Annotated in this window: 110 protein-coding genes, 1 tRNA gene and 1 pseudogene (2 of these 112 only partly in view); 66 read left to right on the plus strand and 46 right to left on the minus strand. The window is 61.7% G+C overall.

Annotation, left to right across the window (positions count from 1 at the left end; translation table 11 throughout):
• From cyoA to ACZ6YA_RS05715, 11 genes are all read left to right on the plus strand, one after another.
• A protein-coding gene (gene cyoA, locus ACZ6YA_RS05665) for a ubiquinol oxidase subunit II (RefSeq protein WP_465896111.1) crosses the window boundary here: on the plus strand, window positions 1-163 show its 3' end. Its footprint begins 782 nt before the window's first position; only the last 163 of its 945 coding nucleotides appear in the window; the start codon falls outside the window, past its left edge; the stop codon is at window positions 161-163.
• Window positions 164-166: 3 nt separating this feature from the next.
• Window positions 167-2,185, plus strand: coding sequence for a cytochrome o ubiquinol oxidase subunit I (cyoB, locus tag ACZ6YA_RS05670; protein ID WP_465896112.1), 2,019 nt, complete (start codon window positions 167-169; stop codon window positions 2,183-2,185).
• 3 nt (window positions 2,186-2,188) lie between these two features.
• Window positions 2,189-2,812, plus strand: coding sequence for a cytochrome o ubiquinol oxidase subunit III (locus ACZ6YA_RS05675; RefSeq protein WP_465896113.1), 624 nt, complete (start codon window positions 2,189-2,191; stop codon window positions 2,810-2,812).
• Window positions 2,812-3,144 (plus strand): cytochrome o ubiquinol oxidase subunit IV, encoded by a 333-nt coding sequence (cyoD, locus tag ACZ6YA_RS05680; protein WP_465896114.1) that lies wholly within the window; start codon window positions 2,812-2,814, stop codon window positions 3,142-3,144. Before ACZ6YA_RS05675 ends, cyoD begins: the two co-directional genes overlap by 1 nt.
• An 11-nt stretch (window positions 3,145-3,155) precedes the next feature.
• Complete coding sequence (gene cyoE, locus ACZ6YA_RS05685) at window positions 3,156-4,043, plus strand: heme o synthase (RefSeq protein ID WP_400797569.1); 888 nt, start codon at window positions 3,156-3,158, stop codon at window positions 4,041-4,043.
• Window positions 4,044-4,379: 336 nt separating this feature from the next.
• Window positions 4,380-5,588, plus strand: coding sequence for an alanine transaminase (gene alaC, locus ACZ6YA_RS05690; protein WP_465896116.1), 1,209 nt, complete (start codon window positions 4,380-4,382; stop codon window positions 5,586-5,588).
• A 149-nt stretch (window positions 5,589-5,737) separates the two neighbouring features.
• Entirely contained in the window at window positions 5,738-6,832 is a 1,095-nt protein-coding gene (locus tag ACZ6YA_RS05695) for a hypothetical protein (protein ID WP_465896117.1), read from the plus strand.
• Between the two features lie 132 nt (window positions 6,833-6,964).
• Complete coding sequence (locus ACZ6YA_RS05700; RefSeq protein ID WP_465896118.1) at window positions 6,965-7,348, plus strand: YkgJ family cysteine cluster protein; 384 nt, start codon at window positions 6,965-6,967, stop codon at window positions 7,346-7,348.
• A gap of 97 nt (window positions 7,349-7,445) precedes the next feature.
• Window positions 7,446-8,009, plus strand: coding sequence for a GNAT family N-acetyltransferase (locus ACZ6YA_RS05705; protein ID WP_465896119.1), 564 nt, complete (start codon window positions 7,446-7,448; stop codon window positions 8,007-8,009).
• Window positions 8,006-8,545 carry a hypothetical protein gene (locus ACZ6YA_RS05710; RefSeq protein ID WP_465896120.1) on the plus strand — a complete coding sequence of 180 codons (540 nt, stop codon included), beginning with the start codon at window positions 8,006-8,008 and terminating at the stop codon, window positions 8,543-8,545. The genes ACZ6YA_RS05705 and ACZ6YA_RS05710 overlap by 4 nt, the downstream gene beginning before the upstream one ends.
• Window positions 8,546-8,565: 20 nt before the next feature.
• Entirely contained in the window at window positions 8,566-8,952 is a 387-nt protein-coding gene (locus ACZ6YA_RS05715) for a lysozyme inhibitor LprI family protein (RefSeq protein ID WP_465896121.1), read from the plus strand.
• 35 nt (window positions 8,953-8,987) lie between these two features.
• Here ACZ6YA_RS05715 and mnmH read toward each other — a convergent pair whose 3' ends face one another.
• On the minus strand, window positions 8,988-10,085 hold the full coding sequence (mnmH, locus tag ACZ6YA_RS05720) for a tRNA 2-selenouridine(34) synthase MnmH (protein ID WP_465896123.1): 1,098 nt from the start codon (window positions 10,083-10,085) through the stop codon (window positions 8,988-8,990).
• Window positions 10,085-11,119 carry a selenide, water dikinase SelD gene (gene selD, locus ACZ6YA_RS05725; protein WP_465896126.1) on the minus strand — a complete coding sequence of 345 codons (1,035 nt, stop codon included), beginning with the start codon at window positions 11,117-11,119 and terminating at the stop codon, window positions 10,085-10,087. Before selD ends, mnmH begins: the two co-directional genes overlap by 1 nt.
• Window positions 11,120-11,246: 127 nt before the next feature.
• On the opposite strand from selD, the gene ACZ6YA_RS05730 reads away from it, so the two are divergent.
• The 4 genes from ACZ6YA_RS05730 to phnE are packed head-to-tail and all read left to right on the plus strand — an operon-like array spanning window position 11,247 to window position 14,477.
• On the plus strand, window positions 11,247-12,101 hold the full coding sequence (locus ACZ6YA_RS05730) for a putative selenate ABC transporter substrate-binding protein (RefSeq protein ID WP_465896128.1): 855 nt from the start codon (window positions 11,247-11,249) through the stop codon (window positions 12,099-12,101).
• Window positions 12,098-12,892 carry a phosphonate ABC transporter ATP-binding protein gene (locus tag ACZ6YA_RS05735; protein ID WP_465896130.1) on the plus strand — a complete coding sequence of 265 codons (795 nt, stop codon included), beginning with the start codon at window positions 12,098-12,100 and terminating at the stop codon, window positions 12,890-12,892. The genes ACZ6YA_RS05730 and ACZ6YA_RS05735 overlap by 4 nt, the downstream gene beginning before the upstream one ends.
• On the plus strand, window positions 12,886-13,713 hold the full coding sequence (locus tag ACZ6YA_RS05740; protein WP_465896132.1) for a PhnE/PtxC family ABC transporter permease: 828 nt from the start codon (window positions 12,886-12,888) through the stop codon (window positions 13,711-13,713). Before ACZ6YA_RS05735 ends, ACZ6YA_RS05740 begins: the two co-directional genes overlap by 7 nt.
• Window positions 13,710-14,477, plus strand: a complete 768-nt coding sequence (phnE, locus tag ACZ6YA_RS05745; protein ID WP_465896134.1) for a phosphonate ABC transporter, permease protein PhnE — start codon at window positions 13,710-13,712, stop codon at window positions 14,475-14,477. Before ACZ6YA_RS05740 ends, phnE begins: the two co-directional genes overlap by 4 nt.
• Here phnE and ACZ6YA_RS05750 read toward each other — a convergent pair.
• Window positions 14,440-15,357, minus strand: a complete 918-nt coding sequence (locus tag ACZ6YA_RS05750; RefSeq protein WP_465896136.1) for a bestrophin family protein — start codon at window positions 15,355-15,357, stop codon at window positions 14,440-14,442. The genes phnE and ACZ6YA_RS05750 overlap by 38 nt on opposite strands.
• A 53-nt stretch (window positions 15,358-15,410) precedes the next feature.
• Between ACZ6YA_RS05750 and ACZ6YA_RS05755 the strand changes: the two genes are divergently transcribed.
• The 3 genes and pseudogenes from ACZ6YA_RS05755 (at window position 15,411) to ACZ6YA_RS05765 (ending at window position 16,171) form a co-directional block, all read left to right on the plus strand.
• Complete coding sequence (locus tag ACZ6YA_RS05755) at window positions 15,411-15,584, plus strand: hypothetical protein (RefSeq protein ID WP_465896137.1); 174 nt, start codon at window positions 15,411-15,413, stop codon at window positions 15,582-15,584.
• Window positions 15,581-15,878: pseudogene (locus ACZ6YA_RS05760) on the plus strand (type II toxin-antitoxin system RelE/ParE family toxin). Before ACZ6YA_RS05755 ends, ACZ6YA_RS05760 begins: the two are co-directional and overlap by 4 nt.
• Window positions 15,875-16,171: an addiction module antidote protein gene (locus ACZ6YA_RS05765; RefSeq protein ID WP_465896139.1), complete on the plus strand. Its 297-nt coding sequence runs from the start codon at window positions 15,875-15,877 to the stop codon at window positions 16,169-16,171. Before ACZ6YA_RS05760 ends, ACZ6YA_RS05765 begins: the two are co-directional and overlap by 4 nt.
• A gap of 22 nt (window positions 16,172-16,193) precedes the next feature.
• Here ACZ6YA_RS05765 and ACZ6YA_RS05770 read toward each other — a convergent pair whose 3' ends face one another.
• Entirely contained in the window at window positions 16,194-16,841 is a 648-nt protein-coding gene (locus ACZ6YA_RS05770; protein WP_465896448.1) for a trypsin-like peptidase domain-containing protein, read from the minus strand.
• An 880-nt stretch (window positions 16,842-17,721) separates the two neighbouring features.
• On the opposite strand from ACZ6YA_RS05770, the gene ACZ6YA_RS05775 reads away from it, so the two are divergent.
• Window positions 17,722-20,178 carry a hypothetical protein gene (locus tag ACZ6YA_RS05775; protein ID WP_465896141.1) on the plus strand — a complete coding sequence of 819 codons (2,457 nt, stop codon included), beginning with the start codon at window positions 17,722-17,724 and terminating at the stop codon, window positions 20,176-20,178.
• A gap of 132 nt (window positions 20,179-20,310) precedes the next feature.
• Here the strand turns inward: ACZ6YA_RS05775 and ACZ6YA_RS05780 are convergent, their stop codons facing one another.
• The 15 genes from ACZ6YA_RS05780 to ACZ6YA_RS05850 all read right to left on the minus strand — a co-directional run bounded on the left by ACZ6YA_RS05780 (window position 20,311) and on the right by ACZ6YA_RS05850 (window position 30,259).
• Entirely contained in the window at window positions 20,311-20,949 is a 639-nt protein-coding gene (locus ACZ6YA_RS05780) for a tail assembly protein (RefSeq protein WP_465896142.1), read from the minus strand.
• Window positions 20,949-21,308, minus strand: coding sequence for a hypothetical protein (locus ACZ6YA_RS05785; RefSeq protein WP_465896143.1), 360 nt, complete (start codon window positions 21,306-21,308; stop codon window positions 20,949-20,951). The genes ACZ6YA_RS05780 and ACZ6YA_RS05785 overlap by 1 nt, the downstream gene beginning before the upstream one ends.
• Before the next feature lie 259 nt (window positions 21,309-21,567).
• Complete coding sequence (locus ACZ6YA_RS05790) at window positions 21,568-21,765, minus strand: hypothetical protein (RefSeq protein ID WP_465896145.1); 198 nt, start codon at window positions 21,763-21,765, stop codon at window positions 21,568-21,570.
• 129 nt (window positions 21,766-21,894) lie between these two features.
• A complete protein-coding gene (locus ACZ6YA_RS05795; RefSeq protein ID WP_465896146.1) occupies window positions 21,895-23,052 on the minus strand; it encodes a phage major capsid protein in 1,158 nt (385 codons plus the stop codon).
• An 81-nt stretch (window positions 23,053-23,133) separates the two neighbouring features.
• A complete protein-coding gene (locus ACZ6YA_RS05800) occupies window positions 23,134-23,364 on the minus strand; it encodes a MerR family transcriptional regulator (RefSeq protein ID WP_081874717.1) in 231 nt (76 codons plus the stop codon).
• 3 nt (window positions 23,365-23,367) lie between these two features.
• Window positions 23,368-24,657, minus strand: coding sequence for a tyrosine-type recombinase/integrase (locus tag ACZ6YA_RS05805; protein WP_465896148.1), 1,290 nt, complete (start codon window positions 24,655-24,657; stop codon window positions 23,368-23,370).
• Between the two features lie 307 nt (window positions 24,658-24,964).
• Window positions 24,965-25,258: a hypothetical protein gene (locus ACZ6YA_RS05810; protein WP_465896149.1), complete on the minus strand. Its 294-nt coding sequence runs from the start codon at window positions 25,256-25,258 to the stop codon at window positions 24,965-24,967.
• Window positions 25,258-26,529: an AAA family ATPase gene (locus tag ACZ6YA_RS05815; protein WP_465896151.1), complete on the minus strand. Its 1,272-nt coding sequence runs from the start codon at window positions 26,527-26,529 to the stop codon at window positions 25,258-25,260. The genes ACZ6YA_RS05810 and ACZ6YA_RS05815 overlap by 1 nt, the downstream gene beginning before the upstream one ends.
• Window positions 26,526-26,933, minus strand: a complete 408-nt coding sequence (locus ACZ6YA_RS05820; protein ID WP_465896152.1) for a virulence-associated protein E — start codon at window positions 26,931-26,933, stop codon at window positions 26,526-26,528. Before ACZ6YA_RS05820 ends, ACZ6YA_RS05815 begins: the two co-directional genes overlap by 4 nt.
• Window positions 26,934-26,935: 2 nt before the next feature.
• Complete coding sequence (locus ACZ6YA_RS05825; RefSeq protein ID WP_465896154.1) at window positions 26,936-27,232, minus strand: hypothetical protein; 297 nt, start codon at window positions 27,230-27,232, stop codon at window positions 26,936-26,938.
• Window positions 27,229-27,387: a hypothetical protein gene (locus ACZ6YA_RS05830; RefSeq protein ID WP_465896156.1), complete on the minus strand. Its 159-nt coding sequence runs from the start codon at window positions 27,385-27,387 to the stop codon at window positions 27,229-27,231. The genes ACZ6YA_RS05825 and ACZ6YA_RS05830 overlap by 4 nt, the downstream gene beginning before the upstream one ends.
• Window positions 27,388-27,773: 386 nt before the next feature.
• The gene (locus ACZ6YA_RS05835; protein ID WP_465896158.1) at window positions 27,774-27,998 is read right to left on the minus strand and encodes a helix-turn-helix transcriptional regulator; all 225 of its coding nucleotides are present in this window, start codon (window positions 27,996-27,998) and stop codon (window positions 27,774-27,776) included.
• A 110-nt stretch (window positions 27,999-28,108) separates the two neighbouring features.
• Window positions 28,109-28,759: a hypothetical protein gene (locus ACZ6YA_RS05840; RefSeq protein WP_465896161.1), complete on the minus strand. Its 651-nt coding sequence runs from the start codon at window positions 28,757-28,759 to the stop codon at window positions 28,109-28,111.
• Window positions 28,756-29,967, minus strand: a complete 1,212-nt coding sequence (locus ACZ6YA_RS05845; protein WP_465896163.1) for a tyrosine-type recombinase/integrase — start codon at window positions 29,965-29,967, stop codon at window positions 28,756-28,758. The genes ACZ6YA_RS05840 and ACZ6YA_RS05845 overlap by 4 nt, the downstream gene beginning before the upstream one ends.
• Before the next feature lie 207 nt (window positions 29,968-30,174).
• Window positions 30,175-30,259 (minus strand) — tRNA-Leu (locus ACZ6YA_RS05850).
• Window positions 30,260-30,367: 108 nt separating this feature from the next.
• Here ACZ6YA_RS05850 and queA point away from each other — a divergent pair.
• The 6 genes from queA to ACZ6YA_RS05880 all read left to right on the plus strand — a co-directional run bounded on the left by queA (window position 30,368) and on the right by ACZ6YA_RS05880 (window position 36,434).
• Window positions 30,368-31,417 carry a tRNA preQ1(34) S-adenosylmethionine ribosyltransferase-isomerase QueA gene (queA, locus tag ACZ6YA_RS05855; protein ID WP_465896165.1) on the plus strand — a complete coding sequence of 350 codons (1,050 nt, stop codon included), beginning with the start codon at window positions 30,368-30,370 and terminating at the stop codon, window positions 31,415-31,417.
• A 14-nt stretch (window positions 31,418-31,431) separates the two neighbouring features.
• Complete coding sequence (gene tgt / locus ACZ6YA_RS05860; protein ID WP_465896449.1) at window positions 31,432-32,547, plus strand: tRNA guanosine(34) transglycosylase Tgt; 1,116 nt, start codon at window positions 31,432-31,434, stop codon at window positions 32,545-32,547.
• Window positions 32,548-32,589: 42 nt separating this feature from the next.
• Complete coding sequence (yajC, locus tag ACZ6YA_RS05865) at window positions 32,590-32,925, plus strand: preprotein translocase subunit YajC (protein WP_056795769.1); 336 nt, start codon at window positions 32,590-32,592, stop codon at window positions 32,923-32,925.
• A gap of 64 nt (window positions 32,926-32,989) precedes the next feature.
• Window positions 32,990-34,852 (plus strand): protein translocase subunit SecD, encoded by a 1,863-nt coding sequence (secD, locus tag ACZ6YA_RS05870; protein ID WP_465896168.1) that lies wholly within the window; start codon window positions 32,990-32,992, stop codon window positions 34,850-34,852.
• A gap of 10 nt (window positions 34,853-34,862) precedes the next feature.
• Window positions 34,863-35,771, plus strand: a complete 909-nt coding sequence (gene secF, locus ACZ6YA_RS05875) for a protein translocase subunit SecF (RefSeq protein WP_465896170.1) — start codon at window positions 34,863-34,865, stop codon at window positions 35,769-35,771.
• Between the two features lie 120 nt (window positions 35,772-35,891).
• Window positions 35,892-36,434 (plus strand): glycine zipper 2TM domain-containing protein, encoded by a 543-nt coding sequence (locus ACZ6YA_RS05880; protein ID WP_086978102.1) that lies wholly within the window; start codon window positions 35,892-35,894, stop codon window positions 36,432-36,434.
• 63 nt (window positions 36,435-36,497) lie between these two features.
• On the opposite strand, the gene suhB is transcribed toward ACZ6YA_RS05880, so the two are convergent.
• Window positions 36,498-37,316 (minus strand): type III secretion system regulator SuhB, encoded by an 819-nt coding sequence (suhB, locus tag ACZ6YA_RS05885; protein WP_465896174.1) that lies wholly within the window; start codon window positions 37,314-37,316, stop codon window positions 36,498-36,500.
• Between the two features lie 151 nt (window positions 37,317-37,467).
• On the opposite strand from suhB, the gene trmJ reads away from it, so the two are divergent.
• From trmJ to ACZ6YA_RS05990, 21 genes are all read left to right on the plus strand, one after another.
• The gene (trmJ, locus tag ACZ6YA_RS05890; RefSeq protein ID WP_465896176.1) at window positions 37,468-38,223 is read left to right on the plus strand and encodes a tRNA (cytosine(32)/uridine(32)-2'-O)-methyltransferase TrmJ; all 756 of its coding nucleotides are present in this window, start codon (window positions 37,468-37,470) and stop codon (window positions 38,221-38,223) included.
• Between the two features lie 3 nt (window positions 38,224-38,226).
• The gene (cysE, locus tag ACZ6YA_RS05895; protein WP_465896178.1) at window positions 38,227-39,012 is read left to right on the plus strand and encodes a serine O-acetyltransferase; all 786 of its coding nucleotides are present in this window, start codon (window positions 38,227-38,229) and stop codon (window positions 39,010-39,012) included.
• Between the two features lie 179 nt (window positions 39,013-39,191).
• Window positions 39,192-39,683, plus strand: coding sequence for a Fe-S cluster assembly transcriptional regulator IscR (iscR, locus tag ACZ6YA_RS05900; protein ID WP_008092572.1), 492 nt, complete (start codon window positions 39,192-39,194; stop codon window positions 39,681-39,683).
• Between the two features lie 47 nt (window positions 39,684-39,730).
• Complete coding sequence (locus ACZ6YA_RS05905) at window positions 39,731-40,945, plus strand: IscS subfamily cysteine desulfurase (protein WP_400797491.1); 1,215 nt, start codon at window positions 39,731-39,733, stop codon at window positions 40,943-40,945.
• A 46-nt stretch (window positions 40,946-40,991) separates the two neighbouring features.
• Complete coding sequence (gene iscU / locus ACZ6YA_RS05910; protein WP_007929523.1) at window positions 40,992-41,378, plus strand: Fe-S cluster assembly scaffold IscU; 387 nt, start codon at window positions 40,992-40,994, stop codon at window positions 41,376-41,378.
• A 35-nt stretch (window positions 41,379-41,413) separates the two neighbouring features.
• A complete protein-coding gene (gene iscA, locus ACZ6YA_RS05915; protein WP_119145642.1) occupies window positions 41,414-41,737 on the plus strand; it encodes an iron-sulfur cluster assembly protein IscA in 324 nt (107 codons plus the stop codon).
• An 8-nt stretch (window positions 41,738-41,745) separates the two neighbouring features.
• Window positions 41,746-42,267 (plus strand): co-chaperone HscB, encoded by a 522-nt coding sequence (gene hscB, locus ACZ6YA_RS05920; RefSeq protein ID WP_465896184.1) that lies wholly within the window; start codon window positions 41,746-41,748, stop codon window positions 42,265-42,267.
• 42 nt (window positions 42,268-42,309) lie between these two features.
• Window positions 42,310-44,172: a Fe-S protein assembly chaperone HscA gene (gene hscA, locus ACZ6YA_RS05925; RefSeq protein WP_465896186.1), complete on the plus strand. Its 1,863-nt coding sequence runs from the start codon at window positions 42,310-42,312 to the stop codon at window positions 44,170-44,172.
• A 3-nt stretch (window positions 44,173-44,175) separates the two neighbouring features.
• A complete protein-coding gene (gene fdx / locus ACZ6YA_RS05930; protein ID WP_465896188.1) occupies window positions 44,176-44,517 on the plus strand; it encodes an ISC system 2Fe-2S type ferredoxin in 342 nt (113 codons plus the stop codon).
• A 10-nt stretch (window positions 44,518-44,527) separates the two neighbouring features.
• Window positions 44,528-44,728: a Fe-S cluster assembly protein IscX gene (gene iscX, locus ACZ6YA_RS05935; RefSeq protein ID WP_024762959.1), complete on the plus strand. Its 201-nt coding sequence runs from the start codon at window positions 44,528-44,530 to the stop codon at window positions 44,726-44,728.
• Window positions 44,729-44,817: 89 nt separating this feature from the next.
• A complete protein-coding gene (gene ndk, locus ACZ6YA_RS05940; RefSeq protein ID WP_008092560.1) occupies window positions 44,818-45,243 on the plus strand; it encodes a nucleoside-diphosphate kinase in 426 nt (141 codons plus the stop codon).
• A gap of 28 nt (window positions 45,244-45,271) precedes the next feature.
• A complete protein-coding gene (gene rlmN / locus ACZ6YA_RS05945) occupies window positions 45,272-46,417 on the plus strand; it encodes a dual-specificity RNA methyltransferase RlmN (RefSeq protein ID WP_465896192.1) in 1,146 nt (381 codons plus the stop codon).
• Between the two features lie 13 nt (window positions 46,418-46,430).
• Complete coding sequence (gene pilW, locus ACZ6YA_RS05950) at window positions 46,431-47,192, plus strand: type IV pilus biogenesis/stability protein PilW (RefSeq protein WP_465896195.1); 762 nt, start codon at window positions 46,431-46,433, stop codon at window positions 47,190-47,192.
• Complete coding sequence (locus ACZ6YA_RS05955; RefSeq protein ID WP_465896197.1) at window positions 47,189-48,199, plus strand: RodZ domain-containing protein; 1,011 nt, start codon at window positions 47,189-47,191, stop codon at window positions 48,197-48,199. The genes pilW and ACZ6YA_RS05955 overlap by 4 nt, the downstream gene beginning before the upstream one ends.
• 3 nt (window positions 48,200-48,202) lie before the next feature.
• On the plus strand, window positions 48,203-49,312 hold the full coding sequence (ispG, locus tag ACZ6YA_RS05960) for a flavodoxin-dependent (E)-4-hydroxy-3-methylbut-2-enyl-diphosphate synthase (protein ID WP_400797472.1): 1,110 nt from the start codon (window positions 48,203-48,205) through the stop codon (window positions 49,310-49,312).
• 24 nt (window positions 49,313-49,336) lie between these two features.
• The gene (gene hisS / locus ACZ6YA_RS05965) at window positions 49,337-50,626 is read left to right on the plus strand and encodes a histidine--tRNA ligase (protein WP_465896200.1); all 1,290 of its coding nucleotides are present in this window, start codon (window positions 49,337-49,339) and stop codon (window positions 50,624-50,626) included.
• 38 nt (window positions 50,627-50,664) lie between these two features.
• Window positions 50,665-51,306, plus strand: a complete 642-nt coding sequence (locus tag ACZ6YA_RS05970; RefSeq protein ID WP_403131067.1) for a tetratricopeptide repeat protein — start codon at window positions 50,665-50,667, stop codon at window positions 51,304-51,306.
• 1 nt (window position 51,307) lies between these two features.
• Complete coding sequence (bamB, locus tag ACZ6YA_RS05975) at window positions 51,308-52,450, plus strand: outer membrane protein assembly factor BamB (RefSeq protein ID WP_465896450.1); 1,143 nt, start codon at window positions 51,308-51,310, stop codon at window positions 52,448-52,450.
• Window positions 52,451-52,567: 117 nt separating this feature from the next.
• Complete coding sequence (gene der / locus ACZ6YA_RS05980; protein WP_465896203.1) at window positions 52,568-54,031, plus strand: ribosome biogenesis GTPase Der; 1,464 nt, start codon at window positions 52,568-52,570, stop codon at window positions 54,029-54,031.
• 180 nt (window positions 54,032-54,211) lie between these two features.
• Window positions 54,212-55,360 (plus strand): pyridoxal phosphate-dependent aminotransferase, encoded by a 1,149-nt coding sequence (locus tag ACZ6YA_RS05985; RefSeq protein WP_465896205.1) that lies wholly within the window; start codon window positions 54,212-54,214, stop codon window positions 55,358-55,360.
• Window positions 55,348-56,139, plus strand: a complete 792-nt coding sequence (locus tag ACZ6YA_RS05990) for an amidohydrolase (RefSeq protein ID WP_465896207.1) — start codon at window positions 55,348-55,350, stop codon at window positions 56,137-56,139. Before ACZ6YA_RS05985 ends, ACZ6YA_RS05990 begins: the two co-directional genes overlap by 13 nt.
• A 114-nt stretch (window positions 56,140-56,253) precedes the next feature.
• Here the strand turns inward: ACZ6YA_RS05990 and ACZ6YA_RS05995 are convergent, their stop codons facing one another.
• Window positions 56,254-58,809 carry a PepSY domain-containing protein gene (locus tag ACZ6YA_RS05995; RefSeq protein WP_465896451.1) on the minus strand — a complete coding sequence of 852 codons (2,556 nt, stop codon included), beginning with the start codon at window positions 58,807-58,809 and terminating at the stop codon, window positions 56,254-56,256.
• 102 nt (window positions 58,810-58,911) lie between these two features.
• A complete protein-coding gene (locus ACZ6YA_RS06000; RefSeq protein WP_465896209.1) occupies window positions 58,912-61,200 on the minus strand; it encodes a TonB-dependent receptor in 2,289 nt (762 codons plus the stop codon).
• 221 nt (window positions 61,201-61,421) lie between these two features.
• Between ACZ6YA_RS06000 and ACZ6YA_RS06005 the strand changes: the two genes are divergently transcribed.
• A complete protein-coding gene (locus tag ACZ6YA_RS06005) occupies window positions 61,422-62,102 on the plus strand; it encodes a Fe2+-dependent dioxygenase (protein WP_465896212.1) in 681 nt (226 codons plus the stop codon).
• Window positions 62,103-62,105: 3 nt separating this feature from the next.
• Window positions 62,106-62,855, plus strand: coding sequence for a tetratricopeptide repeat protein (locus ACZ6YA_RS06010; protein WP_465896214.1), 750 nt, complete (start codon window positions 62,106-62,108; stop codon window positions 62,853-62,855).
• Window positions 62,856-63,011: 156 nt separating this feature from the next.
• Here the strand turns inward: ACZ6YA_RS06010 and ACZ6YA_RS06015 are convergent, their stop codons facing one another.
• Complete coding sequence (locus ACZ6YA_RS06015) at window positions 63,012-64,175, minus strand: type III PLP-dependent enzyme (protein WP_465896216.1); 1,164 nt, start codon at window positions 64,173-64,175, stop codon at window positions 63,012-63,014.
• 506 nt (window positions 64,176-64,681) lie between these two features.
• On the opposite strand from ACZ6YA_RS06015, the gene ACZ6YA_RS06020 reads away from it, so the two are divergent.
• From ACZ6YA_RS06020 to ACZ6YA_RS06030, 3 genes are all read left to right on the plus strand, one after another.
• On the plus strand, window positions 64,682-65,170 hold the full coding sequence (locus ACZ6YA_RS06020) for an RNA polymerase sigma factor (protein ID WP_465896218.1): 489 nt from the start codon (window positions 64,682-64,684) through the stop codon (window positions 65,168-65,170).
• A 17-nt stretch (window positions 65,171-65,187) separates the two neighbouring features.
• Window positions 65,188-66,150 (plus strand): FecR family protein, encoded by a 963-nt coding sequence (locus ACZ6YA_RS06025; protein ID WP_465896220.1) that lies wholly within the window; start codon window positions 65,188-65,190, stop codon window positions 66,148-66,150.
• A 108-nt stretch (window positions 66,151-66,258) separates the two neighbouring features.
• The gene (locus ACZ6YA_RS06030) at window positions 66,259-68,688 is read left to right on the plus strand and encodes a TonB-dependent siderophore receptor (RefSeq protein ID WP_465896222.1); all 2,430 of its coding nucleotides are present in this window, start codon (window positions 66,259-66,261) and stop codon (window positions 68,686-68,688) included.
• 110 nt (window positions 68,689-68,798) lie between these two features.
• Here ACZ6YA_RS06030 and ACZ6YA_RS06035 read toward each other — a convergent pair whose 3' ends face one another.
• From ACZ6YA_RS06035 to ACZ6YA_RS06050, 4 genes are read right to left on the minus strand one after another with little or no spacing between them, the layout of a single operon-like run.
• Window positions 68,799-69,956, minus strand: coding sequence for an osmoprotectant ABC transporter ATP-binding protein OsmV (locus ACZ6YA_RS06035; protein ID WP_465896224.1), 1,158 nt, complete (start codon window positions 69,954-69,956; stop codon window positions 68,799-68,801).
• Window positions 69,953-70,606 carry an ABC transporter permease gene (locus tag ACZ6YA_RS06040; RefSeq protein WP_465896225.1) on the minus strand — a complete coding sequence of 218 codons (654 nt, stop codon included), beginning with the start codon at window positions 70,604-70,606 and terminating at the stop codon, window positions 69,953-69,955. Before ACZ6YA_RS06040 ends, ACZ6YA_RS06035 begins: the two co-directional genes overlap by 4 nt.
• Complete coding sequence (locus ACZ6YA_RS06045; RefSeq protein WP_465896227.1) at window positions 70,603-71,514, minus strand: glycine betaine ABC transporter substrate-binding protein; 912 nt, start codon at window positions 71,512-71,514, stop codon at window positions 70,603-70,605. Before ACZ6YA_RS06045 ends, ACZ6YA_RS06040 begins: the two co-directional genes overlap by 4 nt.
• A 13-nt stretch (window positions 71,515-71,527) precedes the next feature.
• A complete protein-coding gene (locus tag ACZ6YA_RS06050) occupies window positions 71,528-72,241 on the minus strand; it encodes an ABC transporter permease (protein WP_403131046.1) in 714 nt (237 codons plus the stop codon).
• A gap of 525 nt (window positions 72,242-72,766) precedes the next feature.
• Between ACZ6YA_RS06050 and ACZ6YA_RS06055 the strand changes: the two genes are divergently transcribed.
• Window positions 72,767-74,350, plus strand: a complete 1,584-nt coding sequence (locus ACZ6YA_RS06055; protein WP_465896229.1) for a peptide chain release factor 3 — start codon at window positions 72,767-72,769, stop codon at window positions 74,348-74,350.
• 131 nt (window positions 74,351-74,481) lie between these two features.
• On the opposite strand, the gene ACZ6YA_RS06060 is transcribed toward ACZ6YA_RS06055, so the two are convergent.
• The 4 genes from ACZ6YA_RS06060 to ACZ6YA_RS06075 form a co-directional block, all read right to left on the minus strand.
• Entirely contained in the window at window positions 74,482-75,561 is a 1,080-nt protein-coding gene (locus tag ACZ6YA_RS06060) for a polyamine ABC transporter substrate-binding protein (RefSeq protein WP_465896230.1), read from the minus strand.
• A 52-nt stretch (window positions 75,562-75,613) separates the two neighbouring features.
• Window positions 75,614-75,955: a cupin domain-containing protein gene (locus ACZ6YA_RS06065; protein ID WP_465896231.1), complete on the minus strand. Its 342-nt coding sequence runs from the start codon at window positions 75,953-75,955 to the stop codon at window positions 75,614-75,616.
• 32 nt (window positions 75,956-75,987) lie between these two features.
• Window positions 75,988-77,394: an NAD(P)/FAD-dependent oxidoreductase gene (locus tag ACZ6YA_RS06070; protein ID WP_465896232.1), complete on the minus strand. Its 1,407-nt coding sequence runs from the start codon at window positions 77,392-77,394 to the stop codon at window positions 75,988-75,990.
• Window positions 77,395-77,459: 65 nt separating this feature from the next.
• The gene (locus tag ACZ6YA_RS06075) at window positions 77,460-78,269 is read right to left on the minus strand and encodes an AraC family transcriptional regulator (RefSeq protein ID WP_465896234.1); all 810 of its coding nucleotides are present in this window, start codon (window positions 78,267-78,269) and stop codon (window positions 77,460-77,462) included.
• A 242-nt stretch (window positions 78,270-78,511) separates the two neighbouring features.
• On the opposite strand from ACZ6YA_RS06075, the gene ACZ6YA_RS06080 reads away from it, so the two are divergent.
• Window positions 78,512-79,399, plus strand: a complete 888-nt coding sequence (locus ACZ6YA_RS06080) for a hypothetical protein (RefSeq protein WP_465896235.1) — start codon at window positions 78,512-78,514, stop codon at window positions 79,397-79,399.
• A gap of 210 nt (window positions 79,400-79,609) precedes the next feature.
• Here the strand turns inward: ACZ6YA_RS06080 and ACZ6YA_RS06085 are convergent, their stop codons facing one another.
• From ACZ6YA_RS06085 to ACZ6YA_RS06125, 9 genes are all read right to left on the minus strand, one after another.
• A complete protein-coding gene (locus tag ACZ6YA_RS06085; protein ID WP_465896236.1) occupies window positions 79,610-80,578 on the minus strand; it encodes a peptide ABC transporter ATP-binding protein in 969 nt (322 codons plus the stop codon).
• Window positions 80,578-81,546: an ABC transporter ATP-binding protein gene (locus tag ACZ6YA_RS06090; protein ID WP_465896237.1), complete on the minus strand. Its 969-nt coding sequence runs from the start codon at window positions 81,544-81,546 to the stop codon at window positions 80,578-80,580. The genes ACZ6YA_RS06085 and ACZ6YA_RS06090 overlap by 1 nt, the downstream gene beginning before the upstream one ends.
• A 10-nt stretch (window positions 81,547-81,556) precedes the next feature.
• Window positions 81,557-82,483 carry an ABC transporter permease subunit gene (locus ACZ6YA_RS06095; protein WP_465896239.1) on the minus strand — a complete coding sequence of 309 codons (927 nt, stop codon included), beginning with the start codon at window positions 82,481-82,483 and terminating at the stop codon, window positions 81,557-81,559.
• Between the two features lie 10 nt (window positions 82,484-82,493).
• Window positions 82,494-83,504 carry an ABC transporter permease subunit gene (locus ACZ6YA_RS06100; protein WP_012316108.1) on the minus strand — a complete coding sequence of 337 codons (1,011 nt, stop codon included), beginning with the start codon at window positions 83,502-83,504 and terminating at the stop codon, window positions 82,494-82,496.
• Between the two features lie 76 nt (window positions 83,505-83,580).
• Entirely contained in the window at window positions 83,581-85,176 is a 1,596-nt protein-coding gene (locus ACZ6YA_RS06105) for an ABC transporter substrate-binding protein (protein ID WP_465896241.1), read from the minus strand.
• 73 nt (window positions 85,177-85,249) lie between these two features.
• On the minus strand, window positions 85,250-86,629 hold the full coding sequence (locus tag ACZ6YA_RS06110) for an OprD family porin (RefSeq protein WP_465896243.1): 1,380 nt from the start codon (window positions 86,627-86,629) through the stop codon (window positions 85,250-85,252).
• Window positions 86,630-86,847: 218 nt separating this feature from the next.
• Window positions 86,848-88,440, minus strand: coding sequence for an ABC transporter substrate-binding protein (locus tag ACZ6YA_RS06115; protein WP_465896246.1), 1,593 nt, complete (start codon window positions 88,438-88,440; stop codon window positions 86,848-86,850).
• A gap of 125 nt (window positions 88,441-88,565) precedes the next feature.
• Window positions 88,566-90,191 carry an ABC transporter substrate-binding protein gene (locus tag ACZ6YA_RS06120; protein WP_465896248.1) on the minus strand — a complete coding sequence of 542 codons (1,626 nt, stop codon included), beginning with the start codon at window positions 90,189-90,191 and terminating at the stop codon, window positions 88,566-88,568.
• A gap of 343 nt (window positions 90,192-90,534) precedes the next feature.
• Window positions 90,535-91,251 (minus strand): SIMPL domain-containing protein, encoded by a 717-nt coding sequence (locus ACZ6YA_RS06125; protein ID WP_465896249.1) that lies wholly within the window; start codon window positions 91,249-91,251, stop codon window positions 90,535-90,537.
• A gap of 202 nt (window positions 91,252-91,453) precedes the next feature.
• Between ACZ6YA_RS06125 and ACZ6YA_RS06130 the strand changes: the two genes are divergently transcribed.
• The 4 genes from ACZ6YA_RS06130 (at window position 91,454) to ACZ6YA_RS06145 (ending at window position 95,829) form a co-directional block, all read left to right on the plus strand.
• Entirely contained in the window at window positions 91,454-92,710 is a 1,257-nt protein-coding gene (locus ACZ6YA_RS06130; RefSeq protein ID WP_465896250.1) for an ATP-binding protein, read from the plus strand.
• Window positions 92,710-93,270, plus strand: a complete 561-nt coding sequence (locus tag ACZ6YA_RS06135; RefSeq protein WP_465896251.1) for a response regulator transcription factor — start codon at window positions 92,710-92,712, stop codon at window positions 93,268-93,270. Before ACZ6YA_RS06130 ends, ACZ6YA_RS06135 begins: the two co-directional genes overlap by 1 nt.
• 206 nt (window positions 93,271-93,476) lie before the next feature.
• Complete coding sequence (locus ACZ6YA_RS06140; protein WP_465896252.1) at window positions 93,477-94,418, plus strand: AEC family transporter; 942 nt, start codon at window positions 93,477-93,479, stop codon at window positions 94,416-94,418.
• A 55-nt stretch (window positions 94,419-94,473) separates the two neighbouring features.
• The gene (locus ACZ6YA_RS06145) at window positions 94,474-95,829 is read left to right on the plus strand and encodes an amino acid permease (RefSeq protein ID WP_465896253.1); all 1,356 of its coding nucleotides are present in this window, start codon (window positions 94,474-94,476) and stop codon (window positions 95,827-95,829) included.
• Window positions 95,830-95,834: 5 nt separating this feature from the next.
• Here the strand turns inward: ACZ6YA_RS06145 and ACZ6YA_RS06150 are convergent, their stop codons facing one another.
• From ACZ6YA_RS06150 to gatC, 5 genes are all read right to left on the minus strand, one after another.
• On the minus strand, window positions 95,835-96,878 hold the full coding sequence (locus ACZ6YA_RS06150; protein ID WP_465896452.1) for a calcium/sodium antiporter: 1,044 nt from the start codon (window positions 96,876-96,878) through the stop codon (window positions 95,835-95,837).
• 61 nt (window positions 96,879-96,939) lie between these two features.
• Window positions 96,940-97,314 carry a septal ring lytic transglycosylase RlpA family protein gene (locus tag ACZ6YA_RS06155; RefSeq protein WP_465896255.1) on the minus strand — a complete coding sequence of 125 codons (375 nt, stop codon included), beginning with the start codon at window positions 97,312-97,314 and terminating at the stop codon, window positions 96,940-96,942.
• Between the two features lie 143 nt (window positions 97,315-97,457).
• Window positions 97,458-98,903, minus strand: a complete 1,446-nt coding sequence (gene gatB, locus ACZ6YA_RS06160) for an Asp-tRNA(Asn)/Glu-tRNA(Gln) amidotransferase subunit GatB (RefSeq protein ID WP_465896257.1) — start codon at window positions 98,901-98,903, stop codon at window positions 97,458-97,460.
• A gap of 11 nt (window positions 98,904-98,914) precedes the next feature.
• Window positions 98,915-100,366, minus strand: coding sequence for an Asp-tRNA(Asn)/Glu-tRNA(Gln) amidotransferase subunit GatA (gene gatA, locus ACZ6YA_RS06165; protein WP_465896260.1), 1,452 nt, complete (start codon window positions 100,364-100,366; stop codon window positions 98,915-98,917).
• A 15-nt stretch (window positions 100,367-100,381) separates the two neighbouring features.
• Window positions 100,382-100,669, minus strand: a complete 288-nt coding sequence (gene gatC / locus ACZ6YA_RS06170) for an Asp-tRNA(Asn)/Glu-tRNA(Gln) amidotransferase subunit GatC (RefSeq protein ID WP_346611977.1) — start codon at window positions 100,667-100,669, stop codon at window positions 100,382-100,384.
• Between the two features lie 204 nt (window positions 100,670-100,873).
• On the opposite strand from gatC, the gene mreB reads away from it, so the two are divergent.
• From mreB to tldD, 8 genes are all read left to right on the plus strand, one after another.
• Window positions 100,874-101,911, plus strand: coding sequence for a rod shape-determining protein MreB (gene mreB, locus ACZ6YA_RS06175; protein WP_400797363.1), 1,038 nt, complete (start codon window positions 100,874-100,876; stop codon window positions 101,909-101,911).
• 160 nt (window positions 101,912-102,071) lie between these two features.
• Window positions 102,072-103,118, plus strand: coding sequence for a rod shape-determining protein MreC (gene mreC, locus ACZ6YA_RS06180; protein WP_465896453.1), 1,047 nt, complete (start codon window positions 102,072-102,074; stop codon window positions 103,116-103,118).
• Window positions 103,118-103,606, plus strand: a complete 489-nt coding sequence (mreD, locus tag ACZ6YA_RS06185; protein WP_465896262.1) for a rod shape-determining protein MreD — start codon at window positions 103,118-103,120, stop codon at window positions 103,604-103,606. Before mreC ends, mreD begins: the two co-directional genes overlap by 1 nt.
• Window positions 103,607-103,639: 33 nt before the next feature.
• Complete coding sequence (locus ACZ6YA_RS06190) at window positions 103,640-104,251, plus strand: Maf family protein (RefSeq protein WP_465896264.1); 612 nt, start codon at window positions 103,640-103,642, stop codon at window positions 104,249-104,251.
• Window positions 104,252-104,305: 54 nt separating this feature from the next.
• Complete coding sequence (gene rng / locus ACZ6YA_RS06195; RefSeq protein WP_465896265.1) at window positions 104,306-105,763, plus strand: ribonuclease G; 1,458 nt, start codon at window positions 104,306-104,308, stop codon at window positions 105,761-105,763.
• An 82-nt stretch (window positions 105,764-105,845) separates the two neighbouring features.
• A complete protein-coding gene (locus ACZ6YA_RS06200; RefSeq protein WP_465896266.1) occupies window positions 105,846-109,661 on the plus strand; it encodes a YhdP family protein in 3,816 nt (1,271 codons plus the stop codon).
• A gap of 12 nt (window positions 109,662-109,673) precedes the next feature.
• Window positions 109,674-110,525: a carbon-nitrogen hydrolase family protein gene (locus ACZ6YA_RS06205; protein ID WP_465896268.1), complete on the plus strand. Its 852-nt coding sequence runs from the start codon at window positions 109,674-109,676 to the stop codon at window positions 110,523-110,525.
• Between the two features lie 2 nt (window positions 110,526-110,527).
• Complete coding sequence (gene tldD, locus ACZ6YA_RS06210) at window positions 110,528-111,967, plus strand: metalloprotease TldD (protein ID WP_465896270.1); 1,440 nt, start codon at window positions 110,528-110,530, stop codon at window positions 111,965-111,967.
• 125 nt (window positions 111,968-112,092) lie between these two features.
• Here the strand turns inward: tldD and yjgA are convergent, their stop codons facing one another.
• Window positions 112,093-112,614 (minus strand): ribosome biogenesis factor YjgA, encoded by a 522-nt coding sequence (yjgA, locus tag ACZ6YA_RS06215; RefSeq protein WP_465896272.1) that lies wholly within the window; start codon window positions 112,612-112,614, stop codon window positions 112,093-112,095.
• Window positions 112,615-112,723: 109 nt separating this feature from the next.
• Here yjgA and pmbA point away from each other — a divergent pair, with 109 nt between their 5' ends.
• A protein-coding gene (gene pmbA / locus ACZ6YA_RS06220; protein WP_465896274.1) for a metalloprotease PmbA crosses the window boundary here: on the plus strand, window positions 112,724-113,017 show its beginning. 1,053 nt of this gene lie beyond the right edge of the window; 294 of the gene's 1,347 nt are visible here — the first part of the coding sequence; it begins with the start codon at window positions 112,724-112,726; its stop codon lies off the right edge, out of view.

The raw sequence follows: 113,017 nt of genomic DNA on the forward strand, positions 1-113,017 counted from the left end.
GCTGTACAGCGAGGCGCCAGCGGAGCTGTTCCAGACCATCGTCGACAAGTACGAAGGCATGAACCGCGGCAAGCCGGTCCACGAAGAAGCAGGCAGCAAAGATCTGGCCACCACCACGGGTGTGGAATCGAGTACGCAACCAGCTGCCGGTGCAGAGGAGTAAGAGATGTTCGGTAAATTAAGCCTGGAGGCGATACCCTATCACGAGCCGATAGTCATGGTGACGCTTGCCATGATCGCGCTCGGTGGTATCGCTGTCGTCGGTCTTATCACCTATTTCCGCAAGTGGACCTACTTGTGGACCGAGTGGCTGACTACGGTCGACCACAAAAAGATCGGCGTGATGTACATCATCGTCGCGATGATCATGCTGCTGCGCGGCTTCGCCGACGCCATCATGATGCGTACCCAGCTGGCTGCCGCTACCGGTGGCTCCGAAGGCTACCTGCCGCCTGAACACTATGACCAGATCTTCACCGCTCACGGTGTGATCATGATCATCTTCATGGCGATGCCGTTCTTCACCGGCCTGATGAACCTGGCGGTTCCTCTGCAGATCGGTGCACGTGACGTTGCCTTCCCGTTCCTGAACTCCCTGAGCTTCTACCTGCTGCTGGCAGGCGTGCTGCTGGTCAACATCTCCCTGGGCGTCGGCGAATTCGCCAAGACCGGTTGGGTTGCCTATCCGCCGCTGGCGGGCATTCAGTACAGTCCTGGGGTGGGCGTTGACTACTACATCTGGGCGCTACAGCTATCCGGATTGGGTACGACGCTGACCGGTGTGAACTTCCTCGTCACCGTGATGAAGATGCGCGCACCTGGCATGAAACTGATGGACATGCCGATCTTCACCTGGACCTGCACCTGGGCCAACGTGCTGATCGTGGCTTCCTTCCCGATCCTGACCGCTGCACTCGCACTGCTGACTGTTGACCGTTATCTGGACTTCCACATTTTCACCAACGAGCTTGGTGGGAACCCGATGATGTACGTCAACCTGTTCTGGGCGTGGGGTCACCCTGAGGTTTACATCCTGATCCTGCCGGCCTTCGGCGTGTTCTCGGAAGTGACTTCGACCTTCTCCGGCAAGCGTCTGTTTGGCCACCACTCGATGATCTACGCATCGGGCGCCATCGCCATCCTGGGCTTCGCGGTTTGGCTGCACCACTTCTTCACCATGGGTGCCGGCGCCAGCGTCAACACCTTCTTCGGCCTGGCGACGATGCTGATCTCCATTCCGACCGGTGTGAAGTTGTTCAACTGGCTGTTCACCATGTACCAGGGCCGTGTGCGTTTCACCGCGCCAATGCTCTGGACCCTGGGCTTCATGATCACCTTCTCCATCGGTGGCATGACTGGCGTTCTGCTGGCCGTTCCAGGTGCTGACTTCGTTCTGCACAACAGCCTGTTCGTAATCGCTCACTTCCACAACGTGATCATCGGTGGTGCGGTGTTCGGCTACATTGCCGGCTTCGCCTTCTGGTTCCCGAAAGCCTTCGGTTTCACTCTGAACGAGAAGTGGGGCAAAGCTGCCTTCTGGTTCTGGATCTCGGGCTTCTACGTTGCGTTCATGCCGCTGTACGCCCTGGGCTTCATGGGCATGACCCGTCGTCTGAACCACTCCGACAACCCACTGTGGGAACCCTACCTGTACGTGGCCGTCGCCGGCGCCGTGCTGATCCTGTTCGGTATCGCTTGCCAGCTGATCCAGATCTACGTTTCGGTCCGCGACCGCAACCAGAACCTGGACGTGACCGGCGACCCATGGGGCGGCCGTACCATCGAGTGGTCCACTTCGTCGCCACCGCCGTTCTACAACTTCGCTCACATGCCTGAGAAAGTTGGCCTGGACGCCTGGCACGAAGCCAAGGAAGCCGGTGTTGCGTACAAGGTTCCGGCCAAGTACGAAGCGATCCACATGCCGAGCAACACCTCCACGGGTCTGTTCATGGGTCTGTTCCTGACCGTGTTCGGCTTCGCCTTCATCTGGCACATCTGGTGGCTGGTGGGCGCGAGCCTGTTGGCAACCATCGCAGTCTTCGTTCGCCACGCTGCACGTGACGACCAGGGCTACATGGTTCCGGCCGAAGAAGTGGCGCGCATCGAAGGCGAGCGCATGAAAGCGCTGGCCAAAGCAGGTGCTCTGCCTGCCGGCGCACGTGTCGAATCGTTTGAGCGGGTGTAATCAATGTCCAGTCAAGTAATCCACGGTGGCGCGCATGGTCATGACCATGCTCACGATGACCACCACCACGACTCGGGCCAGATGACCGTACTCGGTTTCTGGCTGTACCTGATGACCGACTGCATCCTGTTTGCGTCGCTCTTCGCCACCTACGCGGTGCTGTCCGGCGGTTTCGCCGGCGGCCCGTCGGGTCACGACATCTTCCAGCTCGACTTCGTGCTGGTTGAAACCGCGTTCCTGCTGCTGTCCTCGATCACCTTCGGCTTCGCCATGCTGAAGATGTTCGATGGCAAGAAAGCAGGTGTGCTGGGCTGGTTGGCTATCACCTTCCTGTTCGGTGCCGGCTTCATCGCGATGGAAATCTACGAGTTCCATCACCTGATCGCCGAGGGCTACGGCCCGCAGCGCAGTGGCTTCCTGTCGGCGTTCTTCGCGCTGGTCGGCACCCACGGCCTGCACGTGACCGCCGGCCTGATCTGGATGGCAATCATGATGTACCAGATCAACAAGCACGGCATCACGCCGACCGCCAAGACCCGCATGAGCTGCCTGAGCCTGTTCTGGCACTTCCTGGACGTGGTCTGGATCTGCGTATTCACCGTCGTCTACCTGCTGGGGGTTCTGTAATGGCTAACGCACACGACACTCATCACGAAGGTAATCACGGCAGCGTGAAGTCCTACATGATCGGTTTTGTACTGTCGATCATCCTGACCGCGATCCCGTTCGGCCTGGTGATGTACCCGAGCCTGCCGAAGAACCTGACCGTCCTGGTCGTGGTGGCCATGGCCGTCATCCAGGTGGTGGTGCACCTCGTGTACTTCCTGCACATGGATCGCTCGAAAGAGCAGCGCTCCAACGTGTCGACGTTCCTGTTCACCGTCATGGTGATTGCACTGCTGGTCGGCCTGTCGCTGTGGATCATGTTCAGCATCCACTTCGAAATGATGGCCAAGTGAGGTAAGACTGCATGTCCGTTAAGCACTTTATCCAAATCACCAAACCGGGGATCATTTTCGGTAACGTGCTTTCCGTGGCAGGCGGATTCTTCCTTGCCGCGAAGGGCCATGTGGACTTCGCCCTGTTCCTGGCGGTGGTGGTAGGTACTTCTCTGGTGGTGGCGTCCGGTTGTGTGTTCAACAACTGCATCGACCGTGACATCGACATCAAGATGGAACGTACCAAGAACCGCGTCATGGTCCAGGGCGGCATGTCGCTGACCCTCGCGCTGGTCTACGCCACCCTCCTTGGGGTGGCCGGCTTCAGCTTGCTGTATGTGCAGGCCAATCCGTTGTCGGCGTTCTGCGCACTCATCGGGTTCATCGTCTACGTCGGTTTCTACAGCCTCTGGCTGAAGCGCAAATCGGTGCACGGCACCTTGGTTGGCAGCCTGTCCGGTGCCATGCCTCCGGTGATCGGCTACTGCGCCGTGAGCAACAGCTTCGACCTGGCTGCAGTGACCCTGCTGGTGATGTTCAGCCTGTGGCAGATGCCGCACAGCTTTGCCATCGCGATCTTTCGCTTCAAGGATTACAGCGCCGCCAACATTCCGGTGCTGCCGGTGGCGCGCGGTATCCTCGCGGCGAAGAAGCAGATCGTGCTGTACGTGCTGGCCTTCGTGCTCGCCACCCTGATGCTCACCCTCGGCGGTTACGCCGGCCTCGGCTACATGGCCGTGGCAGCTGCCATGGGCCTGTACTGGCTGTACATGGCCTGGGGTGGCTACAAGGCCGAGGACGACAGCAAGTGGGCGCGCAAGGTGTTCGGTTTCTCCATCCTCACCGTCACTGCCCTGAGCGTGATGATGTCGGTGGACAGCCAGACGGCTGCAGACGTGCTGATGACGTACGCGCGCTGATACAGTTGCGGTAACTCGAAAAACCCGGCCTCGATGCCGGGTTTTTTTATGGGTGTTTGCCAGTGCCGGCCTTTTCGCGGGGCAAGCCCGCTCCCACAGGGATCACCACATCCCTGAAATGAGTGCAGTACTTGTGGGAGCGGGCTTGCCCCGCGAAGACGCCGGCACAAACAATGAAAATCTATAGGATTCAAAAAATAAGCCTGAAAAGTTCTATGTAACCAGGAAATTATCCTTTACACAGATACATTATCGGCACTATCTTCTGATTCAGGCCGCCACAGTGGCCAGCGTCGCTCGGACGGTTCCGGGCGCTTACGTCTTGTAGAGGAAACCATGGCCGACCAAGGTTCGCCGCGCCGCTTCGCGCGCATTGATCGTCTCCCCCCTTATGTGTTCAACATCACCGCCGAACTCAAGATGGCTGCCCGCCGCCGTGGCGAGGACATCATCGACCTGAGCATGGGCAACCCCGACGGTGCCACACCGCCGCACATCGTCGAGAAGCTGGTGCAGGTCGCCCAGCGTGAAGACACCCATGGCTACTCCACCTCGCGTGGCATCCCGCGCCTGCGCCGGGCCATTTCCAACTGGTACAAGCAACGCTACGAGGTCGACATCGACCCGGAAAGCGAAGCCATCGTCACCATCGGTTCCAAAGAGGGCCTGGCGCACTTGATGCTCGCTACCCTCGACCAGGGCGACACCGTGCTGGTGCCTAACCCGAGCTACCCGATCCATATCTACGGCGCGGTCATCGCTGGTGCCCAGGTGCGGTCGGTGCCGCTGGTACCCGGCGTGGACTTCTTCAACGAGCTCGAACGGGCGATCCGCGAATCGATCCCCAAGCCGAAGATGATGATCCTCGGCTTCCCGTCCAACCCCACCGCCCAGTGCGTGGAACTGGACTTCTTCGAGCGTGTGGTGGCCCTGGCCAAGCAATACGACGTGCTGGTGGTGCACGACCTGGCCTACGCCGATATCGTCTATGACGGCTGGAAAGCCCCGTCGATCATGCAGGTGCCGGGTGCCAAGGACATCGCCGTGGAATTCTTCACCCTGTCCAAGAGCTACAACATGGCGGGCTGGCGCATCGGCTTCATGGTCGGCAACCCCGAACTGGTCAGTGCCCTGGCGCGGATCAAGAGCTACCACGACTACGGCACCTTCACCCCGTTGCAGGTGGCGGCCATTGCCGCGCTGGAAGGCGACCAGCAGTGCGTGCGCGACATCGCCGAGCAGTATCGCCAGCGCCGCAACCTGCTGGTCAAAGGCCTGCACGAGTTGGGCTGGATGGTCGAGAACCCGAAGGCTTCGATGTACGTATGGGCCAAGATCCCTGAGCAATACGCACACTTGGGTTCCTTGGAGTTTGCCAAGAAGTTGTTGGCCGAGGCCAAGGTCTGCGTTTCGCCAGGCATCGGTTTCGGTGACTACGGCGACGACCATGTGCGCTTTGCATTGATCGAAAACCAGGACCGCATTCGTCAGGCCATTCGCGGTATCCGCCAGATGTTCCGAGCCGACGGACTAACCCGCAAGTAAGCGGAAAACGCCAGATAAAGCCGCAGGCCGTGCCTGCGGTTTTTATTTTTATGGCTTTTTAGCGGCATGTTTATGGCTGTTTTATTTCCGGCTGCCCAAGGTGGGGGCGGGTGGCTATTTTGCGCTCCCCGCCCTGACGAGTAGTGCAGATGAGTGTATTCACGGTTTACTTTTGCGGTACCAGCTCCAATCGCTTCGATCAGTTCAACCCCAAATACTGGAACGGCGAGTTGATCTCGACGCTGGCTGGCAACGATCAGGGTCGCGAGTTCGTTGACTGGATAGCAGTCGATGGCCCGGGTAGCGGCAACCTCCAGGCAGATGAGTTGTTCGTCAAGCCCGGCGGTTACTCCAAGACCGCCGGCAAATTGTTAGGGCTTGGCTGGAAGGAGAACGTTGCCCATGCGCTGCAGGTCATAAAAGGCCAGAGCACATGGCACAGGGGAACGCTTGACGAGAGCGGGTACCACAGGCTGAAAGCAGCAGGGGTACCGATCCCAGAGGCGAAAACGCATATCCTGCGTGCCGACGACTTCGGCAACCGCAAGCTGACGCCGCAGGCGCTGCAACAGCAGATGATCAAGCAGTTTCGTGCACCGCGCCCTTTGTCCTCGGTCAATCTGGTGGGCTGGAGCCGGGGCGGCATCAGTTGCCACATGCTGGCCAATGCCATGGCCGGCGACCCTGAGCTGAAGGCCGTCCCAGTGAATATCTTCGCAGTCGACCCGGTCCCTGGCCTTTTCAATATGCAGGAAAAGCGCGTAAAGCTGGCGGGTAACGTCAAGAATTACGTAGGCTTCTACTCCCGTGACGAGCGTTCTTTCGGCTTCGCCAGTGTAATTCCGACCACTGCGCAGAGTACCGAGATGTACCTATACCCGATGGCTGGGCGGCACGCCACGCTGGTTGGCAATGCGGCGCTCGATGGCAAGGGTGGCGCTAGCGCGCTGATCGAGCCTGGGTTGATCGTACGGCATACAGCTGAAGTATTCCTCGATCATTGGGGAGTGAAGCTGGCAAAGCGGCTGAACCTGGGTGACAACGAGTTGGATCGCTACATGGCGGCTATCAATCGCGATGGCGACAAGTATCGTGCCATGCGCAGCCGATCCTATACCTTGATCAACGAAGGAAGCAGCGCCGAACGCCTGATGCGCTATGGCTTGGACAGAATCGAGTTCACCCACCTGCTCGATCAACGTTTACCACTAGGCATGTCGATCAAACGGCGCCGGCCCGGCTAGGCAGGCCGGGCAAACCTGGGCAGATCAGCGGCGATATTTTTTGCTTCAACCCTCTTCTCAGCCGGCTCGGCTTAGATTACAAATGGCGCCGCGGGCCAGCCCCGATAACAACAACCTTTCCTCCGTGCCCTCATGTCCGAATATAACCCTTGCCTTGACTGCGGCGCCTGCTGCGGGTTTTTCCGTGTGTCCTTCTTCTGGGGCGAATGCCAGTCTGCCGGTGGTGTAGTGCCGGATGACTTGGTGGTGCAGATCAACCCGACCCGGGTTGCAATGATCGGCACCGATGCCAAGCCTTGCCGCTGCGTCGGCCTTCAGGGCGAGATCGGCACCGAGGTGGCGTGCACCATCTACGCCAATCGTTCCAGCCCTTGTCGCGAGTTCGAGGCATCGTGGGAGGGAGGCGTGCACAACCCCAGCTGCGATGATGCGCGCGCGGCCTACGGGATGCCACCGCTGACGCCGCCGGGGGCGAACGAGCCGCATTGGCCGGATGATGGGGCCGAGGTGGCCTGATTCGCCCTAGGCGTGACCGTCGCGCAGTCTCAAGGTGCTTGTGCACGTCGCATGACGTTAAACTGTCATCTCCCCAGCAATGGACAGGAGATCCGGTGTGACCCCACCCCGCAGTTTCCCCAGTGACCTCTGCCTCGACAGCCCCCGCTTGCAACTGCGCCCCATGCGCCACGCCGATGCCGGGCAATGGCTGACGATCATGGCTGACCCAGAGGTCATGCGTTACTGGCACCATGCGCCCTGGCAGGATCTGGCCGAGGCCGAAAGCGCCCTGGCGGCCGACCGGGAAGCCTACGCCAATGGCGACCAGCTCAAGCTGGGCATGTACCGCCGCGACAATGGCGAGTTGATCGGCATGGTCCAGCTGTTCAACATCGACGAGGTCTCTCGCCGTGGTGAGATCGGCTACTGCCTGGCCAGCGCAGTGCAGGGCAGGGGCTACATGGACGAAGCATTGACCTGCTTCATCGATTACCTGGCCCATACCCTTCACATGCGCCGCCTGGAGGGTGAGATCGACCCGCGCAACCAGGGCTCGGCGCGCACGCTCGAACGCCAGGGCTTCGTCCTCGAAGGCACGCTGCGCGCACGCTGGTGTGTGGCGGGCGAATTGTCCGATTCGGGCCTTTATGGCCTGTTGCTCGAGCCACCGGTGGCATGACGGCTTTCTACCTCACCTTCAGCCTCGCCCTGTACCTGCTCGGCCTGTGCTTCGACGGCGCGCTGATGAGCGCCGGTCGGCACATGCCGGCGTTGCAAATGTTGCTGTACGGGCCCTGGGGTATTCCGTTCGGGTTGTTTCAATGGTTTGCCAACCCGTTGCTGGCGGTGGCGATTCTGGCCCATCGGCGCTTGCGCCGCCTGGCCCTCGTGGCGGGCTTGGCTGCGCTGTATCTGGCGGCCAGCAGTTTTGGCATCGAGCGGCTGCCGGACAATATCAGTTATGAGTTCCAGGATCGCACGGGCTTTGGTGCCGGTTTCTACCTATGGTTGGCGTCCATGGTGGTGTTTTGCATGGGCCAGGCGTGGCATGTTTACAGAGCTCGCAGCGCCGAGGACATGCCAGGTTGGCGCTGGCTCGACGTGGCACTGATCGCGGGCCTTGCACTGGCGTTGTATGCGGCCACGCAAATGCCATCGCTGCGCTTTGAACCGGGCAAGGTGCTGATGCCCCCGGAGCAGCCGCAGGCGTTTTGATTTTCATCAGGAAGGTTACGATGAACAAACAGTATCTGATGGGCTTGGCCCTGGTGTGCAGCGTGCCGATCGCGATGGCTGGGGACAACTCGCCCAGCTACACCCAATGCATGGACAAGGCTTCCAGTACGGTAGCCATGAGCAGTTGCATCCAGGCCGAAACCAAGCTGCAGGATGCGCAGCTGAACAGGGTCTACAAGCAACTGATGGCCAAGCTCGAAGCGGCTGCGCAGAAGAGCCTGCGTGACGTGCAGCGGCAGTGGATTGCTTACCGCGATGGCAACTGCACGTTTCACGTACAGGCGAGTGGTGGGACGATGGCTCAGCTTGAGGGGGCGATGTGCATGATGGACATGACCCGCGAGCGTGCGGCGGAGCTGGAGCAGGTGCTCAGCCCCGGGCAGTGATCCCTGAGAGTGCGCCGCATACCCTGTGGGAGTGGCTAGTGATTTCGACTTTTGAGGTACTCCCGCACCTCGACGGCATCCCCGGCAAACTCGATCCGGTCAGCCTTGGCGTCACGCTGGTAGGCATACATCGGGTCGTAATACTCCTTCAACAACCCCTCGATCCACCCCCGGTGCAGGTCGACCGAGCCGCTTCGCTGCTGCTCATCCAACGCTTGCCGCAGAATTTCGGACAGCCGCTGAAAGCGCTCACCTCCCAGTCGCTTGTGAATGTTGGCCATGCTCTGCAGCATGCGCTCGACGAACATCCGGCGGCCCTGTTCTTCGCCATGCACTGCGACGAATTCGGCACACAGGTTGATCACATAGTCGCGCAGGATGCGCTCGACCCGGTTTTCGAAGCTGTCCTCCAGCCACACTATCGGGTATCGCTGCATGCCCTGGTACAGCGCCAGCGGGACCGTGCAGCTGCCGACGATGCGGCCCTCATCTTCCAGCACGAACTGCCCGATCCCTCGTGCGCGTTTTTTCAGCACATCAATGGCCAGCTTGTTCTCGAAGTCGATTTGCGCCGGCTGGGCAGTGGCGCGCTTGCCGAAGCTGGAGCCGCGATGGTTGGCATGGCCTTCCAGGTCGAGCACGTTGTTCAGTTGGTGCAGCACGTCGGTCTTGCCGGTGCCGGTGAGGCCCCCCAGCAAGACGAAATCACACTGTTCGACTGCCTGCTCGGTAGTTTCCAGCAGGAAGGTTCGCATGGCTTTGTAGCCGCCTTTGATGCGTGGGTAGGCGATGCCCGCTTCGTCACGCAGCCACTGCTGCGCGATCAGCGAGCGCAAGCCGCCTCTGAAGCAGTACAGATAGCCATTCGGATTGGCTCTGGCGAAGCTCGCCCAGGCCTGCAGGCGCTCACGCTTGACCGCGCCGCTGACCAACTGATGGCCGAGCGTGATGGCAGCGGCCTGGCCCTGCTGCTTGTAGCAAGTGCCGACCTTCTGCCGCTCCTGGTCAGTCATCAGTGGCAGGTTGACGACACCGGGAAAGGCGCCCTTGGCAAACTCAATGGGGGCGCGCATGTCCATCATCGGCGCGTCGTCGAGGAACAGTTGGCGGAAATCGGTGCAGTCGGGGCGCATCACTTCACCTCGACTGCGTGGCTCTGTCGCTCTAGCAGTGCGCCAATCGGCGCAAGGTCGAGGCCCAGCTCGGCTGCAACCGCGAGGAACTGCGCTTCACCTTCAGGGCTGACGGCCACGAGCAGGCCGCCGCTGGTCTGCGGGTCGCACAGCAGGTGCTTCTGCTCGTCGCTGAGCTGGCCGATCTTGTGCCCGTAGCTTTCGAAGTTGCGCAGGGTGCCGCCGGGGATGCAGCCTTCGGCCAGGTAGTACTCGACACTGGGCAAGCGAGGCACCGCAGCGTAGTCCAGGTGCGCAGTCAGGTTACTGCCCTCGGCCAGTTCGACCAGGTGGCCAAGCAGGCCGAAACCGGTCACGTCGGTCATCGCCTTGACGCCTTCGAGCTTGCCGAAGCGGCTGCCGGGGGTGTTGAGGGTGCACATCCAGTCGCGCGCCAGGCCCTGGTCCTGTTCGCGCAGCTTGGCCTTTTTCTCGGCGGTGGTGAGGATGCCAATGCCCAAGGGTTTGGTCAGGTACAGGCGGCAGCCCGCGGTGGCGGTGTCATTGCGCTTGAGGTGGCGTTTGCTGACCACGCCGGTGACGGCCAGGCCGAAGATCGGCTCGGGGGCGTCGATGGAGTGCCCGCCCGCCAAGGGAATGCCGGCTTCGCTGCACACGGCACGGCCACCACGGATCACTTCGCGGGCCACCTCAGGCGGCAATACATTGATTGGCCAGCCAAGGATGGCAATAGCCATCAGTGGGTCTCCGCCCATGGCGTAGATGTCGCTGATGGCGTTGGTGGCGGCGATGCGCCCGAAGTCATAGGGGTCATCGACGATCGGCATGAAGAAATCGGTGGTGGAGACCACGCCACGTTCGTCATCCAAGGCGTAGACCGCGGCGTCGTCGCGCGAAGCGTTACCGACCCACAGCTTAGGGTCCAGGGCCTGCGTTCCGCTCTCGGCAAGGATCACGTCCAGTACCTTGGGGGAGATCTTGCAGCCACAGCCTGCACCATGGCTGTACTGGGTCAGGCGAATCGGCTCGCTCATACGCACCTCAGGGAATCAAATTGTTGCGCGATTGTAGCAAAGCTGGCCTTTGAGCCATGCGCCCTTATACTTTCCCCGGTCGGCGCGGATCGCCGCCTATGCCCCGCTATTGAACCGGAGAACTCCCATGCTCAAACGCCCCCTGGCGCTCGCCGCCGGCCTCGTGCTGTCCTGCTGCGCCGTTGTCGCCCAGGCCGCTGATACCTTGCGGGTCAGTGCCATCCCCGACGAAGCGCCGACCGAGCTGCAGCGCAAGTTCAAGCCGCTGGGCGAGTACCTGTCCCGGCAATTGGGCATGGAGGTGAAGTTCGTACCGGTGGCCGACTACCCGGCGGTGGTCGAGTCCTTGGCCAGCGACCGCCTGGACCTCGCCTGGCTGGGGGGCTTCACCTTCGTCCAGGTGCACTTGAAAGACCCCAAGGCCACACCGCTGGTGCAGCGTGAGCAGGATGCCAAGTTCACTTCCAAGTTCATCACCGCCAACCCTGAGGTGAAGAGCCTGGCCGACCTCAAGGGCAAGTCGTTCGCCTTCGGCTCCATTTCGTCCACCTCGGGTAGCCTGATGCCGCGCTATTTCATGCTCAAGGAAGACAATATCAAGCCCGAGAGCTACTTCAGCCGCGTGGCCTATTCCGGCGCCCACGACGCCACCGTGGCCTGGGTGCAGGCCGGCAAGGTCGATGGGGGGGTGCTCAATGCCAGCGTCTGGCAGAAGTTGGTCGATGCCGGCAAGGTCGACACCAGCAAGGTCAAGGTATTCGCAACCACACCGGAGTACTTCGACTACAACTGGACCGTGCGCGGCAATATGGACCCGTCGCTGAAAGAGAAGATCAAGAAAGCCTTCCTCGATCTTGACCCGGCCAACCCCGAGCACAAGGCGATTCTCGAACTGCAGGCTGCTAGCCGTTTCATCGAGACCAAGCCTGAGAACTATGTGGGCACCGAGCAAGCCGCACGTGAGGCCGGCCTGCTCAAGTGACTATCGAGCTTAACGACGTGGGGCTGCGGCACGGCCAGATCCGTGCCCTAGATTCGGTGTCCTTGCGCATTGCCAAGGGTGAGCGGGTGGCGATCATTGGCCCTTCGGGAGCCGGTAAATCCAGCTTGTTGCACTTGATGGCGACGGCCATCGAACCGAGTGCCGGGCGCCTGCAACTGTTTGGCGAGCAACCTTGGGCGTTGTCTGCAAGGGCACGCCAGCATCTGCGCACGCGGGTTGGCCTGGTGCATCAAGCGCCGCCCTTGCCGCCCCGGCAACGGGTGGTGACGGCAGTGCTGGCCGGTCGCCTGGGGCAATGGGGCACGCTACGTAGCTTGCTAAACCTGGTGTATCCCACCGATATGCCAGGCGCGCGCGAAGTCCTGGCCGAGCTGGGGCTGGCCGAAAAACTGTTCGTCCAGTGCGGGCAGTTGTCCGGTGGGCAACTGCAGCGGGTTGGCATTGCCCGGGCGTTGTATCAGCGGCCCGAAGTGCTGCTGACTGATGAGCCTGTTTCGGCCATGGATCCGGTGCTGGCCGACCACAGCCTGGCGTTGCTCAACCGTCATGCCCTGGCCAATGAAGTCACGCTGGTGGCCAGCCTGCATGCAGTAGAGCTTGCGCTGGGGTATTTCCCACGGGTGATCGGCATTCGTGAGGGCCAGATTGTGTTTGATTGCGCGGCAGAGGCTGTGAGCGATGAGATGCTGGACGCTTTGTACGCCAACGAGCAACTTGTTCCGCAGCCGGTGCAAGAGCCGGCATTGACCGTACAGATTCCTCGATGCTGAGGGCCCATGAGCGTGATCCGGCCGCGCTGCCTCGTCTGATGTTCACGCTGCTTGCCTTGGCGCTGCTCTGGCCAGGGTTGCAGTTGAGCGAGCTGAACCCAGGTGTGCTGCTGCATGCGGAAAACCGTCAACAGATTGCCGCGTTTACCAGCGCCTTCTGGCCGCCGGCGCATGATGCCGAGTTCCTCAAACTGCTCTTTGACGCCACGCTGCAGACCTTGGCTGTCGCCACTACCGGTATGGCTTTTGCGCTGCTGTTGGCAATACCAACCAGTCTGCTGGCCAGCCGCGCTCTTTCGCTGCGCGCAGCATCGCGTGGTGGTCGTGCCGGGGTTTGGTCGCGTCTGCTGCGGATGCCGGTGCGCGGTGTGCTGATCTTCCTGCGCAGTGTCCCAGAGATCGTCTGGGCATTGCTGTTCGTGCGGGCTGTGGGCCTGGGGCCGACTGCCGGGGTATTGGCTATCGCCATCACCTACAGCGGTATGCTCGGCAAGGTGTATGCGGAGATTTTCGAATCGGTCGATCAGCGCCCGGCGCATGCGCTGCTGCAGGCGGGCAGCGGCCGGCTGGTGGCATTCTTCTATGGCATTCTGCCGAGCGCGGTGGCGGAAGTGGTGTCGTACACCGTCTACCGCTGGGAATGCGCGATACGCGCTTCGGTGGTGATGGGCTTTGTCGGTGCTGGCGGCCTCGGGCAGCAGATTGACCTGTCCATGCGCATGTTCGCGGGCGGCGAGGTGGCAAGCATCCTGCTCGCCTTCTTCGCGCTGGTGCTGCTCGCTGACCTGCTCAGCCGTTTCCTGCGGGGGAGGCTGGCATGAATCGGGTGGTCAATTTGCTGGTCTTAGGCGCCATCGTCGCTGCCGTGGTCGCTTCGTTCGGTTATCTGGAGTTGGACCTGAAGGCGCTGGTCGGTAATGGCGGGCTGGGGCAGATGGCAGCGTATGCCGGGCGTTTCCTGCACCCGGACCTGTCAGCCGAGCACCTGCAGGCAGTGACGCGTGGTGCCCTGGAAACCCTGGCCATGTCGGGTCTGGGGACGTTGCTGGCAATGGCGTTGGGCATGTTCCTGGCGTTGCCTGCGGCGGGGCATTTTGGCTGGCCGCTGCAGTCTGCGGCGCGCTTGTTGCTCAATGCCTTGCGGGCGATTCCGGAGCTGGTGTGGGCGGCGTTGACCGTGCTGGCGGCAGGGCTCGGCCCCAATGCCGGTACGCTTGCGCTGGCGCTGCACACGGCCGGGGTGCTGGGGCGATTGTTCGCAGAAGCGCTGGAGAACGCCCCGGCAGAGCCAGCCGCAGCAATTCGCTTGCAGGGTGGCGGGCAGGTCGCCGCCTTCTGCTTCGGCACTTTGCCCAACCTCTGGCCGCAGTTGCTGGCCTACAGCCTTTACCGCTGGGAAAACAACATCCGCATGGCCAGCGTGCTTGGCTTTGTCGGGGCAGGGGGGCTTGGGCAACTGCTGTACACCACGCTGAGCCTGTTCCAGGAGGCGCAGGCCAGCACCGTGATCATTGCGATGCTGGTGCTGGTGCTACTGGTGGATGCGTTCAGTGATGTGCTGCGCCAGCGGTATGTGCGGGCCTGACCGCGTCGCACTGCGCCTCGCGCTGCATCGACTCCAGGTTGCGCTCGATGGTCTCGCAGATGGTGTCCATCTGGATCTGGTGCTCGCTAAAGCGGAACGGGCTCTGCAGGTCGGTGCCGATCCGCTCGATGGCCAGCAGCATGAACCCCACTACGGTCGAGGCCAGCGGTGTGAACCAACCCAGTGACTCGACCAAGCCAATCGGCACGATCAGGCAGAATAGCGTGATGAACAGCCGTGGAAAGTACACGTAAGGGTAGGGCAGCGGCGTATTGGCGATACGCTCCATGCCGCCCTGAGCGTTGGACAGATCGACCAGCGTCGACTCCAGCCGTGCCAGGCGAATGCTGTCCAGCCGGCCGGCTTGATACTCACGCGCCAGCAGCGCTGCAGAGCCACTGAGAATATCGTTGGCGAAGTTGTTCGACCGATTACGCCGCTCGAACTCGCCCGGCGGGATGAACGCTATCAGCTCATCCGGGCAAGGCTCGCCCTTGAGGTGTGCAGCCAGGCAATTCACATAGGCGATATGCCGACGCAGCAATGTGGCCTTGACCGGGTTCAGCTCATGATCCGGGTCGTCGATCAGGGTCAGCGTCTGCCGAGCGAAGCTGCGAGAGCTATTCACCAGTGCGCCCCATAGCGTGCGCGCCTCCCACCAGCGGTTGTAGGCGCTGCTGTTGCGAAAACTCACCAGCACCACCAGCGCCGAACCCAGCAAGGTCAGCGGGATCAGCGGCAGGCTGAACTTGCTGTTGAAGAACAGCATGAAATCGATGGTGACCAATACATCCCAGATCAACAGCCAGAACAGCGACCAGCCGATGTAGCCGAAGGTCTTTACAACCAGGCGGTACTTGCGGGCGATGAGGTCTTTCACGCGGGGTGCCTCGAAAGGGTTGGGAATGCAGGATCGGACGTCGGGAGGCGGTGATGGTTCGCTATTTGGATGTTGCAAGAAATTTTGTTTCCACTCGCTGGATGACAATTCTTACGTCGTTCTGGGGCGTAGATGAGTTCCCCACCGATATGAAACTCGACAATGTAGATCGCTTCCAGTTCTTGAAAACATGTATCCGTATGGATACGATTGGAGCGAGTGCATGACCTATGTGATTGAGCAAACGGCGAGCTTTTCTTGCTGGCTGATTGGCTTGAGAGATCTGAAAAGCAAGCTTGCCGTAGGTCGGAGAATTGAACGAGCGGCGGCGGGTAATCTGGGAAGATTTCAAATCGGTGGGAGGAGGCATCAGCGAGCTTCGTGTAGACGTTGCGGGCGGGTATCGAATCTATTTCACACGCAAGGGCAATCGATTGATTGTGCTGTTGGTTGGCGGTGACAAATCTTCCCAGGTTGCCGATATCCTCAAGGCCAGAAAGCTGGCGATGGAGATGAAATGAAAGACGAGCTTATTCCATTCGACATGGCCGCTTTGCTGGACAGCGATGAGGCAATCAGCGAGTACCTCAGCCAGGTGTTCGCTGATGGTGATACGGACGAAATTATTCGAGCACTGGGCCACATTGCTCGGGCGCGTGGCATGACTCAGATAGCTACAGACAGCGGGTTGGGGCGTGAAAGCCTCTACAAAGCGCTCACACCTGGGGCAAAGCCCCGCTTCGAGACTGTACTGAAGGTGATTCGCGCGCTCGGCATCGATCTTTCTGCTCAGCCTCACATGGTTTCGCGGTAACGCTCTTCAAGTCATCTCGGATTCAAGGCTTGGTAGCTACCGCCACATACCCTTTGATCGCAGCGGGCGCGGCATTGGGCTTGGTTTTATGGGCCAGGTACTGGAAGCGGCGCCATTCCTTGTCGATTTCGCTGTACGACATGAATACGCTGACGCGCTCCTTGTCGGCCAGGTCCGGCCGGCTGCGCGCATCGATCCCGTCTTTGGCGATGAACGCGACATTGATCCCGACCACCTTGCCATCATCGGCGAATACCGGGCCACCGGACATGCCTTTGACCATCGGGCCGTCATGCACTGCATAGAACACGCTGCCCGGCGTGCCTTCCAGGCGCACCAGTGACTCCAGGGTATGACCCTTGCCCTGCACCGGCATCATCAGGCTGTTGAAGCCCACGGCCGTCACCGACTCGCCAGGCACGTATTGGCGCCAGAGGGGCACCTGGGTAGCCTTGTGCTTGAAGAACACCACATCGCCGAGGCCTTCGTGAACCACGTTGCGTAGGAAGGGCGTGTGTTTGGCAGTGACTGCGTAGTCTTCGTTCCACTGGATGGCGGTGGCCATCAACAGCATCGGCAGCGGCGCGCCTGAGGTGACTACGAAAGCCTGGTCGTAAACGGGGTCTGATACGTAAGCGGTCGGCATTCCATTGCACCCACTCAGCAGCATCAATGCCGCCAGACAGGGCACGGTAGTTTTCATGATTCGCACATGGGCTAGAAAAAGGGAGCGCCACTATGGCTACGTGCCACTACGGTGGCAATACTTTCTGCATATACCTGACGAATGACATCTTAGGTAGGAGGCAGAGTGATGGCCAATAGATTGCACGAATGGCTGGAGGCCGCTTAAACACTGGGATGGCGTCAAAAAACAGCGGAGGGTAAAGAGGATTGCAGCGATTTGCATGCACTTGGCACTCGCCAAATCCAGCCCACAAAAAAACCGACCATAAGGTCGGTTTTTTCTGGATTTGGTGCCCGAGGGAGACTCAAACTATTCAGCATAATCCTTTATTTATGGTGATTCTGGTGTTTGACAACATCATCCTACTCACAAATCTACTCACTCGTTCCGGGTGCTGCAGAGCCTACAATACTGTGCCGTCTATTCGCACCGAAGCTTGAGCGCTATCTGAGTAAGGAATGCTCACCCCGACTCTTTTGCCGGTCTCAATAGTGACTTCAATCACGAGTCGGAGGGGAGGGCGGCAAAGTCGTCTGTGGACAGTGCGTGGACAGCCTCTTTGCATGAGTCACCGGTGGAGACCAGCCAGTATGACGATCCATCATTGGCCGGCAGGAACACTTGAACGTTGGACATTTCCTTGCTCCTAGCTTCCAGGGGGAGTTGATCTGAGCGGGCCAGCCGACCTCATGATGCATCGTGGCGATGTCAAGAGAGGCTTCGCAATCCGCTTGAAAACCGGGCCTGGGGTTAGGCAATATACAAAGATACCCCATCGGTATACCCGTCATTCACCTAAATTCGACGGCCCTCATCCGAGACGATGGCAAACGCTCGACGGATTATGAGTTTCGAGGAAGTTATGGATTACGACAGCGCTTACGAAGCAGCAAAGCGTTTGAAAGCTATCTACTCACAGCAACTTGAGGGTCGCAATGAGGCTCAAACAAGATTTGATCTCATTGATATTTTGCTAAAAGAATGCTTCGAGTGGGAACATACCGAAATTAAGGTTGAGGGATCGAGCGGCGCTGAGTACACCGACTATGAGTTGGGTATGCCGAGAAGAATGATTTACGAAGCAAAAAAGCAGAATAAGCATTTTGATCTTCCTCCTGCCGACCAAAGACTTATTCAAAGCTTGAAACAGCTAAAAAAACTTTCCAAAGTCAACGAAGAAGCTTTGACTCAGGTTCAATCTTATTGCGCAAACCGAGGCGTCACATACGCCGCCATCACAAATGGCCATCAGATTATTGCGTTCATAGGTAGCCGACAAGATGGTATTGATCCGTTGGAGGGGAAATGCCTCGTAATTTCCAGTCTGGAGCAGTTCGTAAATAATTTCCCGCTCATTCACAGCCTGCTAAGTAAGAGCGCCATTCAAGATCACACGCTTTCCAGTTACCTTAAATCTGGTGGTAATCTTCAAATACCATCTAAACTCAGCTCGGCATTACCCGTCTACCCGGATCTAAAGGAGCGCACTGACTTCCAAGCAAGTCTTAAAATAATTTCTGACTTGGTTCTGGAGGATGTTGTAAGCCAAGCATCTATAGAGAAGACGTTTTACGAGAACTGCTACTGTGAAGCTGGAGCGCTTTCCCAGTACTCTCTGCTTAGTAAAAAAATACTGAATTACAGATACGCCGCTCTCTTCTCACCCGATGACTCCAATCCCTCGCTCCAGCCAGTGAATTCGTCTAAGAAAAAATCAATTAAACTGTCAGATGAAATTGTAGCACTCACTACTAGTAAGAGGCCTATCGTACTGATAGGTGATGTTGGTGTTGGCAAGACTTCGTTCATAAAGAATTTGATCTATGTCTCAGCCAAAGAAGAGTTTGAGAATTCGTTATTTATTTATATTGACTTGGGAAGGCAAGCAAGCTTTGCTGACAATCTCAAGGATTTCATGATCGATGAAGTTGAGCGGCAGTTACTTGAGACCCACGACGTGGATCTTTACGCCTCAAACTTCATATTTGGCACCTACCATGCAGAGGTTGCGCGCTTCCGCAGAGGGTTGGATGGCCACTTAGAGCAGGACGATCCTCCAGCATTCCAGCGCGAACTCAAAGCTGAACTGAAAAGCAAGACAAAAAACAAGGCCGAACATCTTAAACGTTCAATTGACCATATATCGCGGGCCCGCCACAAGCAAGTAGTGATCGCTATAGATAACGCCGACCAGCGCAGCCTTGAGGTTCAGCAACAGGCATTCGTCATATCGGAAGAAATTGCTTCCGGCTGGGGGGCTGTAGTATTTATAGCGGTGAGACCTCATACCTTTTATCAATCAAAGCGGGCTGGCGCGCTCTCAGCTTACCCGACAAAGGCGTTTACCATCTCGCCGCCTAGGGTTGATTTGGTAATTGAAAAAAGGCTGGAATTTGCTCTAAGCATGGCCAAGGGCGAAACAGCTATTGAACAGCTGGGCACATCTCGTCTAAATATGGGGTCCCTTGCTTACTTCTTAGAGGCCCTCATTTACTCTTTAAATAAGACAGACGAACTAATTACCCTAATTGATAATATATCTAACGGCAACGTGCGCACAGCCGTAGAGCTGGTTGTTAACTATATAGGAAGTGCAAACGCAGACTCCGAAAGAATTATTAAAGAAGTAATGGAGGGGGAACAATACAAAATTCCTGTTCACGACTTCTCGCGTACAATAGTTTACGGCGAATACAATGCTTACTATCCCGATCGCTCAATAGCATACAATATGTTCGAGGTGACCTCCGCCGATGCAAAAGAGCATTTCCTTGCATCCATAGTTATTTCGATGTTGCATAATGATGGTGTCGAGAAATCGCAAGAAGGCTTTGTTGAAACAAGCAAGATATTTGACAAAATACAGGGGCTGGGGTTCCTAGCCTCACAGATCGAAAGCAAGCTCAGAAGCTTAACAAACAAAAAGCTGATTGAGGCATCAGAGAGAATCACGTTCGAAGAAGATATCACAGGACTGTTTGGAGACATGCCGAAGTCATTCAGGGCTACGGCAAATGGTGTGTATCATCTTCACTACTGGTCAGCAGATTTTACATACCTCGAAGCAATGGTTTTTGATACTCCAATATTTAACGGTGAAGTCAAAAACGAGCTAACAGCACTTATCAGGAGTAATGATCTATCAACTCGTTATCAAAGAGCTGAAATGTTCAGGAACTATTTGTCGGTAGCTTGGTCTTCGTCAGGTATTAAGTCGGAGATTTACAATTGGCACGATATTAAGCATATGTGTCGCGAGTCCTTCGAGCGAGTTAAGCACTATCTTGATAAAAGAGAGATGAATAAGCGCACCGTATAGGCTGTCGCTGCAGTTTAATATCGCGCCTAATTACAAATTGAGGTGTGCACAAAACGAACTGCACTCCGGAGGTGTCCTCGGATCTGAGGACACCCCTACATACCCGGAATTCGGGGTATGTAGGGGCCCGGCTCACTTTAAACGATAGATCCCGAAGGAAATGATCGCCCCGCCCCAGCGGCGATGGCCGATGCAGATCGGGACAGGGTTACCGCTGGCGGTGGTGTTTCGGGCGCTGCCGAAAGCATAGGAAGGCCTATTTTCTGGTGCTGCACTTTGAGACAGCCCCTTAGCCTGCGGGCTCAGCGCTCCAATGACTCCCTGTGCAATCATCGAGAAGCCGAATGCTGCAGTGGCTGCGGCGAGCGAACCAGCTCCAGCACCCAATAGCCCGGCACCGCCAGCGGCCAAACCTCCAGTGAAGTAGGAGGCCGCTACCACCAGGGCAATCCCAACCACTGTTTGCAGCATCCCGCCGCGTTTGCTGCCGTGCACGACGGGTACAAACCAGAGCTCCCTGGACCCGCCCAGGTCAAGTTCGGCTTCGCTGATGTTCTTCCCATTCTTGAAGATGGCGAAGCGCAGCCCCTTCATTTCAGAATCCGCCAAGTCACGGGCGAAACCTGGAAAGTTAGCATCCAGCGCTTTGGTGGCCTCTTTCGCGTCACCACGCTCCAGGAGGAAATGGTGGTGCTTGCCGTACTTCTTGCCCAAGAAGCCGCCCAGGCGGATTTTGGTTTTTGGTGCGTAGTCGATCACGGCTGCGGTCATCACACGGCCTCCTGTGGCATAGCCAGGTGCACGCCCAAGCGTCGAGCGAGCATCTCGCGGCACTGCAACGCTTCCAGGCGAATGGCGGCCTCTCGGGCAGGGCAAGGATTCCAGTTGGGCGCATAGCTCGACATGGAAGCGCGAGCGCCGCGCATGGTGCCACGCAGCAAGTCGGCCGAAATCTGTGCCTCCTCCTCTGTGACGAACACGCCATCGAGCTTTGCCCTTTGGCCGGCCTTGACATGCTCGACTTCCCACAGCAGGTAACAGGAGCCGCCTTTGTCGAGGGTGAAGGTGGCCACGTCACAGGCTCGGGCGAAACGCTCTTGAAAGGTGGATGGAGCTAGTTGGATGGTCATCAGCGCGTAGCCTCCAGGTGTTAACTCGTCGGTGTTAAAGCGTTAATTTTTCGGTGTTAAAGGTGTTAACCCTGTTAACGTCCGCCAGTGGGCGGTATCGGCCTGTATGCCCCGGTTTACGTAGCTTACAGCCCCATGCACGTTCGGCATGGGTGTTAACATCGCTTTAACATTTTTTGTTAAAGGGGAAAAAATCTGCACGTGGGGTCGGAGGCGGTCTAGGTCAGCGGACATTCCAGACTTTTGACCCGCCCCCCCCTCAGTAGATCGGCGCGATGTACGGTGGCGCCGACCGGATCTGCTCCAGCGCTTCGGCTGCGCTCAGGCCGCTGGCCAACAGGCGATCGATCTCTTTGCTCAACCGCTCACGCTCTTCCATCTGGCGCAACAGGGCTCGGCTGTGGGCGATCTGGTTGAGGGCTCGTTGAACTGGCTTGGGTAGATGGGTATGGCTCATGGTCTTCTCCGGTGTGAATGAAAAGGCCCGCGAGTGCGGGCCAGTGCCGGATCACCCAACAAAGGAAAGAAGGGCTCCGACTGCTGCGGTTAGGAGGTCGTGGCACTCACAGCTAACCCACGCTCGTTGTTACGGTGTCGGCGTGCCGGCCAGCGTGACGAGTCGAGTAGCTGTTGGAGCGAACACAGCCAGGCCAGCGCGCAGCTCTGCCAGGATGGTCACCATGTTGCGACGGAAGTTGTCACCGTCGTGGCGGCTGGCCTCCACGGTCACTTCCTGACGGTCCAGCAATGCGGCCACGCTGGTATCGAGGATCAACGCCTCACCCTGCGGCATGCCGTTGGTGACGACTACAGGTGTGCCCCACAGGCTGGGCGGCGCTGGATCGCGTGGAGTGCCAATCACATACTGGCCATCGCCATCCTCGGCGCGCTCGCTCTCGATGGCGAACCAGTCCCGCGGGTTCATCACGATAACGTTCGGGTTCCAGCCTTCGGCCTTGAGGTCAGTGAGGGCTGCGCCGATACGGTCAGCTGGCTTGCCGGTGGTGATGCCAGCGGCAGTTGCCTGCTTCTTGAACCCGAGGATCTCACCTGGTCCACCGTCGCCGTTGATGAGCTCGGCTTCCAGCTTCTGGCGAACCCCCACGCTCATAAGCGTGTTGATCTGCCCCTCAAGCTGGTCATTGTCCTGCAGCACCTGGAGGCTCGCCGGAATCCAGGTAGCGATGGTGGCGATCTCAGCCCGCTCCATCTTGGTGGGCATCGACCCTTCGGCCTTCTCCTCACCTTCTTCTTTCTGGTAGGCCGCGCCGTTGATGTAGCCGTCGAGGCGAACGAACTCGTAGGTAGAGCTGGTGACCGGCACGATCGGCAGCACATCCAGCAAGCTCAGCCGCGGCTGCGGAATGCCACGGATGCCGGCGCCATCACGCTGCGGGGCAGTTGGGTAGCTGGTCGAGCCAGTGACGCCTTTGTTGGGGTTGGTGATGGCTGCGCGGACACCCACTTTGCAATTGATCTGGCCGGTGGACTTCATACCGCTGCGGAAGCCGGCGATGCCATCAGCGGCCACGACCTGGGCAGTCACAGCATTGGAGTCGGTGGAATCGTCGTTAGCGCCTCGGCGGGCGCTGACATTCACCATCTTCTGCTCGACTTCTTGGAGGCGGGCGCCGAACTCGGTTTGTTTCTCAGCAGAGGACGATTTGAAGTCGGCGATCTGCGTGCCGATGTTCTGCAGCGTTTGATTCAGCTGGGTCATGTCCTGCTGATAGGGATCTGGCATTAGGTTCTCCGGGGTGTTGAGTTGATGTCCTCTACCCTATGCGCGCACGCACACCCCGGTCAGCGGTTAACTTCGACGTCCTCAGTCGGTATCCGTCGCAAAGCGCACTATGTCGGCTATTTTGTAGAACCGCCGATTACCCCGGCGCACAAATGGCAGCGGTGAACGGCCCTCGGCAGCCAGGCGGCGCAGGTAGCTGGGGGCATATCCCAGCAGGTCAGCCGTGGCCGGCTCTGGCACCAGGCCACCGATTAGCGGGGTGATGCCGGCCTGGGCCAGCCGCTCGGTAACGTCCTGTTCAACGTCCACCATGATTTACATGCTCCTCTGTGATGCATCCTGAATTTCGCTAGAGACCGCGTGGTCTGTGGCCTGTGTCGAATCTTGTGAAATTGCGTATCTCGGGTATGTCTCGCCTGTGAGTGCGGTTAACCCGAGCCCGTCTAAATGGTCGTGCCAGCGCTCCAGGGCCTGGCGCTTGAGCGCTTCGGCGGTGGTGTGGATGTAGGTGGCGTCCATGTTGCGCAGGGCGTGGTTCACCAGCATCTCGCCCACCAGGTAATCCACGCCCAGGTCCATCCAGCAGGTGCGGGCGACCTTGCGCACATCGTGGCTGGTCCACTGGCGGTCGCTCAGTTCGGCAAACACTTGGCTCGCTGCCGTGGCACCGAGTGGCCCGCGCCGAATGGCCGGGAACAGGTAGGCACCTTGGTAGCCCTGCGCGGCCTGCTGGGCTTGATAGCGGCTCAGCAGCGCACAGGTCTGGCGGGTCAGCGGTAGTGTGTGGTTCTGCTTCGTTTTGGTGTCCTCGGCGGGGATGAACCATTGGCCGGCCTGCAGATCGACATTGCGCCACAGCGCGCTGCGCGTCTCGCCCAGGCGGGTGCCGTGGCACAGCATCATCAGCGCCAGCAGGGCGTCACCTGGCCGCACCTCGCTCCAGCCTGCCAGCTTGGCCAGCAGATCGGGCAAGTCTCGCTCACGCAGCCGTGACGACTTCGGTTTGATCCGCACCCCGACGAAATCCCCGAAGCGCAGCGCGCCCATGGGGTTCTGCTCGATCATCCCGAGCCGGTGTGCCTTGCGCATGGCCACCGCCAGCACGTTGAACACCAGGCGCACGAACGACAGGGCATAGCGCTCCTGCAGTGGCCACATAAGGCGTTGGTCGAGCGTGGCCTTGCTCACCTCGGCCAGCGGCAAGTCATGCAGCCGCGGCGCCAGGTGGCAGGTGATGGCCGACTTCGCGCCAGCCTTGCGCTTGGCCGACAAGTTGCGATCGCGCAGCATGCGATCCAGGTACCAGTCCAGCAGCTCACCGGTACGGCGCCAGGTGCTGGTCAGTGAGGATGCGTCGGCGTCGGCGGCACGGTGCCCGAGGATGGCCGGCAGCGCGGTCAGCATGGCCTTGGTGGTCAAGCTGGGGAAGTCGCCAGCCTTGCCCCACTTCCCCCTGACGACAACGTGCCAGGCGCCCCGGTTGCGGTCGACGGTGGAATAGCGGAATCGCAGCTCGGGATAGCGCGGGTCACGCAACTGGCGAACCGGCTGGCCGGCCTGCTTGCGGATCTCGGCGTCAGTGAATGTGATGTGTTTGGTGGTCATGCATCGCGCCTCGCGGATACAGGGTGAACATTCCTTGAAGTCGGATTTTCGGACTTCAAATGGGTAGCTGGGTTGGGCGACAAGGGTGTTGCTGTCATGGCAACACCTTTGGCGGGCATCACTTCTTGGGGGTGGGCCAATTGAGCTGATTCGGACCAGATCAGCCGAAACAGACCGAATGATCTGTCTCGACAATCCACTGTGTTGATTCCTACACAGGGTGTTGATAACGCCACGGCGGATGAAAATTCCCACCTACCTCGCCGAGCGCTCGACGATTGTTCGCCTAGGCGCCTGTTACGGCTCGTCATGGCCCAACCTCCGCACCTGGCCAGCGCACGCGAACGTCGGCCAGCGCTTCGTCGCGGGTAATGGGCTCGCTGATCATGGTGAATGACCGGCACCCCGGCACCAGCACCGACCAGTTGCAGCGGCGCTCCAGGCCGTCGTTTGCTGCCAGCTCTGCGAGTAGCGCCAGCCGGTTAGCTTTGACGTATTTGCGCACATCGTCGGTCAGCTTTGAGGCGGGGGAGATCCGCACCCGCATACCTTGCTTCTTTGCGGAAAATCCACGTTCCAGCAGGTAGTCGAGCGCGGCCATCACAGGTCCTCCGCGTCATCATCCAGCGATGGAAACGACGCGCCACCCGGCTGCGGATCTGCATGCTGATCCTCACACTCATGCCCATTTTCGTTACTCGTGCCCACGCCAGAGGATGGGCACGAGTGGGAATTTAAGGGCACGAGTGGCTGAAAGGGCGCGAATGAGCCACCCGCTTGGGGTAATGACCAGAACGACTTCACATCCTTTTTGTTGCCGGTTCTGGCGGTGACAACAGACAGCTTTTCCCTGGCCCGGCGAATCTGCTTTTCGGTGTAGCCATTGCGCCTCATCAGGGCTTTTGCTTCATTACTTTCGAGGGGATTGTCCTTCAAGATCCGATATAGGCAGTCGCTGGGATCATCCAGGTCTTGTGCCTCCTCATCACTGGATGCCTCCGCTTCTCCCAGGATCTCCCGGGCGCTACCTTCGATGGCTTCGCCCCACACCACGCGAGTAGCTTCGATCCCATCTCCGATGTCACATGGCTCGATGGTGTAGGAGACACCTCCCTCGTCAGCGCCGATGTTCGACTTCGCTCGCGCCAGCACGCGTTGCTCGGAGTCTTCCTGCTTGGCAGCTACCAGTACCGTGCGCGCCAGCGCCGAGAACGCTTGCGAGCCAATAACTCGATCAGCAGGCGACGAGCCAGCGCCACCCTTAGCAAAGTGGGAAATTCCCACCACGGCGCAAAGGTTCTGCTCGGCGAAGTCCACTACGCCTTGCAGCGCCCGACGCACGTCATTGGCCTTGTGCATGTCGCCCTTCACTGCGCTGACGATGGGGTCGAGCATCAGAAGCGACACGCCGCCAATATCGCTAGCCGTCTCACGCAAACGGACAATGTCGTTAGCTGGGTCGAATGGGTCGGCGTCGCCTCTGGCGTTGGTGAGCCCCTGGATGATGTAGACGCGGCTCATGTCAGCGCCAGCAGCGGTCAAGCGGGGGATCAGCGTATCGGCTGGATCATCCTCACTCGACCAGATGAGTGCATTTCCCGGCTCGCTACAGCGGCTGCCATCGGGCCAGCGTCCACCAGTGGTGATGGTGGCGATCAGACCGATCAGCAGCGTGGTCTTCCCGGTACCGCCAGCGCCGGCGAGGATGTGCAGCTTTCCTTTGGCCAGCCAGCCAGGCCACAGCCACCGAATGGGAACGGCCTTGATTGTCGACGCCTTAACCGCATTGACGCGCCATAGGGGTGTTACGTTTTCACGATTGATGGGGCTAAGAGGCTCGGTCCATTCTTGTGCAAAGCGATCTGTAGTCATTTGACCCCCAGGCGCAGCTTGGCGAGGTTGAAGCGCGCCAGGTCGTCACCCTCCAACTTCCCTTGTTGCTGGAGAGGGTGGCCGATCCGATAAACCATGCGCTCATGTTCAATTGCCGCCTTACTTGGGCCGCTCCGCGGTTGTTTGTCGCAGGGAAACAAGTCCCGCAAATCCATACCAATTGCCGAGACAATCTCTTTTGTTGTGCAGCCGGCCCAGCATTTGAGCAAGACGACACCGTCCGAAGTTTCGCGAATTGCCAAACTGGGGTGCTTGTCGTTGTGTGCGGGGCAGCAGGCTTTCCACTTGTCGGCGCCAGCAGATTTAACTTTGTCTAATCGGTTGAGCACTTTATCCAGGCAAGCCGATCCCATCGGCGCATGTGCACCGTTTTGGATGTTCATGGTTATGCTCCGGGTTTGACTTCGGACAAATGGAGAGTCGCAGCAGCGCCAGTGTCGGACAAGTTGCTGACTAGATTGCCTAGGCTTTCGAGGAGCCAGCCTATATCGGTTACCGCCACAGGGCTCAGGCCGGTTTCACCGTTGGATGCTGTACAAGCCAACAAGTGGCCTATGCCTGATATTCCATGCGCGAGTACCGACACACAGCTCTCAGTCGCCTGCTCTGTCGCTTTCAGCTGAACGGGAGTCATGTTCTTCAGCGCTTCGTGGCGTGGCAGGAGATCGTTCCAGTAGCTCATTGCACACCCCCTTGGGCTTCCAGGGCGCGGGCCTGATCCATATGGTGGTTGTAGCGCTTCAAACGGACGGACAGGGACGAGTTTGCGCGGAGGGCGCTGAGGGCCATCCTGCGGTGAGCAAGAGCACGGATTTTGGACGGAATGAGGGTGTTCATCGGTTCAGCTCCTAACGTTGAGGAGCTGCCACGGATCGTCGCCAAACGATTTAGGGTGGCAGCTGTGCGCAGGTTGGCGAACCGGGACGTTAGGCACCCGGCAGACCCGAAGGTCTCCCGCGCACAGCCGCCATAAACAGGATGTGCGGGCACAAAAAAAGCGCCTGCATTCATCGAGGGGGCGCTTGTGCGCCTAACAGTAATCGGGTCGCCAAACCCGGTCGCTGAATTTGCAGCGACACGTGGACGATACAGCGAGCGCTGCATGGGTGCAAGTCCTACTCGTGCCCATTTTTCCCACTCGTGCCCATCCCTGAGCGTGGGCACGAGTGAGAAATATGGGCACGAGTAAGGAGAAAGGATATGAGTGGAGCCGGGGCATGTCATCACGCTACCTCCCCACGGCATGCTGCGATCTGCTCATCACACCAGGCATGAATCTCGGCCTCGATCCATACGACGCACTTCGGGCCGAGGGTGACCTGCTTGGGGAACACGCCATTAGCAATACGGCGGTAAATCTCGGTGCAGGACAGGCCGGTGATCGACTCAACGTTCTGGCGCTTGATGAAGCGGCGAGCGGGTGGGGTGGTGTTGGTAGGGTTAGCCATCGTCTGCGCCTCCTTGGGCGTTGCTGGTTACGATGGCTTGATTTAATGGTCAGTACGATAGTGACGTACAACGCTGACATGCTGACCTGTCAGTATGTCAGTACGTGCTGTCAACGTTCGTTGGGAGCGTCTAGGGGGCGGATCGCGGCAGCTAGAGCGTCAGTCTTGCGGTTTGGGGCTTCGAGTTTCAGCTGCTCCGCAATAAAAGAAGAAACAGTCTTCTGGAGTGGAGGGCGAGTTTTATCGAAGTCAATCCAGAATTTATTAGCCGCTAAGTGCATGGCCATTATGTCTGGTGTCTCGTAAGGCATCGTTAAGCCTTCGACTGCCGTTTCGGATGGCTCTTCTGGTATTTCAGAGTGGTGATAGACGCCGCGTCTTGGTATCCAGCTATATCCGGAATTCTCCAACTCATTTATAAGTGATGCAGGGTCGAATGCTATGAATTCATCCTTAACGGCTTCCCGTTTTCCATCTGGTAACACACAGTCCAAGGTTCTCTGAAACATACAGTTGTTCATGTACTCAGAGATTTCATGGCGCGGTACCCGATAGCGTTCATTTACCTCGGTTGCGCTTTTGGGGCCGCGAACCCAGCACACGCTAGCCGGGAAAAACTTATCTTGACCACTTTCTGCTAAGTGGCTGAACATTTTATGAAGTTCAAGTGCTGCAACCAAATTGCTTTTCGACATTTCAGCAGCAGCCAGTTCGATCAACTCCGAAAGAATCCTTGGTTCGTCTACTAAGGTTTTGCTCATGCTCGGCTGCTCCGAATAGAAACCACATTGGCGCCAGCGCAGAGGGCGTCAATTTCATCTGCCCAGTTCTGCATCATTTCCCGTCGTTGCTCTAGGTAGTGCGCATGGTTATACGTGTCGCGTATCGAATCCTGATCGCCGTGGGCCAGTTGCCGCTCGATCCAGTCCCGGTTGTAGCCTCGGGTGTTCAGGCTGGTGCTCAGCAGATGGCGGAATCCGTGACCAGTTTGCCGCCCCTCGTAACCCATCGTTGATAGCGCCTTGTTCACCGTGTTCTCGCTCATTGGCCTGGCCCGGTTGTTGCGCCCAGGAAAGGCGAGGGGATAGGAGCCGGTCAGTTCATGCAGGGTACGCAGCAGAACCACGGCCTGACGTGGGAGCGGGACGATGTGAGGGCGCCTTGACTTCATCCGCGCTGCAGGGATCGTCCAGGTAGCTGACTCCAGGTCGAACTCGTCCCAGGGCGCCAGCCGCAGCTCACCGGGTCGCACTGCTGTCAGCATTAGCAGGCGAATGGCGATCTTGCTGGTGATATCGCACTGAGCCGCGTCCAGCTTCTCCAGCAGATCGGGCAGTTCGCCTTCTGATACGTGTGGATGGTGGCGCGTGCGCGGGGCGTGCGCGGCTACCACGTCCAGATCGGTGGCGGGGTTGCCGGGTACCACGCCCTTGGCCAAACCGAAACGGAATATCTGGCTCAGCCACTGGCGAACCTTGCGGGCGACGTTAAATGCCTCGCGCCGCTCGATCTTGCGCACCAGGTCGACCAGCTCAGGGCGTTGCACCTCGGCAGCGGGCCGTCTGCCAATCACCGGGAATATGTCCGACTCTAGATACTGCAGCGCTTTTGATGCTGTGGCTGGAGCCCATCGTGGCTGGTTGTAGTCGTACCATTCCCGCGCTAGCACTTCGAGCGTCAGCACCTGCGCGGCGGCAGCGGCCTTTTCCAGCTGTTTATATGCGCTTGGGTCTATGTCCTGTGCCAGTAACTTCCGCGCGGCATCCCGGCGCTCGCGTGCCTGGGCAAGTGTGACGGCGGGGTAGGCGCCCAGGCCCAGCATCTTGGCCTTGCCCTCGAATCGGTAGCGAAGGCGCCAGAGCTTCCCGCCAGCGGTCGTCACTTCAAGGCAAAGGCCCTGGGCGTCAGCGAGGCGATAGAGCTTGTCGCGGGGTTTGGCGGTGCGAATGGCGGTATCTGTGAGCGCCACGGCTATTCCCTTGCAGTGCCGAACCGCGCTGGATTGCGGTCGGTGTGTGAGTAGGATATTGGACCGAACTCGTCCTACTCACAAATCTACTCACATACTTTGGGGCTTACAAGGGAATCACTGGGAACGATGGGCACAAAAAAACCGGCTCAGTGGCCGGTTTCTCTGGTGTTCCGGGTCTGGTAGGGACCGCTTGGAACTATGTGATGGTGCCCCGAGGGAGACTCGAACTCCCACTCCTTTCGAAAACGGATTTTGAATCCGCCGCGTCTACCAATTCCGCCATCAGGGCGTGTGGCGCGCAGTATAGAGAGCTACCTTCGGTCGGTCAATCGGCTTTCATGGTCAATTTTCACGCATTGGGCTAAACTTCCCGGCTTTGCCGAACCCGAACATCATCATGCGCGTCGCCGATTTTTCCTTCGAACTCCCCGATTCCCTGATCGCTCGCCATCCTTTGGCCGAGCGTCATGGCAGCAGACTGCTGGTCCTCGATGGGCCGAGCGGCGCGCTGACCCATAAGCAGTTCCCCGATCTGCTCGCCTACCTGCGCCCCGGCGACCTGATGGTGTTCAACAACACCCGGGTGATCCCGGCGCGGTTGTTTGGTCAGAAAGCCTCCGGCGGCAAGCTGGAGGTGCTGGTCGAGCGCGTGCTCGACAGCCACCGTGTACTCGCCCATGTGCGCGCCAGCAAGGCGCCCAAGGAAGGCGCGGTGATCCTCATCGACGGCGGTGGCGAGGCCGAAATGGTCGCGCGCCACGAGACGCTGTTCGAACTGCGTTTCACCGAAGAAGTGCTGCCGCTGCTCGAACGCGTTGGGCATATGCCGCTGCCGCCTTACATCGACCGCCCCGACGAGGGCGCTGACCGCGAGCGCTACCAGACCGTGTACGCCGAACGCGCCGGTGCCGTTGCCGCGCCGACTGCAGGGCTGCACTTCGACGAAGCGCTGCTGGAGCAGATCGCCGCCAAGGGCGTCGAGCGCGCCTTCGTCACCCTGCATGTTGGCGCGGGCACCTTCCAGCCGGTGCGGGTCGACAAGATCGAAGACCACCACATGCATAAAGAGTGGCTCGAAGTGAGCCAGGATGTGGTCGATGCCATCGAAGCCTGCCGGGCCCGTGGTGGCCGTGTGATCGCAGTCGGTACCACCAGCGTGCGTTCGCTGGAAAGCGCGGCGCGCGATGGCGTACTCAAGGCCTTCAGTGGCGACACCGATATCTTCATCTACCCGGGCCGGCCGTTCCATGTGGTCGACGCGCTGGTCACCAATTTCCATCTGCCGGAGTCCACGCTGCTGATGCTGGTCTCGGCCTTCGCCGGTTACCCCGAGACCATGGCCGCCTACGCGGCGGCGGTCGACAATGGTTACCGCTTCTTCAGTTACGGTGATGCCATGTTCATCACCCGCAATCCGGCGCCACGCGGCCCAGAGGATCAAGCATGAGTCGCACCTGTCGAATGTCCTTCGAACTGCTGGCCACCGACGGCAAAGCCCGTCGTGGCCGCCTGACCTTCCCTCGTGGCACGGTCGAAACCCCAGCGTTCATGCCGGTGGGCACCTATGGCACGGTCAAGGGCATGCTGCCGCGTGACATCGAAGCCACTGGCGCCGAGATCATCCTCGGCAACACCTTCCACCTGTGGCTGCGCCCGGGCACCGAGGTGGTCAAGAAGCACAACGGTCTGCACGATTTCATGCAATGGAAAGGCCCTATTCTCACTGACTCCGGTGGTTTCCAGGTGTTCAGCCTGGGCGCCATGCGCAAGATCAAGGAGGAGGGCGTGACCTTCGCCTCGCCGGTCGACGGTTCCAAGGTGTTCATGGGCCCTGAAGAGTCCATGCAGGTACAGCGCGACCTGGGTTCGGACATCGTGATGATCTTCGACGAGTGCACCCCGTACCCGGCCGAGCACGACGTTGCACGCACCTCCATGGAGCTGTCGCTGCGCTGGGCCCAGCGCTCGAAGAATGCCCACGGCGACAACACCGCAGCGCTGTTCGGCATCGTCCAGGGCGGCATGTATGAAGACCTGCGCAAGCGTTCGCTGGATGCGCTGGTCGACATCGACTTTGACGGCCTGGCCATCGGTGGCCTGTCGGTGGGCGAGCCCAAGCATGAAATGATCAAGGTGCTGGACTACCTGCCGGCGCTCATGCCCGCTGACAAACCTCGTTACCTTATGGGGGTAGGCAAACCGGAAGATCTCGTTGAGGGTGTGCGCCGCGGCGTCGACATGTTCGACTGCGTGATGCCGACGCGTAACGCGCGCAACGGTCATCTGTTCGTCGATACAGGGGTGATCAAGATCCGCAACGCATTCCATCGCCACGATGATTCGCCGCTGGATCCGACCTGTGACTGCTACACCTGCAGCAACTTCTCCCGGGCTTATCTGCATCACCTGGACAAGTGCGGCGAAATGCTGAGCAGCATGCTTAATACCATCCACAACTTGCGCCATTATCAGCGCTTGATGGCCGGTTTACGCGAGGCTATTCAACAGGGTAAATTGGCCGCCTTTGTCGACGCCTTCTACGCCAAGCGCGGGCTGCCTGTGCCGCCTTTGGACTAACTGTCTGCATCCATTATTAGAAAATTACCTTAGGAGTGCCCAATGAGCTTCTTGATCCCCGCCGCCTACGCGGACGCCGCAGCACCTGCCGCCGGCCCAGCCGGTACCGGCTTCGAGTGGATTTTCCTGGTCGGTTTCCTGGTCATCTTCTACCTGATGATCTGGCGCCCTCAGGCCAAACGCGCCAAAGAGCAGAAGAACCTGCTGGGCAACTTGCAAAAAGGTGACGAAGTTGTCACCAACGGCGGCATCGCCGGCAAGATCGTCAAGGTTTCCGATGATTTCGTGGTTCTGGAAGTATCCGACACCGTCGAGCTGAAGTTCCAGAAGGGCGCCATCGCGGCGACCCTGCCAAAAGGTACGCTCAAGGCTATCTGAGTTACCGGTTTCATTTTTCCAGTCGGGGCGCGCAAAGCGCCCCGCGTCTTGAACGGGCGGCGTGATGCTGAACAAATACCCTCTGTGGAAATACGCACTGATCGTGCTGGTACTGGCGGTCGGCTTTATTTATTCCGCTCCCAACCTCTACCCGGATGATCCGGCGGTACAGATCAGCGGTGCCAGCTCGGCGCTGCACGTGAATCAGGCCGACCTCGATCGCGTCAGCAAGGCGCTGGCCGATGCCAAGATCACCGTCAAGGGCGCGAGCCTGGGTGAGAAGGGCAGCGGGTTGGTGCGTCTGACCAACCAGGAAGACCAACTGCCAGCCAAGGATGTAGTGCGCAAGGCACTGGGCGATGATTACGTCGTGGCCCTGAACCTGGCCCAAACCACTCCGCAATGGCTGCGTAACCTGGGCGCAAGCCCAATGAAGCTGGGCCTGGACCTGTCCGGTGGTGTGCACTTCCTGCTGGAAGTGGACATGGACAAGGCCATGACGGCCCGCATGAAAGTCTACGAAGGCGAGGTCAAGACCTTGCTGCGCAAAGAGCGCGTCCGCTACCGCAGCCTGCCTCAGCAGGATGGCGGCATCATGCTGGGCTTCGCTGACGATGCCACCCGCGAACAGGCACGTGCCCTGATCCGCAAGAATTTCAATGATTTCGACCTGACCACCACCGAGCGCAACGACCTCGCGGTGCTGCGTCTGGCGCTGACTCAGGCGAAAGTCGCCGAGATCCGCGAATACTCGATCAAGCAGAACCTCACCACCGTGCGCAACCGCGTCAACGAGCTGGGCGTGGCCGAGCCGCTGGTGCAGCGCCAGGGCGCCAACCGTATCGTGGTCGAGCTGCCAGGCGTGCAGGACACGGCCGAAGCCAAGCGTATTCTCGGCAAGACCGCCAACCTTGAGTTCCGCTTCGGTGCCGAGCCGGGCGCGTCCAAGGCGACTACCGAGGTCTTCGAGTTCCGTGAAGGCGGCCGTTCCGCCCCGGTCGAACGTGGCTTGATCATCACCGGTGACCAGGTTACCGACGCCCAGGCCAGCTTCGACGAGCACGGTCGCCCGCAGGTGAACATTCGCCTCGACGGCCACGGCGGCGAGCTGATGAGCCGTGCAACCCGCAGCAACGTCGGTCGCAGCATGGCGGTGATCTTCATCGAGCAGAAGCCGGTCACCCGCTACGTCAAGCAGACCGTCGACGGCGTCGAGAAAGACGTTGCCGTTCAGAGCTTTGCGGAAGAGAAGAAGATCATCAGCCTGGCGACCATCCAGTCGCCGCTGGGTAGCCAATTCCGCATCACCGGCCTCAATGGCCAGGGTGAATCGTCCGAGTTGGCCCTGCTGTTGCGTGCCGGTGGCCTGGCTGCGCCGATGTACTTCGCTGAAGAACGTACCATTGGCCCAAGCCTGGGTGCCGACAACATCACCAAGGGTATCGATGCGTCGCTGTGGGGCATGCTGTTCGTTTCGCTGTTCATCATCGCCATCTACCGCGGCTTCGGCGTGATCGCCACCGTCGCCCTGACCGGTAACATGATCCTGCTGCTGGCCTTGATGTCGCTGCTCGGCGCCACCCTGACCCTGCCGGGTATCGCTGGTATCGTGCTGACCATGGGTATGGCGGTCGATGCCAACGTGCTGATTTTCTCGCGTATTCGCGAAGAGCTTAAAAACGGCATGTCGGTACAGCGCGCCATCCACGAAGGCTTCAGCCGTGCCTACACCGCGATCATCGACGCCAACCTGACCAGCCTGCTGGTCGGCGGTATCCTGTTCGCCATGGGTACCGGCCCGGTCAAAGGGTTCGCGGTTACCATGTCCCTCGGGATTTTCACCTCGATGTTCACCGCCGTCATGGTGACCCGCGCAATGGTCAACCTGACCTGTGGCGGGCGTGACATCAAGAAGCTGTGGGTTTGAGGGAATAACCATGAAAACCATCAACTTCATGGGCGTGCGCAACGTTGCGTTCGCCATCACCGTCCTGCTGACCGTACTGGCGTTGTTCAGCTGGTGGCACAAGGGCCTGAACTTTGGCCTGGACTTCACCGGCGGTACGCTCATCGAGCTGACCTACGAGCGTCCGGCGGACCTCAAGTCGGTGCGCGCAGAGCTGGTCGATTCGGGTTTCCATGAGGCCATCGTGCAGAGCTTCGGTGCTACCACCGATCTGCTGGTGCGTATGCCGGGCGACGACCCGCAACTGGGTAACAAGGTTGCCGCTGCCCTGCAGAAGGCCGGTGGTGACAACCCGGCGACGATCAAGCGCGTCGAGTTCGTTGGCCCGCAGGTGGGCGAGGAGCTGCGCGATCAGGGCGGCCTGGGCATGCTCCTGGCACTGGGCGGGGTGTTGCTCTACCTGGCCTTCCGCTTCCAGTGGAAATTCGCCGTGGGGGCGATCGTCTCGCTGATTCACGACGTGGTCGTGACCGTGGGTATCCTGTCGTTCTTCCAGATCACCTTCGACTTGACGGTGCTGGCGGCGGTGCTGGCGATCATCGGTTACTCGCTCAACGACACAATCGTCGTGTTCGACCGTGTGCGTGAGAACTTCCGCGTGATGCGCAAGGCGTCGCTGATCGAGAACATCAACGTCTCGACCACTCAAACCCTGCTGCGCACCATCGCCACCTCGGTGTCGACCTTGCTGGCCATCGCCGCGCTGCTGTTCTTCGGTGGCGACAACCTGTTCGGCTTCTCCCTGGCACTGTTCATCGGCGTCATGGCGGGTACCTACTCGTCGATCTACATCGCCAACGTGGTGCTGATCTGGTTGAACCTGAACAGCGAAGACCTGATTCCGCCGGTCAAGGCTGAAGGGGTCGACGATCGTCCGTAAGGCTTAGCCCTGCGCCGTTCGGCGAGCAAAAGGCGCGAGTGTTGAACTCGCGCCTTTTTTTTTGCTCCAAGGCTGGGAGAAGCGCGGGTTGATACCCGCCGGTACGATCAGGAGGTTCACGTGAATAAATCAATGCTGGTGGGTGCGGTACTGGGTGCTGTCGGTGTTACTGCCGGAGGTGCTGTGGCGACCTACAGCTTGGTGAACAAAGGCCCCGAAGTCGCCCAGGTGACGGACGTGCAGCCGATCAAGCAGCAGGTGAAAACCCCGCGTGAAGTGTGCAAGGACGTGGCTGTGACGCGTCAGGCGCCGGTCAAGGACCAGCACCAGATCGCCGGTACCGTGGTCGGTGCCCTGGCGGGTGGCTTGCTGGGTAATCAGATTGGTGGCGGCACCGGCAAGAAGATCGCCACCGTGGCCGGTGCGGTCGGTGGTGGTTATGCCGGTAACAAGGTGCAGGAAGGCATGCAGGAGCGTGATACCTACACCACCACGCAAACCCGTTGCAACACGGTCAATGACATCAGCGAGAAGGTCGTTGGCTACAACGTGACCTACTCCATCGGTGATCAGGTGGGCAAGGTGAAGATGGATCGCGAGCCCGGCTCGACCATTCCTCTGGACAAGAATGGCAAGCTGATCCTCAGCGAAGCGGGCCAGTGATCTGAATATGGCAGCCACAAAAAAAGCACCCGAGGGTGCTTTTTTTGTGGCTGCAATCGGCGCTTAGCGCTTCATGCTTTCTGGCAGGTGTGGCTGGATGGCAGTCAGCACGGCCTTGAAGCACTTGATGTTACCGGCAACGATGTGGCCTTTTTCGAGGTGCTCGTGGCCACCGTTGAAGTCGCTCACCAGGCCGCCTGCTTCCTGGATCAGCAGCACGCCGGCAGCCATGTCCCACTCGGACAGCCCCGACTCCCAGAAGGCGTCGAAACGGCCGGCGGCCACGTAGGCCAGATCCAGGCTGGCGGAGCCGGCGCGGCGGATGCCGGCGGTCTGGCCAGTCAGGGCGCGGAACATGCCCAGGTAGTTGTCCATGTCAGCCATCTGGCCGTCACGGAACGGGAAGCCGGTGCCCAGCAGGGCGCCTTCGAGGCTGGTGCGCGAGCTGACACGCAGACGGCGGCCATTGAGCTGGGCGCCACGGCCGCGGCTGGCGGTGAATTCTTCCTGGCGTACCGGGTCGAGAACGACGGCGTGCTCGAGGCGGCCGCGGTATTTGCAGGCGATGCTGACGGCGAAGTGGGGGATGCCGCGCAGGAAGTTGGTGGTGCCGTCCAGCGGATCGATGATCCACAGGTAGTCCTTGCCTTCTTCGCCGGTGCCCGCGTGCAGGCCGGTTTCTTCGCCCTGGATCGAGTGGTTCGGGTAGGCCTTGCGCAGTGCGTCGACGATTTTCTGTTCGGCGGCGCGATCAACCTCGGAAACGTAGTCCTTAGCCTCTTTCTCGTCCACCTTGATGGTATCCAGGCGTTCGATGGAGCGGAAAATCAGTTCACTGGCGCTGCGAGCGGCGCGCAGGGCGATATTCAGCATAGGCTGCATGGGCGGGTCACCTGGAGATGTTAAAGAAGAAAGCCGGACATTCTAGCAGAAAAGTTTGGCGGCAGAAGTGTCACATTTGCTTTCATAGCGTTACGCTGGTCGGTTCTGTAAGATCGAAACCCTCAAAACCCGCATCTGTGAGCACAACACCTTGCTGCAAAATATTCGTGTTGTTCTGGTCAATACCAGCCACCCCGGCAACATCGGCGGCGCTGCGCGTGCCATGAAAAACATGGGCCTGTCGCGTCTGGTGCTGGTGCAACCCAAGGAATTCCCGGCCGCGGACGCCAGTGCGCGGGCCTCCGGCGCCGACGACGTGCTGGCCACCGCCCAGGTGGTCGACAGCCTCGAGCAGGCGCTGGTCGGCTGTAGCTTGGTAATGGGCACCAGCGCCCGCGAGCGCAGTATCCCCTGGCCGCTGATCGACCCCCGTGAGTGTGGGGCCAAGGCTGTGGAACATGCTGTCGGCGGCGAAGAAGTCGCCCTGGTGTTCGGGCGCGAGCACGCCGGCCTGACCAACGAAGAACTGCAGCGATGTCACTTCCACGTGCATATTCCCTCGAACCCCGGCTTCAGCTCGCTGAACCTGGCGGCCGCCGTCCAGGTGCTCTCTTATGAGGTGCGCATGGCCTGGCTGGCCGTTGCAGGTTCGGCGCCGCAAGCCGAGAAGGTCGACGCCAGCGAGCTGGCGACCATGGATGAAATGGAGCTGTTCTATGACCACCTGGAAAAAACCCTGGTGGACATCGGCTTCCTCGATCCCGAGAAGCCCAAGCACCTGATGGCGCGTCTGCGCCGGCTGTATGGGCGAAGCGCGGTCGAGCGTCCGGAAATGAGCATTTTGCGCGGCATCCTCACCGAGACCCAGAAGGTCGCACGGGGCGAGCCGCATAAAAGGAAGGACTGACAGATGTTCGAACGTCTGCGTGAAGATATCCAGAGCGTTTTCCATCGTGACCCGGCGGCGCGCAACGCCTTCGAGGTACTGACCTGCTACCCCGGCATGCATGCCATCTGGCTGCATCGCCTGGGCAACGCCTTGTGGAAGCGTGACTTCAAATGGCTGGCACGCCTGGTGTCGAACTTCGGCCGTTGGATGACCGGGATCGAAATCCACCCGGGCGCGACCATTGGCCGGCGCTTCTTCATCGACCACGGCATGGGCATCGTCATCGGTGAAACCGCCGAAATCGGCGACGACGTCACCCTGTATCAGGGCGTGACCCTGGGCGGGACCAGCTGGAATAAAGGCAAGCGCCACCCGACTCTGGAAAACGGCGTGGTGGTAGGGGCGGGGGCCAAGGTGCTCGGCCCGTTCACTGTCGGCGCCGGTGCCAAGATCGGCTCCAATGCAGTGGTCACCAAGGCGGTGCCGGCCGGTGCCACTGCAGTCGGCATCCCGGGGCGGATCATCGTCAAGAGCGAAGACTCCGAGCTCGAAGCCAAGCGCAAGGCCATGGCTGAGAAGATTGGCTTCGACGCCTACGGCGTCAGCGGCGATATGCCTGATCCAGTGGCGCGCGCCATTGGCCAGATGCTCGATCACCTGCAAGCTGTAGACGAGCGGCTGGAGGGCATGTGTGGCGCGCTGACCAAGATGGGTAGCGACTATTGTGCGAAGGAGCTGCCGGCCCTGCCGGAAGATGACTTTAGCGAGTTGGCTCAGGTCGCCCAGCGCGACATTCAGTCGCATTGATCGCGCCGCAGTGACGTCATACTGACATATGGGCGTGTGCTCACGCCCCTTTGCTGCTACACTCGCGCCCGCCTCCGAGCTGCCAAACCCGACTAAAGCAGTAGGTCTAATAGTTGACTTAAATGCTCGGGAATCGCATACTCGCACACATCCTGTAACTCCCGTGGTACCCATTAGCCATGCGATTGACTACCAAAGGCCGATACGCCGTGACAGCCATGCTTGACTTGGCGTTGCACGCGCAGCATGGGCCGGTGTCTTTGGCCGACATTTCCGAGCGCCAGGGCATATCCCTCTCTTATCTGGAACAGCTGTTCGCCAAGCTGCGCCGCAGCAGCCTGGTTTCCAGCGTGCGCGGTCCGGGCGGTGGCTACCAGTTGTCGCGGGGCATGGAAACCATCCAGGTGGCCCAGGTTATCGATGCGGTCAATGAATCGGTCGATGCCACCCGTTGCCAGGGCCTTGGGGACTGCCATGCCGGTGATACCTGCCTGACCCACCACCTGTGGTGCGACCTCAGCCAGCAGATCCACGAATTTCTCAGCGGCATCAGCCTGGCCGACCTCGTCATGCGCCGTGAGGTGCAGGAAGTCGCTCAGCGCCAGGACCTGCGACGTGTCGCAGGCCGTACTGCCCAGCTGGACAAGATTGAGACGTCCGCCGTCGACTGACCTTTTAATAGTGACGAGCGACGCCACCGCCTGATAGGAGATACTCAATGAAGTTGCCGATCTACCTCGATTACTCCGCGACCACGCCGGTCGATCCCCGTGTCGCCCAGAAGATGGCCGACTGCCTGCTGGTCGACGGTAACTTCGGTAACCCGGCCTCGCGCTCCCACGTGTTCGGCTGGAAAGCCGAGGAAGCGGTCGAGAACGGCCGTCGCCAGGTGGCCGAGCTGATCAACGCCGATCCGCGCGAGATCGTCTGGACCAGCGGTGCCACCGAGTCCGACAACCTCGCCCTGAAAGGCGTGGCGCACTTCTATCAGACCAAGGGCAAGCACATCATTACCTCCAAGATCGAGCACAAGGCGGTCCTGGATACCGCTCGCCAGCTCGAGCGTGAAGGTTTCGAGGTCACCTACCTCGAGCCAGGTGAAGATGGCATCGTCACCCCGGCCCAGGTCGAAGCCGTGCTGCGCGACGACACCATTCTGGTCTCGCTGATGCACGTCAACAACGAAGTTGGCTCGATCAACGACATCGCCGCCATTGGTGAGCTGACCCGTTCGCGTGGCGTGCTGTTCCACGTCGATGCCGCGCAGTCGGCCGGCAAGGTCGAAATCGACCTGCAAAAGCTGAAAGTCGACCTGATGTCGTTCTCGGCGCACAAGGTCTACGGCCCGAAAGGTATCGGCGCGCTGTACGTCAGCCGCAAACCGCGTGTGCGTCTGGAAGCGATCATCCACGGCGGTGGCCATGAGCGCGGCATGCGTTCGGGTACCCTGCCGACCCACCAGATCGTCGGCATGGGCGAAGCCTTCGCCATTGCCAAACAGGAAATGGCCGCTGAAAACGTCCGTATCAAGGCGCTGAGCGACCGCTTCTTCAAGCAGGTCTCGGACCTCGAAGAGCTGTACGTCAACGGCAGCCAGACTCAGCGTGTACCGCACAACCTGAACCTGAGCTTCAACTACGTCGAAGGCGAGTCGCTGCTGATGTCGCTGAAAGACATCGCCGTATCGTCCGGTTCGGCCTGCACCTCCGCTTCGCTCGAGCCGTCGTACGTACTGCGCGCTCTGGGCCGTAACGACGAGCTGGCGCACAGCTCGATCCGCTTCTCCTTCGGCCGCTTCACCAGCGAAGAAGAAGTCGACTACGCCGCGCAAAAAGTCTGCGAGGCGGTCAACAAGCTGCGTGAATTGTCGCCGCTGTGGGACATGTACAAAGACGGCGTCGACATCTCCAAGATCGAGTGGGCCGCCCACTAAGCAGTCGCCGGCAAGAGCGGCTCCCTGATGAGGAAGGAATTGCACCATGGCATACAGTGAAAAGGTCATCGACCACTACGAAAACCCACGCAACGTCGGCAAGATGAATGCCGAGGACCCGGATGTCGGTACCGGCATGGTCGGCGCCCCAGCGTGCGGTGACGTGATGCGTCTGCAGATCAAGGTCAACGAGCAAGGCATCATCGAAGACGCCAAGTTCAAGACCTACGGCTGCGGTTCGGCCATCGCCTCCAGCTCCCTCGCCACCGAGTGGATGAAGGGCAAGACCCTGGACGAAGCCGAAACCATCAAGAACACCCAGCTGGCGGAAGAACTGGCATTGCCGCCGGTGAAGATCCACTGCTCGGTACTCGCCGAAGATGCCATCAAGGCAGCCGTTCGCGATTACAAGCAGAAGAAAGGCTTGATCTAAGCCGCCCGTTGCTAGGTAAGAGGTAAGGAGTTCCGATGGCTATCAGCATGACAGAAGCCGCCGCCAACCACGTGCGGCGTTCCCTGGACGGGCGCGGCAAGGGCGAGGGTATCCGCCTGGCCGTGCGCACCACCGGCTGCTCGGGCCTGGCCTACGTGCTGGAGTTCGTCGACGAAGTGGCGGGCGAAGACCAGGTGTTCGAGAACCACGGCGTGAAGGTCATCATCGACCCCAAGAGCCTGGTCTACCTCGATGGCACCGAGCTCGACTTCGTCAAGGAAGGGTTGAACGAAGGCTTCAAATTCAACAACCCCAACGTGCGCGGTGAGTGTGGCTGCGGCGAAAGCTTCAACGTCTGAGGCTGGCTGTGGGTACTCCTTGTCATTACGCTCTGTTTGATCTCCAGCCGTGCTTCCGGCTGGACCTCGATAAGCTGGCCACTCGCTATCGCGAACTGGCCCGCGAGGTCCATCCCGACCGTTTTGCCGACGCTTCCGAGCGTGAGCAACGGGTGGCGCTGGAGAAGTCCGCGGCTCTCAACGACGCCTACCAGACTCTGCGCAGTGCGCCGCGCCGCGCCCGCTACCTGCTGGCCATTGGCGGTCACGAAGTGCCTCAGGAAGTCACGGTCCACGACCCTGACTTTCTGTTGCAGCAGATGCAGTGGCGCGAAGAGCTCGAAGAGCTGCAGGACGAAGCCGACCTCGAGGGTGTGGCCGTGTTCAAGAAGCGCCTCAAAGGTGCCCAGGACACGCTGAACGAGGATTTCGCCGCCTGCTGGAACGTGCCTGCCGAGCGCGACAAGGCCGAGCGCCTGATGCGCCGCATGCAGTTCCTCGACAAGCTCGCCCAAGAAGTGCGCCAACTGGAAGAGCGCCTCGACGATTAACCCGGCGTTGCCCGTGATGACGCCTAAGGTATTCAGATAAGCATGGCCCTACTGCAGATCGCCGAACCCGGTCAAAGCCCCCAGCCGCACCAGCGCCGCCTGGCGGTGGGAATCGACCTGGGTACCACCAATTCTCTGGTCGCTGCCGTGCGCAGCGGTCGCAGCGAGCCCCTGCCCGATGTGCAGGGTAACGTCATTCTGCCCTCTGCGGTGCGCTACCTGGCAGACCACAACGAGGTCGGCCTGGCTGCGCGCGAGGCGGCCGCCAGCGACCCGCTGAACACCGTGCTGTCGGTCAAGCGCCTGATGGGGCGTGGCCTGGCTGACGTGAAGCAGTTGGGCGAGCAGTTGCCGTACCGCTTCATTGGCGGTGAATCGCACATGCCGTTCATCGACACGGTTCAAGGCCCGAAAAGCCCGGTGCAAGTGTCCGCCGACATCCTCAAGGTGCTGCGCGAGCGCGCGGAAGCTACTTTGGGTGGTGATCTGGTCGGTGCGGTAATCACCGTGCCAGCGTACTTCGACGACGCTCAGCGCCAGGCGACCAAAGATGCGGCCAAGCTGGCCGGTCTGAACGTGTTGCGCCTGCTCAACGAACCGACTGCCGCTGCCGTGGCCTACGGCCTGGATCAGAATGCCGAAGGCCTGGTGGCCATCTATGACCTGGGTGGCGGTACCTTCGACATTTCCATCCTGCGCCTGACTGCTGGCGTGTTCGAAGTGCTGGCTACCGGCGGCGACACCGCCTTGGGTGGCGACGACTTTGACCACGCCATTGCCGGCTGGATCATCGAGCAGGCCGGGTTGTCCTCCGACCTCGATCCGGCTACCCAGCGCCAGCTGCTGCAAGCTGCCTGCGCCGCCAAGGAAGCCCTGACTGATGCCGACGTGGTCAGCGTCAGCCATGGCACCTGGCAGGGTGAGCTGAGTCGCGCCGCCTTCGAGGCCATGATCGAACCGCTGATCGCCCGCAGTCTCAAGTCCTGCCGCCGCGCCGTGCGCGACAGTGGTATCGAGCTGGAAGAAGTGGGCGCGGTGGTCATGGTCGGTGGTTCCACCCGCGTGCCGCGTGTGCGCGAGGCTGTTGGTACGCTGTTCGGCCGCACCCCGCTGACCTCGATCGACCCCGATCAGGTGGTCGCCATCGGCGCCGCCATCCAGGCTGATACCCTGGCCGGCAACCGCCGCGAAGGTGGCGAACTGCTGTTGCTCGACGTCATTCCGCTGTCCCTGGGCCTTGAGACCATGGGCGGGCTGATGGAAAAGGTGATCCCGCGCAACACCACCATTCCGGTGGCGCGTGCCCAGGAATTCACCACGTATAAAGATGGCCAGTCGGCCATGATGATTCACGTGCTGCAGGGCGAGCGCGAGCTGATCAGCGACTGCCGCTCGCTGGCGCGCTTCGAGCTGCGTGGCATCCCGGCGATGGTTGCTGGGGCGGCGAAAATTCGCGTCACCTTCCAGGTCGATGCCGACGGCCTGCTCAGCGTCGCTGCCCGCGAACTGGGTTCGGGCGTCGAGGCCAGCATCCAGGTCAAACCATCCTACGGCCTGACCGATGGCGAAATCGCACGCATGCTCAAGGACTCCTTCGAGCACGCCGGTTCCGACAAGCAGGCTCGTCAGTTGCGTGAACACCAGGTCGACGGCGAACGCCTGCTCGAAGCAGTACAGGGCGCCCTGGACGCTGATGGCGAGCGGCTGCTCAGCAGTGAAGAGCGCGAAGCCATCGAATTCCAGATGCAGGAACTACGTGATTTGCTGGCCGGCACCGATGGCCCAGCCATCGAGCAACAGACCAAGCGTCTGTCGCAGGTGACCGATGCATTTGCCGCCCGTCGCCTTGATTCGACGGTCAAAGCCGCACTGGCCGGGCGCAACCTGAATGAGATCGAGGAGTAACCGATGCCGCTGGTGACATTCCTGCCGCACGAGAAATTCTGCCCTGAAGGGCTGACCGTGGAGGTGCCGGTCGGGACCAACATCCTGGAGCTGGCCCACGACCATCACATCGAGATGGAAAGCGCCTGCGGTGGCGTCAAGGCCTGCACCACCTGCCACTGTATTGTTCGCAAAGGTTTCGACTCGCTCGAAGAAGCCGACGAGCTGGAAGAGGACATGCTGGACAAGGCCTGGGGCCTGGAGGCCCAGTCACGCCTCGGCTGCCAGGTGGTCGTGGCGGATGATGACCTGACCATCGAGATCCCCAAATATTCGCTCAACCACGCTGCCGAAGCGCCGCATTGAGGAGTTTGGCATGAGCCTGAAATGGGTTGATGTACTTGAGATCGCCATCCAGCTTGCAGAAAGCAAGCCGGACGTCGATCCTCGTTATGTGAATTTCGTAGACCTGCACCGCTGGGTCCTGGCTTTGCCAGAGTTCAGCGACGATCCGTCACGTGGCGGTGAGAAAGTGCTGGAGGCTATCCAGGCGGCCTGGATCGACGAAGCCGACTAAGCGCGACACTGCAGGTTAGGCAATCCCTATGAACCCGCGTATAATTCGCGGGTTTAATTTTTCGCAACACTCATATTCTGGAGTTTTCCATGGCTGTTCAACGTACTTTCTCGATCATCAAGCCTGACGCCGTTGCCAAAAACGTTATCGGCAAGATCACCACTCGCTTCGAAGAAGCCGGCCTGAAAATCGTTGCTTCGAAAATCAAGCAACTGTCCAAAGCCGAAGCCGAAGGCTTCTACGCCGAGCACAGCGCTCGTGGCTTCTTCGGTGACCTGGTTGCCTTCATGACTTCCGGTCCGGTTGTCGTTCAGGTTCTGGAAGGCGAAAACGCCATCGCTCTGAACCGTGAGCTGATGGGCGCTACCAACCCTAAAGAAGCTGCTGCCGGCACCATCCGTGCTGACTTCGCCGAGTCGATCGACGCCAACGCCGTTCACGGTTCGGACTCCGAAGCTGCCGCTGCTCGCGAAATCGCTTACTTCTTCGCTGCTACCGAGGTAACCACTCGCTAAGCGAAAGCTTACGGGTGAGGGTGAATCCATGACGACATCTACTGGCAAAATCAACCTGTTGGGTCTGACCCAGCCGGAAATGGAACAATTCTTCGACTCAATCGGGGAGAAGCGCTTCCGTGCCGGCCAGGTGATGAAATGGATTCACCATTTTGGCGTCGATGATTTCGCCGCCATGACGAACGTCGGCAAGGCCTTGCGCGAAAAGCTCGAGGCGGTTGCCGAAATTCGTCCTCCGGAAGTGGTCAGCGAAGACATTTCCGCCGACGGCACCCGTAAATGGGTGATCCGCGTTGCCTCCGGCAGCTGCGTCGAGACCGTCTACATCCCTACCGATGACCGCGGCACCTTGTGCGTATCGTCGCAAGCCGGCTGCGCCCTGGACTGCAGTTTCTGCTCCACCGGCAAGCAAGGCTTCAACAGCAACCTCACCGCCGCCGAAGTCATTGGCCAGGTGTGGCTTGCCAACAAATCCTTCGGGACCGTCCCGGCCAAAGTCGACCGCGCGATTACCAACGTGGTGATGATGGGCATGGGCGAGCCTCTGCTGAATTTCGACAATGTCATCGCCGCCATGAAAATCATGATGGACGATCTGGGCTATGGCATTTCCAAGCGTCGCGTCACGCTGTCCACCTCGGGTGTGGTGCCGATGATCGACGAACTGGCCAAGCACATCGACGTGTCGCTGGCCCTGTCGCTGCACGCGCCGAATGACGAGCTGCGCAATCAGCTGGTGCCGATCAACAAGAAGTACCCGCTGAAGGTGCTGCTGGAATCGTGCATGGGCTACATGGCCACCTTGGGTGGCAAGCGCGTGCTGACGGTCGAGTACACCCTGCTCAAGGACGTCAACGACCAGCCTGAGCATGCCGCGCAAATGATCGAGCTGCTGCGTGACGTGCCGTGCAAGATCAACCTGATCCCGTTCAACCCGTTCCCGCATTCTGGCTACGAGCGTCCTAGCAACAACGCAATCCGCCGCTTCCAGGACATGCTCCACCACGGTGGTTTCAACGTCACCACCCGTACCACCCGCGGCGAAGACATCGACGCCGCTTGCGGCCAGCTGGTCGGTCAGGTCAATGACCGCACCCGCCGCAGCGAGCGCTACATCGCCGTACGCCAGCTGTCTGCCGACGCTGAGCTTTCAGACAGCGCCGTGCGCCACTGAGTACGGGCCTACCATGATCCTGCGCATCGCGCTGTCGATCCTTGCGCTATTGCTGCTGGCTGGCTGTGCGTCGGACGGGGCGAGCGATCCTTTGGCCAATCGCCAAGGGCGAGTGGAGGCAGGGCGGGCTTACGTGCAGCTGGGGCTTGGCTATTTGCAACAAGGTTTGACCGAGCAGGCCAAGGCCCCACTGGGCAAGGCACTGGGGCTGGATGCCAGGGATCCCGACGCCCACGCGGCGTTGGCCCTGGTGTTCCAAGCCGAAGGCGAACCCTCGCTGGCTGAGGAACACTTCAAAAAAGCGCTGTCGGCAAGCTCGGCCGATACGCGAATTCGCAACAATTACGGCAGTTTCCTATATGCTCAGCAGCGTTTCGCCGAAGCCGAGCAGATGTTTCGCCAGGCCAGCGCCGATACCCTGTATCCTGAACGCTCACGGGTATATGAGAACCTTGGCCTGACGGCCTTGCAGCTCGACAACCGTGACCAGGCACAGGCGTATCTGACCAAGGCCTTGCAACTCAACCAACGGCAACCCAGGGTGTTGCTGGAAATGGCTGAGTTGTCCTACGGAAACAGGCATTATGTGCCGGCGCGGGACTACTACGATCGTTTCAGCCAGCTGAGCGACCACAGTGCCCGCAGCCTCTTGCTGGGCAGCCGTCTTGCCCGGGTGTTCGACGAGCAGGGCACACTGGCCGAGCTGGGTCAGCAATTACAACGACTTTATCCCGGTACGCCGGAATATCAGCAATACCTGTCGGAGCAACGATGAAAGCCGCGCATCCCGAAGTAGCAGCAGCGACTGGCCAGAACCCCGGCGAACTGTTGCGCCAGGCCCGCGAAAAACGGGAGTGGTCGCAAGCCGAGGTGGCTCGCAAGCTCAACCTCACCGTAAGTTCGCTGAACCACGTGGAAACCGGCGCCTTCGACAAGCTGCCAGGGCATACCTTCGCCCGCGGCTATATCCGTGCCTATGCCAAACTCATGGACCTGGACCAAGCGCCGCTGGTCGAGTCTTTCGACCAGTACACCGGTACTCACGCCAAGGGCAGCGAAGTGCATTCGCTGGGCCGTATCGAGGAGCCAGTGCGCCTGTCGCACAACATCCTGCGCGGTGTCAGTCTGTTGCTGCTACTGGCTGTGGTCGGCGGCAGCTTCATCTGGTGGCAGGACCAGGGCAGCCTGCGTGGCACGGATCTGGCCAAGATCGCTTTGGAGCACGTCGAGGTCGAAAGCGCCGACGGGACTACCCAGATCCACCCGCTGGACGAGCCTGAAGACCAGGCCGTGAGCGTCGGCCAGCAGGGCGAGAGCGCGCCGCTGCCGCTGGAACAGGCACCCGCCGAGACGATCGCCGAAACCGGCAGCGAGGCCGCGCCGGCTGCTGCAGCGCCCGCGCCGCTGCAGCAGGCCCCGGTACAAACCGCAGCACCGGCTGCGACAGCCGTTGCACCCGCCGCCCAGGTCGCACCCGTGGCTCCTGCTGGCAGCGTGCCGGCCGTCGCTGCCGTCGCCGAGCCTGCTGCCGCACCGGCTGGCAGCGCCAAGGTTGCGATCCAGTTCACTGCTGATTGCTGGACCTCGGTCACCGACGGCAACGGCAAGGTCCTGTTCAGCGCCATCAAGAAAAAGGGCGACAACCTGGAGCTGACCGGCAAGCCGCCGTTCGCGGTCCGCCTGGGCTTTGCCCGTGGCGCCCAGGTCAGCTACAACGGCCAGGCCGTCGATGTCGCCCCGTTCACCAGTGGCGAGACCGCTCGCCTGAAGTTGGGACAGTAAGTCATGCACGGCGAATCTCCGATCAAACGTCGCGAATCCCGCAAAATCTGGGTCGGCAATGTGCCGGTGGGGGGGGATGCCCCCATTGCGGTGCAGAGCATGACCAACACTGACACCAACGATGTCGCCGCCACCGTGGGGCAGATCCAGCGCCTGGTCGATGCCGGTGTCGACATCGTCCGCGTTTCGGTACCAGACATGGACGCCGCAGAGGCGTTCGGCAAGATCAAGAAGTTGGTCAGCGTGCCATTGGTCGCCGATATTCACTTCGACTACAAGATCGCCCTGCGTGTAGCCGAACTGGGCGTCGATTGTCTGCGCATCAACCCAGGCAATATCGGTCGTGAAGACCGTGTGAAGGCTGTGGTCGATGCCGCCCGCGATCGCGGCATCCCGATCCGCATCGGCGTCAACGCCGGCTCTCTGGAAAAAGACCTGCAGAAGAAGTACGGCGAGCCGACCCCAGCCGCACTGGTCGAGTCTGCCTTGCGCCACGTCGAGCACCTTGACCGTCTGAACTTCCAGGACTTCAAGGTCAGCGTAAAAGCCTCTGACGTATTCATGGCCGTCGAAGCTTACCGCCTGCTGGCCAAACAGATCATCCAGCCGCTGCACCTGGGCATCACCGAAGCCGGTGGGCTGCGTTCAGGTACGGTGAAATCCGCCGTTGGCCTCGGTATGCTGCTGGCTGAAGGCATCGGCGACACCATCCGTATTTCGCTGGCGGCCGACCCGGTTGAAGAAGTGAAGGTCGGCTACGACATCCTCAAATCGCTGCACCTGCGTTCGCGTGGTATCAACTTCATCGCCTGCCCAAGCTGCTCTCGGCAGAACTTCGATGTGGTCAAAACCATGAACGAGCTGGAAGGGCGCCTGGAAGACTTGCTGGTGCCGCTGGACGTGGCTGTGATCGGTTGCGTGGTCAACGGCCCTGGCGAAGCCAAGGAAGCCCACGTCGGGCTGACCGGCGGCACGCCGAACCTGATCTACATCGATGGCAAGCCGGCGCAGAAGCTGACCAATGACAACCTGGTCGATGAGCTGGAAAAGCTCATCCGCCAGAAAGCGGCCGAAAAGGTCGAGGCCGAAGCGGCGCTGATCGCCCGCGGCTGACACACAGATTCGTAAGGACTTTTCGTGAGCAAATCGCTGCAAGCCATCCGTGGCATGAACGACATCCTGCCAGAGCAGTCGCCGCTGTGGCGCTACTTCGAAGGCACCGTGGCCGGCCTGCTGGATACCTACGGGTACAGCCAGATCCGCACCCCGATCGTCGAGTTCACCGAGCTGTTCAAGCGCTCAATCGGTGAAGTCACCGACATCGTCGAAAAAGAGATGTACACCTTCGAGGACCGCAACGGCGACTCGCTGACCCTGCGCCCCGAAGGCACTGCGGCCTGCGTGCGCGCGGTGCTCGAACACGGTATCACCGGCAACGGCCAGGTGCAGAAACTGTGGTACATCGGCCAGATGTTCCGCCACGAACGCCCGCAGAAAGGCCGCTACCGCCAGTTCCACCAGATTGGCGTGGAAGTCTTCAACCTGGACGGCCCGGACATCGATGCCGAACTGATCATGCTGACCTGGCGCCTGTGGGGCCTGCTCGGCATCCAGGACGCGGTCAAGCTCGAACTGAACAGCCTGGGCACCAGCGAAGCCCGTGCCCGCTACCGTGACGCGCTGGTCGAGTTTCTCTCGGCGCGCCTGGAGCAGCTCGACGAAGACAGCCAGCGCCGCCTCAAGAGCAACCCGCTGCGCATCCTCGACAGCAAGGACCAGAACACCCAGGCGGTGCTGGTCGGCGCGCCGAAGCTGGAAGACTACCTCGACGAAGAATCCCGCGTGCACTTCGAGGGCCTCAAGGCCCGCCTGGACGCCGCCGGTATCCCGTTCGTGATCAACACCAAGCTGGTGCGTGGCCTGGACTACTACAGCAAGACCGTGTTCGAGTGGGTCACCGACAAACTCGGTGCCCAGGGTACTGTCTGTGCCGGTGGCCGCTACGATGGCCTGGTCGAGCAGATGGGCGGCAAGCCGACCACTGGCGTAGGTTTCGCCATGGGTATCGAGCGCCTGATCCTGCTGCTGGAAACCCTCGGCAAGGTGCCGGAGTCCATCAACCGTCAGATCGACGTCTACCTGTGCGCTTTCGGCGAGCAGGCGGAGCTGGCCGGCCTGCGCCTGTCTGAAACCCTGCGTGATCGCTTGCCGGGCCTGCGCCTGGCGGTCAACGCCGGTGGCGGCAGCTTCAAGAGCCAGTTCAAGAAAGCCGACAAGAGCGGCGCGCTGTTTGCCCTGATCCTGGGCGACGACGAGCTGGCCAAGCAAGAGGTCGGCCTCAAGCCCCTGCGCGGTCAGGGCGAACAACAGAACATTGCCTGGGATGCTCTGGCTGAGCACCTGGAAACCGCGGTCGCTCAGGCGTAACGCGGTTCAACAACGAATAGGCGAAAAGGAGTATTGGGGTGTCGAGTACCGATGATGATGACCTGGCAGGGGTCAAGGACTGGTGGAACCGTAACGGCAAGCCGCTGCTGACCGGCGCGTTGCTGGCCGGTGTAGTGGTGCTGGGCTGGAATACCTGGCAGAAGTACCAGAGCAACCAGTCGCAAGGCGCCTCGCAGTTGTATCAGGCACTGCTTGAAACCAGCCTGACGCCGAGCGGCCAGCCAGACGCGACCAAAGTCGCGGAACTGTCCGGCAAGCTCAAGAGCGAATTCGGCGGTACCGCCTACGCCCAGTACGGCAGCCTGTTCGTGGCCAAGGTCGCGGTAGAAAGCGGCAAGCTCGATGACGCCGCTGCCGAGCTCAAGGCTGTGCTGGACAAGCCCGCTGATGTCACCCTGGGCGAAATCTCGCGCCAGCGCCTGGCTCGCGTGCTCGCGGCCCAGGACAAGGCCGAGGACGCGCTCAAGCTGCTCGACGGCGATGCTGACAAGGCCTTCCTCGCCAGCCGTGAAGAATTGAAGGGTGACCTGCTGGTGCAGCTGGGTCGCGCCGACGATGCCCACAGTGCTTATGAAAAAGCCAAGGCCGCGCTTTCCGATGAAGCGGCGGTCGGTGGCCTGCAACTGAAGCTGGATGACCTGGCCAAAGGGGACGCGTGACGTGATCGGTTGGAAACAAGCAGCAGTGCTGACCCTGGCCGTACTGGCCGCAGGTTGCAGCAGCAACAGCAAGAAGGAACTGCCACCGGCCGAGCTGACCAAGTTCACCGAAGAAGTGGTGCTGAAAAAGCAGTGGAGCCGTTCGATCGGTGACGGCCAGGGCGAGACGTACAACACCCTGGTACCGGCCATCGAAAACGACCGCATCTACGCCACCGACGTCAACGGCGAAGTCTTCGCTCTCGACCGCATCACCGGCGACGTGGTGTGGAAGAAGGACTTGGAACTGCCGGTTTCCGGTGCCGTCGGCGTAGGCTACGGCCTGGTCATGCTCGGTACCCTCAAGGGTGAAGTGATTGCCCTGGATTCCAGCACCGGTGAAGAACGCTGGCGCTCGCGCGTTACCAGCGAAGTCCTGGCGCCGCCCGCCAACAACGGTGACGTTGTGGTGGTGCAGACTCAGGACGACCGCCTGATCGGCCTCGATGCCGCGACCGGCGACCGCCGCTGGATCTACGAGAACACCCCGGCCGTACTGACCCTGCGTGGCACCGGTGCGCCGATCGCCACCAACCGCCTGGCCGTCGCGGGCCTGTCCACCGGCAAGGTGGTGGCAGTGGACATCAACAACGGCGTGCCGGTGTGGGAGAGCCGTGTGGCCATCCCGCAAGGCCGTTCCGAGCTGGACCGCGTGGTCGATATCGACGGCGGCCTGCTGCTGTCCGGTGGTACCCTGTACGTCAGCACCTACCAGGGCCGCGTCGCGGGCCTGGACCTGGAAAGCGGCCGTGTGGTCTGGCAGCGTGATGCTTCCAGCTACGTGGGTGTCGCCCAGGGTTATGGCAACGTCTATGTCAGCGAAGCTTCGGGTACTGTCGAGAGCGTCGACGAGCGCTCTTCCAGCGCCCTGTGGACCAACGATTCGATGGCGCGCCGTCAGTTGTCGGCTCCGGAAGTCTTCTCCAGCTACGTGGCTGTGGGTGACTTCGAAGGTTACCTGCACCTGCTCAGCCAGGTCGACGGCCGTTTCGTCGGCCGTGAACGTATCGACAGCGATGGCCTGCGCGCGCGCCCACTTGTGGTCGGCGACACCATCTACGTCTTTGGCAACAGCGGCAAGCTCGAGGCACTGACCATCCGCTGAAGCTATGCTCAAGACCGCTGAAGGTCTTGAGTTGCGGCCTAGGACAGGCCGCCCGAACTCCGGCCGCTGCTCTGCAGCGGCCTTTGCATTTTCAAGAATTCAAGAATGGAGAGCCGCATGGTTCCCGTAATCGCCCTGGTGGGACGGCCGAACGTCGGCAAATCCACCATGTTCAACCGCCTGACCAAAACCCGCGATGCCATCGTCGGTGACCTGTCGGGCCTGACCCGTGACCGCCAGTATGGTGATGCCAGCTGGCAGGGTCGTTCCTTCATCCTGATCGACACCGGTGGTATCACCGGTGACGAAGTGGGCATGGACGAGAAGATGGCCGAGCAGTCGCTGATGGCCATCGAAGAAGCCGACTATGTGCTGTTCCTGGTCGATGCCCGTGCGGGCATGACCGCGGCAGACCAGATGATTGCCGAGCACCTGCGCAAGCGCAACAAGTCGGCGATCCTGGTTGCCAACAAGATCGACAACATCGACCCCGACGTCGCCCGCGCCGAGTTCTCGCCGATGGGCATGGGCAACGCCATTCCAGTGGCGGGCTCCCAGGGCCGTGGTATCAACGCCTTGATGGAGGCCGTGCTCGGCCACCTGCCACGCGATGCCGAGGAAGAAGCCCTCGACCAGGACGTCGCCGAAGGCGAGGAAGCTGCGCGTATTCCTGGCCCAAGCGAGAAGGATGGCATCAAGATTGCCATCATCGGCCGCCCGAACGTCGGCAAATCGACCCTGGTCAACCGCATGCTCGGCGAAGAGCGCGTGGTGGTCTACGACGAGCCAGGCACGACCCGGGACAGCATCTACATCCCGTTCGAGCGTGATGGCGACAAGTACACCTTCATTGACACCGCCGGGGTGCGCAAGCGCGGAAAGATCCACGAGGAAGTCGAAAAATTCTCGGTGGTGAAGACCCTGCAGGCGATCAAGGACGCCAACGTGGTGATCTTTGTCATGGACGCCCGTGAAGGTGTGGTCGACCACGACCTCAACCTGCTGGGCTTCGCCCTCGAAGCCGGCCGCGCCATCGTCATCGCCCTGAACAAGTGGGACGGCATGGAATCGGGTGAGCGCGCCTATGTGAAGACCGAGCTGGAGCGCCGGCTGTTCTTCGTCGACTTTGCCGACATCCACTTTATTTCGGCGCTGCACGGCACCGGCGTGGGCAACCTGTACAAGTCGGTTCAAGCCGCCTTCACTTCGGCGGTCACCCGCTGGCCGACCAGCCGCCTGACGCAGATCCTCGAAGATGCGGTCAGCGAGCACCAGCCGCCGCTGGTCAACGGCCGCCGTATCAAGCTGCGCTATGCCCACCTCGGTGGTGCCAACCCGCCGCTGATCGTGATCCACGGCAACCAGACCGAGAGCATTCCCAAGTCGTACTCGCGTTACCTGGAAAACACCTACCGCCGGGTGCTCAAGCTGGTCGGTACGCCGATCCGCATCGAGTACAAGGGCGGTGAGAACCCGTACGAGGGCAAGAAGAACACCCTCACCGACCGCCAGGTCAACAAGAAGCGCCGCTTGATGTCGCACCACAAGAAGGCCGAGAAGAAGCGTCGCGACAAGCGCTGATTTCGCGTCGACTTCTTTGCGGCTAAACCCGCTCCTACACCTTTAGGAGCGGCTTTAGCCGCGAAGAGGCCATTTGATCCAAGGCAATCCCCCTATTGTTTCAACCTTTTTCCTGACTGCTCGATCCGCTATGCTCGGACTCCACCCCCGTGCCGGATAAACCCCAGGAAAGAGGGCTTCATGATCCGCAGCAAACTGCCGAACGTCGGCACGACCATCTTCACCACCATGTCCCAGCTCGCCGTGCAAACCGGTGCGCTCAACCTTTCCCAGGGTTTCCCCGACTTCAATGGCCCGCAGGCGCTGCTCGATGCGGTCGGCCGCCATGTGTCCGCCGGGCATAACCAGTACGCACCCATGACCGGCTTGCCGGCGCTGCGCCAGCAGGTGGCGGGCAAGGTCGAGCGCCTGTACGGAGCCAAGGTGGATGCCGACCAGGAAGTGACCATCACCCCGGGTGCCACCGAGGCGATCTTCTGCGCCATCCAGGCAGTGATCCACGCCGGCGACGAGGTGATCGTCTTCGACCCGTGCTACGACAGCTACGAGCCGTCCGTGGAACTCGCCGGTGGCCGTTGCGTGCATGTGCAACTCAGCGATGGTGATTTTCGCATCGACTGGCAGAGGTTCAGCGATGCCTTGAGCCCGCGCACGCGCATGGTCATCCTCAACTCGCCGCACAACCCCAGCGGCGCGCTGATCACCCGAGAAGACCTCGACCAGCTGGCGCGGCTGATCGAGGACAGAGATATCTATCTGGTCAGCGACGAGGTTTACGAGCACCTGGTCTACGACGGCGTGCGCCACGCCAGCGTGCTCGCACACGAAGCACTCTTTGATAAGGCCTTCGTGGTCAGTTCGTTTGGCAAGACCTACCATGTCACTGGTTGGAAGACCGGCTATGTAATTGCGCCACCGGCCTTGAGCTCCGAGCTGCGCAAGGTGCACCAGTACGTCAACTTCTGCGGGGTCACGCCGCTGCAGTGCGCGCTGGCCGACTTCATGGCCGAGCACCCGCAGCACCTCGACGAGCTGCCAGGCTTCTACCAGGCCAAGCGCGACTTGTTCTGCGACCTGCTGCAAAGCTCGCGCTTCAGTTTCCAACGCACGGCCGGCACCTACTTCCAACTTGTGGATTATTCGCAGATTCGCCCGGACCTGAACGACGTCGACATGGCCCTGTGGCTGACTCGCGAGCACGGCGTGGCGACCATTCCGGTGTCGGTGTTCTACCAGCAACCCATCCCTGAGCAACGCCTGGTGCGCCTGTGCTTTGCCAAACGTGAGGAGACGCTGCGTCAGGCGGCGGAAAAACTATGCGCGATCTGAGTGCACTGCCCAACCTGAAAATCGCCCTGGTGCAGACCACGCTGGCCTGGCACGACCGCGAGGCCAATTACGCGCATTTCGAGGTCTTGCTTGACCAGGTGGGTGATGCCGACCTGGTGATTTTGCCCGAGATGTTCACGACCGGTTTTTCCATGGAGTCGGAGCGCCTGGCCGAGCCTGAGAACGGCCCGACCTACAAATGGCTCAAGGCGCAGGCCAAGCGACTTAACGCAGTGATCACCGGCAGCGTGATCATCCAGGCCGCCGATGGCAGCCACCGCAACCGCTTGCTGTGGGCACGCCCGGACGGTGAGGTCCTGCACTACGACAAGCGCCACCTGTTCCGCATGGCCGGGGAGCACGAGCACTACACCCCCGGCGAGCGCCAGGTGCAGTTCGAGATCAAGGGTTGGCGGGTACGCCCGCTGATATGCTACGACTTGCGCTTCCCGGTGTGGAGCTGTGATGCCCAGGACACCGATCTGCTGTTGTACACCGCCAACTGGCCAGCGGCGCGACGTACGCACTGGAACCGCCTGTTGCCGGCGCGGGGTATCGAGAATCTGTGTTTCGTAGCGGCGGTAAACCGGGTAGGCACCGATGGCAAGGGCTTCGCTTATTCAGGCGACAGCCAGGTGCTGGACTTCCAGGGTGAGAGCCTGCTCAGCGCCGGGGAGGCGGACGGGGTGTTCACGGTGGTGCTGAGGGCGAAGGAACTGGCAGATTACCGTGCCCGGTTCCCGGCCAACATGGATGCCGATAGCTTCAAGCTGCACTGAGCCAGTACTGGCCCTTTAGCGGGCAAGCCGGATCGCCGGACCGCCGCTCCCACAGGTTCATCGCTGAATCAAATTTGTGGGAGCGGGCTTGCCCCGCGAAAGGGCCGGCAGTGACTAGTACACATCCCGGCGATATCGCCCGTCTTCGATCAATTGCTCGACCAACTCTTCACCCAGCATGCCCTTGAGCGCCGCATCCACCCCCGCCGCCATCCCTTGCAGGCTGCCGCAAACATACACACAAGCGCCATCCGCCACCCAGCGCTTGAGCTCGTCGGCGTGCTGCAGCAACACATCCTGCACATACACTTTCTCGGCCTGATCGCGAGAAAACGCCAGGTCCAGCCGCGCCAGATCGCCAGTATCCAACCAACCTTGCAGCTCATCGCCACACAGCAGGTCATGCGCCCGGTTACGCTCACCGAACAGCAGCCAATTACGCTGTTCGCCGGCATTGATCCGCGCCCGTGACAGGCTGCGCAGCCCAGCCAGCCCAGTGCCGTTGCCGATCAGAATCATCGGCGCGGCGCTTTCGGGCAGGTGGAAGCCACTGTTACGCCGCAGGCGCAGGCTCAGGGTGCCGTTAACCGGCAGGTACTCGGTCAGCCAGCCAGAGCCCAGGCCAAGGTTGCCGTCGGCGTGGCGCTCCTGGCGTACGATCAGCTCCAACACACCGTCGCTGGCAATCGAGGCGATGGAGTATTCGCGGCTGCCGATCGGTACCAGCGCATCGATCAGCGCCTGTGGCTGCAAACCGATCAGATGGTCGCGGCGCGTCGGTAGCTGGCGGCCTGCCAGGGCCTGGCCGAGGGTTTCGCTCAGGCCATCGAGTTGCACCTTCGCGTTGGCATCCAGCGCCATACCGCTGAGGAACGCGTCCACGCGGGGCTGGCCATTGAGCGGCAGGATCTCCACCAGATCTCCAGCTTCCCAGCTGGCGGGTTGCTCCGGGCGAAGGCCCAGCAGGTAGACAGGTTGGCCCTGGCTGCCCGGGTTCAGGAGCGTACGGCTGACCAGGCTCCAGTTGCCGAAACTCGGCGGTTGCCAGGCCGCAACAGGCTGGGCGCCGGTCAGCTGCGCAAGTTCTTGCTGCCATTGCTGCAAGGCTGCCTGGTCGGCGTTATCGACTTCCACCGGGCTGAACGCGCTGCTGGCACCGCGCTCGCCGAGCCAGGCTTGCAGGCGCCGGGCAAAGCCGCAGAAGTGCGGGTATTGACGATCACCGAGGGCCAGTACGGCATAGCTCAAACCGTTCAGGGCCCAAGGTTGACCCAGCGCCTTACGTTCGAAAGCGCGGGCGCTGTCCGGCGCTTCGCCGTCGCCGAAGGTACTGACCACGAACAGCGCGCGGCGGGCCGAACGCAAGTCCTGTTCGCCCAGCTCGGCCAGGGCGCGCACCTGTACCGGCAGGCCGGCGGCCTGCAGCTGGCCGGCGCTCTGCCAGGCCAGTTGCTCGGCGAAACCGCTCTGGCTGGCAAAGCCGATCAGCCAACTGTCGCCGCTGGCGTTGGCGCTGGTAACGCTGCCACGGGCGGCGCGGACCTGGCGTTTCTTGCGGCGGCGGTCGAGGTACAGCAGCCACCCGGTGACGAAGAACAACGGCATGGTCAGGCTGGCGATGGTGACGATGATGCGCCCTGGGAGGCCGAAGTATTCACCCACGTGCAGGGCGTAGACGCTCTGCAGCAGCTGTGCCTTGAAGGATTTGTCGGTGTAACGGTCGTGGTTTTTTACCTGGCCGGTGGCCGGGTCCAGCACCAGGGTGTTGAAGGCGCGCGGGTGCGCCGCGTCGTCGAGCAGGTAGAACAGGTTGGCCGGCTGGCCGCCCGCGGGCGGCAGGCGCAGGTTGTACATGGCCAGGCCCGGGCCTGCGGCATCCTTGAGGTTGGCCCAGATGGCGTCGTAGTCGACCACTAACGGCGGTGCATTCTTGTCGACTTTCTGCGGCCCGTGGCGGCCGCGGCCTTCGCCACGTTTTTGCTGCTGGCCGGCGGCGGGCGCGTCGGCCAGCAGCTTGTTGAGGCCTTCGCGATACCACCCGTAAGACCAGAACAGCCCGGTCAGCGCGAACAAAAGGTAGAACACTAGGCACCAGGTACCGGCTACCGCGTGCAGGTCCCAATTGAAGGCGCGGCCTTTCTTGGCCCAGTCGAAGGTCAGCCAGGTGCGCCAGTTCAGCGCCTGCCGGGGCCAGCGCAGGTACAGGCCGGACAGGCAGAAGAACACCAGCATCAGGGTGCAGGCACCGGTGATCTGTCGGCCCGTATCGCCCATTGCCAGGAACCGGTGCAGGGTGAGCATCAGTTGGAAGAAGCCTTGCCCGGCGGCTTCACCCTTGAGCTCGCCGGTATAGGGGTCGGCGTAGCGCAGTTCGCCACGGCGCTCGCCCGGTGCTGGAGTGAAGAAGACCCGCGCGGCATTGCCTTCGCGCACATCGACCCACAGCATCGACACCTTGTCGCCTTGCTCGGCCTCTACCTTGCGCACCAGCTCGGCCGGAGGCAGCACGCCTTCGGCGCGCACTTCTACCTTCAGCACATCGGCGTTGAATGCGCGCAGCAGCTCTTCCTGGAACGAGTAGAGCGCCCCGGTGATGCCCATCAAGGCCAGCACCAGGCCAGCGGTGATGCCAAAGAACCAGTGCAATTGGAACAGCGTCTTTTTCACCACATCGATCACCTTGTCGTGCTGCCGCACCCTGCGCGGCGTGCATTATGCCTTGATACGCAAAAGCCCCGCTCACTGGAATGAACGGGGCTTGGGGTTGCTGCTTTAGAAGTGGACGCTGGTGGTCAGCAGTGCGGTCCGGCCCGCCGCCTGGTTGGCGAAGTGGGTGGAGAACGCTTTGTCGTAGTAGACCTCGTTGGTGAGGTTCTGCACGTTCAGCTGCAGGTCGACGTTCTTGGTCAGCTTGTAGGCGGCCATGGCGTCGTAGCGCACGTAGCTGTCGACCATGGTGGTGTTGGCCACGCTGCCGTAGACGTCATCCACGTAGAACGCGCCGCCACCGATGGTCAGCTTCGGCGTGATCGAGTAGGTGGTCCACAGGCTTGCGCTGTTGTTCGGGGTGTTCGGCAGCTGGTTGCCGTCGTTGGCCTTGCCCAGCGGGCCGCCGTCGATCTGGCGAGCCTGCATGTAGGTGTAGCCGGCGAACACCTGCCACTTGTCAGTCAACTTGCCGCTGGCCGACAGCTCGATGCCCTGCACGCGGGTTTCACCGACGTTTTCGTAGCTGGTGGTGTCCACCTGTACGCGGGCGTTTTCTTTCTCGGTGCGGAACAGCGCGGCGGTCAGCGACAGGCGCTGGTCGAGCAGGTCCCACTTGGTGCCGATTTCGTAGTTGGTGGTTTCTTCCGGCTCCATGTCGCTGCTCAGCAGGTTGCCGGCGCGGTCGGTCGAGCCGCCCAGCGGGTTGCCTTCGGTGCCTTCGCCGAGCATGGCCCCGGGTGGCGTTGCCGAAGTGGCGTAGGAGACATAGATGCTGCCGTTTTCTGCCGGTTTCCACACCAGGCCCAGCTGGCCGGTGACGAACTCGCTGACGTCCTTGCCTTTGGCAGTGGTGGTACCCGCTGCGTTGTAGGTCTTGTAGTCAGTGTCGAAGTGGTCGTAGCGCAGGCCCATGTTGAGCAGCCAGTCCGGCGTCAGCTCCAGGGTGTCGAACACATAGAGGGCGCGGGTCTTGCTGTTGGTGGTGGTGCCGGCATAGTTGCGGGCGATGCTGCCGTTCCACGGATCGTCCGGGTTCGGGTTGCTCAGCGAGGTGCAGTTGTAGCCGCTGCTGGCGCCGATCATGCTCGGGGTGCAGTTGGTGTTAGCGGCGCCACCTGGCACGGTGTCGGTGTTGACGGTGTAGGAGGAGCGATCGCTCTCTTCACGGCTCAGCTCGATACCGGTGGAGAAGCTGTTCTTCATGCCGCCCAGGTAGAACTCGCCGAACAGGTCGGTCTGGTTGGTGGTGGTGGCGGTGTTGCCAACGCGCGTGTTGGCACGGCGCCAGACACTGCCGTTGTTGACGTTGCCCTTGCTGTCGTCAGGCTGGGTGAGGATGTAGTCCTGCATGCTGTTGCCGTGACGCAGGGTGTTCTTGACGGTCAGCGAGTCGGTCAGGTCGTGCTCGATGGCGAAGGTTGCGATGTCGACGCGGCTCTTGCGGAAGTCGCGGCCGGTCAGGCCGTAGAAGTTGTCGCTGTCGCCGCCGTCGTTGGGCTTGCTCGGGTGCGCCGAGGTACGCGCGCCGCTGCCACCGGTCGGGATGGTGTATGGGATGCCCGAATCCGGCAGGTCGTCGCTTTCCAGGTGGTAGTAGTCGAGGTTGACGCGGGTCGGCGTGCCCAGGCCGAAGGCCAGGGACGGGGCGATACCCCAGCGGTCGTAGTTGACCTTGTCACGGCCGGCGACGTTGCTCTCGTGGGTCATCAGGTTGAGACGACCGGCAACGCTGTCGCTGAACTGGTAGTTGCCATCGAACGTGTAGCGCTGGGTCTGGTCGCTGCCCCAGGTCCAGGCGCCGTCCAGCGAGTTGCCCAGGTGCGCGCGCTTGCTCACCAGGTTGATGGTGCCGCCAGCGGCGCCGCGGCCACCGATGGCCGAGTTCGGGCCCTTGGCCACTTCGACCGATTCGATGGCGAAGATTTCGCGGGTCTGCGCGCCGGTATCGCGCACGCCGTCCAGATAGGTGTCACCCTGGGCGTCGAAACCACGGATGAACGGGCGGTCGCCTTGCGGGTTGCCGCCTTCGCCAGCGCCGAAGGTGATGCCGGGCACGGTGCGCAGGGCGTCCTGCAGGCTCAAGGCATTGGTGTCCTTGATCACTTGCTGCGGGATCACGGTGACCGAGCGCGGGGTGTCCACCAACGGTGCGGTGTACTTCTGCGAGGAGGCCTTTTCGACCTTGTATTCGGTGCTGGCCTGTTCAGCCTTGCCATTGACGCTGGTGGCGTCGAGGGTGACGGCGCTAGTGGCGGCTGGATCGGCGGCATACGCGGTCGAAGCGCTGAGGGCAACGCCGATGGCGGTGACGATCAGGCGTGGTGAGCTCACTGCAGATGGTACGTGACGCATTTTTATTGGCCTTCCCCAAGGTGTGAAGGCGGCGGATCATAGTGTAAGCGATTGTAACTAACAATTGAGACTCGTTACCATTTGCTAGGAATTTACAATCTTTACAAATTCTCTTTACGGTTTAAGCTCGCTGAATCGTCTAAGGCGCCGAAAGGGCTTGTGTCGCGCGAAAGGGAATCAATATCATTGGCGCCTTTACATTTCTTGACGGTGCCGCCGCCATGCTGCTTCACATTCCCGGCTTGTTCGACGCCGACGAGCTCGCCCGCATCCGCGAAGCCCTGGAGCAGGCCGACTGGGCCGATGGCAAAGTCACGGCCGGTTACCAGTCGGCCAAGGCCAAGCACAACCTGCAACTGCCGGAGGGCCATGCCCTGGCCAAGGAAATTGGCGGTGCGTTGATTGACCGTCTGTGGAAAACCCCGCACTTCATGTCGGCGGCGCTGCCACATAAAGTGTTCCCGCCGCTGATCAACTGCTACCGCGAAGGCGGCAACTTCGGCTTCCATATCGACAACGCCCTGCGACAGCCCAAGGGCAGCCCGGAGCGGGTACGCACCGACTTGTCCTCGACCCTGTTTCTCAGCGAACCCGACAGCTACGACGGCGGCGAGCTGGTGATTCAGGACACCTACGGCGTGCAGCAGATCAAACTGGCCGCCGGCGACCTGGTGCTGTACCCCGGGACCAGCCTGCACAAGGTCAACCCGGTAACCCGTGGGGTGCGCTATGCAGCGTTCTTCTGGACTCAAAGCCTGGTGCGCGAAGACAGCCAGCGGGCATTGCTGTTCGAGATGGACAACGCCATCCAGCAACTCACCGCCGATGTGCCCGAGCACCCCTCGTTGCTGCAACTGACCGGTACCTACCATAACCTGTTGCGCCGCTGGGCCGAGGTCTGATCCGTGTCCTACCAGTTGCGTCGTGAGGAAGAAGTGGATGTTGCAGGCTTGCAGGCCATGCTCGAAGAGAGCCCCGGCAAGGCGGCCCAGGCGATTCTGGCGGCAGCCGGGCAGGGCGTGATCGAGGCGCAGTTGCTGCTTGGGCAGATCCTGCTCGACGGGCGTGGCATCGAGCAGGATGCCGCCGTTGCGCGCAGTTGGTTCGGCATCGCCGCGCAGGGCGGTAGCGCCATGGCCCACAACATGCTCGGGCGTTGTCTTGAACATGGCTGGGGTGGCGAGGTGAGCCTGAGCCAGGCTGCCATCCACTATGCGCGGGCAGCGGACGCTGGCCTGGATTGGGGCCTTTACAATCTGGGTAACCTGCTGGCCACCGGGCGGGGGGTACCGGCCAATCAGTCACAGGCATTGACGTGCTACGAGATGGCCGCGCAGATGGGCCATGCCAAATCGATGAACCTGTACGGGCGATACCTGGAGCAGGGCCTTGCTGGCGCGCCAAGCCCGGTAAGGGCGGTACGCTGGTACCGGCGTTCGGCCGAGGCGGGGGATTTTCGCGGGATGTTCAGCCTGGCGCTGGTGCTGGTCGAGCGGGGCGAACTGGCTGAGGCTGGGCGTTGGCTGGAGCAGGCACGGGTCGAGGGCAATATGAATTTCCTGCGCAGTGCGTTGGTGACATTGCAGGGGGCGGGGCCGGTGTTGATGGCGTTTGCCGGGCGGTATGCCGAAGAGATCGGACGGCGCGAGGCTTGATGTTGCCTGTAATGATCTCTTCGCGGGCAAGCCCGCTCCCACAGGTACAGCACTGATCTTGAAACAGTGGAAAATCTGTGGGAGCGGGCTTGCCCGCGAAGAGGCCAGAACTGACAGTACACCAATGAAAACGGGGCCTTTCGGCCCCGTTTTGCATTACAGGTAGAAGGCCTTCAACGGCGGGAAGCCGTTGAATTCCACCGCGCTGTAGCTGGTGGTGTAGGCACCGGTCGACAGCCAGTACAGGCGGTCACCGATGGCCAGGTTCAGTGGCAGGCCGTACTTGTAATTTTCGTACATGATGTCGGCGCTGTCGCAGGTCGGGCCGGCGATGACCACTTCTTCAGCTTCACCTTTCTTCTCGGTCCAGATCGGGAACTTGATGGCTTCGTCCATGGTTTCGATCAGGCCGGAAAACTTGCCCACGTCGGTGTAGATCCAGCGCTCGACGGCGGTGCGCGACTTGCGTGCCACCAGCACTACTTCGCTGACCAGGATACCGGCGTTGGCGATCAGCGAACGGCCAGGCTCCAGGATGATTTCCGGCAGGTTGTCACCGAAGTCTTCCTTGAGGAAGCGGATGATCTCTTCGGCGTAGGTTTCCAGGCTGTTGGTACGGGTGATGTAGTTGGCCGGGAAGCCACCGCCCATGTTGATCAGCTTCAGCTCGATGCCGTCTTCTTCCTTCAGGCGCTCGAAGATCACCTTGACCTTGGCGATGGCGGCGTCCCACACGCTGATGTCGCGCTGCTGCGAACCCACGTGGAAGGAAATGCCGTACGGCACCAGGCCCAGGTCGCGGGCGAGGATCAGCAGGTCCATGGCCATGTCGGTCTGGCAACCGAATTTGCGCGACAGCGGCCAGTCGGCCGTGGTGGAGCCTTCGGTGAGGATACGCACGTAAACCTTGGAGCCCGGGGCAGCCTTGGCGATGTTGCGCAGGTCGGCTTCCGAGTCGGTGGCATACAGACGCACGCCCTTCTCATAGAAATAGCGGATGTCCTTGGACTTCTTGATGGTGTTGCCGTAGCTGATGCGGTCGGCGCTGACGCCACGGTCCATCACTTTGTCCAGTTCGTAGATCGAGGCGATGTCGAAGCTCGAACCTTTCTCTTTCAGCAGGTCGATGATCTCGACCGCCGGGTTGGCCTTGACCGCGTAGTAGACCTTGGCGAATTCGAAACCGGCGCGCAGGTCGTCATAGGCCTGGCTGATCATCTGGGTATCGATGAGTACGAACGGGGTTTCCTGCTTGTCGGCGAACGCCTTCATTTTCTGAAAGGTGTCACGCGCGAAATAATCTTCGACCTGGATCGACATGCTCAGGGACTCCATGGGCAAACTGAAAAGATAAGTGGCTGCAAACTGAACGTCCTCCGTATCCCCACTTTGGTTCGCCTACTCAGTACTTGAGCCGGATGGATCGTTTCCAGCATGGACGTTCGGCGCGCACTTTAGGGCGTGAAGAATGCAGAATCAACAGGCAATCCGGGCGTGATCGGCGTGGATCGACGACCAGCCATTTGAATAACCGACTCGTGTGACCGGAAGATGTTCCCTGGGATGTTTGAAGCGTTAAATATTGTGGAATAGACCGCTTTGACCCCTTCGCGGGCAACCCCGCTCCTACGGGGATCACACCGTTCAGGTGAGATTGGGCTTGCCCACGAAAGGGCCGAAGGTGTTCATATTTATGGCCACATTTTTCTGGTACCCACGTACAGAAAATCAGCCATAAATTTTTTGTTACCGACTGGCGGAATTGCCGATTTTGATGAGAAACATTACTATTCGCACCCTTCTTTGCCTCCCTGACGACCCCAACCGTGTCCGGACCCAAAGGCTTTCTCGACCACTACCATGAGCTGATCGGCACCTGGACGCGCAAGCTGCGCAGTCGTCAGCAGGCCGAGGACCTCACCCACGATGCGTTCGTGCGGGTGCTGGAAAACCCGCGCGAGCAGGTCGAGCAGCCACGCGCCTACCTGCACCAGACCGCGCGCAACATTGCGGTGGACGGTTTCCGCCGCGAGGACCGGCGCCAGGCGCTGGAGCTGGAGGCCTTCGATGAAAGCACCAGCAGTAGCGGCGACCCGGAAGCCTACGTACACGCCCTGGAACTGGCCGACAGCGTCGAGCGGGCGCTGGCCGAGTTGCCACTCAATTGCCGGCGCGTGTTCATCTGGCAGAAACTCGAAGGCCTGACCCAGGCCGAGATCGCCGAGCGCATGGGTTTGACCAAGAACATGGTCGAAAAGTATATGATCCGCACGCTCCGGCATCTGCGTGAGCACCTGGATGTGTCGGCACCATGAGTCAGGAGACCTTACCCATGAAACAGCACGGTAGCGATAGCGTCCGCGAGCAGGCGGCCGAATGGTTCGCCCGCGTGCAGGATGCGCCGCGCGATGCCGGGCTGCTGGCACAGTTGCACGCCTGGCAGGAGGCCGACCCGCAACACCGCGAAGAGTACGAGCAATTCGAAAGACTGTGGGGCGCCGCCGACTTCATCCCGCGCCAGCGTCTCGAAGCACTGTGTCAGCCAGATCCCGTGCAGCAACTGCCACGTCGGCGTTTCGTTCGCCAGGCGTTGGCGGCCGGTATCGCCGTGGTCGCCCTGGGGCTGGGCTGGAGTGGCTGGCAGCACCAGCGGTTGAATCATCAGGATCATCTGCAGACCGCTTTTGGCGAGCGTCGCCAGGTCGAATTGCCGGACGGCTCGCAGCTCGAACTCAACGGCGGCACCCAACTGCAGGTCGATTTCAGCGCAGGGCGTCGGCACATTCAGCTAAGCGCCGGCGAAGCGATGTTCATCGTCGCCCACGACAGCAGCCGACCGTTCGTGGTCGATACCGCCCAGGGCAGCGTGACCGTCACCGGCACCCGCTTCGATGTGCGCCTGGATCCGGCCGCTACCCGCGTGGCGGTGGAGCAGGGTTCGGTCCGCGTGCAGGGCAAGGACGCCTCGCTGGCGCAACTGACAGCCGGCCTGGGCGCTTCTATAGATGCACAAGGTAAAGTGGCGCCGCCCTATGCGGTGAATGCTGCGGCGCTGACCGCCTGGCGTCACGGCAAGCTGGTGTTTGACAACGCCACCCTGGCCGAGGTGGTGGCCGAGGCCTCGCGTTATCGTGCCCAGCCACTGCGCGTTGCTCCCGGCAAGGTGGCGCAGATGCGCCTGTCCAGCACCTTCAGCACAGACGACACCGACGCCCTGCTGCGGGCCTTGCCGAGCATCCTGCCGGTGGCCATCAAAACCCATGAAGACGGTGCTCGCGAAATAATCGCGAAATAGATTCAGGTTTTTTTCAGCTCGTTCGTCTTCCTCGCCAGCTGCAACTGCCAAGCATTTCCATTTGCATGCGGTTGGCGTTTATCCCGAACTTCAGGATGTCTTGACGACGTGAACAACAAAAAACCTCTGCCACGCTTGCGCGCCCTGGCGCTGGCCCTTGCGGTCAGTGCGGTGGCCGTCAACAGCCACGCCGAACAGGCTGGCGCTGCCATCCAGATCCAGGCGCAGCCCTTGGCCTCGGCGCTCAGCCAACTGGGCCAGCAAACCAGCCTGCAGCTGTTCTACAGCCCTGAACTGGTGGCCGGCAAACAGGCCCCGGCGGTCTCCGGCAACCTGGCGCCGGTGCAGGCGCTGCAGCAGTTGCTGCAAGGCAGCGGGCTGACCTTCGAAATGTCCCAGGACACCGTGGTGGTAAAGCCACTGCCGACCACCCTGGAGCTGGGCAGCGGTAGCCTGGAGCTGGCGCCCACCGACATCAAGGTGGTCGGTGACTGGCTGGGCGACGCCAACCAGTCGGTGGTGCAGAACCATCCCGGCGCGCGCACCGTAGTGCGTCGTGAGGCCATGATCGAAGAGGGCGCGATGAACGTGCGCGATGTGCTGCGTGGAATCCCCGGCGTGCAGGTGCAAGACTCCAACGGCACCGGTGGCAGCGACCTGTCGCTGAACGTTGGCGTGCGCGGCCTGACCTCGCGCCTGTCGCCGCGATCGACCGTGCTGATCGATGGCATCCCGGCGGCCTTCGCCCCCTACGGCCAGCCGCAGCTGTCGATGGCGCCGATCTCTTCGGGCAACCTCGACAGCATCGACGTGGTGCGCGGGGCCGGTTCCGTGCGCTATGGCCCGCAGAACGTCGGTGGGGTAATCAACTTCGTCACCCGGGCGATCCCGGAGAAAACTTCGGCGGAACTGTCAACCACCCTGGAGACGTCGCAACACGGCGGCTGGAAGCATACCGAGTCGGCATTCGTCGGTGGCACGGCCGACAACGGCATGGGCGTGGCCTTGCTCTACACCGGGGTGAACGGCAACGGTTACCGCGAGAGCAACAACGGCAACGACATCGACGACGTCATCCTCAAGACCCACTGGGCACCCACCGACGTCGACGAATTCTGGCTCAACTTCCATTATTACGATGGTCGCGCCGATATGCCCGGTGGCCTGACCCAGGCACAGTACGACAGCAACCCATACCAGTCGCTGCGTGACTACGACTACTTCGCCGGCCGGCGCAAGGACGTGTCGTTCAAGTGGCAGCGCCAGCTCGACGACGCCACCCAGTTCGAAGTTCTGACTTACTACACCGACAGCTTCCGCGGCAGCGCCATCGCCGCGCGGGATATGAAAACCCTCTCGTCGTACCCGCGCAATTACCACACCTTCGCCATCGAGCCGCGTGTGTCGCGAATCTTCTTCGCCGGCACGACCACCCAGGAAGTCAGCGTCGGCTACCGCTACCTGAAAGAAGCCATGCGCGAGCAATCGACTCGCCTGGCGCTGATCGACAATGTGCCGACCGTGACCCCGACCTCCGACGGCCACGTGTTCCAGGACCGCAGTGGCGGCACCGAGGCCAGCGCCTACTACATCGATGACAAGATCGATGTCGGCAACTGGACGATTACCCCGGGCATCCGCTTCGAGCATATCAATACCGATTGGCGTGACCGCCCGGTGCTGGACGCCAACAACCGTCCGGTGGCGGAGAAGAAGCGCAGCATCACCAGCAACGAGCCACTGCCGGCGCTGAGCGTGATGTATCACATCTCCGATGCCTGGAAGGTGTTCGCCAACTACGAAACCTCGTTCGGCAGCCTGCAGTACTTCCAGCTGGGCCAGGGCGGCACCGGCAACAGCACGGCCAATGGCCTGGAGCCGGAAAAGGCCAAGACCTACGAGATCGGTACGCGCTATGACAACGGCGGCTTCGCCGGTGAGCTGACCGCTTTCTATATCGACTTCGACGACGAGCTGCAGTACATCAGCAATGACGTGGGCTGGACCAACTTGGGCGCCACCAAGCACCAAGGTATCGAGGCGTCGGTGCGTTATGACCTGGCCGGGCTGGACCCGCGCTTGGAAGGCCTGTCGGTAAATGGCGGCTATACCTTCACCCGCGCCACTTATGAAGGGGAGATTCCCGGCTTCAAAGGCCGCGACCTGCCGTTCTACTCGCGCCAGGTGGCCACGGCCGGCGTGCGTTACGCGGTCAACCGCTGGACCTGGAACCTGGACGCCTACGCTCAATCCAAGCAGCGCGCGCCGGGTACCGGGATCAATGCTAATGGCAGCTTCAATGGCGACTACATCACCGAGCCGAGTGCCGATGGGCAGTATGGTGACATTCCGGGCTACGTGACCTGGCATGCCCGTGGTGGCTATGACTTCGGGCCGCAGGTGTCCAACCTGAAGCTGGCGGCGGGGGTGAAGAACCTGTTCGACAAGCAGTACTTCACTCGGTCGAGTGACAATAATGCCGGATTGTATGTGGGTGAGCCGCGGACCTTCTATGTGCAGGCCAGTGTAGGGTTCTGATACCGCGTTGCCCCATTCGCGGGGCAAACCCGCTCCCACAAAAAGTGCAGCGCTGCTGTCTCTGTGGGAGCGGGCTTGCCCCGCGAATGGGGCGCAAAGCGCCCCCGCGATTACGAAACCACCGCCTCGGCCGGCGACACGATGCTGGTCTTAGCCCCCCGCGAACGCCCCGAGCTCAGGTAGGCCGCAATCGACTCCTGGGTCACCTCTCCCAAAAACACCTGCTCGGCATCCAGCACCGGCAACCACGCCCGGTTGAACTCGTACATCCGCGACAGCAGGATGCGCAAATGCTCGTCGTGGGAGGCGGTGGCATTGAACTGTCGCAGGAAATCACCGCAGGTGCCTTGCTGGCGGTGCATGTCACGCCGGCGCACATAACCCAGCGCCTTGTTCTGCCCATCGGTCACCACCACATAGCGGCGGTCGTGCTCGTCCAGCAGCTCCAGCGCATCGCTCACTGGCGTCTCGGGGCTTACCGACGGCGCGTTGTCTGCGGCATCTTCTGCACGCACCAGCAGCAGGCGTTTGAGCGTGCTGTCCTGGCCGACGAAGTTGCTGACGAAATCATCCACCGGGTGCGCCAGCAGGGTGTCCGGATGGTCCAGCTGCAGCAGCTTGCCGGCGCGGAAGATGGCGATCTTGTCGCCCAGCTTGATGGCTTCGTCGATGTCGTGGCTGACCATGATCACGGTCTTGTTCAGCGCCCGCTGCATCTCGAAGAATTCGTTCTGGATCATCTCGCGGTTGATCGGGTCGACCGCGCCGAACGGCTCGTCCATCAATAGAACCGGAGCCTCGGCCGCCAGCGCGCGGATCACGCCGATGCGCTGCTGCTGGCCACCGGACAGCTCGCGCGGGTAGCGCTGCAGGTACTGTTTGGGTTCCAGCTTGATCATGCTCATCAACTCGCGGGCGCGCTCGTGGCAGCGCTGCTTGTCCCAGCCGAGCAGGCGCGGGACCACGGTGATGTTCTCTTCGATGGTCATGTTGGGGAACAGGCCGATCTGCTGAATCACATAGCCGATCTGGCGGCGAAGGGTCACTTCATCCAACCCGCTGGTGTCTTCGCCATTGATGAACACCTGGCCGGAAGTTGGCGTGATCAGGCGGTTGATCATCTTCAGCGTGGTGCTCTTGCCGCAACCCGAGGGGCCGAGGAATACGCAGATTTCGCCTTCGTTGACGGTCAGGCTGACCGCGTCGACGGCTTTGACGTCCTTGCCGTTGACGTTGAAGGTCTTGCTGAGGTTCTTGAGTTCGATCATGAGCGCAGTCCTTCTGGAGTCAGGGCACGTTGCAGGGTTTGCAGGAGCAGGTCGGCGATGATTGCCAGCAGGCTGACCAGTACGGCGCCGACCAGCAGCATCGACATGTCGCTGCGGCTGATGGAGGTGAGGATGAGGACGCCAAGGCCGCCGGCACCGATGGTGGCGGCGATGGTCATCACACCGATGTTCATCACCACGGCGGTGCGCACGCCGGCGAGGATCACCGGCACTGCGATGGGCAGCTCGACCATGCGCAGGCGCTGGCCGAAGGTCATGCCGATGCCGCGTGCGGCCTCACGGATGCCAGGCTCGACATTGGTCAGGGCCAGGTAGGTGTTGCGCAGGATCGGCAGCAGCGAATACAGGAACACGGCGGTGATCGCCGGCAGCGGTCCAAGCCCCTGGCCGAACTTGGAATAGAACGGCAGCAGCAGGCCGAACAGGGCGATCGACGGGATGGTCAGCAGCACCGTGGCGCTGGCTTGCAGTGGCCCGGCGAGGGCTGGGAAGCGGGTCATCAGGATGCCCAGCGGCACACCGACGAGAATCGCCAGGCTGACGGCGATGCCGACCAGCATGATGTGCTGCCAGGTCAACTGAAGTACCTGGGCCCAGTCGAGGTGGGCGAACGTGTCGAGCAGGCTCATGGCTGTACCTCCTTGAGGGGGTGCTCACGCAGGAACGCGGCGGCCACCGCCGTCGGGTTCTGGTGTTCGACGTCGACCTTGGCGTTGAGCTGGCGCATGGTTTCGTCATCCAGTTGCTCGGCCAGTGGCTTGAGCAGGGCGACCAATTGCGGGTTGGCGTCGAGCACTTGTTTGCGCACCACCGGGGCGGCGGTGTAGTCGGGGAAGTAGTGCTTGTCGTCTTCCAGCAGCTTGAGGTTGAACGCGCTCAAGCGGCCATCGGTGGTGTACACCAGGCCGGCGAACACCTGGTTGTTGTGCATCGCGGTGTAGACCAGGCCGGCGTCCATCTGGCGGATGTTGGCGCGGCCCACTTGCAAGTCGTACATCTCTTTCAGGCCGACCAGGCCGTCCGGGCGGTTGGCGAACTCGGTGTCCAGCGCCACCAGGTGATTGCGTTGGCTCTCGTCACGCAGCACCTGGTTGAGGTCGCTGATCGTGTTGATCTGCGGGTAGGCTTCGGCCACCTGTTTGGGCAGGCCCAGGGCGTAGGTGTTGCTGAACTTCGACGGGGTCAGCCAGATCAGGTCCTTCTTTGCGTCCAGTTCCTTGACTTTGGCGTAGGTGGCGTCGGCGCCGGGCATGCGCTCGTCGATATGGTTATAGGAGACCAGCGACACGCCGGTGTATTCCCACATCAGGTCGAGCTGGCCGGTTTCCTGGGCCTGGCGGGCGATGCTGCTGCCAAGGCCGGTGGTGACGCGCACATCGAAGCCGTTGGCGCGCAGGTATTGAGCGGTGATTTCGGCGAGCACGGTCTGTTCGGTGAACACCCGCGCGCCGATGCGTACCAGCGGTTTTTCCGCCGCCTGGGCAAATCCTGCGAACAGCAGGGCCGCGCCCAGCAGCAAGGCGATTCTCTTCTTCATAGGTTCCCTCTGTTTATTGGGCCAGGCCACGTTCCAGCCAGCGCTTGCTGGAGAAACTCACCGCCGCGTCCAGGACCAGTGCCAGCAAGGCGGTACAGGCCGCGCCGAGCAGCAACTGTGGCTGGTTGTTCAGGGCGATGCCGGGGAAGATCAGGCTGCCCAGGCTGTTGGCACCAATCAGGAACGCCAGCGGCGCAGTACCCACGTTCAGCGCCAGGGCCACGCGCACACCGCCGACGATGATCGGCACGGCATTGGGCAGTTCCACTTGCCACAGCTGCTGGCGCGGGGTCATGCCGATGCCGGTGGCGGCTTCCTTGAGCGAGGCGGGGACGTTTTTCAGGCCTTCGTAGGTGTTGCGCACGATGGGCAGGAGGGAGGCGAGGAACAACGCGAAGATCGCCGGCCCGGCGCCGATGCCCAGGATACTCAGGGCGATGGCCAGAACGGCCAGAGGGGGAATGGTGTTGCCAACGTTGAAGAACTGCATGAAGCGCTCGGCTTTGTCGACCCGGTGCGGTCGACTCAAGGCAATGCCGGCGGGGATGCCCACGGCCAACGCCGCCGCCATCGAAGCCAGCACCAGTACCAGGTGCGCTTGCAGGTAGAACCAAAGATCGTCGCGGTAACGCGCGATCGTGTCGATGCCGATCCAGTGGATCAGCAGGGCCAGGATGACGAGCACGGTGGCGCATCCCAACAGCCCTTTACCGTAGCGTGTAGCCACAGGCGGACTCCTTGTGTTGTCGGCGAGCACACTTCTTTTTATGCCGGCCATGGCGGGCGGCGGTGGGTGTGTTCGCGAGTAGCAGCGTGAAGCAACCAAGGGCTGCGATCAGGCCATGAGCCGAACCCCGTCGGGCCCGAAAAAGCTGATGAAACCAGTCCCCAACCGAAGCGGGTTGCAGGGGAGTGGACGTCTCCGTGGGCGTAAAGGTTCCCATCTGAGGCGGCATTTGGCCAGTGTTAATCACTGGGGAGTGTGAATCTTGGCGAGAGAAAACAGCGGTTTAATGCGTTGAAGGCGCTTAAATAACTGGCTTGCAGCCTTTAGTCAGTGGGGGCCTTTTCGCGGGGCAAGCCCGCTCCCACAGGATCACCCCAAGCACTTGAATAGGGTGAGGTATCTGTGGGAGCGGGCTTGCCCCGCGAAAAGGCCTTAACAGGCAACCGATGACTTGGGCTTTGGTCGAAAGCCGCAATTCAGGTATGATACTGCCCCTTTTTGAATCCCCCAGTCAGGCGATTTCCCATGACCAACCAGGCCGCCGAAGTCGCGAAGCGCCGCACTTTCGCCATTATTTCCCACCCCGACGCCGGTAAGACCACCATCACCGAGAAGCTCCTGCTGATGGGCAAGGCCATTGCCGTCGCCGGTACCGTGAAGTCGCGCAAGTCCGACCGCCACGCCACCTCCGACTGGATGGAAATGGAGAAGCAGCGCGGCATCTCCATCACCACCTCGGTGATGCAGTTCCCGTACCGCGAGCACATGATCAACCTGCTCGACACCCCCGGCCACGAAGACTTCTCGGAAGACACCTACCGCACCCTGACCGCAGTGGACTCGGCGCTGATGGTGCTCGACGGCGGTAAAGGTGTAGAGCCACGGACCATCGCCCTGATGGACGTTTGCCGCCTGCGCGACACGCCCATCGTCAGCTTTATCAACAAACTCGACCGTGACATCCGCGACCCGATCGAACTGCTCGACGAGATCGAAGCGGTACTGAAGATCAAGGCCGCGCCGATCACCTGGCCGATCGGTTGCTACCGCGACTTCAAGGGCGTGTACCACCTGGCCGGCGACTACATCATCGTCTACACCCCGGGCCACGGCCATGAGCGTACCGAGGTCAAGATCATCGAGAAGCTCGACTCCGATGAAGCCCGTGCGCACCTGGGTGACGAGTATGACCGCTTCATCGATCAGCTCGAGCTGGTGCAGGGTGCCTGCCATGAGTTCGATCAGGACGAATTCATCAACGGCCAACTGACGCCGGTGTTCTTCGGTACGGCGCTGGGCAACTTCGGTGTCGATCATGTGCTCGACGCGGTCGTCGACTGGGCGCCGCGCCCGCTGGCCCGTGTCGCCCACGAGCGTACCGTGGAACCGGTGGAAGAGAAGTTCAGCGGCTTCGTGTTCAAGATCCAGGCGAACATGGACCCGAAACACCGCGACCGGATCGCCTTCATGCGCATCTGTTCGGGCAAGTACGAAAAGGGCATGAAGATGCGCCACGTGCGCACCGGCAAGGACCTGCGTATCGGTGACGCGCTGACCTTCTTCTCGTCCGAGCGCGAGCAGCTGGAAGAAGCCTACGCCGGCGACATCATCGGCCTGCATAACCACGGCACCATCCAGATCGGTGACACCTTCACCGAAGGCGAAGCACTGGGCTTCACCGGTATTCCGCACTTCGCCCCCGAGCTGTTCCGCCGCGTGCGCTTGAAAGACCCGCTCAAGTCCAAGCAATTGCGCCAGGGCCTGCAGCAGTTGGCCGAAGAGGGCGCCACCCAGGTGTTCTTCCCCGAGCGCAGCAACGACATCATCCTCGGTGCGGTCGGTGTGCTGCAGTTCGACGTGGTCGCTAGCCGCCTGAAGGAAGAGTACAAGGTCGAGTGCGCCTACGAGCCGATCACCGTCTGGTCGGCGCGCTGGATCAGCTGCGACGACAAGAAGAAGCTCGAGGAATTCCAGGTCAAGGCCATGGAAAACCTGGCCATCGACGGTGGTGGTCACCTGACCTACCTGGCCCCGACCCGGGTTAACCTGTCGCTGATGGAAGAGCGCTGGCCGGACATCAAGTTCCGCGCCACTCGCGAACATCACTGATACCTGAAATGGGGCTGCTGTGCAGCCCTTCGCGGGCAAGCCCGCTCCCGCAGGTACAGCGCAGCCCTTGAATATTGCGCTTCACCTGTGGGAGCGGGCTTGCCCGCGAAGGGCCGCGCAGCGGCCCCAAATCAATTCCCTGCCTTGATACTGGTCCAGATCCGCGTACGAATGCGGTCGATCTTGGCCGGCATCGCCTCCAGCGCATACAGCTTGCCCATCACCGCGTCACTGGGGTAGATCATCGTATTGCCCTTCATCGCCGGGTCCACCAGGGCGTCAGCCTTGAGATTGCCGTTGGCGTACTGCACATGGTTGCTGATGTTGGCCATCACTTCTGGCTGCAGCAGATAGTTCATGTACGCATAGCCCGCCTTCTCATCCGGTGCATCGGCCGGCATGGCGACCATGTCGAACCACATCGGCGCGCCTTCCTTTGGGATCGAATAGCCCACCTTCACCCCATTCTTCGCTTCATCGGCGCGGTTCTTCGCCTGCAGTACGTCACCCGAGAAACCGACCACCACACAGATATCGCCATTGGCCAGGTCGCCGGTGTACTTGGATGAATGGAAGTAACTGATGTACGGCCGCACCTTCATCAGCAAAGCCTTGGCCTTCTCGTAGTCGGCAGGGTTCTGGCTGTGATGTGGCAAGCCCAGGTAGTGCAAAGCGATTGGCAGCAGTTCGGGGCCGTTGTCGAGCACCGCGACCCCGCAGGTTTTCAGCTTGCTCATGTACTCGGGTTTGAAGATCAGGTCCCAGGAGTCCACGGGTGCACTCTCGCCAAGCACCGCTCTGACCTTGTCGATGTTGTAGCCGATGCCTGTGCTGCCCCACAGGTACGGGAAACCGTACTGGTTACCCGGGTCGTTCACTTCCAGTGCCTTGAGCAGCAGCGGGTTGAGGTTGTGCCAGTTGGGCAGCTGCGACTTGTCCAGGCGTTTAAGCGCCTTGCCTTGGACCTGGCGGGCCATGAAGTGGTTGGAGGGGAACACCACGTCGTAGCCGGAATTGCCGGTCATCAGCTTGCCGTCGAGGGTTTCGTTGCTGTCATAGACGTCGTAGGTCGGCACGATGCCGGTGGCTTGCTGGAAGTTCTTCAGGGTGTCGGGAGCGACGTAGCTGGACCAGTTGTAGATCTTCACCGTGTCGGCGGCGCTGGCCACGCTGGCGGCCAGCATCAGGGGTGCGAGAAGGAGGTTGCGCATGTCGGGTTTACCTTGCTTTGTCTGTTGTTATCGAAGGCAGGCGATCAGCGGATCAGAAAATCAGTACGTAGGTCTTGCGCACGGTCTCCTGGATATCCCAGATGCCGGTGCTGTTGGCCGGTAGCGTCAGTGCGTCTCCGGCTTCTATGGAGAGGGCCTCGCCACCGTCGGGGGTGAAGGTGCAGCGACCCTTGATGAAGTGGCAGAACTCCTGTTGCACGATCTGTCGCCGCCAGCGCCCAGGGGTGCATTCCCAGATGCCGGTTTCGACGCCATCAGTGCGCTCCACGCAGGTGACCGAAGCCACCGCAATGGGGTCGCCGAGCGGTACGGCGACGGGGCTGGCGCTTTCCAGCACGGCGCTGTCGGTGTGTTTGAACTGGGTGATGCTCATGACCGGTAGGTCCTCGGTAGGTGAACGGGAAGTCAGTGCATGAAGCCTTCCATGAAGTCGGCGAGTGAGCTGGCCAGGCGCCGCCTCCAAGGTGCGCTGGCGGGGTTGGCGAGGGTTCGGTCCTCGTGCACGAAACTCTGGATGATCGCGTTGTAGCCCAGCCAGCGGCAGGGTTCTGGCGGCCAGCTGGCCAGGCTCGTCAGCGGGCGGTTGTCGAGCACCCAGGGTTGCGCGGTCAGTTCGTTGTGTTGGTTGAGAATCAGCGCGGCCAGGGTGCGCCCACCGAGGTTGGTGGCGCCGACGCCTTCGCCGCCGTAGCCGCCGGCCAGGGCGATGCCGCGCTGGCGGTCGCACAGCATGTGCGGACGGAAGCGCCGCGCCATGCCCAGGTTGCCGCCCCAGGAATGGGTAATGCGCGCATGCTTGAGTTGCGGGAACAGTTCGCTGAACAGGTAGCGGCGCAGTTCGATTTCCGCTTCGTTCAGGGTGAAGTTTTCGCGCAGTCGACCGCCGAAGCGATAGCCGCCACGTGCACCGAACACCAGGCGGTTGTCGGCGGTACGCTGGCCGTAGGTGACCTGGCGGCTGCTCTCGCTGAAGGCCTGGCCCTGGCCCAGGCCGATCTGCTCCCAGGTCGATTCTGGCAGCGGCTCGGTGGCCACCAGCAGGCTCTGAACGGGCAGTTGATGTTTGCCCAGCGGCGGCAGGCTGGCGGCGTAGCCCTCGACGGCGGGCACCATCCACTGGCAGCGGATGCGCGCCAGTGGCGCCCGCACTTCACCGGGCTGCCAGTCGACGGCAGGGGTATTTTCGTAGATCGGCACGCCCAGCGCTTCGACCGCGCGGGCAAGGCCACGTACCAGCTTGGCGGGTTGGATGGTCGCGGTGTGCGGGCTGTAGATCGCGCCGTACGCGTTGCTGACCCGCAGTTGCGCATCCAGCTGTTCGGGGCGCAGCCAGCGGTAGTCATCCTCGGTCATGCCCTGGCGGTACAGCTCGTCGAGGTAGGCGCGCAGGCTGCGCTCCTGCTCCGGGTAGCGGGCGGCGCAGTAAAGCACGCCGCCTTTGCGGTAGTCGCAGTCGAGGGCTTCGCGTTGCAGCACGGCGTACACTTCATCGGGGATGCCGTGCAGCAGGTCGATGCTGGCGCGGCGTTGTTGTGGCGACAGGGTGGCGAGCAGGCGGTCCTCGCCGAGCAAATTGCCCATCAGCCAGCCGCCATTACGCCCGGAAGCGCCGAAGCCGGCGATGTTGGCCTCGATCACAACGATGCTCAGGTGCGGCGCCTGGCGCTTGAGATAGTAGGCGGTCCAAAGGCCCGTGTAGCCTGCGCCGATGATGCACACGTCGACCTCAAGGTCTTCGCGTAGGGCCGGGCGGGCGCACAGCGGCTCGTCGAGCTGGTCCATCCACAGGCTGAGGGTGCGCAGGGGTTGCATCGGGTTCGGCTCCACAATCCATCAAGGTCTGTGGCCGATGCTATTGGTGTTGGGGGATGGCTGTCTTACGTGCGTGCACGCAGGGAAATTTGCTTGAGATAGGCCTTGGGCGTGACACCTGTGTGTTCGCGGAAGCATTTGTAGAATGCTGACAGCGAATTGAAGCCGGCGCTGAACGCCAGGTCGTCGATCGGTGCTTCGACGCTGTCATCGTCCAGGCTGGCCATCAGGTGCTGAAGGCGGGCCTGGTTGACGTAGCGGTAGAAGCTTTGCCCGAGCACCTGGTTGAGCAGGTAGGAGATTTGATTGCGGCTGTAACCGCTGGCGTCGGCGACCTGCTGCAGGTCCAGTTCCGGGTCGAGGTAGGGGCGCTGGCGCTGGAAGTAGTGCTCCAAATCCTGGGCCATGGTCGACAGTTGCCGCGGCGACAGGCCCAGGCGGCTGGTGGCCGGACGCGGGCCATTGCTGACCAGCCCTTGGCTGCTCTGGCGGACCAGCGTGGCGTACTCGTTGACCCGCCAGATCAACCCATCCTTGACCGTGATCGCCTCGCTGGACTGGAACGCCACCAGGCCATCGCCGCCGTGCACCGTGACCTGATACTGGATGAACGCCGTGCAGCCATCGATGCGGATGCGGTCGCTGTGGACGATGTCCTCGCCGGCTTCGTGGGGCAGGCAGGCGCGCACGTAATCGCGCAGCTCGTTGAAGCCGAGCACGCGGTTCTGGAAGAAGTCGTGGTACTGCACCTCGGGGTGATAGAGCGCGATTACGCCGTCTAGGTCGCGGTGCTTCCAGCACAGGTGGTAGCGCAGGACGATGTCGGCGGTGATGGGCGTTTGCTCGGGGCCGTCGGCGGCTGTGATCGGGGTCATCTGCTGATAGTGCCGGGGGGCAGAGTTACAGGCAAGTCAGTGCCGGCCGCAAAGAGGCCGGCAGATAGTGCATAAACCCTGAGCCTCAATCATCAATCCGGGTGTTTTGCACGATCCTAGGACCGTGTCATCGGCTAACTCATTGATTTTCCGACATGTCATTTTTTGACACATCTGGCACAGCGCCTGCACCGATGATCATGCGACCAGGACCTGTTGCTCACTACATAGGCGAACCCATCATGATCCCTTCTGCCGATTACCCCTATGCCGATACTCAGTCACGCTCCGGCGTGTCATGGGCGGCGATCTTTGCCGGTGCCGCTGCGGCGGCGTCCCTTTCACTGATTCTCGTGGTGCTCGGTGCAGGGCTTGGCTTTGCCGCCACCTCGCCCTGGGCCAACGAAGGCGCCAGCGCCAAGGCGTTGGGTATTTCGACAATCATCTGGCTGTTGTTGACTCAGATTCTCGCGTCTGGCCTCGGCGGCTATATTGCCGGTCGGCTGCGGGTGAAATGGGCCAACCTGCACGGCGATGAAGTGTACTTCCGCGACACGGCCCACGGCTTTCTCTCCTGGGCGGTGGCCACCTTGGTGGCGGCCATGTTGATCGTCAGCACCGCCGGTGGCATTGCCAGTGCCGGAGTGCAGGCCGGCGCGAGCGCCGTAGGGGCTGCAGCGAGCATGGCACCCAAACCTGACCAAAATGCCTATTTCGTCGACAGCCTGTTCCGTAGCGACGGCCCGGCCGCAGTCAGCGATGACGCGGCCAATGGGGTAGCGGCGCGGATCATTGCCAGGTCCATCACCCAGGGAACGCTTGCCGAAGGCGACCGCGCCTATCTGGCGCAACTGGTTGCGCAGCGCACTCGTCTGAGCCAGCCCGAGGCCGAAGCTCGAGTGGACCAGGTGTTCGCTCAGGTTCAACAAGCCAAAGTTCAGGCGCAGCAAGCTGCCGATACGGCAGCCAAGGTAGCGGCATGGACCGCGCTGTGGACCTTCGTTGCGCTGTTGTGTGGGGCGTTCTTCGCCAGCCTGGCTGCGCTGTACGGTGGCCGTCAGCGTGACCGCGTGCAATGGCTGGAAGGGCAGGAAGTGGGTTACACCGCGCGTCGTACCGTTCAACGTTGAGTAAGGAGAAACATCATGCGCTCGATACTTCTGTGGATGATTGGGGTGCCGATTCCGGTGATTATCCTGATCGCGATATTCATGCATTGAGGTTGTTGGGGGCGCTTTGCGCCCCTTCGCGGGCAAGCCCGCTCCCACAGGTTAGCCGCAGTATTCAATTGTGCGGGAACCTGTGGGAGCGGGCTTGCCCGCGAAGAAGGTTAAACTTAGCTAGAGAAACTGCTCGGCGTAATGACAGGCGACTTGCCGAGTTCCGACCTGCCGAAACGCCGGCACTTCTATGCCGCACCGCTCCGTCGCATACGGGCACCGCTTGTGAAACGCACACCCATCCGGCGGATTCAGCGGGTTGGGCAGCTCACCCGCAATACGAATCTTCGGCTTCAACGGGTCCGGGTGAATCGCCGGTGTCGCCGACAGCAGCGCCTGGGTATACGGGTGCAGCGGCTTCTCGTAGATATCTTCTTTCGGCCCCATCTCCGCCGGCCGCCCCAGGTACATCACCAGCACCTGGTCCGCCACATGCCGCACCACCGCCAGGTTGTGCGAGATGAACACATAGGCCGTGTTGAACTCCTTCTGCAGGTCCATGAACAGGTTCAGCACCTGCGCCTGAATAGACACGTCCAACGCCGAAGTGGGTTCGTCCGCCACCAGCACTTTCGGCTGCAGCATCATCGCCCGTGCCAGGGCAATCCGCTGGCGCTGACCACCGGAGAACATGTGCGGGTAGCGCTGGTAATGCTCAGGGCGCAGGCCGACCTGCTCCATCATTTTCTGCACTTTGTCACGGCGCTCGGTCTTGCTCAGTGCGGTGTTGATCAGCAGCGGCTCGGCCAGTTGGTCGCCGATCTTCTGTCGTGGGTTGAGCGAGGCGTACGGGCTCTGGAACACCATTTGTACGTCGCGGCGTAGCTGCTTGCGCTCGCTCTTGCTGGCGCCTTTGACCTCAGTGCCATCGATCTGCAACGAGCCAGAAGACGGCTCCTCGATCAGCGTCAGGGCCCGCGCCAGGGTCGATTTGCCGCAGCCGGATTCACCGACCACGGCCAGGGTCTTGCCAGCCTCCAGTTCGAACGACACGCCATTGAGCGCGCGCACCAGGGCGTGACCCTTGAACAGCCCGCGTGACACTTCGTAATGCCGGGTCAGCTCCCGCGCGGTAAGTACGACGGCCATCACGCCACCTCCTGGTTCAGCGGGTAGAAGCAACGCACCAGGCTGTGGGCCTGAGGCTCAAGGGCCGGGCGCTGGCGCCGGCAGTTGTCCTGCACGTACGGGCAGCGGGGCGACAGCAGGCAGCCGTTGGGGCGGTCGTAACGACCGGGGACGATGCCGGGCAGGGTAGCCAGGCGCTCGGCGCCGATGCTGTGCTCGGGGATCGCCGCCAGCAATGCTTCGCTGTACGGGTGTGCCGGCACGTCGAACAGTTCTGGCACCTGGCCCACTTCCACCGCCTGGCCTGCGTACATCACGCAGACGCGCTTGGCCGTTTCGGCGACCACGGCGAGGTCGTGGGTGATCAGGATGAGCGCCATGTTGCGCTCCTTCTGCAGGTTCACCAGCAGCTCCATGATCTGCGCCTGGATGGTCACGTCGAGGGCCGTGGTTGGTTCGTCGGCGATCAACAGCTTGGGCTCACCGGCAATGGCCATGGCAATCGCCACGCGCTGGCTCATGCCGCCGGACAATTGGTGCGGGTAAGCGTCCAGGCGGCTTTCGGCGGCTGGTATTTCAACTTTTTTAAGCAACTCCAGCGCACGCTGGCGCGCCGCCTTGCCCTTCAGGCCCAGGTGCTGGCGCAGCACTTCTTCAATCTGAAAGCCCACGGTATAGCTCGGATTGAGCGCGGTCATCGGGTCCTGGAAGATCATGGCGATGTCCTTGCCCACCACCTTGCGCCGCTGACGGCCGCTGAGCTTGAGCATGTCGATGCCGTCGAAGGTGAGCGCGTCGGCGGTGATCCGCCCGGGGGCGTCGATCAGGCCCATCAGGGCCATCATGGTGACGGATTTGCCCGAGCCGGATTCGCCGACGATGGCCAGGATTTCCCCGGCGTCCACCGCCAGGTCCAGGCCGTCCACCACCGGTACGGCATTGGCGTCGCCGAAGCGCACGTTCAGGTTGTCTATCTGCAACAGTGACATGGCGTTCTCCTCAGGCGGCGTTCTTGAGTTTCGGGTCCAGCGCATCGCGCAGGCCGTCGCCCATCAGGTTGATTGCCAGCACACTGAGCAAGATGGTCAGGCCAGGCAGGCTCACTACCCACCAGGCGCGCTCGATGTAGTCACGCGCGGAGGCCAGCATGGTGCCCCATTCCGGCGTCGGCGGTTGCACGCCCAGGCCCAGGAAACCCAGGGCGGCGGCGTCGAGGATGGCCGAGGAGAAGCTCAAGGTCGCCTGCACGATCAGCGGCGCCATGCAGTTGGGCAACACGGTGACGAACATCAGCCGAGGCAGACCGGCACCGGCCAGGCGTGCGGCGGTGACGTAGTCGCGGTTCAGCTCGCCCATTACCGCAGCGCGGGTCAGGCGCACGTAGGACGGCAAGGAGACGATGGCGATGGCGATCACCGTGTTGATCAGGCCAGGGCCGAGGATGGCGACGATCGCCACGGCCAGCAGCAGCGAGGGCAGGGCCAGCATCACGTCCATCAGGCGCATGATCGACGGGCCGATGAAGTTGGGGAAGAACCCGGCCAGCAGGCCCAGGAAGATACCTGGGATCAGCGACATCACCACCGACGACAGGCCGATCAGCAGCGACAGCCGCGCACCCTGGATCAGCCGCGAGAGCAGGTCGCGGCCGAGTTCGTCGGTGCCGAGGATGAACTGCCAGGTGCCACCTTCGAGCCACACCGGGGGCGTCAGCAGGAAGTCGCGGTACTGCTCGCTGGGGTCATGCGGTGCGACCCACGGCGCGAACAGCGCGCAGAACACCACCACGCACATGAACGCCAGGCCCATCACCGCGCCCTTGTTTTGCGCGAAGGCGTGCCAGAATTCTTTGTACGGCGAGGGGTAGAGCAGGCTTTGGTCCACCGGGCTGGCCGGCGTGACGGATTTCGGAATAGGGCTAGTCATGGCGAAGGCCTCAGCGCTGATGACGGATGCGTGGGTTGGCCAGGCCGTAGAGGATGTCCACGACGAAGTTGACCAGGATCACCAGGCAGGCGATCAACAGGATGCCGTTCTGGACCACGGGGTAGTCACGAGCACCGATGGCTTCGATCAGCCATTTGCCGATGCCCGGCCAGGAAAAGATGGTTTCGGTGAGCACGGCACCGGCCAGCAGCGTGCCGACCTGCAGGCCGAACACTGTCAGCACCGGGATCAGCGCATTGCGCAAGCCATGCACGAACACCACGCGGGCCGGCGACAGGCCCTTGGCGCGAGCGGTGCGGATGTAGTCCTCGCGCAGCACTTCGAGCATCGACGAGCGGGTCATGCGGGCGATCACCGCCAGCGGGATGGTGCCGAGCACGATGGCCGGCAGGATCAGGTGCATCACCGCGTCCTTGAAGGCGCCTTCTTCATCGCTGAGCAGGGTGTCGATGAGCATGAAGCCGGTTTTCGGCTCGATGTCGTAGAGCAGGTCGATGCGCCCTGACACCGGGGTCCAGCCCAGGCTGACCGAGAAGAACATGATCAGGATCAGGCCCCACCAGAAGATCGGCATCGAATAGCCGGCCAGGGAAATCCCCATGACCCCGTGGTCGAACAGCGAGCCGCGCTTGAGTGCGGCGATCACCCCGGCCAGCAAGCCGACGATGCCGGCGAACAGCAACGCGGCGAACGCCAGTTCCAGGGTGGCGGGGAACAGGGTGAGGAACTCGCTCCACACGCTTTCGCGGGTGCGCAGCGATTCGCCCAGGTCACCCTGGGCGAGCTTGCCGACGTAATCCAGGTACTGGACCGGCAGCGGCTTGTTCAGGCCCAGGCGCTCCATGGCCTGGGCGTGCATTTCCGGGTCGACCCTGCGCTCGCCCATCATCACTTCCACCGGGTCGCCGGGGATCAGGCGTATGAGCGCGAAGGTCAGCAAGGTGATACCGAAGAAAGTCGGAATCAGCAGGCCCAGGCGCCGGGCAATAAAACTCAACATTGTCGGGGTTACCTCATCAGCCGTTGTGCGGCGGTGCCGCCGGTGCCCGTGTGGGTTGCCGGCGATCGTTGTTGTTCTACTTCACCTTGGTGGTGGCGAAGTTGTTGTTGGTCAGAGGGTTGATTACATACCCCTCCACGTTGTCACGCATGGCAGTGAACATCTTCGGATGCGCCATGCTGATCCAGGGTTGATCGTCATCGTACACCTTCAAAGCCTGGGCATAGAGCCTTGCGCGCTCGTCGTTGTCGATCACCTCGCGGGCGCGGGTGATCAGCTCCTGGAATTTCGAGTTGCACCAGCGCGCGTAGTTCTCGCCACTTTTCGCGGCGTCGCAGCTGAGCAAAGGGCTGAGGAAGTTGTCCGGGTCGCCGTTGTCGCCGGCCCAGCCGGTGGACACCAGGTCCGCCTCGCCCTTTTTCGCGCGGCGCAGCATCTCGGCCCACTCCATCACCCGGATATCCAGCTTCAAGCCGATCTTGGCCAGGTCCGCTTGGAGCATCTCGGCGGACAGGCGAGGGTTGGGGTTGGTCGGGCCGCCGCCGTTGCGGGTGAACAGGGTGATTACCGTGCCTTCCGGTACGCCAGCCTGCTTGAGCAGTTCACGGGCCTTTGCCAGGTCGTGGGGCGGATTCTGGTTGTCGTTGTTGTACCCGATCATGGTTGGTGGGTAGGGGTTGACCCCGACCTGCGCGTTGCCCTTGCCGAACAGCTGGTCGACGTGGGTCTGGCGGTCGAAGGCCATATTGATGGCTTTGCGCACGCGCACGTCGCTGAGGTACTTGTGTTCGGTGTTCATGGCGATGTAGCCGGTGACCAGGGCTTCGATCTCGGCGACTTTCAACCTGGCATCGGTCTTGATCGAGGGCACGTCATCCGGTTTGGGATACAAGGCAATCTGGCATTCGTTGGCGCGCAGTTTCTGCAGGCGTACGTTGCTGTCGGTGGCGATGGCGAACACCAGCGTGTCGGCCGGTGGCTTGCCGCGGAAATAGTCCGGGTTGGCCTTGAAACGCACCTGAGCGTCCTTGTTGTAGCGCTGGAAGATGAACGCGCCGGTGCCGATCGGTTTGCTGTTGAGGTCGCCGGTCTTGCCGGCCTTGAGCAACTGGTCGCCGTACTCGGCGGAGTAGATCGAGGTGAAGGCCATGGCCATGTCACGCAGGAACGGCGCTTCCGGGCGGGTGAGGGTGATCACCACGGTGTGGTCGTCGGTCTTGTCCACCGACTTGAGCAGGTCCTTGAAGGCCATGCTCTCGAAATAGGGGTAGCCGACGCTGGTCTTGTCGTGCCACGGGTGCTTCGGGTCGAGCTGGCGACGCAGGCTCCACAGCACGTCGTCGGCGTTAAAGTCGCGGGTCGGCTTGAAGTAGTCGGTGGTGTGAAACTTCACACCCTGGCGCAAGTGGAAGGTGTAGGTCAGGCCATCGGCGGAGATGTCCCAGCGTTCGGCAAGGGCTGGCTCGATATCGGTGGTGCCGGGCTTGAAGTCGACCAGGCGGTTGAACACCGTTTCGGCGGAGGCATCGGCGGTGACCGCCGTGGTGTACTGGACGATGTCGAAGCCTTCTGGGCTGGCTTCGGTGCATACCACAAGCGGCTTGGCCGCCAGGTTGCCGGCGGCGCCGAGGATGACCGCTGCCAGGGCAGCGCGGAGCGGTAGCGATTTCATGGGTACTCCCTGCTTGCGTTGATTCCAGCGTAGCCGCCTGGGCCTGCGATGAGGCGGGCCCAGGCGCCAGCGGTCAGAGAATGTTGAATGGAATGGTGGTGACGATGCGCAGCTCGTCCAGGCTGCCATCGGCCTGGGCCTTGCTGGCGCGGTGCGCGGTGTAGGTGGCGCGGATGCTGGTGTCCTTCAGCGGGCCACTCTGTACTGCATAGCTGGTGCCGATGCCCCACTCGTAGTGGGTTTCGCCGTCCATGCCGGCGACGTCGTAGGCAGTGCCACGGTAGTGGGTGCCGTCGATGCCCCAGCCGCGTGCGTTGTACAGGTTGAACTTCAGGCCCGGCACCCCGTACGGCGCCATGTTCAGCACGTAGGAAATCTGCAGGGATTTCTCGTTCGGGCCGTTGAAGTCCGAGAGCAGCGAGTTGGCCAGGTAGATGCCGTTGGTTTCGTGCAGGTAGTCGAAGTATTCGTTGCCGTTGACTTGCTGCCATGAGGCGCTGAGGGTGTGGGCCTGGTGGGTCAGGCCGAACGACAGGCTGTAGGTGTCGTTGTCGATCTCGCCCATCTTTTTGCTGCCTTCGTCCACCGTCTTGTAGTAGTTCAGGCCGGTGCTCAGGCTCAGCACCGCGCTGTCGCCCAGCACGTGGTTGGCGCCGAAGTAGTACTGGTTCCAGAAGTCGTCGACCTTGGTCGCGTACAGGCTGGTGGTCAGGCTCTTGAAGGGCTGGTAGTTGATCCCGGTGGTGCTGGCGCGGTCGGTTTCAACGCCTGCGGCGCCGTACTCCGTGCGGAACTTGCTGAGGCTTTGCTCGGTACGTGGCGAGACGCGGTCGAAGGTACCCAGGTCGAACGACAGATTGTCGAATTCAGCACTGTGCAGGAACGCACCTTGGAAACTCGAAGGCAGCGCACGGTTGCCAATGAAGGCGATCATCGGCGTGTCCACCGACTGGCGGCCGACGGTCAGGGTGGTGTTGGACACCCGCGCCTTGACGTTGGCCAGGCCCATCTTGCTCCATTGGCCGATGGGGTCGCCGTCGCTGTGGGTCAGGGTGCGGTTGTTGGGGCCGGCGACTGCGGCGCGGCCTTGCTCCAGGGCGATGGCGTTGTAGCCGGCGGCCTCGACGGCAAAGCCGACGGTGCCTTGGGTGAAGCCCGAGCTGTAGTTGAGGATGGTGCCTTGCAGCCAGTTGTCACGGCTGTGGGTGTCATGGCGGCTGCCGTCGCTCTTGTAGTACTTCCACAGTGGGGCGCGGGTGGCGCGTTCGCGGGCGTACCAGTTGCGGGTGCTGCCGGACAGGCTCTGGCCGTCGATGAAGCCTGTGGCTTCGCTTTGTTCGCTGCTGCCTTTGAGGCTGAACGGCACGAAGTCCTGGCTCTGGGTCTCGGCCTGGGCCATGGTGCAGAAGGTACCGATGGATAACGCCAGTGCGCTGAGGGTGAATGGTCTCAAGGTTAAAGCTCCCTTTCTCTTCTTTTAGTTATTGCCCGGCCTTGTGGGCCGGGTTGTTTGCTGCGGTGTTGCCTGGGTTGCTCGGGGTTGCCGGGCTAATCAGGGGAAATGTTTTGCCAGTGCCGGCCCTTTCGCGGGGCAAGCCCGCTCCCACAGAGGTATCGAGTAAGCCTGTGGGAGCGGGCTTGCCCCGCGAAGAGGGCGGCACTGATCAGCGCTTAATCAACACTGACACCGGAAAAATCATTGCGGCCAAAGGGGCTTACCTTGAAATCCGCCACCTTGATGCTCAGCGGCTGGTTGACCGTGGAATGCGCCACCGGGGTAATTGGCACCTGCTGCTTGAGGCGCTGCTGAGCCTGCTGGTACAGCGCGGTGCGCTGGTCGCGGTCGGTGACTTGCTTGGCCTGCTTGACCAGGCTGTCGTACTGCGGATCGCACCACAGCGAGTAGTTGTTGCTGCCGATCGCATCGCAGTTGTAGAGGGTGCCGAGCCAGTTGTCGGGGTCACCGTTGTCGCCGGTCCAGCCAATCAGGGCGATGTCGTGCTCGCCACTTTTCATGCGTTTGAGGTACTCGCCCCATTCGTAGCTGACGATGCGCACCTTGAAGCCGAGCTTGCTCCAGTCGGCCTGGAGCATCTCGGCCATGAGCTTGGCGTTGGGGTTGTACGGGCGCTGAACGGGCATGGCCCATAGGGTGACTTCGGTGCCCTGCTTGACCCCGGCCTGTTCAAGCAACTGCTTGGCCTTTGCCGGGTCGTAAGGTGCGTCCTTGAGGGTTTTGTCGTAGGACCACTGGGTCGGCGGCATGGCGTTGACCGCCAGCTGCCCGGAGTCTTGATAAACCGCCTGCAGGATCGCCTGCTTGTTCACCGCCATGTCCATGGCCTGGCGCACTTCCAGGCGGTCGAACGGCGGATGCTGGGTGTTGTAGGCGATGTAGCCAAGGTTGAAACCCGGTTGCTGCAGCACTTGCAGCTTGCTATCTGCCCTGAGCGCCGACAGGTCGGCCGGGCGCGGGTGCAAGGTGACCTGGCATTCGTTGCGGCGCAGCTTCTGGATGCGCACTGAAGGGTCGGTGTTGATCGAGAACACCAGGTTGTCGATCTTCACTTCATCTGGCGCCCAGTAGGCTTTGTTGCCCTTGAAGCGGATCTGCGAGTCTTTTTGGTAACGCTGGAACACGAATGGGCCGGTGCCAATCGGCTGCTGGTTGATATCGCTGGGGCGCCCGCCCGCCATCAGTTGTTCGGCGTACTCGGCGGAAAGAATGGAGGCGAAGCTCATGGCGAGGTTCTGGATGAACGCGGCATCGACCTTGTTGAGGGTGAATACCACGGTCAACGGAGCAGTTTTTTCCACGCGAGCGATGTTCTTGTCCAGGCCCATGCTGACGAAATAAGGGAACTCGGTGGGGTAGGCCAGACGGAACGGGTGGCCCTTGTCGAGCATGCGGTTGAAGGTGAACAGCACGTCTTCGGCGTTGAAGTCGCGGCTTGGCGTGAAGGCCTTGTTGGCGTGGAACTTCACGCCTTCGCGCAAGTGGAAGGTGTAACGCAAGCCATCGTCGGATACTTCCCATTTGCTCGCCAGAGCCGGGTGTACCGCCGTGCCGCCGCGTTCAAACTCCACCAGGCGGTTGTAGAGCGGTTCTGCTGCATCGTTGTCGGTGGCACTGGTGTACTGGGCGGTGTCGAAACCGGCTGGGCTGCCTTCCGAGCAGAACACCAGGTTTTTGGCCTGGGCAACGCAGACCTGGGTCAGCAGGCCCGCGGCGAGCAGGGTCGAAAACAGTTGGGTATGGCGCATGGCAAATCCTTTTCCGTCTGTTTTGCCGCGTCGGGGTACGAATTGCGGCAACAGTGGCCCCAGCCCCGGCGCGGGTAGCGTCGGGGTGGGTGTCGTTCAGGAGAATGGCGGTGAGTGGCCCGGTGTTACTTCTCCACGCTGACGCCGTAGAAAGCGTTCAGCGCGAACGGGCTGATCTTGAAGTCCTTCACCTTGGCACTCATCGGCTGGTAGACCGTGGAGTGGGCGATCGGCGTGATCGGCACCTGTTCCTTGAGGATGTGCTGCGCCTGCTTGTACAGCTCGGTGCGCTTGGTCTGGTCCGGCGTGGCCTTGGCCTGCTTGATCAGGTCGTCGTAGGGCTTGTAGCACCACTTGGAGAAGTTGTTGCCATCAATGGCATCGCAGCCGTACAGGGTGCCCAGCCAGTTGTCCGGGTCACCGTTGTCACCGCTCCAGCCAATCAGCATGGCACCCTGTTCGCCGCCCTTGGAGCGCTTGATGTACTCGCCCCACTCGTAACTGACGATCTTCGCCTTGATGCCGATCTTGGCCCAGTCGGATTGCAGCATCTCGGCCATCAGCTTGGCATTTGGGTTATACGGGCGTTGCACCGGCATGGCCCACAGGGTGATCTCGGTGCCTTCCTTGATGCCGGCTTGCTTGAGCAGCTGCTTGGCTTTCTCCGGATCGTAGGCGGCATCCTTGATGCTGTCGTCATAGGACCACTGGGTCGGGGGCATGCCGTTGACCGCCAGCTGGCCGGCCCCCTGGTAGACCGACTCGATGATCTTCTTCTTGTCGACGGCCATGTCCAGTGCCTGGCGCACTTCGAGCTTGGCCATGGGGTTGGGCTCGTTGCTGCCCTTGATCTTGTCCATCACGTTGTAGGCGATGTAGCCGAGGTTGAAACCGGCCTGTTGCGGCATCTGCAGGTTCTTCTCGGCCTTGAGCGGCTCGATGTCGGCCGGGCGCGGGAACAGCGTGACCTGGCACTCGTTCTTCTTCAGTTTCTGCATGCGCACCGAGGCGTCGGTGGTGATGGCGAAGATCAGGTTGTCGATCTTCACGTCCTCAGGCTTCCAGTAATCCTCGTTGCCCTTGAAGCGGATCTGCGCGTCTTTCTGGTACTTGCTAAAGACGAACGGGCCGGTGCCGATCGGTTTCTGGTTGATGTCGGCGGCCTTGCCGTCCTTGAGCAACTGGTCGGCGTACTCGGCCGACTGCACGGAGGCGAAGCTCATGGCCAGGTTCTGGATGAACGCGGCGTCCACTTCATTGAGGCTGAACTTGACGGTGTGCTCGTCGATTTTCTCCACCTTGGCGATGTTCTTGTCCATGCCCATGTCGGTGAAGTAGGGGAACTCGGTGGGGTACGCCTTACGGAACGGGTGGTTCTTGTCGAGCATGCGGTTGAAGGTGAACAGCACGTCGTCGGCGTTGAAGGTGCGGGTGGGCTTGAAGTAGTCGGTAGTGTGGAATTTCACGCCTTCACGGAGGTGGAAGGTGTAGGTCTTGCCGTCGTCGGACATTTCCCACTTGGTCGCCAGGCCCGGGATGACGGCGGTGCCGCCCCGTTCGAATTGGGTCAGGCGGTTGAACACGGTCTCTGCCGAGGCATCGAAGTCGGTTCCGGTGGTGTATTGCCCCGGGTCGAAGCCGGCCGGACTGCCTTCGGAGCAGAACACCAGGTTGGACGCGGCGTGGGCAATCGGGGCGCCAGTGAACAAGCCCGCGCCGAGCAGGAACGGAATGACTGCGTGTTTGAGCATGGTGGCCTCATTGTTGTCATTTTTGGATTGAGGTGGCCTCGTGAGCCGACCTGCGGATACTTATGCAGGGGGTGTTCCCATTGCAACACTCAGAAGGATAGTTGGCGCCAGAAAAGTAGTACGGGCGTACATGGATGTCGCATCCGTATAACTTTCGACGAAGTTGAACGTTTGCGCAGGCTAAATGATGGCTTTATGCGGAATGTTTCGGCGGGAGGAAAGTGGTAGGAAGCGCTGTCTTGGTGCGTAGGAAACGTCCGTAATCGGTACAAACTGTGGGAGCGGGCTTGCGCGTCGGGACTTTCGCGGGACAAGCCCGCTCCCACAGGTACTCCGTGAATGCTTAAGGCATCTGAACTTCGATCAGCCCATCGGCATTCATGCTGACTTCACTGGTACCCGCCTCGATATCCGGCGCTGGCGCCGCTTCATCAGCGCCCATGGCTTTCATCGCCATCGGCGCGCTGCGCAGGTAAGGGCGCGGGTAACCGCTGCTGTTGAGGTTCAGGCTGACCACTTTGTAGCCCTTGCCCCCCAGCGCTTCGGTGGCCAGTTGCGCACGGGCCTTGAAGGCATCGACTGCATCCTTGAGCAGTGCGTCCTCGCTGGCCTTGCGGGTCGCCGGGGCGATGGAGAAGTCCATGCCGCCCATCTTCAGGTCTTGCAGCAGATCGGCGCTAAGTTGCGAGAGGGCCGGGAAGTCGGCGCTTTCCAGGCGTAGCTCGGCACGCTCGCGCCAGCCGGTGATCTTCTGGCCTTTGCTATCGTAAACCGGGTAGCTGTTGCGGCTGCCCTGGCTGATCTTCACGTCCTTGACCTGGCGTGCCTGCTGCACGGCCTTGTTCATGGTTTCGGTGATTTCTTTGGCAAGCTTGCCCGGGTCGGTGTTCTGGGCTTCGCTATACAGGGTCACGACCATCAGGTCGCGCGCCACTTCCTTGCTGACTTCGGCACGCAGCGATACCTGGTTGAAGCGCGGCTCATCCGCCGCCAGTGCCGGCAGGCTGGCGAGCAGGCCGCAGGAGAGAATCAGGGCAGCGCTGCGACGAGGGATATGCATGTAGTACTCCTTGGCAATAAAAGGCGTGGGTTCTGGCCATCCATCCCACGCATGGCCCATCAGACCGGGATCAGTGTAGTGGGTTCAAAAGTGCCATCATGAACCTGTGACAAAGTGTGGCGCTTTGCCGCATCGCTGCAGCAGGGCACCCGGCTTCGGTATACTCCAGCCGATTTTTCTGGAGCACTCATCAGGAGAGCGCATGCTCGCCGCCGCACAACCGCTGTCCGCTACCCGCCAGAACCTCTGGCGCCTGACTGTCATACGCGTTCTGGTTCTGGCCGCTCAGGCAGGCTCTGTGGGCGTTGCCTACTGGACCGAACTGCTGCCCCTGCCCTGGCTCTCGCTGGCTGCGACATTGGCCCTTTCGTCATTGCTGTGCGCCTTCACCGCCTTGCGCCTGCGCCTGTCACTGCCTGTCACCGAGCTTGAATACGCCCTGCAGCTGGCCTGCGACCTGCTGATTCACAGTGCCCTGCTTTATTATTCTGGCGGCTCGACCAACCCGTTCGTCTCCTATTACCTGGTGCCGCTGGCGATTGCCGCAGTGACCTTGCCCTGGCTCTATTCGCTGATCCTCTCGGGTATCGCCCTGACCGCCTACAGCCTGCTGCTGGTGCAGTTCTACCCGCTCGAAGGGCTGCCGATGGCGCGGGACAAGATGCAGGTGTATGGCATGTGGCTGAGCATCGCGCTGGCCGCAGCGGTGATCACCTTCTTTGCCGCACGCATGGCCGAGGAGCTGCGCCGTCAGGAGCAATTGCGCTCCGAACGCCGCGAAGAGAGCCTGCGCGACGAACAGCTGCTGGCCGTGGCCACTCAGGCCGCTGGCGCTGCCCACGAACTGGGCACGCCGCTGGCGACCATGAGCGTGCTGCTCAACGAAATGCGCCAGGACCACAAAGACCCGCTGTTGCAGGAAGACCTGCAGATCCTCCAGGACCAGGTCAAACTGTGCAAAGAGACGCTGCAGCAACTGGTGCGCGCCGCCGAAGCAAACCGGCGCCTGGCAGTGGTCGAACAGGACGTCACCGAGTGGCTCGATGAAGCGCTCAACCGTTGGCACCTGATGCGCCCTGAAGCCAGCTATCGCTTCCAGCGTCTGCGCGACGGCCAGGTGCCACGCCTGACCCCCCCACCGGACCTGACCCAGGCGCTGCTCAACCTGTTGAACAATGCCGCCGATGCCTGCCCCGATGATCTGGAAGTGCGCCTGGACTGGGACGCCCAGGACATCGTCATCAGCATCCGCGACCATGGTCCCGGTGTACCGCCGGCCATTGCCGAAGCCATCGGCAAACCCTTCATTACCACCAAGGGCAAAGGCTTCGGCCTGGGCCTGTTCCTGAGCAAAGCCAGCGTGACCCGTGCGGGCGGCTCGGTGAAACTCTATAGTCATGAGCAGGGTGGCACCCTTACCGAACTGCGCCTGCCCCATGGCACGCGAGGAGATCTATGATGAGCGAAGAAAACCAGGTCGAAGGCGAAGAGCTGCCGCACCTGTTGCTGGTGGATGACGATGCCACCTTCACCCGGGTCATGGCCCGTGCCATGAGCCGCCGGGGCTTTCGCGTAAGCACCGCCAGTTCTGCCGAAGAAGGCCTGATCCTGGCCCAGCAGGACCTGCCGGACTACGCCACGCTGGACCTGAAGATGGAAGGCGACTCCGGTCTGGTGCTGCTGCCCAAGCTGCTGGAGCTGGACCCGGAAATGCGCGTAGTGATCCTCACCGGTTACTCGAGCATTGCCACCGCGGTCGAGGCGGTCAAGCGTGGTGCTTGCAACTACCTGTGCAAACCGGCTGATGCCGATGACGTGCTGGCGGCGCTGCTCTCTGAGCACACCGACCTGGACACCCTGGTGCCGGAGAACCCGATGTCGGTGGACCGCCTGCAGTGGGAGCACATCCAGCGCGTACTGGGCGAGCATGAAGGCAATATTTCGGCCACCGCGCGTGCGCTGGGCATGCACCGGCGGACCTTGCAGCGCAAGCTGCAGAAGCGGCCGGTTCGCCGCTGAATCGGTGGTGGCCCCTTCGCGGCTGAAGCCGCTCCCACAGGATTATCACTGCCCTTGAAACAGTGGAATACCAGTGGGAGCGGCTTCAGCCGCGAAGAGGCCATTACTGTCGGACACTTCCCTTTATCGCATCCAGATCCCCGCAACTCGCAGCCGTTGACGTATCATTAGCCCCCTAACGGCAACCCCCTCAGGATCGCTTGCGCATGCTTGCCCTTCTTATCCAGACGCTGAACATCACGGCACCGGTCTTCGCCATGCTGTTCATGGGCGTGCTGCTCAAACGCATCCACCTGATCGACGACAACTTCAACCGCGTCGCCTCGCAGCTGGTATTCAACGTCTGCATGCCAGCGTTGTTGTTCCTCGGCATCTACCATGCCGACCTGGCCACGGCGGTTCAGCCCAAGGTCATCCTCTACTTCGTCGCCGCCACCCTGGTCGGTTTTGCCGTGGCCTGGGGCCTGGCTATCTGGCGCAGCCCGCCGGCCGACCGAGGCATCTATACCCAAGGCGCCTTTCGCGGCAACAACGGCGTAATTGGTTTGGCCCTGGCCGCCAGCCTCTACGGCGACTACGGCATCTCCCTGGGTGCGGTGCTCGCCGGCTTGGTGATCCTCCTGTACAACTCGCTGTCGGCGGTGGTGCTGGCGGTGTACAGCCCGGATTTGAAATCCGACCCGTGGAGTATCTGCAAGAGCATTTTCAGCAACCCACTGATCATCAGCGTGCTGGTGGCCACGCCCATGGCCTACGGCCAGGTGCCGTTGCCCAACTGGCTGCTTACCTCGGGTGACTATCTGGCGCAGATGACCTTGCCGCTGGCGTTGATCTGTATCGGTGGCACCTTGTCGCTGGCCGCCCTGCGCGACAGTGGCAAGCTGGCCATCGATGCCAGCCTGGTGAAGATGGTCTGGCTGCCGCTGATTGGCACCTTCGGTGCCTGGCTCTGCGGTTTTCGTGGGGCCGAGCTGGGCATCCTGTTCCTGTACATCGGCAGCCCGACGGCGGCAGCCAGCTACGTCATGGCCCGGGCGGCCAATGGCAATCATGAGCTGGCCGCCTCGATCATCGTGATCACCACGCTGATGGCGGCGATCACCACCAACATTGGTATTTTCATCTTGCAGTGGGGCGGGTGGATCTAGATCCTTGACTGCAAACATCATAAAAACACGGCCTCACTGAGCTAAAGGACACTTCATGCAAGACCAGAGCACGCCCGAGCGGTTACAGCGCGGGCTGAAGAATCGTCATATCCAGCTGATCGCGCTGGGCGGTGCCATCGGGACCGGCTTGTTCCTGGGCATCGCACAGACCATCCAGCTGGCCGGTCCATCCGTGCTGCTGGGCTATGCCATTGCCGGCCTGATGGCCTTCTTCATCATGCGCCAGCTTGGCGAAATGGTGGTCGAAGAGCCGGTCGCGGGCAGTTTCAGCCACTTCGCCCACCAATACTGGAGCGAGTTCGCCGGCTTTGTCTCGGGCTGGAACTACTGGGTAGTGTACGTGCTGGTGGGCATGGCCGAACTCACGGCCGTGGGCATCTACGTGCAGTACTGGTGGCCAGAGTTCCCGACCTGGGCCACGGCAGCGATCTTCTTCGTGGTGATCAATCTCATCAACCTGACGCAGGTGAAGGTCTACGGCGAGATGGAGTTCTGGTTCGCACTGGTCAAGGTGGTGGCTATCGTCAGCATGATCGGCTTCGGTGCCTGGCTGCTGACCAGTGGCCATGGCGGCCCGGATGCCAGCGTCGCCAACCTGTGGCAGTACGGCGGGTTCTTCCCCAATGGCGTCACCGGGCTGGTCATGGCGTTGGCGGTGATCATGTTTTCCTTCGGAGGCCTGGAGCTGGTCGGCATCACCGCCGCCGAGGCAGACAACCCGCGCCACAGCATCCCCAAGGCAACCAACCAGGTGGTGTACCGCATTCTGATCTTCTATATCGGTGCGCTGGCGGTGCTGCTGTCGCTGTACCCGTGGCAGAAGGTGGTGCAGGGCGGTAGTCCGTTCGTGATGATCTTCCACGAGCTGGACAGCGACCTGGTCGCGACGATTCTCAACATCGTGGTGCTGACCGCCGCGCTGTCGGTCTACAACAGCTGCGTATACGCCAACAGCCGCATGCTATTCGGCCTGGCCAGCCAGGGTGATGCGCCGCGTCAGCTGCTCAAGGTCAGTCGCAGCGGCGTGCCGCTGACGGCGCTGGGCGTGTCGGCGTTTGCAACCGGTATGTGCGTGCTCATCAACTACCTGATGCCGGGTGAGGCTTTTGGCCTGTTGATGGCCCTGGCGGTCTCGGCGCTGGTGATCAACTGGGCAAGCATCAGCATCACCCACCTGAAATTCCGCAAGGCCAAGTTGGCAGCGGGTATCAAGCCGTTCTATCAGAGCTGGGGGCACCCGTTCACCAACTACCTGTGCCTGGCATTCATCGTGCTGATTCTGGTGGTGATGTACCTGACCCCGCCAATCCGCATTTCGGTGATGCTGATTCCTGGCTGGATTGCGCTGTTGTACGGGGCGTTCCGCTTGAAGAAGGCTCGCCAGGGCTAGCGCGCTTAATGCTGGCGACGCCAGGCTCGGGCAGTGGTGTAAAGCAGCACTAGTCCGAGCACCGGCAGCACATAGAACAACATCAACCGCTCCAGCCGGCCGGCCAATGGCAGGCCCATGGTGAAGGCGGCCACATGCAGCCCGTAAGCCAGGTACAGGCAAAGGAACACCAGCCCTTCAGCGCGAGTGATCCGGTATCCGGAATAGAATACGGGCAGGCTCAGCACGGCGACGCCCAGCATCACCGGCAGGTCGAAGCCCAGGGCGTTGGGCGAGATGGTCAGCGGCTCTGGCGTGATCAGCGCCGTCAGGCCAAGCACCGCCAGCAAGTTGAACAAGTTACTGCCGATCACCGTGCCCACGGCGATTTCACGTTCGCCACGCAGGGCGGCGATCAGTGCTGCAGCCAATTCGGGCAAGGATGTGCAGATGGCGACGACGGTCAGGCCGATGATGCGCTCGGACAACCCCAGGTCAGTCGCCACCTCGACCGCCGCTTCCAGCAGCAGATGGCCGGCCAGGCTCAGTAGGCCGAGGCCAAAGGCAACCTGCAGCAGTGTGCCGGACCAGAAGCGCCCGGCGCTGCTGGTGAGCGCGCCTGGAGCAGGGTAGGTGCGAGCATAGTGGCGTGACTGGTGCCAGAGCATGGCCAGGTAACCCGCCAAAGCCAACAGCAGTAGCAACCCTTCGACTCGGCCGAGGTGACCATTGGCTGCCAGCGCGTAGACCAAGCCGCTGGCGAGGATCATCAGCGGAATGTCCAGGCGCACCAGTTGACGTGAAACTCGCAACGGGATGATCAGCGCCGCCAGGCCAAGGCTGACCAGGACGTTGAAGATGTTGCTGCCAATCACGCTGCCCACCGCCACATCGGGCGCGCCCTGATAGGCAGCCTGTAGGCTGACGGTCAGTTGTGGGGCAGTACTGCCGAAGGCTACCAGGCTCAAACCGATGATCAGCGGCCTCACATGCAGGCGTTGGGCCAGGCTCAGGGCGGCGCGCACCATCAATTCGGCGCCAGCTATTAGCAGTAGCAGGGCTACGCCCAGTTGCAGCAGGCTGAAAGTGGGTAGGGTGGCCAGGTCGAAAATGGTCGGGGCTCCAGTTGGGTCAGTCGCTCAGACCTTGTACCCGGACGCGCGCCGTTCCGCTACGGAGCATGCCGATTTTTTCTGCTGCAGCGCGTGACAGGTCGATCAGTCGACCGCGTGTGTGCGGGCCGCGATCGTTGATGCGCACCACTACGCTACGGTCGTTGGCCAGGTTGGTGACCAGCACCTTGCTGCCGAAGGGCAGGCTGCGGTGGGCGGCGGTGAGGCCGTGCTGGTTGAAGGGTTCGCCGCTGGCGGTGCGTTTGCCGTGGTGGCGCGAGCCGTAATAGGAGGCGGTACCGGTCTGGTTGTAGCCGCGGGGGTCGATGTCGTGGCTGGCGCAGCCGGCCAGCAGGGAGAAGAGGGTCAGGGTGGTGAAGGATCGTTTTAGCAAGTTGGGAGCTCCGGTGCTGCCATTCGCGGGCAAGCCCGCTCCCACAGGCACAGTGCCAATTTTCAGCATGGCGCTGTACCTGTGGGAACGGGCTTGCCCGCGAACGAGGGCGAAGCCCTCGCAGGATTACAGGGTCGAAACAATCACCCTTCGAGCTTGGCCTTGAGCATTTGGTTCACTTGCCCAGGGTTGGCCTTGCCCTTCGACGCCTTCATCGCCTGACCGACGAAGAAGCCGAACATCTTGCCGCGCTTGGCCTCGTCGGCGGCGCGATACTGTTCGACCTGTTCAGCATTGGCGGCGAGCATTTCGTCGAGCATCGTCTCGATCGCACCGGTGTCGGTGACCTGCTTCAGGCCTTTGCTTTCGATGATGCTGTCGGCATCGCCTTCACCGGCGGCCATGGCCTCGAACACGGTCTTGGCGATTTTGCCGCTGATGGTGTTGTCACGGATGCGCAGCAACATGCCGCCGAGCTGTTCGGCGCTGACCGGCGCCTGGTCGATCTCGATGCCCAGCTTGTTCAGCAGGCTGCCCAGCTCGACCATGACCCAGTTGGCCGCCAGCTTGGCATCGCCGCCAATCTTCACCACCTGCTCGAAGTAGTCCGCCTGTTCACGGCTGGAAGCCAGCACGTTGGCGTCGTAGGCCGACAGGCCGTACTGGCTCTGGAAACGCTCGACCTTCTGCGGCGGCAGCTCCGGCAGGCCGGCACGGAGGGTTTCGAGGAAGCTGTCCTCGATGACCACCGGTAGCAGGTCTGGGTCGGGGAAGTAACGGTAGTCGTTGGCTTCCTCCTTGCTGCGCATGGAACGAGTTTCGTCCTTGTTCGGGTCGTACAGGCGGGTTTCCTGGATGACCTTGCCGCCGTCTTCGATCAGGTCGATCTGGCGCTGGATTTCGCTGTTGATCGCGCGCTCGATGAAGCGGAACGAGTTGACGTTCTTGATCTCGCAGCGGGTGCCGAACTCGACCTGGCCTTTCGGGCGGATCGAGACGTTGCAGTCGCAGCGCAGCGAACCTTCGGCCATGTTGCCGTCACAGATGCCCAGGTAACGCACCAGCGCGTGGATCGCCTTGACGTAGGCCACGGCTTCCTTGGCGCTGCGCATGTCCGGCTCGGAGACGATCTCCAGCAGCGGGGTGCCGGCACGGTTCAGGTCGATGCCGGTGGAGCCGCTGAAGTCTTCGTGCAGGCTCTTGCCGGCGTCTTCTTCCAGGTGCGCACGGGTAACGCCGATGCGCTTGATGGTGCCGTCTTCCAGGGCGATGTCCAGGTGGCCCTTGCCGACGATCGGCAGGTCCATCTGGCTGATCTGGTAGCCCTTGGGCAGGTCCGGGTAGAAGTAGTTCTTGCGCGCGAACACGTTGCGCTTGCCGATCTCGGCATCGATTGCCAGGCCGAACATGCAGGCCATGCGCACGGCTTCCTGGTTCAGCACCGGCAATACGCCGGGCATCCCTAAATCAACCAGGCTGGCCTGGGTGTTCGGCTCGGAGCCGAAGGTGGTGGCGCTGCCGGAGAAGATCTTCGACTGGGTGGCCAGCTGGGTATGAATCTCCAGCCCGATCACAACTTCCCATTGCATGTGTGAATTCCTCAGAAGCCGTTGGGGGCGCGGGTGTGCCAGTCGGTGACTTGCTGGTAACGGTGCGCGACGTTGAGCAGGCGGCCTTCCTGGAAGTACGGAGCCAGCAGCTGCACGCCGACCGGCAGGCCATCGACGAAGCCGGCTGGCATCGACAGGCCCGGCAGGCCCGCCAGGTTGGCGGTGATGGTGTAGACGTCTTCAAGGTACGCGGCGACCGGGTCGCTGCTCTTGGCACCCAGTTTCCAGGCCGGGTTCGGCGTGGTCGGGCCCAGGATCACGTCGACGCCTTCGAAGGCGGCCATGAAGTCGTTCTTGATCAGGCGGCGGATCTGCTGCGCCTTGACGTAGTAGGCATCGTAGTAGCCGGCCGACAGGGCGTAGGTGCCGACCATGATGCGCCGCTGTACTTCGGCACCGAAGCCCTCGCCACGGGAACGCTTGTACAGGTCGGTCAGGTCCTTCGGCTCTTCACAGCGGTAGCCGAAGCGCACGCCGTCGAAACGCGACAGGTTGGAGGAGGCTTCGGCCGGCGCGATCACGTAGTACGCCGGGATGGCGTGCTGCATGTTCGGCAGGCTGATTTCCTTGACCACCGCGCCGAGCTTTTCCAGCTCTTTGACGCTGGCCTGGACCAGTTCGGCGATGCGTGGGTCGAGGCCGGCGCCGAAGTACTCCTTCGGCAGGCCGATGCGCAGGCCTTGCAGCGAGGCGTTGAGGTTGGCGCTGTAGTCCGGTACCGGCTCATCGATGCTGGTGGAGTCCTTGGCATCGAAACCGGCCATGCCTTGCAGCAGCAGCGCGCAGTCTTCGGCGGTGCGCGCCAGCGGGCCACCCTGGTCGAGGCTGGAGGCGTAGGCGATCATGCCCCAGCGCGAAACACGACCGTACGTCGGTTTCAGGCCGGTGAGGTTGGTCAGCGCCGCCGGCTGTCGGATCGAACCGCCAGTGTCGGTGCCGGTGGTCACCGGCAGCAGGCGCGCAGCCACGGCTGCAGCGGAGCCACCGGACGAACCGCCCGGCACGTGCTCAAGGTTCCACGGGTTCTTCACCGCGCCGTAGTGGCTGGATTCGTTGGCCGAACCCATGGCGAATTCGTCCATGTTGGTCTTGCCCAGGGTGACCATGCCGGCTTCAGCCAGCTTGGCGACCACAGTGGCATCATACGGCGCCTTGAAGTTGTCGAGCATCTTCGAGCCGCAGCTGGTGCGTACGCCGTTGGTGCAGAACAGGTCCTTGTGGGCGATCGGCGCACCCAGCAGCACGCCGGTTTCGCCAGCGGCGCGACGGGCGTCGGCGGCACGGGCCTGGCCCAGGGCCAGCTCCTCGGTGACGCTGATGAAGCTGTTGAGTTGCGGGTCGAGCTGCTGGATGCGCGCCAACAGGGCGCCGGTCAGCTCTTCGGAGGAAAACGACTTGTCGGCGAGTCCGCGGGCGATCTCGGCCAGGGTCAATTGATGCATGGCAGGCTCTATCCCTTACTCGATGACTTTAGGAACCAGGTACAGACCGCTTTCGGTCGAAGGTGCGATGGCCTGATAGGCATCGCGCTGGTTGCGTTCGGTAACCTGGTCGGGACGCAGGCGCTGGCTGGCCTCCAGGGGGTGGGCCAGGGGTTCGATGCCAGTGGTGTCGACTGCTTGCATTTGGTCGACCAGTCCGAGAATGCTGTTCAGTGCATCGGTAATGCGTGGCAGTTCGCCTTCATTCAGGCCCAGGCGGGCCAGATGGGCAATCTTTTCCACGTCGCAGCGTTCAAGCGCCATGGGGATCTCCAGGGGATACAAAGAACGGAATAGGGTCCGTGATGAGGAACATGTCGGCATTTTGGCGGTCATACGGCCGCGATCATCTGCTGGCTTGCTCGGAAAAACGACCAATTTAACATATTGGCTCCTTGCCCAAAATCCCTGCCATTGTTAGAGTTTGCCGCACTTTTTTACCCACGCTTTCCCCAGGGTCACTTTCCCATGTTCAAGAAACTGCGTGGCATGTTTTCCAGCGATCTCTCCATCGACCTGGGTACTGCCAACACCCTTATTTACGTGCGTGAGCGCGGTATCGTCCTGAATGAGCCCTCGGTTGTTGCCATCCGTACCCACGGCAACCAGAAAAGCGTCGTCGCCGTCGGTACCGAAGCAAAACGCATGCTGGGCCGTACGCCCGGCAACATTGCTGCCATTCGTCCGATGAAAGACGGCGTTATCGCCGACTTCAGCGTTTGTGAAAAAATGTTGCAGTATTTCATCAACAAGGTTCACGAGAACAGCTTCCTGCAGCCCAGCCCTCGCGTGCTGATCTGCGTGCCATGCAAGTCGACCCAGGTAGAGCGCCGCGCCATTCGCGAGTCGGCCCTGGGTGCCGGTGCCCGTGAAGTGTTCCTGATTGAAGAGCCGATGGCCGCTGCCATCGGTGCCGGCCTGCCGGTCGAAGAAGCCCGTGGCTCGATGGTCGTCGATATCGGTGGTGGTACCACTGAAATCGCCCTGATCTCGTTGAACGGTGTGGTCTATGCCGAATCCGTCCGCGTTGGCGGCGACCGTTTCGACGAAGCCATCGTCACCTATGTGCGCCGCAACTACGGCAGCCTGATCGGTGAATCCACCGCTGAGCGCATCAAGCAGGAAATCGGCACCGCCTACCCGGGCGGCGAAGTGCGCGAAGTCGACGTGCGTGGCCGTAACCTGGCCGAAGGCGTGCCACGTGCCTTCTCGCTGAACTCCAACGAAGTCCTCGAAGCCCTGCAAGAATCCCTGGCGACCATCGTTCAGGCGGTCAAGAGCGCCCTGGAGCAATCGCCGCCAGAGCTGGCCTCTGACATCGCCGAGCGTGGCCTGGTATTGACTGGTGGTGGCGCGCTGCTGCGTGACCTCGACAAGCTCCTGGCCCAGGAAACCGGCCTGCCGGTGATCGTCGCCGAGGACCCGCTGACCTGCGTCGCCCGTGGCGGCGGTCGTGCCCTGGAGATGATGGACAAGCACGCGATGGACCTGCTCTCCAGCGAGTAATTCTCAAAGCGTTCGAGCGCCCGATTTACAGGTAGCCCGTGTAGTGCTACCTGTAAATCGGGCTGGCGTCCGTCGGGGCGTCGTTTCCGTCAACCCGCAACCAGGCTGGTGCGTTGTCCCATGTTCAATGATCGCCTGAGTCGTCCACGAGGAACGGCCCATTAAACCGCTTTTTTCCAAGGGCCCTTCGTTGGGCGTTCGCCTGCTGGTATTGGTGGTGATGTCGGTCGCGCTGATGGTGGTTGATGCACGCTTCGACGTGCTCAAGCCCGTGCGCAGCCAGATGGGCTTGGTGCTCATGGAATCGTACTGGATCACCGACCTGCCGCAGCGCATGTGGCAAGGTGTGGCCGGCCAGTTCGGCAGCCGTACCGAGCTGATCGCCGAAAACGAGAAGCTAAAGACCGAAGCCCTGCTGTTGCAGGGGCGCCTGCAGAAGCTGGCGGCCCTGACCGAGCAGAACGTGCGCCTACGCGAGTTGCTCAACTCCTCGGCGCTGGTCAACGAGAAGGTCGAGGTGGCCGAGCTGATCGGCGTCGACCCCAACCCGTTCACCCACCGCATTCTGATTAACAAGGGCGAGCGCGACGGCGTGTTCCTCGGCCAGCCGGTGCTCGATGCCCGCGGGCTGATGGGCCAGGTGGTCGAGTTGATGCCCTACACCTCGCGCGTGCTGCTGCTGACCGACACCACCCACAGCATTCCGGTGCAGGTCAACCGTAACGGCCTGCGCGCGATCGCCAGCGGCACCGGTAACCCGGAACGCCTGGAGCTGCGCCATGTGGCCGATACCGCTGACATCAAGGAAGGCGACTTGCTGGTGAGTTCTGGCATGGGCCAGCGTTTTCCGGCCGGCTACCCGGTGGCTACGGTCAATGAAGTGATCCACGACTCCGGCCAGCCGTTCGCTATCGTCCGCGCCATCCCGACCGCCGCACTCAATCGCAGCCGCTACATGCTGCTGGTGTTCAGCGACCGGCGTACACCGGAGCAGCGTGCCACCGACGCGGCCCTCGCCCAGGAAGAGGCTGACCGCAAAGGCACGGTCAGCCCTGAGCAGCCTGCCATCAATGCTGAACACGCCGCCCCCGCCGTCACGCCCGCGCCAGTGCCGGCCACACCGGCTCCAGCCGCTGCAGCTCCCGCGCCAGCACCCGCCAGCCCCGCCGCAGCGCCTGCGGCACCTGCGCAACCTCGGAGGCAATGATGCCCAAAGCGCGCCGTAACCACGGTTGGGTCATCTGGCTGACGTTCGCCATCGGCCTGCTGCTCAGCGTTTCGCCCATGCCGCAGTTCCTTGAAGTGTTCCGTCCCATGTGGCTGGCGATGCTGGTGGCGTTCTGGACGCTCACTGTGCCGAGCAAGGTGGGCATGACCACCGCGTTCGTGCTGGGCCTCGCCGAAGACGTGCTGTATGGCACGCTGCTGGGGCAGAACGCGTTGATCCTTACCCTGATCACTTTCCTGGTGCTGTCCCTGCAGCAGCGCCTGCGCATGTTCCCCATGTGGCAGCAGAGCCTGGTGATTCTGGTGATCTTCGGTATCGCCCAGCTGATCCAGCTGTGGCTCAGCGCGCTCACCGGCAACCGTCTGCCGACCTTGGCCCTGGTCTGGTCGGCGGTCATCAGCGCCTTGCTCTGGCCCTGGATCAGTTTTGCCCTGCGCGACCTGCGCCGGCGCTTGCACATCAACTGACGGCGCTGCCATCACTGACAGGGAGATGTCTGCATGAAACCACTTTACCTGGCCTCCGGCTCGCCCCGTCGTCGTGAATTGCTGACCCAGATCGGTGTGCCGTTTACCGTCACCAGCGCCCCCATCGATGAAACCCCGCTGTCCGATGAAAGTGCCGTGGCGTATGTCGAGCGCCTGGCCAAAGCCAAGGCCGAGGCCGGCCTTGCCAGCCTGGGCGGCCCGGCCGTGGTGCTTGGCGCGGACACGGCCGTAGTGCTCGATGGTCGTATTCTCGGCAAGCCGGAAAACCGCGAAGATGCCCTGGCCATGCTGGCCGACCTGGCGGGCCGTGAGCACCAGGTGCTCACCGCGGTAGCGCTGAGCGATGGTCAGCGCTGCCTGAGCGTGAGCGTCAGCAGCAACGTGCGTTTTCGCGCCATCAGCTCGGATGAAGCCCAGCGTTACTGGGCCAGTGGCGAACCGGCGGACAAAGCCGGCGGCTATGCCATCCAGGGCTTGGGCGCGGTGTTCGTGACCGGCCTTCAAGGCAGCTATTCGGCGGTGGTCGGCCTGCCCCTGAGCGAAACAGCCGAACTGCTCAGTCAATTCGGTATTGCCTGCTGGCAGATACCGGCGCTTTCGCCAGAGGTAACAAAGCAGCAGTAGCCAGCTCGGCACCCGCGATCCATCATTACCCAAGACCTTTGACGAGAGCCTGCCATGAGTGAAGAGATCCTGATCAACATCACCCCGATGGAGTCACGTGTGGCGGTGGTGGAAAACGGGGTGCTGCAGGAAGTGCACGTCGAGCGCACCCAGCGCCGCGGCATCGTCGGCAATATCTACAAGGGCAAGGTGGTGCGGGTGCTGCCGGGCATGCAGGCGGCGTTCGTCGATATCGGCCTGGAGCGCGCCGCGTTCATCCATGCTTCGGAAATTTCCCAGCGCGAAGGCTCGGCCGTGGAAACCATCACCGCACTGGTGCACGAGGGCCAGGCCCTGGTGGTGCAGGTGACCAAGGACCCGATCGGTACCAAGGGCGCGCGTCTGACCACCCAGCTGTCGATCCCGTCGCGCTACCTGGTGTATATGCCGCGCAGCAGCCATGTCGGTATTTCCTTGAAGATCGAAGACGAAGCCGAGCGCGATCGCCTCAAGCAGGTGGTCAGCGACTGCATGGACAGCGAGGACATCAAGAACGCCGGTGGCTTCATCCTGCGCACCGCTGCCGAAGGCGCGCGTGCCGAAGAGATCCTCCAGGACATCCGCTACCTGCGGCGCCTGTGGGAGCAGATCGGCAGCCAGATCCAGACCTGCGGCGCGCCAACGGTCATCTACGAAGACCTGGGCCTGGCCCTGCGTACCCTGCGTGACCTGGTCAACCCGAAGATCGAGAAGATCCGCATAGACTCGCGGGAAACCTTCCAGAAAACCACGCAATTCGTCGCCGAACTGATGCCGGAGATCGCCGACCGCCTCGAACATTATCCGGGTGAGCGACCGATCTTCGACCTGTATGGCGTCGAAGATGAAATCCAGCGGGCGCTGGAGCGCAAGGTTCCGCTCAAGTCCGGCGGCTACCTAGTGGTAGACCCAGCTGAAGCGATGACCACCATCGACGTCAATACCGGCGCCTTCGTCGGCCACCGCAACCTTGAAGAGACCATCTTCAAGACCAACCTCGAAGCGGCCACGGCAATTGCCCGGCAGCTGCGCCTGCGCAACATCGGCGGGATCATCATCATCGACTTCATCGACATGGAGGACGAAGAGCATCAGCGCCAGGTGCTACGCACCCTGGAGAAGCAGCTGGAACGCGATCATGCCAAGACCAACATCATCGGCATCACCGAGCTGGGCCTGGTGCAGATGACCCGCAAGCGCACGCGTGAGAGTCTCGAACAAGTGCTGTGCGAGCCGTGCCTCGCCTGCCAGGGTCGGGGCAAGCTGAAGACCCCGGAAACCATCTGTTATGAAATTTTCCGCGAGATCCTCCGCGAAGCCCGTGCCTACCAGGCTGAAGGCTATCGGGTATTGGCCAACCAGAAGGTGGTCGACCGCTTGCTCGATGAGGAATCCGGCAACGTCGCGGAGCTGGAGGCATTCATTGGCCGAACCATTCGCTTCCAGGTCGAGTCGATGTACTCGCAGGAACAGTACGATGTGGTGTTGCTCTGAGGCATTCTTACTCGCGCCATAGGCTGCTCGGGCTGGCAAAACCGGCACTACCAGCCATCATGGATAAACGACCTGGAGGGCAATGGCCATGGGACGTCTGACCCGCGTTCTTGTCGCCTTGACCCGTTGGGGGCTGGGCGTCTGCGCCTTGCTGGCGGTGTTGGTGGCCCTGTATGTGAGCCTCGGTCGCGAGCTGGTGCCACTGGTGGCGGAATACCGCGCCGACCTTGAAGCCAAGGCCGAGCAGGCGTTGGGGCTGCCGGTGCATGTGGGGGCGCTCGAAGGGCGCTGGAGTGGCCTGGCGCCGGTGTTGCGGGTTCGTGACCTGCAGCTGGGCGAGGGCACTTCGGCCTTGCGCCTGGATGACGTGAAGCTGGTGCCCGACCTATGGGCCAGCCTGACCTCCCGCGAAGTGCGCCTGGCGCATGTTCAATTGGCTGGCCTGCAGTTGATCTTGCGTGAAGACGAGCAGGGCGCCTGGGCGCTTGAAGGCCTGCCGAAAAAGGATGACGCGCCGCTCGACCCAGCAGCGTTACTGCAGCGCTTGCGCCAGCTGGGGCGTATCGATGTGTTCGACAGCCAGGTCACCCTGCAGCCCTGGCAGCGTGATCCATTGACCCTCACCTACGTCAGCCTTGGCCTGCAGGCCGGTGCCTCGCGGCAGTCGCTGGACCTGCGCGCGACCTTGCCGGACGGCCAGCCACTGGCTCTGGACCTGCGCAGCCGCGCCACGGCCAAGGCCTGGCGCGATGGCCAGGTCGAGGCTTACCTGAGCCTGCCGCAGAGCGACTGGTCAAGCTGGTTGCCGCCACGGCTGCTGGGCCAGTGGCAGGCCGGGACGCTGCGGGCCGGGGGCGAATTCTGGGTTGACTGGCGCAAAGGGCAACTGGAGCAGGCCGTGGTCCGGCTCAATGCCCCACAGCTGCGCGGTGCCTATGCCGAGCGCAAGGCCGTCAGCCTGGACAACCTGGCGCTGAAAGGGTGGTTCCAGCGCCGCGAGCAAGGCTTCGATGTGGTCGTCGACTCGCTGGCTGCGAGTATCGGCGAGACCCGATGGGAGTCGCACCTGCAACTGCGTCAGCGCCCTGGCGAGGGCCCGACCGGGGAAACGTGGCTGGTGCAGGCAGACCGCCTCGACCTCACCCCGCTGACGCCACTGATCAATGCCCTGGCGCCTTTGCCTGACAAGCTCATGGCGGTGGTGGATGCCCTGAACGTGACCGGCGCCTTGCGCAACGTGCACCTGGATATTCGGCCCAAGGCTGAGGGCAATGATCGCCTGCAGTTTGCCGCCAATCTGGAGAAGGTCGGTTTCGATGCCTATCACGGCGCCCCGGCGGCGGGTAACGTCAGCGGCAGCATCAGCGGCGACCTCGGGCACGGCGAACTACGCTTGGATACCGATGCGTTCATGCTGCATTTGTACCCGATCTTCGCAAAACCCTGGCATTACCAGAAAGCCAATGCACGCTTGACCTACGCGCTCGACAAAGAGGGCTTCACCCTCACCGCACCCTATCTGAAGGTGCTGGGCGAAGAGGGCAAGATCGCAGGGGATTTCCTGATACGCCTGCTGTTCAAGGAAGGCAGCGAAAGCTACATGGACTTGCGGGTCGGCCTGACCGAGGGCGACGGCCGATACACCGCCAAATACCTGCCTGAGGTGCTCAGCCCCGCCTTGGACGAGTGGCTGCGTAGCGCCATCGTCAAAGGCAGCGTCGATCAAGGCTACTTCCAGTACCAGGGCTCGTTGAATCACGGCGCCAGCCCCGAGTCACGCAGTATCAGCCTGTTCTTCAAGGTCCACGACGCCGCACTCGACTTTCAGCCCGGCTGGCCACAGGTGCAACACGTCGATGGCGATGTGTTCATCGAGGACAGCGGCGTGCGCATCAACGCCAGTAAAGGCGTGTTGCTGGATACCAACGTCAGCGATGTGAACGTCAATATCCCCCATGTCGATGGCAATCAGCACAGCCATCTGTACCTCGATGGTGACTTTGACGGCAGCCTTGGCGATGGCCTGAAGATTCTCAAGGAAGCGCCGATCGGCACCGGCGAGATCTTTGCCGGTTGGGAAGGCGAGGGGCCGCTCAAGGGCAAGGTCAAACTCGATATTCCGCTGGCCAAGGGCGAGCGGCCGAAGGTGCAGGTCGACTTCGCCACTGCCGATGCGCGCCTCAAGGTGGCGCCGCCGAGCCTGGAACTGAGCCGCCTGAAAGGCGATTTCAGCTTCGATTTCGACAAGGGTCTGAGCGGCAAGAACATCGCCCTGCAAGCGTTCGGCAAGCCGGTCACCGCGCAGATCACTGCTGAAGGGCAGTCCGGGCAGATGCAGACCCGCATCAACGCCAATGGCCAGGTGTCGCTCAAAGCGCTGACTGACTGGCTGCAGTTCAAGCAGACTTTGCCCGCCTCCGGCGATCTGCCCTATCAACTGCAGGTCAACCTCGGCAGCCGCGACAACAGTTTGAGTGTCAACTCGTCGCTCAAAGGCCTGGCCATCGACTTGCCGGCACCGTTTGGCAAGGCGCTGGCCGATTCCCGTGACACCCGTTTCAACATGAACCTGCAAGGCGCGGAGCGGCGTTTTGATGCCGCTTACGACGGCCTTGCACGCTTTGCCTACGCCGCACCAAGCGACAAGCTGGGCCAGGGACGTGGAGAGTTGCTGCTGGGTGCCGGTGAAGCGCAGGTACCTGCTGGCCAGGGCCTGCGCGTGCGTGGGCGCCTTGAGAGCTTGGACCTGGCGCCCTGGCAAGCGCAGATGGACCGCTTTGCCGGTGACGACCCCGGCGGCAATGCCCGGCAGAATTTGCAGAGTGTCGACCTGAGCATCGGCCAGTTGAAGGCCTTTGGCATGGACCTCAACCAGGCGGTGGTGCGCTTGAGCCGTGGAGGCTCGGCCTGGGACCTGCGTCTGGACAGCAAGGAAGTCATCGGCAACGCACGCCTGCCCGACACCAAGGGCGCAGCAATGACTGTGCGTCTGCAAACCCTGCGTCTGCCTGCGGCCGACCCGGCTGAAGTGCAGGCCGAAGAGGGGCCCGACCCCTTGGCTTCGTTCGACCCGCGCAAGGTGCCGGCACTCGACCTGACCATCGACAAGCTGTACCGCGGCGACGACCTGTACGGCAACGTAGCGCTGAAGCTGCGCCCGACCGCGCGCGGTGTGGCAGCGCAGGATATCGACCTCGATTTCAAAGGCCTGCACATCGACGGCAGTGGTGGCTGGGAAGGTGAAAGCGGGGCCACCAGCAGTTGGTACAAGGGCCGCCTGGACGGCAAAAACCTCGCCGACGTGCTCAAGGCATGGGGCTTCGCGCCCACCGTGACCAGCCGCGACTTCCGCCTGGACGTGGACGGCCGCTGGCCGGGTTCGCCAGCCTGGGTCGGCCTCAAGCGCTTTTCTGGGAGCATGGACGCGGCCCTGCGTACCGGCCAGTTTGTCGAAGTGGAGGGCGGCGCCCAGGCCTTGCGGGTGTTCGGCCTGCTCAACTTCAACTCCATTGGCCGGCGCCTGCGCCTGGACTTCTCCGACCTATTCGACAAAGGCCTGGCCTATGACCGGGTCAAGGGGCTGCTGGTGGCTAGCGATGGTGTCTACGTGACCCGCGAGCCAATCAGCGTCACCGGGCCTTCGAGCAATTTCGAACTCGACGGTACCCTGGACTTGGTCCGTGATCGAGTAAATGCCAACCTACAGGTGTCGCTGCCTGTGACCAACAACCTGCCGCTGGCAGCGCTGATCGTCGGTGCGCCTGCAGTCGGAGGCGCGTTGTTCCTGGTCGATCGGCTGATCGGTGACCGAGTATCGCGCTTCGCCAGCGTGCACTATCGCGTCGAAGGGCCGTGGAAAGAGCCTAGAATCACCTTTGTGAAACCCTTCAACAAGTAGTCAGGAGTGCCCATGAAGGTAGCGGTCATTCAGATGGTCAGTCAGGACGATGTGCTGGCCAACCTGCAGTGTGCGGGCGCCCTGCTTGAACAGGCGGCGCTTGGCGGCGCGCGGCTGGCGGTACTGCCGGAAAACTTCGCGGCCATGGGCCGCAAGGACGCTGCTGCGATCGGTCGGGCCGAAGCGTTGGGTGATGGTCCGATCCTGCCCTGGTTGAAACGCACTGCCCGCGACCTCAGATTATGGATAGTTGCTGGTACCTTACCGCTGCCACCGATTGGACAGCCCAACGCCAAAGCCCATGCGTGTTCACTGTTGATCGACGAGTATGGCGGGGTGGTGGCGCGCTACGACAAGCTGCACTTGTTCGATGTCGATGTGGCTGATAATCGTGGTCGCTATCGCGAGTCCGACGACTATGCCCACGGCGCTCAGGTGGTGGTGGCCGATACCCCGGTTGGCCGCTTGGGCCTGAGCGTATGCTATGACCTGCGCTTCCCTGAACTCTACAGCGCCCTGCGCGCTGCCGGCGCGGAGCTGATCACGGCACCTGCCGCGTTTACAGCGGTCACAGGGGCAGCGCACTGGGAAGTGTTGATTCGCGCCCGGGCCATCGAGACCCAGTGCTATGTACTGGCCGCGGCCCAGGGCGGCACCCATCCAGGCCCGCGGGAAACCCACGGGCACGCGGCGATCGTCGACCCTTGGGGGCGGATCGTCGCGCAACAGGCGCAAGGTGAAGCGGTATTGCTCGCCGAGCGTGACACTGATGAACAAGCGTCCATCCGGGCGCGCATGCCGGTTGCTTCGCACCGGCGCTTTTTCTCGCAGGACGCCTTGCGGCCTGCGCACACCTCGGAGTGACTATGAGCCAGATGTTATCCACCGTCAGCGAGCAGCTCCTGGCCCCGGGCGGACTGACCCTGGACAGCTTGCAGGCTGTATTGGGTGAATTGGCCGGCCCGGGCATCGACGCCGCCGACCTGTACTTCCAGGGCCAGATTTCGGAAACCTGGGCGCTGGAGGACGGCATCGTCAAAGAGGGCAGTTTCAACCTCGACCAAGGCGTGGGTGTGCGTGCCCAGTCGGGTGAGAAAACCGGTTTTGCCTATAGCAACGCGATCAATCTCGAAGCGCTGACTTCGGCGGCGCGTGCTGCCCGTTCGATTTCCCGCGCCGGCCAGAATGGCACGGTTCAGGCCTTCCGTAGCCAGGACGTCACTGCCCTGTATGCCCCCGACAACCCACTGGACGTGCTCAGCCGCGCCGAGAAAGTCGAGCTGCTCAAGCGTGTTGATGTCGCCACGCGGGCGCTGGATCCGCGTATCCAACAGGTCAGCGTGAGTATGGCCGGGGTCTGGGAGCGCATTCTAATTGCTGCCGCTGATGGTAGCCTGGCTGCCGACGTGCGGCCGCTGGTGCGGTTCAACGTCAGTGTCATCGTCGAACAAAATGGCCGTCGCGAACGCGGCGGGCAGGGTGGCGGTGGGCGTACCGACTACCGTTTCTTCACCGAGGAGCGGGTCATGGGCTATGCCCGTGAAGCGCTGCGCCAGGCGTTGGTGAATCTTGAAGCGATTCCCGCGCCTGCAGGTACTTTGCCGGTGGTACTGGGCTCGGGCTGGTCGGGCGTGCTGTTGCACGAAGCCGTCGGCCATGGCCTGGAAGGCGACTTCAACCGCAAGGGCAGTTCGGCGTTCAGCGGCCGTATCGGCGAGAAGGTTGCATCGAGCCTGTGCACTATCGTCGACGACGGCACCCTCGAAGGGCGCCGTGGCTCGCTGAGCGTCGACGACGAAGGCACCCCGACCGAATGCACCACGCTGATCGAGAACGGTGTACTGAAGGGCTACATGCAAGACAAACTCAATGCCCGCCTGATGGGCATGGCCGTGACCGGCAACGGCCGCCGCGAGTCCTACGCCCACCTGCCGATGCCGCGCATGACCAACACCTACATGCGCGCCGGTGAAAGTGACCCACAGGAAATCATCGCTTCGGTGAAGAAGGGCATCTATTGCGCCAACCTCGGCGGTGGGCAAGTGGATATCACCAGCGGCAAATTCGTGTTCTCGACCAGCGAAGCCTATTTGATCGAAGACGGCAAGATCACTGCGCCGGTCAAAGGTGCGACGTTGATCGGCAACGGGCCGGAGGCCATGAGCCGGGTGTCGATGGTCGGTAATGACCTGGCGCTGGACAGTGGCGTGGGCACCTGTGGCAAGGATGGGCAGTCGGTGCCGGTAGGCGTCGGTCAGCCAACCTTGAAGCTGGATGCGATCACCGTGGGCGGTACCGGGGCCTGAAGGCTGTGAGAACCTTTGTGGGAGCGGGCTTGCCCCGCGAATCAGGCTACGCGGTGCTAGATGGCACCGGCTTCGCCGGTGTTCGCGGGGCAAGCCCGCTCCCACAGGTTTCCACTAGCGACGATTCAGCGCAGGCCGCGCTGAAGCTCGTCGAGGTCGCGGATGTACTTGAAGACCTTGCGCGCAGCGGCAGGCGGTTTGTTCCGCGCTTTTTCGTGCTGGGCGTGACGGATCAGCGAACGCAGTTGCTGACGGTCGGTGTCGGGGTACTCGTTGACGAAGCGTTCGAGGTCTTCGTCGTTACCGTCGATCAGGCGATCGCGCCACTTTTCCAGGCCGTGGAAGCGCTCGTTGTACTGGCGGCTGGAGCTGTCGATCTGCTCGAGCACCGCATGGATGGCATCCAGGTCCTGGTCGCGCATCAGCTTGCCGACGAACGACATGTGCCGTTTGCGGGCGCCGTGGGCGGTGTGCTTGCAGGCTTCGGCCAAGGCTTTGCGCAGCTCGTCGGTCAACGGCAGGCGTGCCAGGGTATCGGCCTTGACCGTGGTCAGGCGCTCGCCGAGTTCGACCAGCGCATGCAGCTCGCGCTTGATCTGGGTTTTGCTTTTTTCGCCGTCGAAGGCGTCGTCGTATGAATCAACCATGGTGGCAGTCCGCTAGAAATCGCCGCCATGATAACGAGTCGGGGGCCGCTTGTCCGGCCCGGTCGTAGAATGACCACCCGCCGAATGCAGAATTTGAGTGGAGAAAACCATGAGTGCAGTCCAGAGCGTAGGCCCCAAGGACCTGCCAGCGTTGCAGGAGCAGGTTGAAGCGATCATTGCCGAGGCGCGCAAGCAAGGCGCCAGTGCCTGCGAAGTGGCGGTGTCGCTGGAGCAGGGCCTGTCCACCAGTGTGCGTCAGCGTGAGGTCGAGACAGTCGAATTCAATCGCGACCAGGGTTTTGGTATCACCCTTTATGTCGGCCAGCGTAAAGGCTCGGCGAGCACCTCGGCCAGCGGCCCGGACGCCATCCGTGAAACCGTTGCCGCCGCCCTGGCGATCGCC

This window comes from Pseudomonas sp. NPDC090752 (genome assembly GCF_055584805.1).

Bases quoted from the DNA above. Each gene is read 5' to 3' on its own strand.
- ACZ6YA_RS05790 (WP_465896145.1), bottom strand. From the start codon at position 21,765: ATGAGCCATACCCATCTACCCAAGCCAGTTCAACGAGCCCTCAACCAG.
- ACZ6YA_RS05990 (WP_465896207.1), top strand. From the start codon at position 55,348: ATGCGCGATCTGAGTGCACTGCCCAACCTGAAAATCGCCCTGGTGCAG.
- ACZ6YA_RS05795 (WP_465896146.1), bottom strand. From the start codon at position 23,052: ATGCCAGATCCCTATCAGCAGGACATGACCCAGCTGAATCAAACGCTG.
- ACZ6YA_RS06035 (WP_465896224.1), bottom strand. From the start codon at position 69,956: ATGATCGAACTCAAGAACCTCAGCAAGACCTTCAACGTCAACGGCAAG.
- ACZ6YA_RS06005 (WP_465896212.1), top strand. From the start codon at position 61,422: ATGCTGCTTCACATTCCCGGCTTGTTCGACGCCGACGAGCTCGCCCGC.
- ACZ6YA_RS06040 (WP_465896225.1), bottom strand. From the start codon at position 70,606: ATGAGCCTGCTCGACACGTTCGCCCACCTCGACTGGGCCCAGGTACTT.
- selD (WP_465896126.1), bottom strand. From the start codon at position 11,119: ATGAGCGAGCCGATTCGCCTGACCCAGTACAGCCATGGTGCAGGCTGT.
- ACZ6YA_RS05730 (WP_465896128.1), top strand. From the start codon at position 11,247: ATGCTCAAACGCCCCCTGGCGCTCGCCGCCGGCCTCGTGCTGTCCTGC.
- ACZ6YA_RS05820 (WP_465896152.1), bottom strand. From the start codon at position 26,933: ATGAACATCCAAAACGGTGCACATGCGCCGATGGGATCGGCTTGCCTG.
- ACZ6YA_RS06095 (WP_465896239.1), bottom strand. From the start codon at position 82,483: ATGACTAGCCCTATTCCGAAATCCGTCACGCCGGCCAGCCCGGTGGAC.
- gatB (WP_465896257.1), bottom strand. From the start codon at position 98,903: ATGCAATGGGAAGTTGTGATCGGGCTGGAGATTCATACCCAGCTGGCC.
- suhB (WP_465896174.1), bottom strand. From the start codon at position 37,316: ATGCAGCCTATGCTGAATATCGCCCTGCGCGCCGCTCGCAGCGCCAGT.
- ACZ6YA_RS05715 (WP_465896121.1), top strand. From the start codon at position 8,566: ATGAACAAACAGTATCTGATGGGCTTGGCCCTGGTGTGCAGCGTGCCG.
- der (WP_465896203.1), top strand. From the start codon at position 52,568: ATGGTTCCCGTAATCGCCCTGGTGGGACGGCCGAACGTCGGCAAATCC.
- ACZ6YA_RS06130 (WP_465896250.1), top strand. From the start codon at position 91,454: ATGCTCGCCGCCGCACAACCGCTGTCCGCTACCCGCCAGAACCTCTGG.
- ACZ6YA_RS05780 (WP_465896142.1), bottom strand. From the start codon at position 20,949: ATGACCGCAGCCGTGATCGACTACGCACCAAAAACCAAAATCCGCCTG.
- hscA (WP_465896186.1), top strand. From the start codon at position 42,310: ATGGCCCTACTGCAGATCGCCGAACCCGGTCAAAGCCCCCAGCCGCAC.
- ndk (WP_008092560.1), top strand. From the start codon at position 44,818: ATGGCTGTTCAACGTACTTTCTCGATCATCAAGCCTGACGCCGTTGCC.
- ACZ6YA_RS05905 (WP_400797491.1), top strand. From the start codon at position 39,731: ATGAAGTTGCCGATCTACCTCGATTACTCCGCGACCACGCCGGTCGAT.
- ACZ6YA_RS06090 (WP_465896237.1), bottom strand. From the start codon at position 81,546: ATGTCACTGTTGCAGATAGACAACCTGAACGTGCGCTTCGGCGACGCC.
- ACZ6YA_RS05835 (WP_465896158.1), bottom strand. From the start codon at position 27,998: ATGGCTAACCCTACCAACACCACCCCACCCGCTCGCCGCTTCATCAAG.
- rlmN (WP_465896192.1), top strand. From the start codon at position 45,272: ATGACGACATCTACTGGCAAAATCAACCTGTTGGGTCTGACCCAGCCG.
- ACZ6YA_RS05815 (WP_465896151.1), bottom strand. From the start codon at position 26,529: ATGACTACAGATCGCTTTGCACAAGAATGGACCGAGCCTCTTAGCCCC.
- mnmH (WP_465896123.1), bottom strand. From the start codon at position 10,085: ATGCGCCCCGACTGCACCGATTTCCGCCAACTGTTCCTCGACGACGCG.
- secD (WP_465896168.1), top strand. From the start codon at position 32,990: ATGCTGAACAAATACCCTCTGTGGAAATACGCACTGATCGTGCTGGTA.
- mreB (WP_400797363.1), top strand. From the start codon at position 100,874: ATGTTCAAGAAACTGCGTGGCATGTTTTCCAGCGATCTCTCCATCGAC.
- ACZ6YA_RS06145 (WP_465896253.1), top strand. From the start codon at position 94,474: ATGCAAGACCAGAGCACGCCCGAGCGGTTACAGCGCGGGCTGAAGAAT.
- ACZ6YA_RS05710 (WP_465896120.1), top strand. From the start codon at position 8,006: ATGACGGCTTTCTACCTCACCTTCAGCCTCGCCCTGTACCTGCTCGGC.
- ACZ6YA_RS05840 (WP_465896161.1), bottom strand. From the start codon at position 28,759: ATGAGCAAAACCTTAGTAGACGAACCAAGGATTCTTTCGGAGTTGATC.
- cyoD (WP_465896114.1), top strand. From the start codon at position 2,812: ATGGCTAACGCACACGACACTCATCACGAAGGTAATCACGGCAGCGTG.
- ACZ6YA_RS06060 (WP_465896230.1), bottom strand. From the start codon at position 75,561: ATGCGCAACCTCCTTCTCGCACCCCTGATGCTGGCCGCCAGCGTGGCC.
- ACZ6YA_RS05825 (WP_465896154.1), bottom strand. From the start codon at position 27,232: ATGAGCTACTGGAACGATCTCCTGCCACGCCACGAAGCGCTGAAGAAC.
- ACZ6YA_RS06200 (WP_465896266.1), top strand. From the start codon at position 105,846: ATGGCCATGGGACGTCTGACCCGCGTTCTTGTCGCCTTGACCCGTTGG.
- secF (WP_465896170.1), top strand. From the start codon at position 34,863: ATGAAAACCATCAACTTCATGGGCGTGCGCAACGTTGCGTTCGCCATC.
- ACZ6YA_RS06070 (WP_465896232.1), bottom strand. From the start codon at position 77,394: ATGCAACCCCTGCGCACCCTCAGCCTGTGGATGGACCAGCTCGACGAG.
- iscA (WP_119145642.1), top strand. From the start codon at position 41,414: ATGGCTATCAGCATGACAGAAGCCGCCGCCAACCACGTGCGGCGTTCC.
- alaC (WP_465896116.1), top strand. From the start codon at position 4,380: ATGGCCGACCAAGGTTCGCCGCGCCGCTTCGCGCGCATTGATCGTCTC.
- phnE (WP_465896134.1), top strand. From the start codon at position 13,710: ATGAATCGGGTGGTCAATTTGCTGGTCTTAGGCGCCATCGTCGCTGCC.
- ACZ6YA_RS06205 (WP_465896268.1), top strand. From the start codon at position 109,674: ATGAAGGTAGCGGTCATTCAGATGGTCAGTCAGGACGATGTGCTGGCC.
- cyoE (WP_400797569.1), top strand. From the start codon at position 3,156: ATGTCCGTTAAGCACTTTATCCAAATCACCAAACCGGGGATCATTTTC.
- mreD (WP_465896262.1), top strand. From the start codon at position 103,118: ATGCCCAAAGCGCGCCGTAACCACGGTTGGGTCATCTGGCTGACGTTC.
- ACZ6YA_RS06135 (WP_465896251.1), top strand. From the start codon at position 92,710: ATGAGCGAAGAAAACCAGGTCGAAGGCGAAGAGCTGCCGCACCTGTTG.
- pilW (WP_465896195.1), top strand. From the start codon at position 46,431: ATGATCCTGCGCATCGCGCTGTCGATCCTTGCGCTATTGCTGCTGGCT.
- ACZ6YA_RS05765 (WP_465896139.1), top strand. From the start codon at position 15,875: ATGAAAGACGAGCTTATTCCATTCGACATGGCCGCTTTGCTGGACAGC.
- yjgA (WP_465896272.1), bottom strand. From the start codon at position 112,614: ATGGTTGATTCATACGACGACGCCTTCGACGGCGAAAAAAGCAAAACC.
- ACZ6YA_RS06140 (WP_465896252.1), top strand. From the start codon at position 93,477: ATGCTTGCCCTTCTTATCCAGACGCTGAACATCACGGCACCGGTCTTC.
- iscU (WP_007929523.1), top strand. From the start codon at position 40,992: ATGGCATACAGTGAAAAGGTCATCGACCACTACGAAAACCCACGCAAC.
- ACZ6YA_RS05955 (WP_465896197.1), top strand. From the start codon at position 47,189: ATGAAAGCCGCGCATCCCGAAGTAGCAGCAGCGACTGGCCAGAACCCC.
- ACZ6YA_RS05755 (WP_465896137.1), top strand. From the start codon at position 15,411: ATGGTTCGCTATTTGGATGTTGCAAGAAATTTTGTTTCCACTCGCTGG.
- ACZ6YA_RS06190 (WP_465896264.1), top strand. From the start codon at position 103,640: ATGAAACCACTTTACCTGGCCTCCGGCTCGCCCCGTCGTCGTGAATTG.
- ACZ6YA_RS05695 (WP_465896117.1), top strand. From the start codon at position 5,738: ATGAGTGTATTCACGGTTTACTTTTGCGGTACCAGCTCCAATCGCTTC.
- ACZ6YA_RS05740 (WP_465896132.1), top strand. From the start codon at position 12,886: ATGCTGAGGGCCCATGAGCGTGATCCGGCCGCGCTGCCTCGTCTGATG.
- ACZ6YA_RS06100 (WP_012316108.1), bottom strand. From the start codon at position 83,504: ATGTTGAGTTTTATTGCCCGGCGCCTGGGCCTGCTGATTCCGACTTTC.
- gatA (WP_465896260.1), bottom strand. From the start codon at position 100,366: ATGCATCAATTGACCCTGGCCGAGATCGCCCGCGGACTCGCCGACAAG.
- ispG (WP_400797472.1), top strand. From the start codon at position 48,203: ATGCACGGCGAATCTCCGATCAAACGTCGCGAATCCCGCAAAATCTGG.
- ACZ6YA_RS05800 (WP_081874717.1), bottom strand. From the start codon at position 23,364: ATGGTGGACGTTGAACAGGACGTTACCGAGCGGCTGGCCCAGGCCGGC.
- ACZ6YA_RS06045 (WP_465896227.1), bottom strand. From the start codon at position 71,514: ATGAAGAAGAGAATCGCCTTGCTGCTGGGCGCGGCCCTGCTGTTCGCA.
- tgt (WP_465896449.1), top strand. From the start codon at position 31,432: ATGTCCTTCGAACTGCTGGCCACCGACGGCAAAGCCCGTCGTGGCCGC.
- ACZ6YA_RS05700 (WP_465896118.1), top strand. From the start codon at position 6,965: ATGTCCGAATATAACCCTTGCCTTGACTGCGGCGCCTGCTGCGGGTTT.
- ACZ6YA_RS05675 (WP_465896113.1), top strand. From the start codon at position 2,189: ATGTCCAGTCAAGTAATCCACGGTGGCGCGCATGGTCATGACCATGCT.
- gatC (WP_346611977.1), bottom strand. From the start codon at position 100,669: ATGGCGCTTGAACGCTGCGACGTGGAAAAGATTGCCCATCTGGCCCGC.
- ACZ6YA_RS05810 (WP_465896149.1), bottom strand. From the start codon at position 25,258: ATGGCCGCGCTCGACTACCTGCTGGAACGTGGATTTTCCGCAAAGAAG.
- fdx (WP_465896188.1), top strand. From the start codon at position 44,176: ATGCCGCTGGTGACATTCCTGCCGCACGAGAAATTCTGCCCTGAAGGG.
- rng (WP_465896265.1), top strand. From the start codon at position 104,306: ATGAGTGAAGAGATCCTGATCAACATCACCCCGATGGAGTCACGTGTG.
- ACZ6YA_RS06125 (WP_465896249.1), bottom strand. From the start codon at position 91,251: ATGCATATCCCTCGTCGCAGCGCTGCCCTGATTCTCTCCTGCGGCCTG.
- yajC (WP_056795769.1), top strand. From the start codon at position 32,590: ATGAGCTTCTTGATCCCCGCCGCCTACGCGGACGCCGCAGCACCTGCC.
- cysE (WP_465896178.1), top strand. From the start codon at position 38,227: ATGTTCGAACGTCTGCGTGAAGATATCCAGAGCGTTTTCCATCGTGAC.
- cyoB (WP_465896112.1), top strand. From the start codon at position 167: ATGTTCGGTAAATTAAGCCTGGAGGCGATACCCTATCACGAGCCGATA.
- ACZ6YA_RS05785 (WP_465896143.1), bottom strand. From the start codon at position 21,308: ATGACCATCCAACTAGCTCCATCCACCTTTCAAGAGCGTTTCGCCCGA.
- ACZ6YA_RS06055 (WP_465896229.1), top strand. From the start codon at position 72,767: ATGACCAACCAGGCCGCCGAAGTCGCGAAGCGCCGCACTTTCGCCATT.
- ACZ6YA_RS06075 (WP_465896234.1), bottom strand. From the start codon at position 78,269: ATGACCCCGATCACAGCCGCCGACGGCCCCGAGCAAACGCCCATCACC.
- ACZ6YA_RS05830 (WP_465896156.1), bottom strand. From the start codon at position 27,387: ATGAACACCCTCATTCCGTCCAAAATCCGTGCTCTTGCTCACCGCAGG.
- ACZ6YA_RS06000 (WP_465896209.1), bottom strand. From the start codon at position 61,200: ATGCGTCACGTACCATCTGCAGTGAGCTCACCACGCCTGATCGTCACC.
- ACZ6YA_RS06120 (WP_465896248.1), bottom strand. From the start codon at position 90,191: ATGCTCAAACACGCAGTCATTCCGTTCCTGCTCGGCGCGGGCTTGTTC.
- ACZ6YA_RS06085 (WP_465896236.1), bottom strand. From the start codon at position 80,578: ATGGCCGTCGTACTTACCGCGCGGGAGCTGACCCGGCATTACGAAGTG.
- ACZ6YA_RS06015 (WP_465896216.1), bottom strand. From the start codon at position 64,175: ATGTCGATCCAGGTCGAAGATTATTTCGCGCGTGACACCTTTCAGAAA.
- ACZ6YA_RS05805 (WP_465896148.1), bottom strand. From the start codon at position 24,657: ATGACCACCAAACACATCACATTCACTGACGCCGAGATCCGCAAGCAG.
- queA (WP_465896165.1), top strand. From the start codon at position 30,368: ATGCGCGTCGCCGATTTTTCCTTCGAACTCCCCGATTCCCTGATCGCT.
- ACZ6YA_RS05770 (WP_465896448.1), bottom strand. From the start codon at position 16,841: ATGCTGCTGAGTGGGTGCAATGGAATGCCGACCGCTTACGTATCAGAC.
- ACZ6YA_RS05775 (WP_465896141.1), top strand. From the start codon at position 17,722: ATGGATTACGACAGCGCTTACGAAGCAGCAAAGCGTTTGAAAGCTATC.
- ACZ6YA_RS06115 (WP_465896246.1), bottom strand. From the start codon at position 88,440: ATGCGCCATACCCAACTGTTTTCGACCCTGCTCGCCGCGGGCCTGCTG.
- ACZ6YA_RS06080 (WP_465896235.1), top strand. From the start codon at position 78,512: ATGATCCCTTCTGCCGATTACCCCTATGCCGATACTCAGTCACGCTCC.
- ACZ6YA_RS06025 (WP_465896220.1), top strand. From the start codon at position 65,188: ATGAAACAGCACGGTAGCGATAGCGTCCGCGAGCAGGCGGCCGAATGG.
- iscR (WP_008092572.1), top strand. From the start codon at position 39,192: ATGCGATTGACTACCAAAGGCCGATACGCCGTGACAGCCATGCTTGAC.
- ACZ6YA_RS06105 (WP_465896241.1), bottom strand. From the start codon at position 85,176: ATGAAATCGCTACCGCTCCGCGCTGCCCTGGCAGCGGTCATCCTCGGC.
- iscX (WP_024762959.1), top strand. From the start codon at position 44,528: ATGAGCCTGAAATGGGTTGATGTACTTGAGATCGCCATCCAGCTTGCA.
- ACZ6YA_RS05985 (WP_465896205.1), top strand. From the start codon at position 54,212: ATGATCCGCAGCAAACTGCCGAACGTCGGCACGACCATCTTCACCACC.
- tldD (WP_465896270.1), top strand. From the start codon at position 110,528: ATGAGCCAGATGTTATCCACCGTCAGCGAGCAGCTCCTGGCCCCGGGC.
- ACZ6YA_RS06065 (WP_465896231.1), bottom strand. From the start codon at position 75,955: ATGAGCATCACCCAGTTCAAACACACCGACAGCGCCGTGCTGGAAAGC.